This is a genomic window from Asticcacaulis endophyticus (assembly GCF_014652575.1).
In the GTDB taxonomy this organism is placed as follows: Bacteria; Pseudomonadota; Alphaproteobacteria; order Caulobacterales; family Caulobacteraceae; genus Asticcacaulis; species Asticcacaulis endophyticus.
Genome location: NZ_BMZB01000001.1, coordinates 1,502,764 through 1,618,106, shown reverse-complemented (window position 1 = coordinate 1,618,106; position 115,343 = coordinate 1,502,764). Strand labels below are relative to the sequence as shown.

At 57.7% G+C, this 115,343-nt stretch carries 107 protein-coding genes (2 of these 107 only partly in view); 50 read left to right on the top strand and 57 right to left on the bottom strand.

The features are described from left to right. From ligA to IE102_RS07135, 24 genes are all read right to left on the bottom strand, one after another. Nucleotides 1-321: the 5' portion of an NAD-dependent DNA ligase LigA gene (ligA, locus tag IE102_RS07250; RefSeq protein WP_189485726.1), read on the bottom strand. 1,767 nt of this gene lie to the left of the window's left edge; 321 of the gene's 2,088 nt are visible here — the first part of the coding sequence; it begins with the start codon at nt 319-321; its stop codon lies off the left edge, out of view. Nucleotides 322-457: 136 nt separating this feature from the next. After that, nucleotides 458-2,167: a DNA repair protein RecN gene (gene recN, locus IE102_RS07245; RefSeq protein WP_189485725.1), complete on the bottom strand. Its 1,710-nt coding sequence runs from the start codon at nt 2,165-2,167 to the stop codon at nt 458-460. A 77-nt stretch (nt 2,168-2,244) separates the two neighbouring features. Further along, the gene (locus IE102_RS07240; protein WP_189485724.1) at nt 2,245-3,153 is read right to left on the bottom strand and encodes an outer membrane protein assembly factor BamD; all 909 of its coding nucleotides are present in this window, start codon (nt 3,151-3,153) and stop codon (nt 2,245-2,247) included. A 111-nt stretch (nt 3,154-3,264) separates the two neighbouring features. Then, the gene (lpxC, locus tag IE102_RS07235; RefSeq protein WP_189485723.1) at nt 3,265-4,158 is read right to left on the bottom strand and encodes a UDP-3-O-acyl-N-acetylglucosamine deacetylase; all 894 of its coding nucleotides are present in this window, start codon (nt 4,156-4,158) and stop codon (nt 3,265-3,267) included. 278 nt (nt 4,159-4,436) lie between these two features. Further along, on the bottom strand, nt 4,437-6,227 hold the full coding sequence (gene ftsZ / locus IE102_RS07230; protein WP_189485722.1) for a cell division protein FtsZ: 1,791 nt from the start codon (nt 6,225-6,227) through the stop codon (nt 4,437-4,439). Nucleotides 6,228-6,506: 279 nt separating this feature from the next. Beyond that, nucleotides 6,507-7,838, bottom strand: coding sequence for a cell division protein FtsA (ftsA, locus tag IE102_RS07225; protein ID WP_189485721.1), 1,332 nt, complete (start codon nt 7,836-7,838; stop codon nt 6,507-6,509). A 38-nt stretch (nt 7,839-7,876) separates the two neighbouring features. Further along, nucleotides 7,877-8,659 (bottom strand): cell division protein FtsQ/DivIB, encoded by a 783-nt coding sequence (locus IE102_RS07220; protein WP_229807605.1) that lies wholly within the window; start codon nt 8,657-8,659, stop codon nt 7,877-7,879. Between the two features lie 82 nt (nt 8,660-8,741). Continuing rightward, the gene (locus IE102_RS07215; RefSeq protein ID WP_189485719.1) at nt 8,742-9,707 is read right to left on the bottom strand and encodes a D-alanine--D-alanine ligase; all 966 of its coding nucleotides are present in this window, start codon (nt 9,705-9,707) and stop codon (nt 8,742-8,744) included. Nucleotides 9,708-9,777: 70 nt separating this feature from the next. Next, nucleotides 9,778-10,098, bottom strand: coding sequence for a HepT-like ribonuclease domain-containing protein (locus IE102_RS07210; RefSeq protein WP_229807604.1), 321 nt, complete (start codon nt 10,096-10,098; stop codon nt 9,778-9,780). A gap of 34 nt (nt 10,099-10,132) precedes the next feature. Beyond that, nucleotides 10,133-10,429, bottom strand: a complete 297-nt coding sequence (locus tag IE102_RS07205) for a nucleotidyltransferase family protein (protein ID WP_189485717.1) — start codon at nt 10,427-10,429, stop codon at nt 10,133-10,135. 74 nt (nt 10,430-10,503) lie between these two features. After that, nucleotides 10,504-12,375: an ATP-dependent zinc metalloprotease FtsH gene (gene ftsH, locus IE102_RS07200; RefSeq protein ID WP_189485716.1), complete on the bottom strand. Its 1,872-nt coding sequence runs from the start codon at nt 12,373-12,375 to the stop codon at nt 10,504-10,506. A 131-nt stretch (nt 12,376-12,506) separates the two neighbouring features. Beyond that, nucleotides 12,507-13,823 (bottom strand): tRNA lysidine(34) synthetase TilS, encoded by a 1,317-nt coding sequence (tilS, locus tag IE102_RS07195; protein ID WP_189485715.1) that lies wholly within the window; start codon nt 13,821-13,823, stop codon nt 12,507-12,509. 6 nt (nt 13,824-13,829) lie between these two features. After that, nucleotides 13,830-14,762, bottom strand: coding sequence for a tol-pal system YbgF family protein (locus IE102_RS07190; RefSeq protein ID WP_229807603.1), 933 nt, complete (start codon nt 14,760-14,762; stop codon nt 13,830-13,832). Between the two features lie 218 nt (nt 14,763-14,980). After that, a complete protein-coding gene (locus IE102_RS07185) occupies nt 14,981-15,934 on the bottom strand; it encodes a CsgG/HfaB family protein (protein ID WP_189485714.1) in 954 nt (317 codons plus the stop codon). Between the two features lie 160 nt (nt 15,935-16,094). Beyond that, entirely contained in the window at nt 16,095-16,649 is a 555-nt protein-coding gene (gene pal / locus IE102_RS07180) for a peptidoglycan-associated lipoprotein Pal (RefSeq protein WP_189485713.1), read from the bottom strand. A 272-nt stretch (nt 16,650-16,921) separates the two neighbouring features. Next, nucleotides 16,922-18,238: a Tol-Pal system beta propeller repeat protein TolB gene (gene tolB, locus IE102_RS07175; protein ID WP_189485712.1), complete on the bottom strand. Its 1,317-nt coding sequence runs from the start codon at nt 18,236-18,238 to the stop codon at nt 16,922-16,924. Between the two features lie 129 nt (nt 18,239-18,367). Then, nucleotides 18,368-19,192 carry a cell envelope integrity protein TolA gene (gene tolA, locus IE102_RS07170; RefSeq protein ID WP_189485711.1) on the bottom strand — a complete coding sequence of 275 codons (825 nt, stop codon included), beginning with the start codon at nt 19,190-19,192 and terminating at the stop codon, nt 18,368-18,370. Continuing rightward, nucleotides 19,192-19,680 (bottom strand): protein TolR, encoded by a 489-nt coding sequence (gene tolR, locus IE102_RS07165; protein WP_189485710.1) that lies wholly within the window; start codon nt 19,678-19,680, stop codon nt 19,192-19,194. Before tolR ends, tolA begins: the two co-directional genes overlap by 1 nt. 10 nt (nt 19,681-19,690) lie before the next feature. Then, the gene (gene tolQ / locus IE102_RS07160; RefSeq protein WP_189485709.1) at nt 19,691-20,410 is read right to left on the bottom strand and encodes a protein TolQ; all 720 of its coding nucleotides are present in this window, start codon (nt 20,408-20,410) and stop codon (nt 19,691-19,693) included. A 228-nt stretch (nt 20,411-20,638) separates the two neighbouring features. Continuing rightward, the gene (locus tag IE102_RS07155; protein ID WP_189485708.1) at nt 20,639-21,178 is read right to left on the bottom strand and encodes a YbgC/FadM family acyl-CoA thioesterase; all 540 of its coding nucleotides are present in this window, start codon (nt 21,176-21,178) and stop codon (nt 20,639-20,641) included. Between the two features lie 225 nt (nt 21,179-21,403). Beyond that, complete coding sequence (gene ruvB, locus IE102_RS07150) at nt 21,404-22,453, bottom strand: Holliday junction branch migration DNA helicase RuvB (protein WP_189485707.1); 1,050 nt, start codon at nt 22,451-22,453, stop codon at nt 21,404-21,406. A gap of 12 nt (nt 22,454-22,465) precedes the next feature. Further along, complete coding sequence (gene ruvA, locus IE102_RS07145; protein WP_189485706.1) at nt 22,466-23,083, bottom strand: Holliday junction branch migration protein RuvA; 618 nt, start codon at nt 23,081-23,083, stop codon at nt 22,466-22,468. Further along, the gene (ruvC, locus tag IE102_RS07140; RefSeq protein WP_189485705.1) at nt 23,080-23,643 is read right to left on the bottom strand and encodes a crossover junction endodeoxyribonuclease RuvC; all 564 of its coding nucleotides are present in this window, start codon (nt 23,641-23,643) and stop codon (nt 23,080-23,082) included. The genes ruvA and ruvC overlap by 4 nt, the downstream gene beginning before the upstream one ends. A gap of 61 nt (nt 23,644-23,704) precedes the next feature. Further along, complete coding sequence (locus IE102_RS07135; protein ID WP_189485704.1) at nt 23,705-23,968, bottom strand: hypothetical protein; 264 nt, start codon at nt 23,966-23,968, stop codon at nt 23,705-23,707. Between the two features lie 290 nt (nt 23,969-24,258). Between IE102_RS07135 and IE102_RS07130 the strand changes: the two genes are divergently transcribed. Continuing rightward, nucleotides 24,259-26,232: a tetratricopeptide repeat protein gene (locus IE102_RS07130; protein WP_189485703.1), complete on the top strand. Its 1,974-nt coding sequence runs from the start codon at nt 24,259-24,261 to the stop codon at nt 26,230-26,232. Nucleotides 26,233-26,234: 2 nt separating this feature from the next. Here IE102_RS07130 and IE102_RS07125 read toward each other — a convergent pair whose 3' ends face one another. Further along, the gene (locus IE102_RS07125) at nt 26,235-27,878 is read right to left on the bottom strand and encodes an EAL domain-containing protein (RefSeq protein WP_189485702.1); all 1,644 of its coding nucleotides are present in this window, start codon (nt 27,876-27,878) and stop codon (nt 26,235-26,237) included. 89 nt (nt 27,879-27,967) lie between these two features. After that, nucleotides 27,968-29,203: an MFS transporter gene (locus tag IE102_RS07120; protein WP_189485701.1), complete on the bottom strand. Its 1,236-nt coding sequence runs from the start codon at nt 29,201-29,203 to the stop codon at nt 27,968-27,970. Nucleotides 29,204-29,299: 96 nt separating this feature from the next. On the opposite strand from IE102_RS07120, the gene IE102_RS07115 reads away from it, so the two are divergent. The 3 genes from IE102_RS07115 to IE102_RS07105 all read left to right on the top strand — a co-directional run bounded on the left by IE102_RS07115 (nt 29,300) and on the right by IE102_RS07105 (nt 31,535). Then, nucleotides 29,300-29,650, top strand: coding sequence for a DMT family protein (locus IE102_RS07115; protein WP_189485700.1), 351 nt, complete (start codon nt 29,300-29,302; stop codon nt 29,648-29,650). Between the two features lie 99 nt (nt 29,651-29,749). Continuing rightward, nucleotides 29,750-30,817, top strand: coding sequence for an alpha/beta hydrolase-fold protein (locus IE102_RS07110; RefSeq protein WP_189485699.1), 1,068 nt, complete (start codon nt 29,750-29,752; stop codon nt 30,815-30,817). Between the two features lie 43 nt (nt 30,818-30,860). After that, the gene (locus IE102_RS07105) at nt 30,861-31,535 is read left to right on the top strand and encodes a GNAT family N-acetyltransferase (protein ID WP_189485698.1); all 675 of its coding nucleotides are present in this window, start codon (nt 30,861-30,863) and stop codon (nt 31,533-31,535) included. A gap of 329 nt (nt 31,536-31,864) precedes the next feature. Here IE102_RS07105 and ettA read toward each other — a convergent pair whose 3' ends face one another. Further along, a complete protein-coding gene (gene ettA / locus IE102_RS07100) occupies nt 31,865-33,532 on the bottom strand; it encodes an energy-dependent translational throttle protein EttA (RefSeq protein ID WP_189485697.1) in 1,668 nt (555 codons plus the stop codon). 235 nt (nt 33,533-33,767) lie between these two features. Between ettA and IE102_RS07095 the strand changes: the two genes are divergently transcribed. After that, the gene (locus tag IE102_RS07095; RefSeq protein ID WP_189485696.1) at nt 33,768-34,490 is read left to right on the top strand and encodes a hypothetical protein; all 723 of its coding nucleotides are present in this window, start codon (nt 33,768-33,770) and stop codon (nt 34,488-34,490) included. Here the strand turns inward: IE102_RS07095 and msrC are convergent. Continuing rightward, nucleotides 34,479-35,003 carry a free L-methionine (R)-S-oxide reductase MsrC gene (gene msrC, locus IE102_RS07090; protein ID WP_189485695.1) on the bottom strand — a complete coding sequence of 175 codons (525 nt, stop codon included), beginning with the start codon at nt 35,001-35,003 and terminating at the stop codon, nt 34,479-34,481. The genes IE102_RS07095 and msrC overlap by 12 nt on opposite strands. A 371-nt stretch (nt 35,004-35,374) precedes the next feature. Between msrC and IE102_RS07085 the strand changes: the two genes are divergently transcribed. Next, complete coding sequence (locus IE102_RS07085; RefSeq protein WP_189485694.1) at nt 35,375-36,865, top strand: tetratricopeptide repeat protein; 1,491 nt, start codon at nt 35,375-35,377, stop codon at nt 36,863-36,865. Nucleotides 36,866-36,903: 38 nt separating this feature from the next. Next, nucleotides 36,904-38,376 (top strand): hypothetical protein, encoded by a 1,473-nt coding sequence (locus tag IE102_RS07080; protein ID WP_189485693.1) that lies wholly within the window; start codon nt 36,904-36,906, stop codon nt 38,374-38,376. A 70-nt stretch (nt 38,377-38,446) separates the two neighbouring features. On the opposite strand, the gene IE102_RS07075 is transcribed toward IE102_RS07080, so the two are convergent. The 5 genes from IE102_RS07075 to IE102_RS07055 form a co-directional block, all read right to left on the bottom strand. Further along, on the bottom strand, nt 38,447-38,761 hold the full coding sequence (locus IE102_RS07075) for a hypothetical protein (protein WP_189485692.1): 315 nt from the start codon (nt 38,759-38,761) through the stop codon (nt 38,447-38,449). Between the two features lie 95 nt (nt 38,762-38,856). Continuing rightward, nucleotides 38,857-39,060 carry a hypothetical protein gene (locus tag IE102_RS07070; protein WP_189485691.1) on the bottom strand — a complete coding sequence of 68 codons (204 nt, stop codon included), beginning with the start codon at nt 39,058-39,060 and terminating at the stop codon, nt 38,857-38,859. A 123-nt stretch (nt 39,061-39,183) separates the two neighbouring features. Then, entirely contained in the window at nt 39,184-39,942 is a 759-nt protein-coding gene (locus IE102_RS07065) for a YebC/PmpR family DNA-binding transcriptional regulator (protein WP_189485690.1), read from the bottom strand. A gap of 99 nt (nt 39,943-40,041) precedes the next feature. Then, a complete protein-coding gene (locus tag IE102_RS07060; RefSeq protein WP_189485689.1) occupies nt 40,042-40,863 on the bottom strand; it encodes a TIGR00282 family metallophosphoesterase in 822 nt (273 codons plus the stop codon). Nucleotides 40,864-40,872: 9 nt separating this feature from the next. Beyond that, on the bottom strand, nt 40,873-41,433 hold the full coding sequence (locus IE102_RS07055) for a 5-formyltetrahydrofolate cyclo-ligase (RefSeq protein WP_268247458.1): 561 nt from the start codon (nt 41,431-41,433) through the stop codon (nt 40,873-40,875). Nucleotides 41,434-42,018: 585 nt separating this feature from the next. Between IE102_RS07055 and IE102_RS07050 the strand changes: the two genes are divergently transcribed. Continuing rightward, nucleotides 42,019-44,307, top strand: a complete 2,289-nt coding sequence (locus tag IE102_RS07050; protein ID WP_189485687.1) for a beta-glucosidase family protein — start codon at nt 42,019-42,021, stop codon at nt 44,305-44,307. A 42-nt stretch (nt 44,308-44,349) separates the two neighbouring features. On the opposite strand, the gene IE102_RS07045 is transcribed toward IE102_RS07050, so the two are convergent. Next, complete coding sequence (locus tag IE102_RS07045; protein WP_189485686.1) at nt 44,350-44,682, bottom strand: cell division protein ZapA; 333 nt, start codon at nt 44,680-44,682, stop codon at nt 44,350-44,352. After that, nucleotides 44,682-44,978 (bottom strand): hypothetical protein, encoded by a 297-nt coding sequence (locus IE102_RS07040; protein WP_189485685.1) that lies wholly within the window; start codon nt 44,976-44,978, stop codon nt 44,682-44,684. Before IE102_RS07040 ends, IE102_RS07045 begins: the two co-directional genes overlap by 1 nt. A 216-nt stretch (nt 44,979-45,194) precedes the next feature. Here IE102_RS07040 and tkt point away from each other — a divergent pair, with 216 nt between their 5' ends. The 11 genes from tkt to IE102_RS06985 all read left to right on the top strand — a co-directional run bounded on the left by tkt (nt 45,195) and on the right by IE102_RS06985 (nt 57,864). Beyond that, nucleotides 45,195-47,189, top strand: coding sequence for a transketolase (tkt, locus tag IE102_RS07035; protein WP_189485684.1), 1,995 nt, complete (start codon nt 45,195-45,197; stop codon nt 47,187-47,189). Nucleotides 47,190-47,469: 280 nt separating this feature from the next. Next, on the top strand, nt 47,470-47,679 hold the full coding sequence (locus IE102_RS07030; protein ID WP_189485683.1) for a cold-shock protein: 210 nt from the start codon (nt 47,470-47,472) through the stop codon (nt 47,677-47,679). Between the two features lie 149 nt (nt 47,680-47,828). Further along, nucleotides 47,829-48,503 carry a YitT family protein gene (locus tag IE102_RS07025; protein ID WP_189485682.1) on the top strand — a complete coding sequence of 225 codons (675 nt, stop codon included), beginning with the start codon at nt 47,829-47,831 and terminating at the stop codon, nt 48,501-48,503. Nucleotides 48,504-48,545: 42 nt separating this feature from the next. Further along, complete coding sequence (locus tag IE102_RS07020; protein ID WP_229807601.1) at nt 48,546-49,682, top strand: class I SAM-dependent methyltransferase; 1,137 nt, start codon at nt 48,546-48,548, stop codon at nt 49,680-49,682. Next, nucleotides 49,682-50,392: a pseudouridine synthase gene (locus IE102_RS07015; protein WP_189485681.1), complete on the top strand. Its 711-nt coding sequence runs from the start codon at nt 49,682-49,684 to the stop codon at nt 50,390-50,392. The genes IE102_RS07020 and IE102_RS07015 overlap by 1 nt, the downstream gene beginning before the upstream one ends. Nucleotides 50,393-50,491: 99 nt before the next feature. Continuing rightward, on the top strand, nt 50,492-51,235 hold the full coding sequence (locus tag IE102_RS07010) for a response regulator (RefSeq protein ID WP_189485680.1): 744 nt from the start codon (nt 50,492-50,494) through the stop codon (nt 51,233-51,235). A 9-nt stretch (nt 51,236-51,244) separates the two neighbouring features. Beyond that, a complete protein-coding gene (locus tag IE102_RS07005; protein WP_189485679.1) occupies nt 51,245-52,783 on the top strand; it encodes a HAMP domain-containing sensor histidine kinase in 1,539 nt (512 codons plus the stop codon). Nucleotides 52,784-52,947: 164 nt separating this feature from the next. Next, entirely contained in the window at nt 52,948-53,970 is a 1,023-nt protein-coding gene (gene gap, locus IE102_RS07000; RefSeq protein ID WP_189485678.1) for a type I glyceraldehyde-3-phosphate dehydrogenase, read from the top strand. 169 nt (nt 53,971-54,139) lie between these two features. Next, nucleotides 54,140-55,336, top strand: a complete 1,197-nt coding sequence (locus IE102_RS06995) for a phosphoglycerate kinase (RefSeq protein ID WP_189485677.1) — start codon at nt 54,140-54,142, stop codon at nt 55,334-55,336. Between the two features lie 198 nt (nt 55,337-55,534). Beyond that, on the top strand, nt 55,535-56,572 hold the full coding sequence (gene fba / locus IE102_RS06990; protein WP_189485676.1) for a class II fructose-bisphosphate aldolase: 1,038 nt from the start codon (nt 55,535-55,537) through the stop codon (nt 56,570-56,572). A gap of 275 nt (nt 56,573-56,847) precedes the next feature. After that, nucleotides 56,848-57,864 carry a TerC family protein gene (locus IE102_RS06985; RefSeq protein WP_189485675.1) on the top strand — a complete coding sequence of 339 codons (1,017 nt, stop codon included), beginning with the start codon at nt 56,848-56,850 and terminating at the stop codon, nt 57,862-57,864. Here the strand turns inward: IE102_RS06985 and IE102_RS06980 are convergent. The 3 genes from IE102_RS06980 to IE102_RS06970 are packed head-to-tail and all read right to left on the bottom strand — an operon-like array spanning nt 57,861 to nt 59,795. Further along, a complete protein-coding gene (locus IE102_RS06980) occupies nt 57,861-58,367 on the bottom strand; it encodes a CAP domain-containing protein (RefSeq protein WP_189485674.1) in 507 nt (168 codons plus the stop codon). The genes IE102_RS06985 and IE102_RS06980 overlap by 4 nt on opposite strands. Before the next feature lie 56 nt (nt 58,368-58,423). Further along, on the bottom strand, nt 58,424-58,804 hold the full coding sequence (locus tag IE102_RS06975) for a DUF7668 domain-containing protein (protein ID WP_189485673.1): 381 nt from the start codon (nt 58,802-58,804) through the stop codon (nt 58,424-58,426). 16 nt (nt 58,805-58,820) lie between these two features. Beyond that, nucleotides 58,821-59,795 carry a class 1 fructose-bisphosphatase gene (locus IE102_RS06970; RefSeq protein WP_189485672.1) on the bottom strand — a complete coding sequence of 325 codons (975 nt, stop codon included), beginning with the start codon at nt 59,793-59,795 and terminating at the stop codon, nt 58,821-58,823. A 301-nt stretch (nt 59,796-60,096) separates the two neighbouring features. Between IE102_RS06970 and IE102_RS06965 the strand changes: the two genes are divergently transcribed. Beyond that, the gene (locus IE102_RS06965) at nt 60,097-61,338 is read left to right on the top strand and encodes a serine hydrolase domain-containing protein (protein ID WP_189485671.1); all 1,242 of its coding nucleotides are present in this window, start codon (nt 60,097-60,099) and stop codon (nt 61,336-61,338) included. Here the strand turns inward: IE102_RS06965 and IE102_RS06960 are convergent. Next, nucleotides 61,335-61,481: a hypothetical protein gene (locus IE102_RS06960; RefSeq protein ID WP_189485670.1), complete on the bottom strand. Its 147-nt coding sequence runs from the start codon at nt 61,479-61,481 to the stop codon at nt 61,335-61,337. The genes IE102_RS06965 and IE102_RS06960 overlap by 4 nt on opposite strands. A gap of 325 nt (nt 61,482-61,806) precedes the next feature. Here IE102_RS06960 and carA point away from each other — a divergent pair, with 325 nt between their 5' ends. The 7 genes from carA (at nt 61,807) to trxB (ending at nt 74,082) form a co-directional block, all read left to right on the top strand. After that, nucleotides 61,807-62,997 (top strand): glutamine-hydrolyzing carbamoyl-phosphate synthase small subunit, encoded by a 1,191-nt coding sequence (carA, locus tag IE102_RS06955; protein WP_189485669.1) that lies wholly within the window; start codon nt 61,807-61,809, stop codon nt 62,995-62,997. A gap of 291 nt (nt 62,998-63,288) precedes the next feature. Further along, complete coding sequence (carB, locus tag IE102_RS06950; protein ID WP_189485668.1) at nt 63,289-66,585, top strand: carbamoyl-phosphate synthase large subunit; 3,297 nt, start codon at nt 63,289-63,291, stop codon at nt 66,583-66,585. Between the two features lie 163 nt (nt 66,586-66,748). Continuing rightward, nucleotides 66,749-68,914, top strand: coding sequence for a DUF6311 domain-containing protein (locus tag IE102_RS06945; protein WP_229807600.1), 2,166 nt, complete (start codon nt 66,749-66,751; stop codon nt 68,912-68,914). 154 nt (nt 68,915-69,068) lie between these two features. Further along, a complete protein-coding gene (locus IE102_RS06940; RefSeq protein ID WP_189485666.1) occupies nt 69,069-71,138 on the top strand; it encodes a DUF6311 domain-containing protein in 2,070 nt (689 codons plus the stop codon). A 230-nt stretch (nt 71,139-71,368) separates the two neighbouring features. Continuing rightward, on the top strand, nt 71,369-71,842 hold the full coding sequence (gene greA, locus IE102_RS06935) for a transcription elongation factor GreA (RefSeq protein WP_189485665.1): 474 nt from the start codon (nt 71,369-71,371) through the stop codon (nt 71,840-71,842). 54 nt (nt 71,843-71,896) lie between these two features. Next, nucleotides 71,897-72,991, top strand: coding sequence for a mitochondrial fission ELM1 family protein (locus IE102_RS06930; protein WP_229807599.1), 1,095 nt, complete (start codon nt 71,897-71,899; stop codon nt 72,989-72,991). Between the two features lie 89 nt (nt 72,992-73,080). After that, a complete protein-coding gene (gene trxB / locus IE102_RS06925) occupies nt 73,081-74,082 on the top strand; it encodes a thioredoxin-disulfide reductase (protein WP_189485664.1) in 1,002 nt (333 codons plus the stop codon). Between the two features lie 41 nt (nt 74,083-74,123). Here trxB and IE102_RS06920 read toward each other — a convergent pair whose 3' ends face one another. The 4 genes from IE102_RS06920 to IE102_RS06905 all read right to left on the bottom strand — a co-directional run bounded on the left by IE102_RS06920 (nt 74,124) and on the right by IE102_RS06905 (nt 76,945). Further along, entirely contained in the window at nt 74,124-75,359 is a 1,236-nt protein-coding gene (locus IE102_RS06920) for an endo-1,4-beta-xylanase (protein ID WP_229807598.1), read from the bottom strand. Between the two features lie 125 nt (nt 75,360-75,484). After that, on the bottom strand, nt 75,485-75,985 hold the full coding sequence (locus tag IE102_RS06915) for a GNAT family N-acetyltransferase (protein ID WP_189485663.1): 501 nt from the start codon (nt 75,983-75,985) through the stop codon (nt 75,485-75,487). A 9-nt stretch (nt 75,986-75,994) separates the two neighbouring features. After that, nucleotides 75,995-76,423, bottom strand: coding sequence for an alternative ribosome rescue aminoacyl-tRNA hydrolase ArfB (gene arfB, locus IE102_RS06910; protein ID WP_189485662.1), 429 nt, complete (start codon nt 76,421-76,423; stop codon nt 75,995-75,997). Between the two features lie 54 nt (nt 76,424-76,477). Then, the gene (locus IE102_RS06905; RefSeq protein WP_189485661.1) at nt 76,478-76,945 is read right to left on the bottom strand and encodes a Dps family protein; all 468 of its coding nucleotides are present in this window, start codon (nt 76,943-76,945) and stop codon (nt 76,478-76,480) included. A 258-nt stretch (nt 76,946-77,203) separates the two neighbouring features. Here IE102_RS06905 and nadA point away from each other — a divergent pair, with 258 nt between their 5' ends. The 5 genes from nadA to IE102_RS06880 all read left to right on the top strand — a co-directional run bounded on the left by nadA (nt 77,204) and on the right by IE102_RS06880 (nt 81,380). Continuing rightward, entirely contained in the window at nt 77,204-78,325 is a 1,122-nt protein-coding gene (gene nadA / locus IE102_RS06900) for a quinolinate synthase NadA (protein WP_189485660.1), read from the top strand. A 63-nt stretch (nt 78,326-78,388) separates the two neighbouring features. Then, nucleotides 78,389-79,939, top strand: a complete 1,551-nt coding sequence (locus IE102_RS06895; protein ID WP_189485659.1) for an L-aspartate oxidase — start codon at nt 78,389-78,391, stop codon at nt 79,937-79,939. Beyond that, nucleotides 79,939-80,820, top strand: a complete 882-nt coding sequence (gene nadC / locus IE102_RS06890) for a carboxylating nicotinate-nucleotide diphosphorylase (RefSeq protein WP_229807597.1) — start codon at nt 79,939-79,941, stop codon at nt 80,818-80,820. Before IE102_RS06895 ends, nadC begins: the two co-directional genes overlap by 1 nt. A 60-nt stretch (nt 80,821-80,880) precedes the next feature. Beyond that, nucleotides 80,881-81,135, top strand: coding sequence for a type II toxin-antitoxin system Phd/YefM family antitoxin (locus IE102_RS06885; protein WP_189485658.1), 255 nt, complete (start codon nt 80,881-80,883; stop codon nt 81,133-81,135). Continuing rightward, nucleotides 81,132-81,380, top strand: a complete 249-nt coding sequence (locus IE102_RS06880; RefSeq protein ID WP_189485657.1) for a Txe/YoeB family addiction module toxin — start codon at nt 81,132-81,134, stop codon at nt 81,378-81,380. Before IE102_RS06885 ends, IE102_RS06880 begins: the two co-directional genes overlap by 4 nt. Here IE102_RS06880 and IE102_RS06875 read toward each other — a convergent pair. The 5 genes from IE102_RS06875 to pgsA all read right to left on the bottom strand — a co-directional run bounded on the left by IE102_RS06875 (nt 81,352) and on the right by pgsA (nt 86,295). After that, complete coding sequence (locus IE102_RS06875) at nt 81,352-82,470, bottom strand: acyltransferase family protein (RefSeq protein ID WP_189485656.1); 1,119 nt, start codon at nt 82,468-82,470, stop codon at nt 81,352-81,354. The genes IE102_RS06880 and IE102_RS06875 overlap by 29 nt on opposite strands. A gap of 123 nt (nt 82,471-82,593) precedes the next feature. Then, on the bottom strand, nt 82,594-83,583 hold the full coding sequence (locus IE102_RS06870) for an HlyD family secretion protein (protein WP_189485655.1): 990 nt from the start codon (nt 83,581-83,583) through the stop codon (nt 82,594-82,596). Between the two features lie 29 nt (nt 83,584-83,612). Then, nucleotides 83,613-84,314, bottom strand: a complete 702-nt coding sequence (locus IE102_RS06865; protein ID WP_189485654.1) for an ABC transporter ATP-binding protein — start codon at nt 84,312-84,314, stop codon at nt 83,613-83,615. After that, the gene (locus tag IE102_RS06860) at nt 84,311-85,450 is read right to left on the bottom strand and encodes an ABC transporter permease (RefSeq protein WP_189485653.1); all 1,140 of its coding nucleotides are present in this window, start codon (nt 85,448-85,450) and stop codon (nt 84,311-84,313) included. The genes IE102_RS06865 and IE102_RS06860 overlap by 4 nt, the downstream gene beginning before the upstream one ends. A 221-nt stretch (nt 85,451-85,671) precedes the next feature. Beyond that, nucleotides 85,672-86,295, bottom strand: a complete 624-nt coding sequence (gene pgsA / locus IE102_RS06855) for a CDP-diacylglycerol--glycerol-3-phosphate 3-phosphatidyltransferase (protein ID WP_189485652.1) — start codon at nt 86,293-86,295, stop codon at nt 85,672-85,674. Nucleotides 86,296-86,698: 403 nt separating this feature from the next. Between pgsA and IE102_RS06850 the strand changes: the two genes are divergently transcribed. Continuing rightward, nucleotides 86,699-86,926: a hypothetical protein gene (locus tag IE102_RS06850; protein ID WP_189485651.1), complete on the top strand. Its 228-nt coding sequence runs from the start codon at nt 86,699-86,701 to the stop codon at nt 86,924-86,926. A gap of 20 nt (nt 86,927-86,946) precedes the next feature. Here the strand turns inward: IE102_RS06850 and uvrC are convergent, their stop codons facing one another. Then, a complete protein-coding gene (gene uvrC / locus IE102_RS06845; protein WP_373295582.1) occupies nt 86,947-88,860 on the bottom strand; it encodes an excinuclease ABC subunit UvrC in 1,914 nt (637 codons plus the stop codon). A gap of 376 nt (nt 88,861-89,236) precedes the next feature. On the opposite strand from uvrC, the gene IE102_RS06840 reads away from it, so the two are divergent. Continuing rightward, complete coding sequence (locus IE102_RS06840; protein WP_189485650.1) at nt 89,237-90,301, top strand: acyltransferase family protein; 1,065 nt, start codon at nt 89,237-89,239, stop codon at nt 90,299-90,301. A 2-nt stretch (nt 90,302-90,303) separates the two neighbouring features. On the opposite strand, the gene IE102_RS06835 is transcribed toward IE102_RS06840, so the two are convergent. Then, the gene (locus tag IE102_RS06835) at nt 90,304-90,777 is read right to left on the bottom strand and encodes an NUDIX domain-containing protein (protein WP_189485649.1); all 474 of its coding nucleotides are present in this window, start codon (nt 90,775-90,777) and stop codon (nt 90,304-90,306) included. 249 nt (nt 90,778-91,026) lie between these two features. Between IE102_RS06835 and IE102_RS06830 the strand changes: the two genes are divergently transcribed. The 5 genes from IE102_RS06830 (at nt 91,027) to IE102_RS06810 (ending at nt 93,793) form a co-directional block, all read left to right on the top strand. Beyond that, entirely contained in the window at nt 91,027-91,785 is a 759-nt protein-coding gene (locus IE102_RS06830) for an SDR family oxidoreductase (protein WP_229807596.1), read from the top strand. Nucleotides 91,786-91,855: 70 nt separating this feature from the next. After that, complete coding sequence (locus tag IE102_RS06825) at nt 91,856-92,392, top strand: 6-pyruvoyl trahydropterin synthase family protein (protein ID WP_189485647.1); 537 nt, start codon at nt 91,856-91,858, stop codon at nt 92,390-92,392. Beyond that, entirely contained in the window at nt 92,389-92,742 is a 354-nt protein-coding gene (locus IE102_RS06820) for a dihydroneopterin aldolase (RefSeq protein ID WP_189485646.1), read from the top strand. Before IE102_RS06825 ends, IE102_RS06820 begins: the two co-directional genes overlap by 4 nt. Next, entirely contained in the window at nt 92,739-93,269 is a 531-nt protein-coding gene (locus IE102_RS06815; RefSeq protein ID WP_189485645.1) for a DinB family protein, read from the top strand. The genes IE102_RS06820 and IE102_RS06815 overlap by 4 nt, the downstream gene beginning before the upstream one ends. Before the next feature lie 122 nt (nt 93,270-93,391). Next, nucleotides 93,392-93,793 (top strand): DUF4870 family protein, encoded by a 402-nt coding sequence (locus tag IE102_RS06810; protein WP_189485644.1) that lies wholly within the window; start codon nt 93,392-93,394, stop codon nt 93,791-93,793. A gap of 101 nt (nt 93,794-93,894) precedes the next feature. On the opposite strand, the gene IE102_RS06805 is transcribed toward IE102_RS06810, so the two are convergent. From IE102_RS06805 to uvrB, 3 genes are all read right to left on the bottom strand, one after another. Then, nucleotides 93,895-94,524, bottom strand: a complete 630-nt coding sequence (locus tag IE102_RS06805) for a DUF3617 domain-containing protein (protein ID WP_189485643.1) — start codon at nt 94,522-94,524, stop codon at nt 93,895-93,897. An 88-nt stretch (nt 94,525-94,612) separates the two neighbouring features. Beyond that, nucleotides 94,613-95,086, bottom strand: a complete 474-nt coding sequence (locus IE102_RS17845) for a hypothetical protein (protein ID WP_229807595.1) — start codon at nt 95,084-95,086, stop codon at nt 94,613-94,615. Between the two features lie 340 nt (nt 95,087-95,426). Beyond that, nucleotides 95,427-97,574 carry an excinuclease ABC subunit UvrB gene (gene uvrB, locus IE102_RS06795; protein ID WP_229807648.1) on the bottom strand — a complete coding sequence of 716 codons (2,148 nt, stop codon included), beginning with the start codon at nt 97,572-97,574 and terminating at the stop codon, nt 95,427-95,429. 728 nt (nt 97,575-98,302) lie between these two features. Between uvrB and IE102_RS17840 the strand changes: the two genes are divergently transcribed. The 3 genes from IE102_RS17840 to IE102_RS06780 all read left to right on the top strand — a co-directional run bounded on the left by IE102_RS17840 (nt 98,303) and on the right by IE102_RS06780 (nt 102,197). Next, nucleotides 98,303-99,526 (top strand): cell wall hydrolase, encoded by a 1,224-nt coding sequence (locus tag IE102_RS17840; protein WP_229807594.1) that lies wholly within the window; start codon nt 98,303-98,305, stop codon nt 99,524-99,526. 403 nt (nt 99,527-99,929) lie between these two features. After that, nucleotides 99,930-101,657 (top strand): methyl-accepting chemotaxis protein, encoded by a 1,728-nt coding sequence (locus IE102_RS06785; protein ID WP_189485642.1) that lies wholly within the window; start codon nt 99,930-99,932, stop codon nt 101,655-101,657. A 171-nt stretch (nt 101,658-101,828) separates the two neighbouring features. Next, nucleotides 101,829-102,197, top strand: coding sequence for a hypothetical protein (locus IE102_RS06780; protein WP_189485641.1), 369 nt, complete (start codon nt 101,829-101,831; stop codon nt 102,195-102,197). Nucleotides 102,198-102,311: 114 nt separating this feature from the next. Here the strand turns inward: IE102_RS06780 and IE102_RS06775 are convergent, their stop codons facing one another. After that, complete coding sequence (locus IE102_RS06775; RefSeq protein WP_189485640.1) at nt 102,312-102,449, bottom strand: hypothetical protein; 138 nt, start codon at nt 102,447-102,449, stop codon at nt 102,312-102,314. 341 nt (nt 102,450-102,790) lie between these two features. Here IE102_RS06775 and IE102_RS06770 point away from each other — a divergent pair, with 341 nt between their 5' ends. Beyond that, complete coding sequence (locus tag IE102_RS06770) at nt 102,791-103,324, top strand: TIGR02281 family clan AA aspartic protease (protein ID WP_189485639.1); 534 nt, start codon at nt 102,791-102,793, stop codon at nt 103,322-103,324. Here the strand turns inward: IE102_RS06770 and IE102_RS06765 are convergent. Both IE102_RS06765 and IE102_RS06760 read right to left on the bottom strand, forming a co-directional pair. Next, a complete protein-coding gene (locus IE102_RS06765) occupies nt 103,308-104,384 on the bottom strand; it encodes an AraC family transcriptional regulator (protein WP_189485638.1) in 1,077 nt (358 codons plus the stop codon). The genes IE102_RS06770 and IE102_RS06765 overlap by 17 nt on opposite strands. Before the next feature lie 39 nt (nt 104,385-104,423). Next, complete coding sequence (locus IE102_RS06760; protein ID WP_189485637.1) at nt 104,424-105,260, bottom strand: oxidoreductase; 837 nt, start codon at nt 105,258-105,260, stop codon at nt 104,424-104,426. 25 nt (nt 105,261-105,285) lie between these two features. Between IE102_RS06760 and IE102_RS06755 the strand changes: the two genes are divergently transcribed. Beyond that, nucleotides 105,286-105,978, top strand: a complete 693-nt coding sequence (locus IE102_RS06755) for a pyridoxamine 5'-phosphate oxidase family protein (RefSeq protein WP_229807593.1) — start codon at nt 105,286-105,288, stop codon at nt 105,976-105,978. A gap of 363 nt (nt 105,979-106,341) precedes the next feature. After that, the gene (locus IE102_RS06750; protein ID WP_189485636.1) at nt 106,342-107,094 is read left to right on the top strand and encodes a hypothetical protein; all 753 of its coding nucleotides are present in this window, start codon (nt 106,342-106,344) and stop codon (nt 107,092-107,094) included. 37 nt (nt 107,095-107,131) lie between these two features. Here the strand turns inward: IE102_RS06750 and dusA are convergent, their stop codons facing one another. After that, the gene (dusA, locus tag IE102_RS06745; protein WP_189485635.1) at nt 107,132-108,163 is read right to left on the bottom strand and encodes a tRNA dihydrouridine(20/20a) synthase DusA; all 1,032 of its coding nucleotides are present in this window, start codon (nt 108,161-108,163) and stop codon (nt 107,132-107,134) included. Nucleotides 108,164-108,238: 75 nt separating this feature from the next. Between dusA and IE102_RS06740 the strand changes: the two genes are divergently transcribed. The 5 genes from IE102_RS06740 to galA form a co-directional block, all read left to right on the top strand. Beyond that, nucleotides 108,239-109,591: a glycosyl hydrolase 53 family protein gene (locus IE102_RS06740; protein ID WP_189485634.1), complete on the top strand. Its 1,353-nt coding sequence runs from the start codon at nt 108,239-108,241 to the stop codon at nt 109,589-109,591. Between the two features lie 494 nt (nt 109,592-110,085). After that, nucleotides 110,086-110,670 (top strand): RNA polymerase sigma factor, encoded by a 585-nt coding sequence (locus tag IE102_RS06735; protein ID WP_189485633.1) that lies wholly within the window; start codon nt 110,086-110,088, stop codon nt 110,668-110,670. Next, the gene (locus tag IE102_RS06730) at nt 110,657-111,658 is read left to right on the top strand and encodes a FecR family protein (RefSeq protein WP_189485632.1); all 1,002 of its coding nucleotides are present in this window, start codon (nt 110,657-110,659) and stop codon (nt 111,656-111,658) included. Before IE102_RS06735 ends, IE102_RS06730 begins: the two co-directional genes overlap by 14 nt. Nucleotides 111,659-111,802: 144 nt before the next feature. After that, nucleotides 111,803-114,724 (top strand): TonB-dependent receptor, encoded by a 2,922-nt coding sequence (locus IE102_RS06725; protein ID WP_189485631.1) that lies wholly within the window; start codon nt 111,803-111,805, stop codon nt 114,722-114,724. A gap of 92 nt (nt 114,725-114,816) precedes the next feature. Continuing rightward, on the top strand, nt 114,817-115,343 hold the 5' portion of the coding sequence (galA, locus tag IE102_RS06720) for a beta-galactosidase GalA (protein ID WP_189485630.1). It continues 1,978 nt past the right edge of the window; only the first 527 of its 2,505 coding nucleotides appear in the window; its start codon is at nt 114,817-114,819; the stop codon falls past the right edge of the window.

Genomic DNA, 115,343 nt, shown 5'->3' with positions numbered 1-115,343 from the left:
CTTAAGGAAGCGACGTATCCGGCCCACAAAATCAACCACATCTTCAGGCGCAAAGGCATTATCGAGCGACAGCATGGGGATGCCATGCTGAACGGGGGCGAACTTGGCCGACACCGGCGCGCCGACGGTTTCGGTCGGGCTTTCTGTCGTCACCAGTTGCGGATAGTGCGCCTCAAGCTGACGCAATTGTTGCTCCAGCACATCGTAATCGGCGTCCGACAGTTCCGGGGCCTCTTCGTTATAATAGAGCGCCCGGTGATGATTGATCTCAGCGGTTAAACGTTCATGTTCAGTTTTGGCGGTGTCGAAATCTGTGGTCATCTATATCTTCCTCCTCCCCTGTTTACGGGGGAGGTGGCATTGAGCAAAGCGAAAATGACGGAGGGGGCATAGCGGCCTTGCCCCCCTCCACCCCTTCGGGGTCCCCCTCCCCCGTAAACAGGGGAGGAGAATAAGACTAACCCCGCACCAGCGCATGGGCCGCCGCACGAGCAGCTTCGGTGATCTCCGCCCCCGAGAGCATCCGCGCCAGTTCCTCAAGGGTTTCATCTTTTGATAGTTCGACGACTGAGGAGCGCACGCCCTCACCCGCATCGGCTTTTGAGACCTTAAGATGCTGATCGCCACGTGCCGCCACCTGCGGACTGTGGGTCACCACAATCACCTGCGACGCTTGCGCCAATTTTTTGAGCCGCAAACCAACCGCATCAGCGACCGCGCCACCGACCCCCTGATCGACCTCGTCAAAGATCATCACCGGCCCCTTGGCATCCACACCGCCCTTGGTGGCAAGTGCCGCCTTAAGCGCCAGGGCAAAGCGCGCCAGTTCGCCGCCAGACGCAATCGCCGCCATGCCGCCCCACTCCGCACCCGGATTGGTCTTGACCTCAAACGCGATCTGATCGCCACCATTAGGGCCATAGCGCTCAACCTCCAGCGGCGTCATCGCCACCCGGAACCGGGCCTTATCGAGCTTAAGCGGTGTCAGTTCGGCCATAACCGCGGCGCTCAAAGTTTCCGCCGCCTGCGACCGCTGCGCCCGCAACGCTTCGACCGCCTGATGGAATACGCCCTCGGCCTCCCTAATGCGCGCGGCCAGCTTTTTCAGGTGCGATTCCGCATCCTCAATCTGGTTGAGGTGTTGCGCCATGCGCACGCGCTCTTTGGGCAGATCCTCGACCAGCACATTGAGCTTGCGCGCCATACCACGCAGGGCAAACAGACGTTCTTCAACCCGGTCGAGCTTACCCGGCTCGACATCAAGCGCATCGGCCGCAGCATCCATCAAGGCCAGAGCTTCATCGGCGGCAATCAGGGTGCGATCGAGCGCCTCAGCGGCTGCCGACAGGCGCTTTAACACCTCATGCTCTCCGCTCGCCCCGGCCTGCGCCGCGCGCGTGCGGGCATGGTCAAGCGCCCGAAAGGCCTTGGCCAGTTGTTGCGACAGGCGATCGCCGCCCACGGCGGTGCGCGCTTCGGTAATATCTTCCAGCGCCCGCTCAGACGCCCCCAGCAGGGCGCGCTCAGACGCCATCTGCGCTTCCTCGTCAGCTTGCGGGTTCAGGCGCTCCAGTTCCTGCAAGCGAAGGGTCAAAGCTTCGATCTCAGACGCATCGGCCTGGGCTTTCTTGTGCAGGTCACGGTATTCGTCTTTCAGCGCCTTAAGCGCTTTAAACGCCGTTTGCACCTCGGCCAGATAGGTGGCACAGCCGCCGTAATTATCGAGCATGGCACCGTGGGTCTTCGGGTCAAGCAGCCCGACCGTCTCGTGCTGACCGTGGACCTCAAGCAGGCTGTCACCAAGCGCTTTGAGCACGCTGACGCTGACCGACTGATCATTGACAAAGGCTTTGGAGCGGCCATCGCGGCTGATGACCCGGCGCAGCAACAAGGGCTCACCGGCTTCTAGTGCCAGTCCTTTGTCTTCCAGAAATTCATAGAGGGATGACGTGCCGGCGATCTCAAACTCTGCCGTCACGGCGGCTTGCGGTGCCCCGGCGCGGATCAGGCCAACATCAGCGCGCGCGCCCGTCGCCAGCCCTAATGAGTCCAGAATGATTGATTTACCGGCCCCGGTTTCACCGGTCAGCACACTCAGGCCCGACCGGATATCGAGATCCAGCCGATCAACCAGAACCACATCCTGTATAGTCAACCGCGTCAGCATGAACACACCAAAAAAGCGGGCCTCGTGTAAAGAGACCCGCTTTCATTGATTCGCTAACGGGCCATCAGCCCATCTATTTAAAGCGGAGTGATGCGGCTTAGCCAGCTTTTTTTCCTCTTTTGTTCTTTTTCTGGTGCCGCGGCCTCAACCTTCTTGGCGTCGGGATCGGGGGCCACCGCCAGGGTCTGTCCGCGCGACTGCATCAGCTTATAGGCTTCGTTGTACCAGAATTCACCGGGGAAGTTATGACCCAGCACCGCTGCGTTGCGGTTGGCTTCGTCAGTCAGACCCAGCACCAGATTGGTTTCAACCAGACGATAAAGCGCTTCCGGCGTATGGCTGGTGGTCTGGTATCTGTCGATCACGGTGCGGAAGCGACCGGCGGCGGCCAGCGGCTGGTTCTGGTTCAGGTAATAACGCCCGATTTCCATTTCCTTGCCCGCCAACTGATCCGCGACCATGTCGAGTTTCAGGCGCGCATCCTTGGCATATTCAGAATTGGGGTAACGCAGGATCACATCGCGCAACAGGGTTTGAGCCTGCACCGTATAGGCCTGATCACGACCGACATCGACGATCTGCTCGAAATAGTTATTAGCCTTCATATAGTAGGCATAGGGCGTGAGCGGCGAGCCCGGATAAAGCTGAATGAAGTGATCAGCCGCCGTGTTGGATTCCTCATAACGATTGGCCATGTAGTTGGCATAGATCGTCATGACGATGGCGCGGCGCGACCATTCCGAATAGGGGTGCTGACGCTCCACTTCCTCGAAATAGGAAACGGCCTCGTTCCAGCTTTTTTCGTCCAGGCGCTTCATACCGGTGGCGTAAAGCTGCTCAACCGGGCGTTCTTCGTACACCAGTTGCGTACGCGCAGGCTTCTTACCGGCGCAGGCGCTTAAACCGCCGATAGCAAGGCTGGCCAGCACAACAGCGGCAATAGCTTTTTTGGAAACAAGCTTGGTCTTGGTAGGCGTCACGCGCATATGTCCCTAGTTCTTGGCCTTAGTTGCTCACAGGCCCGGACGTAAACGACCGGAATCCCCCAATGGACACTTACACGAGGCGGTTTAAATAGCCAACAGCCTTATTCAGGCTTAACCCGCTTTCGACAAGGCCGGAGCCAAAGTCACTACCTGGTATGCATCCGGGCGGGACAATAGGGCACGAACAAGGGCATTATTAAGGCCATGACCGGCCTTGATTCCTTCAAAGCGGCCAAGAATCGGCATGCCCAGAACATAGAGATCGCCAATGGCGTCCAGCGCTTTGTGACGCACGAATTCATCGGTATAGCGCAGGCCCTCAGCGTTCAGCACCTTATCGCCGTCGATGACAATGGCGTTGTCCATAGAGCCGCCGCGGGCAAGACCCGCTGCGCGAAGGGCTTCGACCCCTTCGAGGAAGCCGAAGGTACGCGCCGACATCAGCTCATCGCGGAAACTGTCTTCGGTAACCACCAGATCGACGACCTGATGACCGATCACGGCACTGTCAAATTCGATTTCAAAGCGCATTTCAAAGCGATCGCACGGCAGAAGCGACGCCCGCTTATCGCCTTCGATCACATGCACAGGCTTTAGGATTTCAATTACGCTTTGCGGCATGGGCTGACGGCGGAAACCGGCACGGTCGAGCAGTTGCACGAACGGCAGGGCCGAGCCATCCATGATCGGCACTTCCGGCCCGTCCATCTCGATCAGCACGTTATCGACGCCCAGCGCCGACAAGGCGGCCATCAGGTGCTCGATGGTCGAGACCGACACCCCGGCCTTATTGGTGATGACCGTGCCCAGACGGGTCTGGGTGACGGACTCAGCGGTGGCCGCAATGATATTATCGCGGTCAGTGATGTCGGAACGCATGAAGACAACGCCGGAACCCGCAGGGGCCGGACGTACCGACAAACGCACGCGCTCACCGGTATGCAGACCTACGCCCGCGCAAATCGCCGGGGTGGCCAAGGTGTGTTCATGATGCTCTGGCAACATAGACAGATAATCCAAAAAGTCGTGATGCCATCGCCCCGCAAATAGGGTTTTGGCCTAGTGTGGGTATAGTTTCCGCCCACGTTAATCACAACTGAACTTGAATTTCTGTTTGTAACGTAAAGGATTACGGCAAAAAGTCGTTAAGATCGTGCCCTGCCAAAAGGCCTTATGCAGTAAGCCGTCACACCCTGAAAAGCAAATGGCGCGCCAGGGTTTGAACCTTAGCGCGCCACAATTACGATATTAGATAGTGTTATTAACGCAACACTTATAGTGTCTTAGTTGGCCAGCCTGCGCAGGAAGGACGGGATCTCAAGATCATCCTCAGCTTCCGGTGCCGCCGACATTTCAGGCTTGGTGACACTGACCGTCGCGGAACGATGATCTGTGACCTCCGGTTGCGCCGGATAGCTGGGCTGCACAGGCGGTTGTTGCGTCACCGGCGCGTAGTGCGAGGTCGTGTCGCGATTACGTTGCGGAAACAAGGACCTCCAGATCGAGCCCTTCTCCTCCTCCGGCTGGCGGGCCGGGGCATGGGTGGGGGTTTGAACCGTAGGACGGGCGGGCTCAGGACGTGGCGCATTGCCGGCAAAGGCCGGACGCGGCGGCTGCGGATAGGTCGGACGCACGATTTCCGGCTGACGGGCGTCTACGCGAGGCGCCGCAGGGGCAACCGGTTGATCAGGCACACTGGAGAACAAACCGTCCTCTTCACCTTCGACTTCAGGGTCGACGATCTTACCGATGACACGGCTTTCCGGAACCTCAACCCTTGGCATTTCAGCTCTGGGCGCCTCAGCAGGTGCCGCAAAGGTCGGGCGCGACATAGGCTGAATCTGGGGCTGCAGCGGCTCACGCGGGGCGACCGGCTCAATGCGCGCACCGAATTCACGCGAAGCCGGGGCTGTTGCCGCCGGAGCCGACGCAAACGCAGGCGCGCTTACAGGGGCAGGCTGTTGAGCCGCGGGCTGTACGGTTGCAGGCTGAGCCTGTTGGGGCTCACGCGACGAGCCCCCCGTGAATAAAGGGCTTTTGGGGGCCGCCTGTGCTACAGGTTGCGACTGAGCCGGTTGAGCCTGAACCGGGGCTTGCGCCACGGCGACCTGGCTGTCCATACCGGTAGCCACGACCGAAACGCGCAGCTTGCCTTCCAGCGACGGATCAAACGCCGCACCAAAGATGATGTTGGCGTCCGGATCGACCTCGGATGAGATCGCATTGGCCGCTTCGTCAACCTCAAGCAGGGTCATATCCAGACCACCGGTGACATTGACCAGCACGGCCTTGGCACCCTTAAGCGAGGTTTCATCGAGCAGCGGATTCTGAATGGCGTTTTGCGCAGCCTGCATGGCGCGGTCATCGCCGGATGCCTCACCGGTGCCCATCATGGCCTTGCCCATTTCCGACATGACCGAGCGCACATCGGCGAAATCGAGGTTTATCAGGCCCGGCAGCACCATCAGATCGGTGATCGAACGCACGCCCGAATGCAGCACCTGATCGGCCATGCCAAAGGCTTCGGCAAAGGTGGTGCGCTCATTGGCGATACGGAACAGGTTCTGGTTCGGGATAACAATCAGCGTATCGACATAGCGTTGCAGCTCAGAGATACCGGCATCGGCCAGACGCATACGGTGACGGCCCTCGAACATAAACGGCTTAGTGACCACACCGACCGTCAGGATACCGCGTTCGCGCGCACATTTGGCAATGATCGGCGCGGCTCCGGTGCCCGTACCCCCGCCCATACCGGCGGTGATAAACACCATGTGCGCACCATCAAGATGCTCAGTGATTTCGTGGTGAGATTCCTCAGCCGCGGTCATGCCGACCTCCGGATGAGCGCCCGCGCCCAACCCTTGAGTGATCGACACACCCAACTGGATCTTGCGGTCGGTCTTGGCAAACTGGAGCTGCTGGGCGTCCGTATTGGCCACCACAAACTCCACGCCTTCCAGACCGGACTCGATCATGTTATTGACGGCATTGCCACCAGCGCCACCGACACCGAAGACGACAATGCGCGGCTTCAACTCGGTTGTGCGCGGCGCAGACAAATGTATAGCCATGGTTTGGACCAACCTCCCGTAACCTCTGCCCTCACAGCCTACCGGCCGGGGGATTGCCGGGGACGAGCCTTGAGAACAGCTCGCATCACCTCAGCAGAACTCAGAGGACTATCTGACATCAAATACGCTTAACGAATAGTTACCGAGTAATCTGAGTCGGGCGATTTTGAAGCATTTTTGGTAATAAATTTTAACGGAGATTACCAAAGTGTGACTTTTTCGGTGGATAGACTTTCCACAGCTTTTCACATGCGGCAAAATTAAGTCGAAGTCATAAATTTACAGGTTATTTCTAAGCCAGTCGATCATTTTGGCAACCGGACTGCCGCCGCCTGACGCTTGCGGCGCTGCCCCCGGCCCCAGACGTGCACTCATGATCTTTTTGACCGGCACCACATCGCGCGGCCCGTAGAGCGTGCGCAGGATCACCCCCGCCGCCGCTGAAAAGGCCGGCCCCGCCGCCGCATCGGCCAGATGCGGCACACGCTTAGGCTTACCCAAACGCACCGGACGGTCAAACACCCGCACCGCCAGTTCACGCACCCCCGCCAGTTGCGAGGCCCCGCCGGTCAGGACAATACCTGCCCCAGGTTCAAGCTGAACGCCGGAGGCTTTGAGTTTTTCCCGCAGCAATTCAAAGGTTTCTTCGACGCGCGGCGCAATGATGCCTTTGAGGATCGAGCGCGGCACCGAGATCGGCCCCGCTCCTGGATCATCCCCACGCGGCGGCGCTTCGACCATTTCGCGGTCTTCGTTGGAGGAGGCAATGGCCGAGCCATGCAGGGTTTTCAGACGCTCCGCCCCGGCCAGCGTCGTCGATAAGCCGCGCGCGATATCAGCGGTGACGTGCGCCCCGCCGACATTCAGGCAATCGACATGAACGAGCGAGCCATTGGCAAACACCGCCGCCGTGGTGCACGACGCACCCATGTCGATGCAGATGCTGCCCAGTTCTTTTTCATCGTCTTCAAGGGCAGCCACCGCTGCCGCCAGAGGCGCACACACAATGGCCTGCACCTCAAGGTGGGCCATGCTGACGCACTGCTGAATGTTATTAAAGACGTTCTCATCGATGGTAATCACTAACAACTCAAGGCCCAGCGACCGCCCGGTCAGATTACGCGGGTCACGCACGCCCGATTGCCCGTCCACCGACCACGACACCGGTAACAGATGGATGCAGCGGCGATTGGGGAAGCGCACCTGAGACAGGCCCGACTGAATAGCGCGAGTAAGGTCAGCGTCGGAAATCGGCTTGGTGCCTAATGACACTTGCGCCGACACGCGGTGCGAGGCCATCTGCGCCCCCGGCACCGACACACGCACGCCCTGCAAGGAGGCATTGGCCATGGCTTCGGCCCGTTCAACCGCCTGACCTATGGCCTGAGAGGCAGCGTCCATGTCTATGATATTACCGGCGCGAAGCCCTCGCGACTGCACATAGCCAACCCCGGCAATGCGGATGGACTGATCAGCCTGACGCGCCCCTTCGGGCTTTAAGATAAAGCAGCCGATCTTGGACGCGCCTAAGTCAAGCGAGGCTACAAGCCCCGGTGTGACTTCAGCCTTGGGGGTAAATTCTTTACCGGAACGATCTTCGTAACGCGACATATGACGATTTTCAGGTTAAGCGGTTTCGGGCCAAAAAATTAAGCGGCAGGTTGAGCGGTAGTAGCAAAAGGCGCGACAATCAGGGCATTCGGATCACGCAGGTCGATTTCGGCCAGTCCCTGATCCAGCACCCGACGCGACGCAATCAGGGTATCCAGACGCGCCAGGGCATCTTCCTGATTGAGCGCCGGCAGTTTGATTAAGGTGGCGTTTTTGAGCCGCAAATCCCAGCGCCGCGTATCGACCCGCACCAGAACCTCCAGCTTTTGCATTAGTTCCGGGCGTGAGCGCACCAGTTCCAGAATTTCATCGGCGTTTTCATTGGCGCCCTCACCCACCACCAGCGGCAGGTCGACAAAGTTATAGGCGCGCGCTTCGGGGATGATCTGCCCCTTATCATCGATGACATAGGACTTATTCTGATATTGCCACACCGCCAGACGGGGGCGCTCGACCACATCAATGATCAGCACATCCGGAAACTGGCGACGCACGGTCACCGACTCCACCCAGCCGATTTTTTCAATGTTTTCCTTGACCTTGGCCAGATCCATCAGGGCGATCGGCTGACCGCGCTGAAAGTCGAGGGCTGCGCGGATATCGGCGCGGGAATAGTCCGACACGCCCTTGAGGTGGATATTTTGCAGATTAATGCCCGCAGCGGCGATCCGGCGGTCAGCGAAATCGCGCATCCCGTCAGTAAGCATCTGCGCCCGGTTGCCGGTCGCCAACACCGCCAGCAACAAAACGCTTAAGCCCGCAAAGGCCAGCCATGCGGTCAGTTCCGACGGCATGGGCACACCGCCCACAGCGCGCATCATGCCGGATTGCCCTATGACCCGCTTGCCACGAGACGAATTCGACGCAGAGGTTTTCGAAGCGCCCTTTGGCGCTGACTGAACCTTAGCTTGTCGTCTTCCTCCCCGTACCACTGCGGGCATAAGCGTCCTCCACTATCCACTTGACCAGATCATCAAAGCCCATACCGGCATAAGCCGCTTGCTCAGGGGCGAGCGAGGTCGGTGTCATGCCGGGTTGGGTGTTGACCTCCAAGAGAACCAGAACGTCCTTAATTTTGTCATAACGAAAATCACTTCGTGTAAGACTTTGGCAACCAAGTGCGCTGTGAGCCAACTCGGCTTGACGTTTTGCGATTTCAAAAACTGTGGACGGAATGTCGGCCGGCAGGACGTGACGGGAGCCATTCTCGCCGTACTTGGCCTCATAGTCGTACCAGCCAGTGTTGGAGACGATATCAGTCACGGTGAGCGCCCGCGGGCCGCTTGATTCGCCTAGCACCGCCACCGCCAGTTCCTGCCCGGCGATATAGGGCTCAACCATGACCTCTTCGCCGAAGGTCCAGCTATCTGAGCCGACCTCGGCAGGAGGACGGTTGGCGCCTTCGCGGATGATAAATACCCCCACACTTGAGCCTTCGGCATTGGGTTTCACCACATAGGGCGGGGCCATGACGTGATCGCGCGCGACCTCATGGCGGTTATAAAGCCCGCCGCCCGGCACGGTGACGCCCGCGGCCTTAAGCACAGCCTTCGCCTTGGCCTTATCCATCGCCAGCGCTGACGGCAGAACACCCGAATGGGTATAGGGAAGTTGCAGGGTCTCTAAGATTCCCTGCACGCAGCCGTCTTCGCCCCAGGCCCCGTGCAGGGCATTGAACACCAGATCGGGCTTAAGGGCGGTCAATACCTGCGCCAGATCGCGCCCGGCATCGACGCGGGCAACCTTGGCTCCCAGCCGCTCAAGGGCATCGGCGCAGGATTTTCCCGACACCAACGACACGTCGCGCTCCGACGACAGCCCCCCTAACAGAACCGCGACATGAAGATGAGACAGGGGCAGACTGGACATGAAACCCGACCATATTTAGAAATTCAAGGGCCGTGTTGTGGAACTTTGCCCGCGTCAGGTCAAGACTATCTTAAGCGTGCCCGTTACTCACTTCACGGCTCATAACTAAAATCGCGTCTTCCAGGACAGTCAGATGATTTTCAACAATATTCCATATTATGAGGGGTTCGACACGCTGATACTCATGCCGCAGAATATTGCCAATAGCCGCAATCGCTGGCCAAGAAACATCAGGTGCTAAATTTTTAAGTTCATCAGGAATTGAACGGCTTGCCTCGGAAATGATTTCAAGACCACGCTCAATTGAGCGTTGCAAGACCCATGACGAACGGTACGTCTCAAAATTCACATCATGCAAGGCTTCGCGAATACCCAATATGGCATCGCCCATGTCGTCCAACCGCGCAGACGGTGTGCGCGCCAACTTAAAAAACCTTTATGGCGGATTGCTCAATAGATGCTTTGAGACGGGGATGAAGGCTGGCGCGCGTCATAATATCCGCAGTCTTGCCCATGCGCGCCTCAATATAAGCCTTGATATTCAGCAGTTCGATTAAACTGAACTTAGGGTCGTTATAATCGAAGAATAAATCAATATCACTGTCAGTACGGCCATCTCCGCGCGATTGCGATCCGAACAGGTAAAGATGCAGCACCCCTAGACGCATAAGGTCAGGCGCCAGAGCTTTCAAATCCTGCAACACGGAAATCGAGGGCTTCATAGCTTCATTGTAGTCTAAAAACTCACATAAAAAAAGCGGGTGAGGTTGCCCTCACCCGCTTTGATTTTTAAGCCTTACGCATCGGCCTTTTCGTCATCCGTCACCGGCACAGCCAGATTCGATGAATGTTCGATCAGCACGCCGGTTTCTTCGTCACGGACAATCTCTTCGCCGTTCAGAATCCGGATGATTTCCTCACCCGTCAGGGTTTCGATCTCAAGCAAGGTCTTGGCCAGACGGTGCAGACCGTCATTGTGCTCGGTCAGGATGCGCTTGGCGTCGTCATAGCCGGCCTTGACCAGACGACGGATTTCACCGTCGATCTTTTGGGCCGTGACTTCCGATACATCGCGACCAAAGGCCCCGTGTTCGTCCTCACTGTCCTTATAATTGACCAGTCCAAGTTCGTCCGAATAGCCCCAGCGCGTCACCATAGCCTTGGCCAGCTTGGTCGCCTGCTGGATATCGGACGACGCCCCCGACGTGATCTTGTCCTTACCAAAAATCAGTTCTTCGGCGACACGACCGGCCATCAGAATGGCCAGACGCGAGGTCATCTGAGTGAAGTTCTGAGAGTAACGATCGCCTTCCGGCAACTGCATGACCATACCGAGCGCACGGCCGCGCGGAATAATGGTCGCCTTATGGACCGGATCGGCTTCCGGCACCTTGAGCGCCACGATCGCATGGCCACCTTCGTGATAGGCCGTCAGCTTTTTTTCGTCCTCGGACATAGCCATCGACTTGCGCTCAGCGCCCATCATGACCTTATCCTTGGCGTCCTCAAAATCCTTCATGGTGACCAGCTTGCGGTCCTTACGGGCCGCCATCAACGCAGCCTCGTTGACCAGATTGGACAGGTCAGCCCCGGAGAACCCAGGCGTGCCGCGCGCAATCACCTTAACATCGACATCCACAGCCAGAGGTACGGGCTTCATGTGGACGCGTAAAATGGCTTCGCGGCCGGTCAAATCAGGGTTTGGTACCACAACCTGACGGTCAAAACGACCCGGACGCAGCAGGGCCGAATCCAGCACGTCCGGACGGTTGGTGGCTGCGATGATGATAATGCCTTCAGAGGCTTCAAAGCCGTCCATTTCCACCAGCAACTGGTTCAGGGTCTGCTCGCGCTCATCGTTACCGCCGCCGTGACCGGCCCCGCGGTGACGACCGACCGCGTCGATTTCATCGATAAAGATAATGCACGGCGCGTTTTTCTTGGCCTGCTCAAACATGTCCCGAACGCGCGAGGCCCCGACACCGACAAACATTTCCACGAAATCAGAGCCGGAAATCGAGAAGAACGGCACACCGGCTTCACCAGCCACAGCACGGGCCAGCAGGGTCTTACCCGTCCCCGGAGGGCCGACCAGCAAAGCCCCTTTGGGGATCTTACCGCCCAGACGCTGGAATTTTGTGGGATCTTTCAGGAAATCAACCACTTCGCGCAGTTCTTCCTTGGCTTCATCAACGCCAGCGACATCGGTAAAGGTGACGCGGTTCTTGTGTTCGGTCAAAAGGCGCGCCTTGGACTTGCCAAAGCCCATAGCGCCACGGCCACCGCCCTGCATCTGGCGCATGAAGAATATCCAGATACCGATGATCAGCAGGATCGGCAAAAGGCCCGACAGAATCTGCACAAACAGCGAGGTCTGCGCGGTCTGAACCTTCACATTGACGCCCTTGGCGTTCATGGTCGAGGCCAGTTCCTCATTCGGATACGGCGTGACGATCTTATAGACCTTTTTGTCCTTGGTGGTCGCGGTCACTTCATCGCGGTGAAAGGTCGCTGAGGCGACGTCGCCCTTATCGACGGCGGCAATCAATTGCGAATAGGTCATTTCCGACGGCTGCGCCGGATAACCACCCTTTTGATTCATATAGGTATAGGCGCCGATCAATACCGCCAGCAGAGCCCCGACAATCGCCAATGAACGCAGGTTCATAAACCTCAATCTCCCAACGCCAGCATGGCGTAATCAATAATCATATCCGCGCAGGTTCATCCCGCACAGGTCAAATCCAGCTTCGACAACCTATATAGTGTGGATATTTGCGCTTTGCTATGTCTGCCCCGTCAGAGTCTGCGCAACAGATCATATTCATTCGCCACCTGCCCCAGCGCATATAAGAAACGCAAAGCCACCCACGACCGTAAGGTCACGCCATCACTGTTGTCCGGTTCGGATAACAACACAAGTCTGTTGCCCGTTTCACTGCGCATTTTCACGACCGGCAGCGCCCCGCGCAAGCCTGCCGGAACCTGCAAATATCGCGCCAGATCAGCCTCGGATAATGCCCCCTTATGGCCCTGAACCGCCATGATGGTCACGGGACAGGCTCCGGCACGCACCTCAAACCGCCCATCCCACATGGCAGCGGCGGCGGGCGCGAGCATAAGCGGCGATACGGCCCGCCGTGTCATATCGCCCGGTTCACGCCCGATCAGGATCGTGTTTCCGCGCCGTATCAACCGCGCCCCGGACAGCACAAACGGCCCCACCTCACCGCGTTTAAGCCCCGTAATGATCGCCGCCACACTGTCTGAACGCGGCAGACGCGCCCCACCGCCGGCACTGACCATTGCCGCCGCCACGACCTTATGTGCCGCCGCTTGCGGCAAGCTCTCGAAATAGCCGGTATCAATCGTTATAACCCCTGCCCAGCCAAGCGTTTGCGGTACGCTCAAAAGTTCTGAAATGTTAATCGGCATGTCGGGCACTTTAGATGCCGCAGGCTCACACCCGGTCAGTTCGGCACGGGCTCGCGACCTAAGATATTTAGGATTTTCATTGGCCGGATCATCGACCCAGCCCACACCGATCGCAGTCAGCCAGTCACGCAGGCTCTGCCGCGGCACATTCAATAATGGGCGATAGATGAACACGCCCCGCCCCTGCGGCCAGACCGGCGACGGCGCCCACATCTCCGGCGCACCTACGCTTGAGCCCATATCGCGCATGAGGCTGGCCTCAAGGATATCATCGCGATTGTGGCCCAGACAAAGCACTTCAATGTCCTTGCCCCGCGCGGCATCCGCCATCAAACCATGACGCGCCTGACGGGCCGCCGCCTGAATGCCGGTGGCCGGTTTGTCACCAATCCAGTCCAGCCGGGTAACGCTGTGGCCAAGACGTTCGGCCAGAGCCTCCACCTGCGCGCACCAGCCTACGCTCTGCGGATTAAGGCCATGATCGACGCAAAAGACCTCAAGTGGACGCTTACCCCATAGACGCAGCAGGCACAGCAGGGCGACACTGTCGCCACCTCCGGACACCGCCACCCCCAAAGGCTGAGCGCTACCGGGGATCAGATAGCGCTCAAAGCTTTTGAAAATATCGCGTAATTCAGCGAATGGCTGAAGCGCCTTCCGCCACGGGTCAAGGTCATCCAATCGCGGTTACGCCGCACATTGCGCCTTGCCCTTAAGCGCCTTGGCCTGAGACTTCATCGGTGCTGAGGCTTGCGCCGCATAGCGTTTATCAAACTCGGTCAGGGCCGCGCAGGTCTCAACCTTACGGTTCAGATCCGCCAGAGCGGTCGCCAGTTTCACAGTCGATTCCGGCGCCCACGACGCCTTGGGCCAACCTTTGAGCGAGGTCGCATAGGCCGCGACCGATCCCGAAATATCGCCGCGCATAGTGCGAATCTGGCCCAGACGGAACCAGGCTTCGGCTACCTGGGCTGATTTCGGCCACTGGGTCGTAAAGGCCTCAAAAGCGGTTGTGGCCTCATCAAGCTGATTGCTGCTCATCAGGCTATAGGCCTGATCGAAATCGGTTTCAGCGCTGCCCGTTGTGGGCGGTGGCGGCGGGGGGCCAGCGAGAGCCGCCTCCATGTCTTTGGATTTGGCATCCAGCAGATCAACGCGCTTGGTCAGGGTATCGGTGCGCGCCGTCAGAGCCTGGACCTGAGACTGAGCCTGGGTGGCCGCAAAATTGGCTTCTTCCAGTTGGCCGGTCAGGCGCGTCAGTACAGCGGCCTGCTCATCCAGTTTGCGCGACAGAAAGTCAACGGTGGCCTGCAAGGCCACAACCTCTGGATCGGGTTCCACCAGAATGGGAGGAGCAGCTTTATTTTCGGTTTTCTGAACCGCACGCTCCAGCTTACGGACGTTACGATCCAGACGATCCAGGCGCTTCTTGTCCCAAACGATCGCGGCCGGCGCATTCGGATCGGCGGGTGTGGCATCATCCTCATCGGAAATGGCATAGTTCTGGGCGACGGCGGTGGACATTACCGACATACCGCCCGTCAGTGCCAAGGCCATAACCAGACCGCTGACGTAATGACGCAAAGTCCATTTTCTAGCTGCCGTTTGTTGCCAACGCACCTGAACACTCCCGCATGTAAATAGAAACTGCACTATAAGGCCCATAACATAAAGAGTCAGGCGTTACAGTTTTATGAAACTGGAGACTAACCATAAAGACGGGCCGAAATATGACAAGCTCAAATCCCCGCCAGCTTAAGGAAACTCAAATCCCAGGCCCTTGCCAATAAAAAACCCCTGCTGCGAGAACAGGGGTTTTTCAGGTTTGGCTCTGAGGCTTATTTCGACGCCGACAGCTTGTCGTTCATGACCCAGCCGATATTGTCGTTGTCATCGGCCACTTGCCACCACATGCCGTTCTTTTCGCCGGTCGGATAGACCGTCAGGCCCACAGGTAAAGCGCGAAGCACCTTACCCTTAGCATCCGGAGTGCTGCGTAAAGTCGTGGCCGTCAGCACATCAAAGCTACGGGTTGGGGCTGCCGCCGCACCGCCGATGTCGATCCCGCCCAGATTTTGAACCATGTCCGTATAGGCCATGATGAAGGCTTGCGTGACCATGCGGCCGATTTCCGTGCTTTCATAGCCGCCGCCGACGGCCCCGGCAAAGCCGGCACCAGCGCCGACACCCCAGCTCAGTTCGTTCTTGGCCGCACTGCCCGAAAATGAGTTGGACTCAGATGTGCGCACGTCGGTCAGCGACAGAATGGTTTCAGCTTCCATCTTCTTGGTGCGGAAACCGCCGACCACAGCACCTGCGCGACCGCCGACCAGGCCACCGATCAGGCCCGCAGCACCGCCGCCACCCGTGTTGGAATCAGCGGCAGACACTTCGGCCACCAACACAAAGTCAGCGGCCTTGATCTGGCCCTTACCCATGTTAGAGCCGCGTTGCAGGCCCATGGAATTACCGAGTTCACGCTCACGCTGGGCCACATCCATGCCCGCGCCGCGGTCAACCAGGCTGAAACAACCCGATTTTTGTACGACGACCTTAAGCAACTTGGCCGGAGGGGCCAGATTGTTTTGCGTCCAGCCATAAGAATTGTCACCATCGACAATGGTGATGGACCCAAGCTTTTTGGAGCATTTCGGGATTTCAGCGACCATCTTATTCTGATGCTGCTGAACCTTCGACGATTTCGCCATCGTCGATTGCGCAAACACTTGAGGCGCTGCGCCCAGAGCGCAGACCGTGGCGGCCGTCATGGCCAAAAGACGAAATTTGAGCATTTTCAGCCCCCTGAAAATATAAGTGAATGGTTCAATATACTGACCGCTGGTTTACTACGGCTTTATGGAAACCACCATATGCAATCATCGGGAACGATCACAAAAAAATCGGGCCCGCGTTTAACCGCAGGCCCGATGATTATAACTTAAATCCTAAAGCTTACTGAGCGCCTTCGGTCAGGGTCGTCTTGGCGTTACGGTTCTTGGCCCAGCCGTCTTCCGAAGCGGTCGTGTCGAGCGGGTTTTCTTTACCGTAAGAGATGGTCGAGATACGGGCCGGAACGACACCCTTTTGCGTCAGGTACTGCGACACAGATTCGGCGCGGCGGGCACCCAGAGCGAAGTTGTATTCACGGGTGCCGCGTTCATCGGCATTGCCTTCGATACGGATCTTGACGGCCGGATAACGCACCAGCCACGCGGCCTGAGCATCCAGAAGCGCCTTGGCGTCTTCACGCAAGCCGGACTGATCCAGATCAAAATAAACGCGGTCGCCAACATTGACCACAAAGTCCTGCTGCGAGCCGGGGATGACGCCGACCGGAGCGGTCGGGGCCGGGGTCGGGGCCGCTTCAGGCATAGGGGCAGGCGTCGGCACAGGCTCAGGCATAGGCGCCACAGGCTCTTCCTTCGGCTTGGACGCACAGGCAACCACAGACGCCGAAACAAACGTCACGAGCGCGAGTTTAAGAATGGATTTAGGTGTGATGATCATGTGACGTAAATTCCTTTAATTCGCCGGTTTAAGTTTAGGTTCAATCCCGTTAAGGACCGATACCCGAAAATTGTGACGCCTTTATCAGGCGAATAAACATTGATCGCTACGATGGTCTGGCTTTTGGGCTTTGTCAAACCCAAGGATTGACAAACATACCGCCAAATCAAAAGACATTCATCAAATACGATCCTAATACAGTCCTAAACATCAAGTTTATCGCCGCTGACTGTAAAAAAGCGATAGTTCTCCTCTGTGGGAAATATGCGCCTCTATTTCAAACGGGGTGACCAGGCCGGATCAGATGCCCCGCCGGGGTACGGAACCGCTCGCTCCACCCTCCCCGTGACATCCACCGTCCACAGGGACGGCATCCCGCCCGGAGGCTCACGGAAGAACATGATGTAACGGCCATTGGGCGCCCAGGTCGGGCCTTCCTCAAGGTAGGATGAGGTCAGCAGACGCTCACCCGACCCATCCGCGCCCATCACCCCGATCGAGAACCGACCGCTCGATTGCTTGGTAAAGGCGATAAGATCGCCCTTGGGGGAATAGACCGGTGTCGAATAGGAACCGCCGCCAAAGGTAATCCGCCGGATGCCCGATCCATCCGCATTCATGGCGTAGATTTGGGGTGAGCCGCCACGGTCAGAGGTAAAGACAATCGTTGATCCATCTGCCGAAAATGACGGTGAGGTTTCAATCGATGATTCCGTCGTCAACCGGCGCGTGGAGCGAGAGCGTAAATCCATGACATAGATGTCGGTATTGCCGCCCTGAGCCACGCTATAGGCCAGCTTGGACCCATCGGGTGAGAAGCGCGGCGCAAACACCATGCCCTTGATCTGGCCGACCGTCTCCTGACGGCCCGTCTCAATATTGAAAATGTAGATGCGCGCCGAGTCATCACGCAGCGCCATATAGGTGATTTCCTGGCTGTCGGCATTAAAGCGCGGCGTCATGACCTTATAGGACCCATCGGTCAGATAAGACGGGTTAGCGCCGTCCTGATCCATAATCGCCAGACGCTTGATGCGCTTGGCCCGCCCGCCGCTTTCGGCCACAAACACAATGCGCGTATCGAAATAGCCTTCTTCGCCGGTCAGTTTTTCATAGATGGCGTCGGCAATCTTATGGGCAATACGGCGATAATTTTCCGGCGTGGCGGTAAACGACATGCCCAAAAGCTGCTTTTCGGAGAAGACATCCCACAGGCGAAAATCAACCTGCAACCGCCCCTGCCCGTCAATAAAGGCCATGCCGTTCGACAAAGCCTGAGCATTGATCGTGCGCCAGTTTTCAAAGTTCGGCGTCACATTGACATCAAGCTGAGATTGAATAAACGCGTTCGGATCGATCGGCCGGAAAAAGCCGGAACGCTCCAGATCGGCCATGACCACCTTGGAAATCTGTGTCCCCAGATTGCCCGACGCATTGGTCGCCGCCGAATCAATCTTGATGGCGATCGGCAAAGGCTCGATCACACCCTGATTGACGGTGGCCCGCAACGGCTCCTGCGCCTGCGCGGGCATTACCGCACACGATAGGGACGCGATCACGCTCGCTAAGGCCATAAGGCTGCGGATCATAAAGGGTCTGTGGGGCGTAGAATTCCGGATCATCTGGGCCTCTCTGGGGTCTGGCGTCTCACCCGTGGGGCAAGCCAACCTTTAAGAACGCTATAGTCGTAACGAAAATAAAAGAACAATGGGGCAGGATTATCGCGACGCACAGAAAGTTTTGGCATCAAACGTAATAATCAGGGCCCGGTTATATAGTCCATCTGGCAAATCGCCGTAGGGCTGGCCACGACTGACGGCGGCAATAGCCCGTGACGCACCGGCCTGCCACACAGGGTCGCTGCGCCGATCCAGCCATTCCGGCCCTTTGACGACGCGACCGCCGGGGGACAGCGTAAACCCAATATCGACTTCGACCTGGTTAGACCCCGGCACGTCGCAATTCGGCGACCATAGCTTTTGCAGCCGCGCGGTAAGCGCATTCATAGCGGGCCCCGTATCTGCCGGTGATGATCCGGCATTTGACGCCCCATCGGTCGCGCGCGTATTGGCCCGTGCGGGGGCGCGCGTCGGCGCTTTTGACGGCGAGCTTTGCATTTTTGTCAGGGCATCGAGGTCCAGCGCCTTTGGAGCCGGTTTGGCCGGAACCTTTTGCGCAGGCTTCTTCGTGTCCTGCGGTTTTTTCAGGCCGTCCTTGGAGACTTCTGGTGTCTTGGGGGCCGGTTTAGGCTGAGGCGTCGGGGCCTTGGCCACTTCCGGCTTAGGCACCGGCTGCTTCGGGGCCGGTGTTGGCGGGGCCGGTTCAGGCACGACTTCGGGGGCGGGCTCCGGTTCCGGCGGCTTGACCGCCAGTTCATCAACGGGAGCAGCCGCCTGCTCGAACGTCGGCATATCCGAGATGATCGTCACCGGCACAGACGAAGTCAGTGTCCTGGGCGTCTGATGCGTCCAGGTGATGAAGGCAAGCGCAAACACGCCGACATGCAGCAGAACCGATAATAAAAGTGAACCGGATCGTTTCATTACGGCTGCGTCACCTCTGGCGATGTCGGGGCAGACGCGGCTTTTTCACCGACGCTTTCGGTCAGCAGATTAATCTTGGTAAAGCCCGATGTCGACAGCTTGGCCATCACACGCGCCACGCTCTCATAAGGGGCCGTGCCATCGGCGCGGACATAGACGGGCTTAGAGGTATCGCCATTGGTCATGGCCAGCAGACGTGCCGCCATCTGATCGTAGCTGGCCGGATCATCCATGACGTAAATCGCCCCGTCGCGCTGCACCGATACCGTCAGCGGATCGCCCTCATCCTTAAGCGCCGCCGCTTCGGTCTTGGGCAGGTCAATCTTGACGCCCGAGGTCAATAGCGGGGCCGACACCATAAAGATGATCAGCAGCACCAGCATGACGTCAACCATCGGCGTGACGTTGATTTCCGACAATGCGGCCTTACGCCGCGATCTGCGCCCACCTCTGCGGCCTCCGCCGGCGGCGCCTGTTCCCAATGCCATGCCGGTCTCCCTACTTCAGGCTGCCGAGCTTGTCGGCCAGACGACGGGTCACCGACACCATCAGTTCATCCGCAAACCCTTCCATGCGCCCGACGAAACGACCGGTCTTGGCGCTGAACAGGTTATAGCCGATATAGGCCGGAATAGCCGCCGCCAGCCCCATGGCCGTGGCAAACAAGGCTTCGGAAATCGCCGGGGCTACGGTCGCCAGATTGGTATCACCCTGAGCCGCGATCGCCCCAAAGGCATTCATGATCCCCCAAACCGTCCCGAACAGGCCTATGAAGGGCGACGCGGTGGCGATAACGGCCAGAATACTCAGGCCATCTTCGATCTGATCGGCTTCGGCGGAAATGACGTGATTAAGCTCACGGTCAATCTGGTTGACCAGCAAATCGCTCTGGGACGGCGTGATCACCTTGCCCTTATAGTCGCGCCAGGCGGCGGTCACGGCCACCAGCAGCTTTTGAAACGGCTGGGTCGGGTTGGTGCCGAGTGAGGCCCCAATATCTTCGAGCGGGCGCCCTGACGCCAGGGTACCCTCGAAACCATCGGCCTCTTTGTTGAGGCGGTTTAGCTTCATCGTCTTGTCAATAATGATCGCCCACGACCACAGTGAAGCCAGCACCAGTCCGATCATCACCGATTTGACGACCCAATCGGCCTGCATAAACAGTTCAACAAAATTCAAACCTGAACTGAGGGCTTCGGGGGCAGCCGCCGCTTCCATATAAGACTCCTAAAAAGTAACCTGACGCACGAACGGCCATTCGCACGTTATTAAAATGTTTCGGCACCTTGCCTCAAGAGTGATGACAATTCTATGGCAAGGTTAATTAAGTTTATAATTTTCGGGGAAAGTGCAGTGATGCCGCAACTATCCGCAACGGATCACGGCTATTGGCGTTCGCCATCAGGTGTCAATACGTGCCCCGATAAAGCCTGTTTTAGCCGCAAACTATACCAGCAGATTATTGCCGGGATGGGCCGCCTCAACCGTCACCGCTTTTTCAGGCGTTAGGGTCTGCGGCTTATTTTCCGGCAGAAACTTCTCACGCACGATCTCAAGCAGCGACTTGGGCAGACGGCGCGGACGCGACGCCATGTCGATGCACACCAGTTGCAGCTTGCCGACGCACAGAACCTTACCCTTACACTCAATGCGCTGGGTCAGGTTAAAGCGCGCCCCTTGTGAGCCGTCGATCTCACTGCGCACCCACAGGACATCGTCGATCTTGGCCGGGGCATGGTATTTGACGTTGATTTCCGCCACCGCAAAGGCCAGCGGGTCTTCGCGCGCGGCCAGATCAGAGTGCGGAATATTCAACAGGCGCATAAAGTCGGAACGGCCGCGCTCAAAATATTTCAGGTAATTGGCATAGTAAACGACGCCGGAAAAATCAGTGTCTTCGTAATAGACACGAATCGGCAAGCTATGGGTACGGCCATCGATAAAGCCCGATAACGCGCCCTCGACCAGAAAATCGATATCTTTCATAGCCCACCTACGCAAAAAGCGCTCAGGTCACACACACAATTATGCCCGACACGCTGGTCACACCGCCCATACCAATAATAAGCTACCTCTGCCGCAACGCAATATGAAAACCTTGCGCGTCCGGTCACGATTCGTAAAGACTTATTTAACTATAGGGAAGCGCTGTCGCCCAAAATTCAACGTAGTCATTAGCAACGCACAGTTGCGGCGCCCGTAAAGCACATATTACCCGTCAAACAGATCGCCCGTAGGGGGTATTGCCGCTGGCGGATTAAGGCCCAGATGCAGATAGGCGCGCGCACAGGCCATACGTCCGCGCGGCGTGCGCTGAATAAAGCCCTGCTGCAACAGGTAAGGCTCGATCATATCCTCAACCGCATCGCGGGCTTCGGCAATGGCCGCGGCGATGGTCTCCAGTCCCACCGGCCCGCCGGAGTAGTTCTCAATCAGCGCCCGCAGATAACGGCGGTCGGAATGGTCAAGACCGACCTGATCGACCTCAAGCCGCGCCAGAGCTTTTGACGCCGCTTTTTTGTCGATTGTGGTCGCACCGTCTGCTGTCGCAAAGTCACGTACCCGCCGCAGCAACCGCCCCGCCACCCGCGGCGTCCCCCGCGCGCGTGAGGCGATTTCCGTGGCGCCGTCTTCGCTGACGGGCGTACCCAGTTTACGCGCCGCCCCGATCACCACCCGCGTCAGTTCTTCGGGGGTATAGAACTCAAGACGCAGGGGAATGCCAAACCGGTCGCGCAGAGGCTGCGACAGCAATCCCGCCCGTGTGGTGGCCCCGACCAATGTGAAGGGCGCCAGGTCAATGCGCACGGTTCGCGCGGCGGGCCCATCCCCGATGATCAGATCGAGCACATAGTCTTCCATCGCGGGATAGAGGATTTCCTCGACAGCCGGATTGAGCCGGTGGATTTCGTCGATAAACAGCACATCATTGGGTTCAAGATTGGACAGGATCGCCGCCAGATCGCCCGCTTTCGCCAGCATTGGCCCGGAGGTGGCGCGAAACCCAACCCCCAGTTCCTTGGCGACGATTTGCGCTAGCGTCGTCTTGCCCAGCCCCGGCGGGCCATAAAACAGCACATGGTCAAGGGATTCGCGGCGGGCGGCGGCGGCGGCCACAAACACCTTGAGATTGGCCTTAAGCGGGGCCTGACCCACAAAATCATCAAAGGTTTGCGGACGTAAGGCGCGATCAATGCCCAGTTCGCTGGTCAGCGATCCGTGCTCATCATCCTGCCGCTCGCCTGAGATCAATCTACTCATGTCGCATACTCTCTATCGCCCCAGCGCCTTAAGCGAGGCACGGATCACCGCCGCCAGTTCCGCTTCCGGCCCCAGATCTTTTAGCGCCACATCGACCGCCTGTCGTGACTGCTGTTCAGACATACCGAGTCCCATCAGGGCCGCAACACTTTCGCCATTCACGGACGGCTTAACCGTCGTCACCACCGCCGCCGGACTATAGCCAATCGGCTCAAACACGCCGGCGGCGGTCAACGGCTTACCTTTAAGTTCAATAACAATGCGTTGCGCCAATTTTGGACCCACACCCGACGCCCGACCGACCTTGGTTTTATCATCGGACGCCACCGCCTGCGCCAGTTCCATCGGCGTCATGATATCAAGCACCGCTAAAGCGGCTTTCGGCCCCACGCCCTGCACCCCTTGTAAGCTAACAAAGGCCTGCCGTTCATCCTTGGTGAGAAACCCGAACAGGCGCGTACCGTCTTCGCGGGTAACGCTTTCGATGTGGACGATGACCTCAGCCCCCAGTTCTGGCATATTGGCCAGCGTGCGCACCCCGCAGCGGACGATATAGCCGACGCCGCCAACCTCAATCAGCGCATCTTCGTCGCTCAACTCCAAAACAAGGCCCCGCAAACGCCCGATCATGCTACGCTCCGCTTCGCTTTTATTTGCCCTAACGCTTCGCTCCTCGAGGGCGAGTTCCTTTTCAGCATAGCCATCTTGCGCTTATGGGCATGGGTGATCGCCACCGCCAGCGCATCGGCCATGTCGGCCGTAAGCGTTGCCTCAGCACCGGCGCGCGGCAGCAGACGTTTGACCATGAACAGAACCTGATCCTTATCGGCGCGCCCTGCCCCCACCACCGATTTTTTGACATCAAGGGCTGCGTATTCCGCCACGCTCAAACCCAGCTTTGCCGGGGCCAGCATCGCCGCCGCCCGCGCATGGCCCAGCTTAAGGGTCGAGGCCGGGTTCATATTCACAAAGGTTTCTTCGATCGCCGCTTCATCAGGGTGATAGGTTTCAATCACCTGCGTCAGCCCCTCAAACAAATCCAGCAGGCGGTCTGACAAGGCCTGCTTTTCATCCGGCGTAATAACCCCGTGCCCGACCCACGACAGGCGCGCGCCCTCAACGTCGATAACGCCCCACCCCAGCCTGCGCAGACCGGGATCAAGTCCGATGATCCGAATCGTGTTCTTCATATGTTCGATATAAAACAGGTCTTCTGCGCCCGCGCAACCGAACAATGGTTAACGCCAGCGCCTAAACCGAAGGCGGTAGCCCGTAGGCCTGCTCAATTTCCCTCAGATTGACCTCAACCTGCGCCAGTGCGGCCCTGGCTTTGAGCCAGGCTTCGTCCTCAGCCGCCATATCGCCGCGGGCCCGTTCGCGCTGGGTCAAGGTGCGCTGAAAAAAGGCATGATCGCGCACCAGATCGAAATAGGTGCGGCAGGCCCGTGTTGCGGTCTGTGCATCCGTCTCACGGTCAAGAGCGGCATTAAGAAACTGATCAACGGTTACGGTCACACCCCCTCCTTCCCATTTAAGATGTCGCAAAACCTTTATAAGCTATAGTTAACAAACACACATAGCAAGTCGGGGCAAGTCGGGGGCAAGCAGGTGGAGGCAAGCCGGGGAAAGCCACGGCAGGGGATCAGCCTGCGGGTGGCCAAAAAGTTGCACATTTAGCCCCGACGGGCGTCATGGCGCTTCTTTTTGAGACATATTGATTTCAATACGATTGCCAGATGCCCAAGCTTAGGCTTAACTCAAGGCTGTGGGTAATCAGGTTCTAGCGGCCGGTTATGGGGGCAAACGTGAGCAATATGGACATGGGTGAAACCTTAGACGGCGAACATCTGCCTGAGACGGATTCAGCAAAGGTCGCAGACAAAGTCATGACGGCCTCAAAGTCTCGCCACCGCCAGCCTTTGACCGGCTTTATAGTTTTGATACTGACCGGGCTTTTGATGTGCGCCGGGGCCATGTTCATTGCCGACGCGCCTCTGGGTGGCCCGGCTGAGGACTGGATAAGCTGGGCCCGCATCGAAACCGTTCCGTCGGGCGTATTGCTTATCGGTGCCGTCATCATTCTGATCGGCATCATCGGCTGCCTGTTTCGTCTGACCGCGCCGGTATCCCGCCGCCCAAAAATCACGTCATCACAGTCCGCAATTGCCAGTGATGACTTTGATCTGGCCATCCCCGAAGACCAGCTTCAAATTCACGCCGAAGGGCTCAAGACCGCCAGCGTCCATTATCTGAGTGCAGATACGCCTGAACAGACGAACCGCAACCGCGCCTCATTGCGGTTTGAAGCCCCGCCCGCCACAACACAGGCGGGCCTGTCGCAATCCCAGGCTCCTCAGACCGCGCCTTCCAGCCATGAGTTGATCCCGCATTATGGTGACAATGCCGCCGATGCCTTTGGCCTGCCCAAGCCCCATCTGGACGCTACCTCCCTGCGCCGTCCGGCCGATGTGCCGCGCCCTGCGGCCACGCCCGCAACTACCGATGTCCTGTCGCCGGAGCATGGGTTGAGAATTTCCACACCGTCGTCATCCGACCGTAGCGCAGAGACTGTGGCGGTGGCCGCCCCGCCGATGGCCGAGGTCATTCCCCTGCGTCCGGCAGAGCCTCAGCCTGCCGCCGCCGTTTACAGTGAGCCCCTGACCGAACCAGAGCCAGCCGCCGCGCCTATGGCCATGGCTGAAACAATTGCTGACCCGATCGAAGCCGCCCTTCTGGCTGATACGCCGGAAACCTCAGTGCGGGAACTGCCCGAAAGCGATATCAACGCGGTCATTTCCTCGGCCATGCGCTTTATAGAAACGCCTGCGGCCCCAGAGATATTGACAGAGGCACCTGCACAGGCCCCCATTGCGCCCGCCGCCCATGATGCTTATGCACCCGCCGTCGCCGCGCCGATCATGGTGGAACCGCACCCCTTGCTTGCGCCGGTCGAAGCCGAAATCGCGCCGGAACCGGCACCCGTCATCCCGGCGCTGACGCCTGAGCAGGAAATCGGTCAGGCGGTCTCAACCGCCCTGTCCGTGTGGCCCGACGCGACCCGCCCGATCGCCGCCGAAGAATTGTCGGTGCGCCTCAGCTATCTCTATTATGACAAATCCCCAAAGACCCGCGACGTCTTTGACCTGATTGCGTGCGGAGATTTGTCCGCCGCCGCCAGCCGCTTACAGACCATCGCCAATGAACTGATGAACGCCGGCGCCTTTGCCCATTCGGCGGAGCTGTGGCGGATTTACGGCGCCCTGCATATGGGCCGCGACGACCCCAAGGCCATGCTGGCCTATGAGCAGGTGTCCGAGCTTGATCCGTCCGATGCCAATGTGCATCTCTATCTGGCCCGCCGCTATCAGATGGATGGCCGGACCGACGCCTTGGCCCCCGTCATTGGCCGAGCACTGGCCGTGGTCAGCGACCCGCAAACCCGCTCAGGCCTGTTGACCCAATATGCCGATATCAAGTTCAAGGTCGGTGACCTTACGACGGCGGCGACGGCGTTTGAGGAACTGAGCCTGATCAACGAAAGCCTGGCCTATCTTGATCCGGGCAATATTCAGGTGCGTTCCGGTCAGGCGATGGCTCTGGCCCGTCTGGCGCAGATCCGTGAAATTCAGGGCGAGCACCATAAGGCCGCACCGATGTATCGCAAAGCCTATGAGGTCTTTTCGGAGTTATCCGCCCAAATGCCGGGTCATGCCGGACTCAAGGCCATGGCCGACAACGCCCTGCGCGATGTTCAGCGCCTTAGCGTCAACCCGTCCTAGGGCTAACTCCAGCTTTCGGTGACGCCCTTGCGGCGGGCCGTGACAGCGGAAACCGCCGCACTCGATAAATCCGGACTGGGGCGGCCAAACAGGTAGCCTTGCCCAAACTCGATGCTAAGCTGGCGGGCCATTTCGTCCATTTCAGCGTTTTCGATCATTTCGCCGATAACCTGACAGCCCAGTTCATGGCTGAGCGACACAATCGAGCGGATCAGGGCGCGCTGACGGCTATCATTCACCGCTTCGCGCAGAAATGGCCCGTCGATCTTGACGAAATCAACCTCAAAATGGCGCAGATAATTATAAGACGCCGCGCCTGATCCGAAGTCATCCAGACACACCCGGAACGACATCTGATGCAGCCAGGCAATGAACCGGCGCGCCGTCTCGAAATCCTTGACCTCACCGGTTTCGGTAATTTCAAACATCACGCGCTTGTTAAGGTTGCGGTACGGCTGGATCAGTTTGCGGAAATCGTGGCCGAACTGCGGGCTGGCAATCGACTGACCGGAAATATTGACCGCCACAACCGCGTCAGCCTGCGCGCCCACCGCCGACAACACCTTTTGACACACCGCCAGATCAAGATCGTGGATCAGGCCAATCTGTTCGGAAAAATTGATGGTGTCATAGAGATTACGGCCATCCTTGAGGCGCAGCAGGGCCTCATGGTGGTGGACCGTGCGGTCATAAAGCCGCACAATCGGCTGATAGAAAATCTGAAAATCACCATTGTCGATCACCGATTTAATCGATGAAAACTCCGCCACCGTGTCTTCCATGGCGGCTTCCAGACTGGCTTCGATGGTCGGCGGCACCTGATCAGGTGATTTGGCAAAGGTTTGGGTGATATAGGCCAGCGCCTTTTTGATCGCCGCGTGATCCAGATTGCCGGTCTTAAGATGGATCGACATCATCTTGGGCCCAAGGGCTCCGCTGGCCAGCCCAGCCGCCTGCCCCACGGCATCAATTTCGGCCATCAGGCGCGCCTCAGCGTGCTGATCACTGGCCGGTCGCAACACGCCAAAGCTGTCGTCAGGCAAGGCCCCGCCCTGGCCCGCTACAGAGTTTGCCCGCAACACCCCGGCGATTTCCTGCATCAGCAGGGCCTGCTGATCGGCACTCAGGGTCGTGCGCACCTTGGTCAGCCCTTTGAGCTTGATCAGGGTCATGTCGAGATCAGCGGCTTTTGACGCCCCGGCGCGAATGATATCGAGCGCCAGTTCGTTAAAACGCTCAGCCGTCACCAGTCCGGTCTCATCCTGATCCGGCGCATCAGGGCGAACATTGTTGAGGATGCTTAAGGTCAGATGGATTTCGTCGGCTCGTGACGGGATAAAGCACGCCCCGACATTGACCAGCATAGCCGCCTTACCGTCGGCCCTCAGATAAACCGCGACCGGATCGATACGACCCTTTTTCGTGGTATCTTTCAGTTTTCGTTGCAGAAAAGCCTGATCCTGCGGCTGAAACAGTTCGATGACCGAGCGGCCTTTGAGGGCAGCGCCCTCAGCCCCCAAAAGCGTGCGGGCCGCACCGACGACCGATTTGATGGTCAGATCCAGACCGACCTCAATCAAAAGATCTGCCGCCGCCAGAGAATAGGCAATATAGCTGTCTCTCTGCGCCTTATAATTTTCACTCATGTGCAGGCCTTTTGCCACGCATGTCGCGCCCGCGACCTGCCCCGATACTCAGAGCTTAAATCGTATACGCGTTAATCTTTATAAATTTACTAATGTCGATATAGCGGGCTCAGGCGAAGACTTAAGGCCGCCATGACTTTGATGACGCAGGGTATGAGCGCGTAAAATAGCGGCAGATAGCCACCACTGTCGGCCACGCCCGGCTGATAGCCGAACGCGGCTAATGCAGGGAGGCTTAAACCCGTGGCCAGCGACAGGGCCAGCTTTGATAAAAACGCCAGCAGCGCATAATACCGGCTGGCGGCCGTTTCATGGCCGCTGGCCTCCAGCCGGTCGGCAATGATGGCGGACGGCAGGGCCAGATCAGCCCCGAACGCAGTCCCCGACAATATGCACACCACAGCAAACATAATAACCGCATCGGGCGGCAGAAAAAACGCCCACACAAAGGTCAGGCTGGCCAGAACCATGCTCAGACCCCAGGCTCGTCCCTTACCGAACCGCGTCGAAATGCGCTGCCACAGCGGCATGGTGGCGGCACCGCTGATGAAATAAAGGATCAGAAACAGGCCGGTAAAGTCTTGCGCATTCAAATGGTCGCGGACGTAAAATATGATCAGCACCGCCGGTATGGCTGAGGCCAGACTGCTCAGGCCATAGGTCAGGGTGAACCGCCGCACCCAAGGTTCGCGCATGAGTGCCAGATAGTTGAGCGACACCACCTTGGCTGGACGCGCCATCGCCGCCCTACCCGACCACTGCCAGAACGCCGCAACCCCGATGATCAAACTGATCAGACACAGCACTGACAGCCAATGAAACGCCGCGCCTGCGTCCATCGACCGCACCAGCACGGTCGGCGTCACCGACCCCAGCAACAATCCAATCAGGCCCAAACCTTCGCGCACACCGGCAACCCTGACGCGCTCAGAGCCGTCAACCTGCCAAAGTCCGCCCATCGCCTGAAGATTGATGCCCACCATCGAAAAGCCGGTGGTGCAGATCAGGATGCTAATGGCCATCCACAAAAGCGGCTCACCGACGGGATGAAACAGCATCCAGAACCCCGCCCCCAAAAGTACCGCACCGACCAAGACGATCAACCGGCGCATCTCATGAAACCGGTCGCTTAAACTCCCGATCAGCGGGTCCTGCACGGCATCGATCAGCCGTAACCCCACCAACACTGCCCCCATCGCGGCCAGCGGCACCCCAAGGTCGGTCGCGTAGTAGTCCGGCGCATGGATAAACAGCGGCAAACCCGCAAACGCCACCGGCAGAGCCAGCAGACCGTAAGTCATTAAATTGAACGCGTTTGGTCGCATATACTTCCTACGCTTTCACGCCTACGCGGGATCACCGATCATTGACAGGCCCCGCCGGATATTGGCAAACATCGCCATATACCCAAAGGATTGCCCATGCCGAACCTGCCCGTCAGCGTCACTACGATCGGCCTTCTGATCGCCTCAAACATCTTTATGACATTCGCGTGGTACGGACACCTGAAGTTCAAGACTGAAAAGCTGTGGGTGGTTATTCTGGTCAGTTGGGGGATCGCGTTTTTTGAATACTGCCTGATGGTGCCCGCCAACCGCATCGGCTACGGCACGTTCAGTGCCGTGCAGCTCAAGACCATTCAGGAAGTCGTTACCCTGACAGTGTTTGTGGCGTTTTCGGTCTGGTATCTGGGGGAGCCGCTAAAATGGACGACGGTTATTGGCTTTACCCTGATCGCGGCGGGCGCGGCGTTTATCTTCTATAAGCCTTAAAGCCGCCCCAATCCGATCATACCGTCCACAGGTAGTCAGTTCCCTGTAAATTTGCGTTCGCCGGTCTGTTTGAGCCTTGCTTGAAAAGAAAGCCCGCTTATGCGCTCATATTTCTGCCGCCCCTATTCCCGCCGGGCCGCTCTGGCTATGGTCATGGCGACCGCCGCCTTACCCGCCCGCGCCGCGCCATCAGGCCGGGTGGTGGATGCGGTTCTGCCGTCCGCACACTTTGCCCACAACCGGATCGGTATAAGCCCGGATCGCCGCATAAGCGTCTATCTCCCGCCGTCCTATGGCACTGGTCGTAAGCGCTATCCGGTTATCTATTATCTGCATACCTTTTTTGAAGACCACCGCACCATCTTTGATCAGCACGGCGTTCAGACCCTTTTGGAAACCGCTTTTGAGCGCGGTGACATGGGCGAGGTCATTCTGGTCAGCGCTGATTTTTCCACGCCCGTCGTCCATTCGATCTATACCAACTCATCAGTCACTGGCAATTGGGAAGACTTTCTGGTTCAGGAACTTGTGCCCTATATCGACGCCAATTACAGGACATTAGCGGAGCCTTCCGCACGCGGACTGACCGGCGCACATATGGGCGGTTACGGTGCCATTCGTATCGCAGGCCGTTATGGCGGCGTGTTTGGGTCCGTCTACGCCATGCATCCGGTCGGCACAGGTCACGGCGTTTATATCATGCAGGGCCGTCCGAACTGGGACCTGCTGGCTCAGGCCAAATCCTTAAATGACGTCAAGGCCGATCCGTTTTCGCAGATATTCACCGCCATCTATCAGGCCCACCTGCCCAACCCGACCAAAGGCCCGCTCTATATCGACATGCCCGCGCGTCGGGTTAACGGCGAACTGATCATCGACCCGGCCCTGACCGAACGGCTGACGAACAGCTTTTTCCTGGAACGACAAATCGCATCAGGGGCACAAAACCTTAAAGGTCTGCGCGGTTTTAAGCTGGACTGGGGCCGCTCCGACAGCAATATCGACCATGTCTACTCCAATCATTCCTACGCCTTAAAACTCAACGAATACGGCATCCCCAATGAGGCCGAGGAATATAACGGCGGCTGGGGAGATAAGCACTGGGGCCCGCGCGGCCGGTTCGTGAGTGATGTTATTCCGTTCTTCAAGTCCTGCCTTGAGGTGTGACCGCATCGATTGACAGCTTTATCCGTCCGCGCCATGACGTAGCATGACGATTTCCCATCCCCTCGACCGGCCGGTATGGAGCGCCCTCACCTCTGGTTGGGCGCACCTGGCGCACGGCGATGACCGCGCGCGGCAGCTTGATCCGGCGTTTGGGCCGTTTGCGGACAGCTTTGACGGATCGCCTGAGCCTTTGGCAGATTTGACACCGGGGCCGGACGGGTTCTGGGTGTTGGAAAGGGCGGCGATTTCGGCGCCTGCCGGGTTCGAGGTCGTTAAGGTCGCCTTGTGTCACCAAATGATAGCCACGCACATCACGCCGGGCGGGGAAGATTTTGAGGCGGGTCAGCTAACGCACGCCGATGCCACTGAGATGCTGGCTCTGGCGCGCCTCACCCAACCGGGCCCGTTTGCTGAGCGCACTCACGAACTGTCGGCTTTCATCGGCATCAAGCATGACGGGCGGCTGGTCGCTATGGCCGGTGAGCGTATGAAAATTGACGGCTTTTCCGAGGTCAGCGGTGTGTGCACCCACCCCGATTTTCGCGGACGCGGCTATGCGGCGGGCCTGATGCGCCTTGTCGCGCGCCGTATCCTTGCGCGCGGAGAGACCGCGTTTCTGCACACCTACGCCGACAATCAGGTGGCGATTGATCTTTATCAGTCGCTGGGCTTCACATACCGGGCAGCATTGACGGCGACGGTGTTAAGGCCGGTGTGATACCCTTCTCCTCCCTATCGAAGATGGGGAGGTGCCGAGCCGCGCATTGCGCGTGTCGAGGCGGAGGGGGATAGACACATTAGTTGACCTTACCCCTCCGTCACGTCGCCAAGCTCCGTGCCACCTCCCCATCTTCGATAGGGAGGAGAAACAAAAACAGGCGAAGATGTCGCCATCCCCGCCTGTTTTGACTATTATTCACTGTCCGCGGTAACCCGCTGCGGGGTGGCGAAAAGGACTGGCTTTTGAGCACCTGACGCTACGTGTACATTAGGTACACGAGCAAAGGCGCGCAAAAAGACGATTCTTTGCAGCCAGCCGCAGTAGGGTTAACGAGCGAACTTCTGGAACTTGATCCGATGCGGGATCAGACTGTCCGTACCCAGACGACGCTTTTTGTCTTCTTCGTACATTTCAAAGTTGCCTTCGAACCATTCGACGTGTGAATCGCCCTCGAACGCGAGGATGTGGGTCGCCAGACGGTCGAGGAACCAGCGATCGTGGGAGATGACCACGGCGCAGCCGGCGAACTCTTCCAGCGCCTCTTCGAGGGCCTGCAAGGTTTCGATATCCAGATCGTTGGTCGGCTCATCGAGCAGGATGACATTGCCGCCGGACGCCAGGGTCTTGGCCAGGTGGACGCGGTTGCGCTCACCACCGGACAGCAGGCCGACCTTCTTTTGCTGGTCGCCGCCCTTGAAGTTAAAGCCGCCGACATAGGACCGGCTGTTGATTTCGCGCTTGCCGACAATCATCACATCGGTGCCGCCGGAAATGGCCTGCCAGACGGTGTGGTCGGGATTGAGGTCGTCGCGGCTCTGATCGACATAGGCCAGTTTGACGGTTTCACCGAGTTTCAGCGTACCCGCATCGGGTTGCTCAACACCGGTGATCAGCTTGAACAGGGTCGATTTACCGGCACCGTTCGGGCCGATAACACCAACAATCCCGTTGGGCGGCAAACGGAAGGTCAGATCCTTGAACAGCAGTTTATCGCCGTATTCTTTCTGAAGGCCGGTGACTTCGAGCACGAGGTTGCCGAGGCGCGGGCCGGGCGGGATTTGGATGGTGGCAAACGACTGCGCCTGACGCGAATTTTCCTGTTCGCGGACCATGTCGTCATAGGCGGCCAGACGGGCCTTGGACTTGGCCTGACGGGCCTTGGCGCCGGAGCGCACCCAGTCCAGTTCCTTGGTGAGGGCGCGTTGACGGGCTTCGGATTCCGATTGCTCCTGAACCACGCGCTTTTGCTTGGCCTCAAGCCAGCTTGAATAGTTGCCTTCGTGGGGCACGCCCTTGCCGCGGTCGAGTTCCAGCGTCCACTTGGTGACCTGATTGAGGAAGTAACGGTCGTGGGTGACAAGGATCACGCAGCCTGGAAACTGCTCAAGGTGGTGCTGAAGCCAGGCGACCGATTCCGCATCCAGGTGGTTGGTAGGCTCGTCCAGCAGAAGCATATCAGGCTTTGACAGCAGCAGACGGGCAAGTGCTACCCGGCGCTTTTCACCGCCGGACAGCTTGGTCACACCCGAATCGTTGGGCGGGCAACGCAGGGCGTCCATCGCCATTTCAATGCGCGAATCGATGTCCCACAGATCGCCGGCGTCGATCTTTTCCTGAAGGGCGTTCATTTCCTCCATAAGTTCGTCGGTATATTCTTCGCCCATCTGCTCGGCGACTTTGTTGAAGCGATCAAAGATCTTCTTTTCTTCGCACCAGTCGATGACGTTTTCCCAGACGGTCTTGGAATCGTCGAGATGCGGTTCCTGTTGCAGGTAGCCCATCTTGGTGCCGTCGGCGGCCTTGGCCTCACCGGAAAATTCTTTGTCGAGACCGGCCATGATCTTGAGCAGGGTCGACTTACCCGACCCGTTGACCCCGACCACGCCGATCTTGGCGTCGGAATAGAAGCTCAGCCAGATGTTCTCGAAGATTTTCTTGCCGCCGGGGAAGTGCTTGGTCAGCCCCTGCATCTGGAAAATGAACTGTTGCGCCATGTCTATGGGCACCTTTTAAAACTGTTAGGAATGATTGCGGCGGGTTTAGCCGAGGGGCCGTTAAATCTCAAGGCTTAATGCCCAAGACCGTGAAATGTTAACCAACAAAAACATACCAAGAGCATACTAAACGCATTCAATCACTTCACGTAAAAATTGCATTCGACAATTGCATAGGATGAAATTGTTGATAAAGATCAAATAAAGAATCTGCAATTTAGGAAATATAGGACTGATGAAACATCTGCTTTTAAGGGCATTACCTTTTATCTTCCTGACGGCTTGCTCGCCTTCATCAACCCCAAGCAGCCAAGATAACGCAACACACAGCAATGAATCTGCGGCAACCGCCTCACCTACAAAAAGCCCTGAGCATAATTTTGCAGCACTAGAGAATGGATTATATCTTTACCCGCAAGCTCTAACAGAAGAAGATAAAAAAGCGGGGATAGCTTCAACAGGTTTTGTCGGGTTTAAATATTTGGGCTTCAGGGACGGTTTACATATTCTTCAGCCTGAAAATGCCGGGTATATAATGGCCTGCGAAACAGAGTGCATTGTAATAAAGCAAATGATCAACGGTAAGGTAATAGACCGTCTTCAGTATTCTCCCAACACAATTATCGGAGCCGCTTTTGACGATGCCAAAGCGGGTTATTTGGCATCACCAGACGCTCTTATTCCAAAAGAAGCATCCGAGATAAATTCAGCACACCGCATTCTTACTCCCGCTGACCGAACGAGAGAAACTGCGCGTTTAAAGCAATCAGAAGCTGACGCCAAGAAAGCAGATGAGCTCATTAAGGCGTATTTTCCAGAGTACGAAAACTGTAGAGGTGGAGCTGATGGTGCTGAAATCACCATTAGCGCCTGTGCCGAAAAAGAAGTCATCGCCTCAAAATTAAAGGCTATGGGCTACTGTATCAGCGGCGTGTCCCCCGGTTGGTCAAAGTGCTAAAAACTTTAAACCAGCAAACACCGACGCCATAATGGCCTCAAGTCCCGCCTTATCGGTGTCATCAAACGACGCATACGCTTCCGAATCGACATCAAAGACCGCGATCAGTTCGCCCGACGCATCAAACACCGGCACCACGATTTCAGAATTGGAGCGCGAATCGCAGGCAATGTGCCCCGGAAAGGCGTGAACATCGTCGACAATGATGGTTTGACGCTGCATCGCCGCCGCCCCGCACACGCCCCGCGTGTAAGCGATACGCAGGCAGCCCAACGTGCCCTGATACGGCCCGATGACCAGTTCGTTCAGCCCTTGCGCCTTTTTGACCTCATCGACCACATAAAATCCGGTCCAGAAATAATAGTCAAACGCCTGAGCCAACAAACAACTGACGGTCGCCATCCGCGCGGTGAGGTTAGGTTCACCGTCAAGCACAGCCTCAATATCGCGCTTAACCTCGGCATAGATGGCAGCCTTTTTGGCCGCATTTAATCCTGACACAACCGTCGTCATGGTCACTAAACTCCCGCTCGACTCACACATATCCCCTCATATAAGAATTCGGATGTCACGCGCCAGTCACACTCAACGGTGAGGGGAATTTCAGGGCCGATTAACCACAAACCCTACGGATTGTTTAAAGCTTTTCTACTTTACCCCTAGCCTTTTCTCGTGCATTAGAGCATGATTGTTACCGGGTTGATACGCGCGCCGGGGTGGCGTTTTTAAGTGCGCGCAACCATCTTTTGGCTTAGCCGCGACAATCCGGCAACGCCTGTTGTAAATGCTTACGTTCGGGGGGAACTTAGCTTGACAGTTTTAGCAATCCTCACGACAAGTTTCGTTAACCATGTTTTAAGCCGACGCTGTCGGGGCGATTTTTAATGTCAAAATTTGACGGGACACAACCGGAGACGGGCGAAAAACACGCTCCAAACTCCGGGCACAGGGAGACGAAGACCCCGACGTGGCGCAAAGTGTCACGCGTCGGCGCGCTGTCTCTTATGGCCGTGTGCGTCAGCCTGACCTTAAGTGGCTGCGACCGCCCGTGGTGGAAGTGGGGGCGCGGCGGGCCCGGTGACGAAGGCGGCTATAGCTGCCCGCGTCCGGCCCTGATGCAAAACGCAGGCTTCAACGATCAGGAATTTGAGATCCGTTACTTTCGCCGGGCGGCGTTCAAGAACGATTTCTTCGCCCAGCTTGAACTGGCTGATCGCTATGCGGCTGAAAAATCGACCGATAAAAACCTCGAAGATCCGATCGAAGGTTCTGTGTGGCTGGTGATGGCTCTGGCCAATCAGGAAGGCTACGCGCCGATGAACCGCATCCTGACCAATGACGGGAAGCTGGCCTCCCGCTACGACAAATGCCGGGCGTTTGAGCGGGCGCGCGCCTATCGCCGTCTGGATCGCAATCTGGCCATGATGGACATGAGCGAGCGCGATAAGGTTCGCGACCGTGTCGTCTATATATTATCGACCCTGGGGGCCGATGGTTTCCGTACGCTGGGCCGCCTTTATGATGTGCAGTACGGCCCGATGGGTGAGCCTGCCGACAACCGCGAAGCCGTGCGCGCCATGATGCGCAATTCTGACGATGGCCGCCGCAATGTCCGCAGCCTGTTCCAGCGTTCAGATGTCGATGCATATCTCTATAACTACAAAGCCACCGAAACCGGCGATGTCGGTGCCTATGTCCTGCTGAAGGATTTTGAGCGCTCGGCCGGTGACCGTAAGGACTATGCCTCGTTCGTGGTCGGTAAGGCCAAACGCTGGGTGGCGCCCTATGAATTCTATCCACCCGAAGCCCCCGGCGGCGGCGTGCCCCATTCGGATGAAAGCATTCGTTCCGACGCGCAGGATTATGCCCTGATCCGTATGGAAGAGCTGCCGTTCGTGCATGTCGGTCGCGCCCTCGTCTATCTTGACTTGACCCAGACGCTCTATTCCAGCCCGTCCGAAGTGCCCGCCGATACCCTGACCGGCCTTCGCGCCATTCTGGGCAAGGCCACGACCGGACGCGCCGAAATGGTACGCATGACCAATGCTGAAAAACTGCGCGCCATTCAGTTGGCGGCGATTAATGGCTCATCGCAGGCGCAACTGGCACTGGCGGTTATGTATTCCGAAGGGGTGGGCGTGCCCGCTGACTATGCGCGCGCCTTCTACTGGTATCAGCAGGCGGAAAAGCAGGGCTCGCCTGAGGCAAGGTTTGCCATGTCGACCTATTTCGCGCTCGGTCTGGCGGGTGTGGCCGATCAGTCGAAAGCCTCAGCCGTAGTGTTGCGGCTGGACTCGGCCATGGGTGGCTACCGCCCCTCGGCCCAGCGTCTGCGGGCCATACTTGAGCAGGTATCGCGAAATCCGAACGGATAGACTTTGAGGGAGCGCCGCGGCATTTAAGGATGATGACCATGTGGATGCGTAAAGCGATGAACAAACTGGCGAAACCTGCGCTCGGTGCTGTCTCCGGGGCGTTAGCGCTGGGTTGCGTCTGGCTGGCGTCCGGCGCGGTCACACGCGATGTCGCTTCGGCGCAAATGCCGATGGGTTACAATGCCGCCAAGGTCGAGGCCCTGACCCGTCCGTGCTTTGGCGTGCTGCTTGATCCGAGACTGCGCTCCTGCGGGGGGTATGGGCATGGCTATTATCCGTATCGCTCCAAGTATGGCTATTACGGCAGCCCACGCACCATCACGGTCAATTGCGATACCTACCGCGCCGATCCGAACCGCCCGGATGCGTGGATCGAGCGCCAGATCGAAAAGCTGCCATCCTATTCCAAGGTGCGCTTCATCTCGAAAACCCGTTCGTGCGTGATGTCGCTGCGTCTGGAAAAATCAATCATCCTCGAAGGGGTTTCGACCAACGACCGTATTCCGGCGATTGTCGCCCGCCACGGCTCACCCTGTATCCGCATTGAGCCGAGCGCCGATCTGGTGGTGTTACGCAACATCAGCCTGTCGTCACAACGCGGCGACAACACCTCCTGCATCTCTTCGTCGGGTAAGGAACTGACGCTTGAGCAGTCGCAAGTGCGCTATGATGGCGATGCGCCTGCGGTCGATATCGACGCCGGACGCTTTAACCTGGTCGATTCGACATTGGTGGCCCGCACGCTGACGGCAGCTCTGAGCATTCGTAATGCCGAACTGTTCAGCCAAAACAGCTATATCGCCACCACCTATCACGGCCTGAAAGCCAATCTGGTCGGCGACAGCCGCCTGGAAGGTATCACCTTTATCCAACTGGCCGACTGGCATGGCTTTGAACGCGGCCAGAATGCGCGGGCGATCGACATTACCTTATCGACCTACAAAAGCATCATCAGCCTTAACCGCCTTCAGATACTTAACTTTGCGCAAGGGCTGCACATCGAAGGGGTGGGCGAAGGTCTGATTTCAAACTCGCTGTTTGAAAATACCGAACACGCCATTGTCTCAGATCTGGATCGTGTGCGGATTTTGAACAACTTCATTATGGCGCGTGAAATCGGCATCGATGTCACTCGCGGCGAAGCCTTTATCGGCGGCAACAAGATCGCTCTGGTGCGTACCGCCGGTATGCTGGCCAAGGACGGGGCGAAAATCCGCGCCGTTGACAATATGATCGATGCCGATCCCGAAGGTTGCCGCCACCTAAAATGGGGCGATCTTGATCCGTCGGTGCGCACCTGCACGCCGTGGTATAAGGGCTCTGAGTTCGAAGTACCCGGCGGCCCGGTCTACGTCTCCGGCCCCGAAGGTCCGGAAGAAGTCGCCGAAAGCCGCCGCTCTGCCATACTGCAACTGTTTGATGATTTCTGGCCCAAGGTTCCAGCATCGCTGGCCGAAAACGGCTACACGCCCTCCAACTATGTGGCTGACCCGATCCGCGCCACGAACTAGGTCGCAAATCCATAACAAAAAGGCCCGAACCTTGGTTCGGGCCTTTTTAAATTATCAAAGCCGGTAAGGCTTAATAGCCGTCTTCGCGGCATACGTCGAAATCAGCGCCCTTATCGGTGCCGCCTTTGACGCCCACAGCGGTGCGCTGTGGCTTGTTCTGAACCGAGTACTTGTACTCATCGCCCTCATTGGAGGCATGGGTTTCTGTGCGGCTATCGGAATCATAGGTCATGATCTGCGGCGCCTTTTTGCCGTCCGTTTTACGCACGCAGCGACCAGCTTGCTCGCCCGTCGACAAAACAGCGACCGGCGACGTGTAGGTGCTAACGCAGCCCGACAGCATAGCGCCCGCTCCCAAAACCGCGATTATCAACTTCACACGCATAACATCCCCCGAAATATGGTTAACGCCGCATAATTGCACATTTCACAAGCCATTCAAAGCCTTGAATCCTGACAATACTATAATGACATCAGGCGTTACCTACCCGCCACGGCGGGGCTATGGTGAACAGTCGGCATAGGTGCGGTCTCATCGGGATGATCGAACATCGTGACGCTAAACGCCTGCGGTTCACCGACAGCGGCGGCCCCCATGCCCATAACCGGATCTGTAGAATAGGTCGATACACAGCCAGTCAGGCCAACCGCCGCCACAACCACCATTCCGATACATATGCGCATTACGTCGACTCCTTAAGCAGACGGCATTGTGAACGAACGTCCATAAATTTCTGATAGGATTCAATAATAAAAGGGCGCGAAAGTTCCCCCTCGCGCCCTTTGCCATTTTATACGCTTAAGCCCTTAAAGGCCCAGCGCCTCCATCTCTTCGTCAGAAATATCAAAGTTGGCGTAGACGTTTTGCACGTCATCATCATCATTAAGCGCATCGAGCAGCTTCATCAGGGTACGCGCCTGATCGCCCGAAATCGGCGACAGGGTTTGCGGCTTCCAGATAAACTTGGTCGACTTCGGATCGCCCAGAACCTTTGACATGGCCTCAGTTACTGCGTTGAGGTCTTCGTAAGCGGTATAGATCAGGTGACCGCCCTCTTCGGGGTCTTCGTCGGTTTCGACATCAGCGGCCCCGGCTTCGATGGCGGCTTCCATAATGGCGTCAGCCGTTCCGGCCTTGAGCGGATATTCGATCTGGCCCAGGCGATCCCACATGAAGCTGACCGAATTGGATTCGCCTAAGTTTCCGCCGTATTTGCTGAAGAACGAGCGGACATTGCCGCCGGTGCGGTTGCGGTTATCGGTCAGAGCCTCAACGATAATGCCGATACCGGCCGGGCCAAAGCCTTCGTAGCGCACGTCTTCTAAGGTATCCGCATCACCGGCCGCACCCTTTTTGATGGCGCGGTCGATATTGTCCTTGGGCATGGACTCGGCCTTGGCGTTATTGACCGCCAGTCTAAGGCGCGGGTTCATGGCCGGGTCCGGCATACCTGATTTCGCGGCCACGGTAATGTCGCGCGACAGCTTGGAAAACAGCTTTGAGCGCACAGAATCGGCGCGCCCTTTTTTGTGCATGATGTTTTTGTATTTACTATGGCCGGCCATTAGTCCTCACTCACAAAAAAGTTTCGGCGGCACAGCCGCCAAATACATTTTTTGTGTTTTCAGTATCAAAGTTGGTTTGTGTCGCTTCTAAACCAAAACCTAAACCTCTGGCAAGGTCGGCTTGAGGCGTCCGCCGAAACGGATAGGTTCTACACGCACAGCAAGGCCGGTCTTGTCGTCGGTTTCGACAAACACGCCGCATACGGTCGCAGGGCCTGAGGCCGGACGGTAGCGATCGCGCGAAATCCGGGTGGTGAACCGGCGCAGGGGTTCCTCCTTATCGTTGCCGATCACGCTGTCGTAGTCGGCGCAGGCCCCGGCATCGGTCTGATAGGCCGTGCCGCCGGGCAGGATTTGCGCGTCCGCTGTCGGGACATGGGTATGGGTGCCGACCACCAGCGACGCGCGGCCATCGCAGAAATGGCCCATCGCCATTTTCTCAGACGTGGCTTCGCAGTGCATGTCGATAACGATGGCATCGGCGGCCACGCCGAGCGGACAGGCCTCAAGCTCTTTGTCAGCGCTGGCGAACGGGTCATCCATCGACGCCATGTGAACAAGGCCAAGCAGATTGACCACCAGAATCGATTTGCCGCTTTCGGTCTGAAACAGGTTGGCCCCTCGCCCCGGTGCATCGGCCAGACGCGGATAGTTATTGGGCCGGATCAGGCGCGGCTCACGCACAATATAGGTCAGGGCTTCTTTCTGATCCCAGGAATGGTTGCCCAGTGTCAGACAATCGGCCCCGGCTTCGAACAGTTCGCGGGCGGTATTTTCGGTAATCCCAAAGCCAGAGGCGGCGTTTTCGGCATTGACGATGACAAACTCCAGCCCCAGCTTTTTGCGGATCATCGGCAGGTGTTGCGTCAGGCCATCCCGGCCGGATTTACCAACGACATCACCGAAAAACGCAAAGCGCATAAGACTACCTTATATATGGATAGCACCCGCTTCCGTCAGGATAAGGTCAAGGCGCTGATCGTGGGGTTCTAACGGCACTTCGTCGAGTTCCTGCCCCGCAAAGCCAATGCCCCACGCTTTAATCTCTTTTTGCGATTTAAGAAAGTCCAAAGCGCGATCGTAAAACCCGCCGCCATAGCCCAGCCGGCCGCCCTTACGATCAAAAGCCAACAGCGGCACCAGCACGACATCCGGCAGAATCATGGACTTATCGGCGTCGGGCTGGCTGATGCCATAGGGGCCGAGTTCCAGATGATCCCCCAGCTCAAAGCGGCGAAAGGCCATGACATAGCCGCCACCCTCCGCCGGGATCAGGCACGGCAGGGCCAGCGCGCAGCCCTGCTCCGATAGCTTTTGCATCAATGGCAGGGGCGATAATTCGGACTGAATGGGCCAGTAACCGGCAACAACGCCCACGGCATCAATATCAGCCATGTGGGTCAGCCGGTCGCCTGCGGTCGGATCGGCCTGAGCCAGCACCGCCCGGTGGGATTTCATCTCCGCGCGTAATAGGGATTTATCGGCTGTCACTGCCCCCCCACCGTCAGCCTTACGGCTGCCACCTCCCCCAGCGTGCTGGGGGAGTATAAAAAGTGAAAATTTTCGAAGGGCCGCCCTTAGAAAATTTTCTCCATGTTGAAACAGGAAAAACGTATTTGGCGGCTTTGCCGCCGAAACTTTTTCCTGAGTAAGTATTCTGTGGCGGCGCCGCGAGATCCGTTGCGAAGCGTTTAAATCCACTCAGGACCTGACTAGTCAGGTGGGAGCCATGTGATAGAGACCACGGTCTCAGTCAGGGACAGCCCCCGTTCTAAGAGATTAAGGTCAGAAGGATTAGGTGATCACTGACGTGAACCGCAGCAAGACCCGCCACCGATTAATGTAAGGCCTTGGGCCCACATCGGCAAGAGTGTGGATTTTATTATTTCATGTCCCGAAATGGTAGCGATAACGTCCCGTCAGAGACAAACCGTGGAGCCGCAAGTCAATAAAAAAGACATCGATGTCATAAATTATGACTTCACAGACACGAAATCCCGTTTTATGACTTTCACCAACCAAAATAATAATGCCGACACTGATCAACCTAACGATCTACCAAGGGACGCGAAACACATGCGAATTTCCATCAAACTGGCCCTGCTGGCCTCAGCGGCGACCTTAAGCTTTACCCTGCCCGCGCAGGCACAGACGCCCGCCCCCGCCGCACTGGCCGAACCGGCGCAAAAGCCGTGGCTGAATGCCAACCAAAGCGCCGACGCCCGCGTCGAGCAATTGCTCAAAGAAATGACGCAAAGTGAAAAGTTTACCCTGGTGTTCGGACATTTCGCATCGGACGGCGCCTGGCTTAATACCCGCGGCGATATCAATGGCCTGAACTGGAGCCCGCCGAAGGAAAGCCTGCATCAATCCGCCGGGTTTGTGTATGGCGTGCCGCGTCTGGGGATACCCCATCAGTGGCTGACCGACGCCGGTGTAGGCGTCGCCTCTCAGCGCGGGCCAAATCCGCGCCTGCGCACCGTTTTACCGTCAGGGATGCTGACCGCCGCGACGTGGGACCGCGATCTGGCCTTCAAAGGCGGGGCGATGATCGGTAAGGAAGCGCGCCTGTCGGGCTTTAACGTCCAACTGGCGGGCGGCGTTAATCTGGTGCGTGAACCGCGTAACGGCCGCAATTTCGAATATGGCGGCGAAGACCCGCTGCTGGCCGGGATCATGGTCGGGGAACAGATCCGCGGCATCCAATCCAACAACATCATCTCGACCGTCAAGCACTATTCCGCCAACGCTCAGGAAACCAACCGCTTCACCCTGTCGGCCAATATGTCTGATAAGGCCGCGCGCGAGTCCGACCTGCTGGCGTTCCAGTTTGCGATTGAGGTTGGCAACCCGGCCTCGGTCATGTGCGCCTATAACCGCTACAACGGCGTCTATGCCTGCGAACACCCGTACCTCCTGACCGAAGTTCTGAAAACCGACTGGAACTATAAAGGCTATGTCATGTCGGACTGGGGCGCCACCCACTCCACTATCCCCGCCGCCAATGCCGGCATGGATCAGCAGTCTGGCTATCCGTTCGACAAATCCAACTATTTCGCGGGTCCGCTCAAAGAAGCTGTCGATAATGGCTTTGTAAAGCCTGAACGCCTCGATGATATGGCGCGCCGCATCCTGTGGGCTATGTTTAACACGGGTCTGTTTGATAAGCCGATTGATCAGACCACCGTTAGCGACGCCAATATCGACTTTGCCGCGAATGCCAAGGTCACTCAGGCCGATGCCGAAGGTGGGATCGTGCTGCTGAAGAATGAACGCAACCTGCTGCCGATCGCCGCCACGGCCAAGAAAGTCGTGGTCATCGGTGGCCATGCCGATAAGGGCGTGCTGTCGGGCGGTGGCTCGTCGCAGGTTTACGGTCTCGGCGGAAACGCTGTGCCCGATACCTCAAAATACGCCAATGAGTTCCCCGGCCCGATCACCTATTACCCCGATGCCCCTCTGGCCGGGATCAGGGCCCGCACCAAGGCCGAGGTTGTTTTCCACGACGGCAAGGACGTAAAGGCTGCCGCCAAAGCTGCGCGCGGGGCTGATGTGGTCATCGTGTTCGGCTCCCAGTGGACGGGCGAGTCCTTTGATGCCGAGCTAAAGCTCGATCACGGTGGCGATGCCCTGATCGATGCCGTTGCCCGCGCCAACAGCAAAACCGTGGTCGTGCTGCAAACCGGCGGGCCAGTGTTCATGCCGTGGCTGCCTAAGGTCGGCGCGGTGGTTGAGGCCTGGTATCCCGGCTCCAGCGGCGGCACCGCCCTTGCGCGCGTCCTGACCGGCGAAATCTCACCGTCGGGCCGCCTGCCGGTCACCTTCCCGGCGTCGCTTAGCCAGTTGCCCCGCCCCAAGCTTGATGGCGACAACTCAAAGCCTGACCTGCGTGTCGATGTGAACTATGACATCGAAGGGGCGGCCATTGGCTATAAGTGGTTCGACCTCAAAGGCCATAAGCCGCTGTTCGCCTTTGGGCACGGTCTGAGCTATTCGACCTTTGCCTATTCGGATTTGAAGGCTTCGAACGCGAACGGCAAACTGAGCGTGTCGTTCACGGTAACCAATACCGGTAAGGTCGAGGCCGCCGATGTGCCGCAGGTCTATGTCTCGCCCACGACCGCTAAGTGGGAAGCACCGAAACGCCTCGGCGGCTGGGATAAGGTCAATCTGACGCCGGGGTCGTCAAAAACCCTGACCGTGACGGTCGATCCGCGTCTATTGGGGTCATACGATACGCCGTCTAAGACCTGGAAGATCGCGGCGGGGGATTACAAGGTCTCGCTGGCAAAATCCGCCACCGATGCCGGACAATCGGTCACCGTCACCTTGCCGGAACGGACGCTAAACGTGCAGGGCAAGTAAGACAAAGGAACTCCCCCTACATTAGGGGGAGTTCCTTTGTTTTTAAGCTTTATCTGCGACCAGTTTTTCCAACCGTTCGGCCGCGTCGGTAATCGCAAAGGCGGCGCGGCGTTCCATTTCATGGGCTCCCGCCGACATGCGCGCTGTGGCCGATTGCTGTTCCTCAAGCTGAACCTTAAGGTCCTGCATCTCATCGATCATCAGCAACGCCGCCATCAAAAACAGGCGCACCTCCCCGATCGAGCCGACATCGCCCACAACCATTTCGACATGCTCATCAAACAGGCGGGCCAGTTCCTGCACGCGGCCTTCCTGACCATCAGCGCAGCCAACCGTATAGGGCTTATTGTTGACGCGAACCGTGACCTCAGCCATCAGGCAGCCTCCCCGTCTTTGAGAATTTTACGGATAGAGGCCGCCGCTTCGCCCAGCGCCTCGAATGCGCCATTGGCGGCATCGGTCACAGCCTTTTCGCGCGCCTTGGTCTCTTCCAGTTCTTTTGACAGCATGGCATCGGGCAAAACTCCATCCGCCGGAAACGACACATCACCGTGTTGCAGCATACTCAAACGGTGTTCCACCGCCAGCAGGGCCTTATCCAGCCGCTCAACCGCACCGGTTAGCATCGAACCGGGCTGTCCAGCCTGTGGGGGGGTAAGAGGATTATCCATCACCTGAACTCTCGTCTGAAGTCTTGACTGAACTTTGGGGCCATATGCCTCTGAAAACACTTTACATAACCGATAATGACCTAAAGAGTCTAAACGAAAAGACGTATTTTTTCAAAAGAAGCTATACCCTTACCCGCGCGCATGCGTTAAAGGCAGCGACAAATTCATTAATCCGCTTGCGGATTCCCGCTTTTACACGTTTTTCGAGACCCGCCCATGTCTTCAGATATACTCAGCACCCTGACCGCCAAGCCTTCACCGACCGTCATGGCCGATGCCGTGCGGGTCCTGTCGATGGAAGCGGTGCACCGCGCCAAGTCGGGCCATCAGGGTATGCCGATGGGCATGGCCGATGTGGCGACCGTTTTGTGGACCAAGTTTCTTAAATATGACCCCAAGGCCCCGGATTGGGCTGACCGCGACCGCTTTGTTCTGTCAGCAGGTCACGGCTCGATGCTGATCTATTCGCTGCTGCACCTGACCGGCTTTAAGTCGGTGTCGATGGACGACATCAAAAACTTCCGCCAGTGGGGCTCAGCCACGCCCGGCCACCCGGAATATGGCCACACGGCGGGCATCGAATGCACAACCGGCCCACTGGGTCAAGGTCTGGCGACCGCGGTCGGCATGGCGATGGCTGAGCGTCATCTGAACGCCCGTTTTGGCGACGATCTGGTTGACCATAAGACCTGGGTGATTGCCGGTGACGGCTGCCTGATGGAAGGCGTGTCGCACGAAGCCATCTCGCTGGCCGGACGGTTAAAGCTCAATAAGCTGATCGTGCTGTGGGACGACAACAATGTCACCATCGACGGCGTGGCCACCATCGCTGAGACCGGCGACCAACTGGCGCGCTTTAAGGCCGCTGGCTGGGCCGTCAAGGCCGTTGATGGTCATGATCACGGTAAGATCGCCGCCGCCCTGCGCTGGGCGACGCAGCAATCAAAGCCGGTCATGATCGCCTGCAAAACCAAGATTTCCAAGGGTGCTGGCCCCAAGGAAGGCGATCCGCATTCCCACGGCTATACTCTGTTTGATTCCGACATCGAACTGGCGCGCAAGGCGATGGGCTGGGAAGCCGAATCCTTCACCGTGCCGTCGCCAATCAAAAAGGCCTGGGAAGCTGCGGCCCGCAGACAAGCCCGCCCGCACAAGGACTGGGACGCCAAACTGAAAAGCCACGCCCACGCCGCTGACTTCAAACGCGCCATGAACGGCGAACTGCCGGCCAATGCCTTTGACGCGCTTGATGCCCACATTGCGCAAGCGTTAGAGATCAAGCCCGCTGATGCCACCCGCTCGGCTTCGGGCGCGGCGTTAGCGCAACTGGTGCCCCATATCGATGACATGGTGGGCGGCTCGGCCGATCTTACCGGCTCCAACAACACCTTCGTCAAGGGTATGACGGCTTACGACACCGAAAACTACGGTGGTCGTTACGTCCACTACGGTGTGCGTGAATTCGGCATGTCGGCCGCCATGAACGGCATGGCGCTGCACGGCGGGGTCATCCCCTATTCCGGCACCTTCTTTGTGTTTTCGGATTATAGCCGCCCTGCCATTCGTCTGGGCGCGCTGATGGGCATCCGCACCATCAACGTCCTGACCCATGATTCCATCGGCGTCGGCGAAGACGGCCCGACCCACCAACCCGTCGAGCATCTGGCGTCGTTCCGCGCCATGCCGAACCTTCTGGTGTTCCGCCCCGCCGATGTCGTCGAAGCCGCCGAATGCTGGAAGGCCGCGCTGAAATCGACAACCACACCGTCGCTGATGGTGCTGTCGCGTCAAAAAGTGCCTGCCGCCCGCGAAAGTGGCGACAACCTGTCGGCCAAGGGCGCTTATGAGATCCGTTCTGCCTCTTCTGAGGCTAAGGTCTCGATCTTCGCGTCCGGCACCGAAGTCTCGGTCGCCATTGCCGCCCAGAAAGAGCTTGAGGCCCAAGGTGTTGCGACCCGCGTCGTATCGACCCCGTGCTGGGAACTGTTTGATGCGCAAGATGCTGCCTACAAAGCCTCGGTCATCGGCACCACACCGGTCAATGTCGCGGTCGAAGCGGCGGTGTCCTTGGGCTGGGAAAAATTTATCGGTAAGGACGGTATTTTTGTCGGCATGACCTCGTTTGGGGCCTCCGCACCGCAGGATGTGCTCTATAAACAATTTGGCATCACCAAAGAGGCCGTAGTCGAAAAAGCCTTGGCCGCTTTATAAGCCTACTGAATCTGTTGAATAAAAAAGCGCAGACGGTCTTTACCGTTCGCGCTTTTTTTTGGCCGATGACAAATAGATAAAAAACCACATGGCTTATTAATTTGACCTTATGGATTTAAAGCTATACAAGGGGCCTTCGATCTATAACTTGTCTGCTAATTTGTTTTTGCGGTTTCACTAAAAACCGTATCGGCGAACTTCCATTCAATTATCGAAACGAGCGAGGCACGACGCGATTTTGCGGATGTGCGTATAAACACTGTCATTGAAAGGGTTCGTCATGAGCACAGGCACAGTAAAATGGTTCAACGCCACCAAGGGTTACGGTTTTATCGCCCCTGAAGACGGTTCGAACGACATCTTCGTTCACATCTCGGCCGTTGAGCGCGCGGGTTTCCGCAGCCTTAACGAAGGTCAAAAGCTGTCTTACGAGCTGGCTCGCGATCCTAAGTCCGGCAAGATGTCGGCTGAGAAGCTGGAAAACGCATAAGCTTTTAAAAGCTTAGATGTTTCGAAAAAGGCCGCCCCTTCGGGAGCGGCCTTTTTTATTGCCATGCTGACGGTTATGGCGCTTGAAAAAATATCGTTTGAAACTATCATTCCGCGCAACAACTCACCCGAATATAAGCGCGCCACGATATGACCTTCAGCCTTCGCTCCCTTTTGCCGAAAGATTTATCCCGATCATCGGCCATCCTGGACGATCAGGGGCTTAAAGCGCAGGCCAAACACACCCTGTTTGAAGACATCTATGCCTTCGCCATTGGTTGCTCGTTCATAGCGCTGGGGCTGGTGCTGCTTAAGACGGCGGGGCTTGTGACCGGCGGCGTGGCCGGCATTGCGCTTTTGGTGTCCTATCTGATCCCGGCACCGGTGGGACTTTTGTTTACGCTGATCAATGTGCCGTTCTTTATATTTGCCCTGCTGAGCATGGGCTGGCGGTTTACGGTCAAGACGATCGTGGTCAATATCGCTATCATGGCGATGGCCGCCCTGTTTCCGCACCTGTTTACGCCCGCGCACCTTAATCCGGTTTTTGCCTCCATTTTTGGTGGGACAATTATCGGCATGGGGATTTTAGCGCTGGCCCGGCATGGTGCCGGGGCGGGCGGCACCGGCGTATTGTCGCTCTATCTGCAAAAGACGCGCGGGATTAACGCCGGTAAGACTCAAGCGGTGTGCGACGCCCTGATCATGACGGCTTCGGTCTTTGTGGTCAGCCCCATGAACCTGCTCTATTCGGTCATCAGTGCCGCGGCCATGAGCACCGTCATGATGACTTACCATAAGCCCCAGCGCTATCTTGGTCACTAATCCGGGCTATTAATTTCCAGCCCCCTATGCCATAGGGCGCGCATGATGAATGATCCTGTTTTAGATACCCTCGTCCTGCCGCTTAATGATGGCCTTGTTGATCTGCCTGCGGATGGCAAAGCTTTGTTCCTGCGGGCGCGGGCTGGTTTGGCCCTGCGCGATTACCGCGAGAAATTAGTGTGCGAGCAGAGCTTCAAACCGGCGCTGGAAGCCCTGACGCAACAGGGCTTTAGCGCCCGTCCCGAAGAGGATGATGCACTCTACCCCCTCACCCTCGTCCTGCCGCCGCGTCAGCGTGACGAATATCGAGCCCTGCTGGCCCGCGCGGTTTTATCCACGGCTGACGGTGGCATTGTCATGGCATCAGTGTCGAACCTTGAAGGCGCCAAGACGGTTGAGGGCGACCTCAAGGCCTTAACCGGTGATATCTCCAACCTGTCGAAACACAAATGCCGCGTATTCTGGGCGCGCATAAACGCCGGTAAACTCAATCGCGATCTGATTGACGCCTGGTCAAAACTGGACGCCGTGCGCCCGATTGAGGGCGGTCGGTTCCTAAGCCGCCCCGGCCTGTTTGCCTGGGATCGGATCGATGCGGGCTCAAAACTGTTGGTGCAAAACCTGCCGCCATTGAGCGGCCACGGCGCGGATTTGGGTGCCGGATTTGGCTATCTGACGGCTGAGATCATGGCCCGCAATGCGGCGGTCACCAAAATGGAGGTGTTTGAAGCCGAACAGCGCGCGCTAGACTTGGCCCGTCAGAACCTCACAGGCTTGGCCGTCGATTACCACTGGCAGGATGTCACCTCTGGGATCGGCGGCGATTTCGATTTTATCGTCTCCAACCCGCCGTTCCATATCGACCGCGCCGATAAGCACGATCTGGGCAAGGCCTTCATTCGTTCTGCGGCGGCGGCCCTTAAGCCCAAGGGCGCGTTCTACATGGTCGCCAACCGGCATTTACCTTACGAAGACACGCTCAAAACCGTGTTCAAGGTCGTCAAAATACTGGCCGATGATGGGGCCTACAAGGTGTTTGAAGCATCCTCAATGAGTGAGGCTCCGGTAAAGAAAAAACCCCGGAAACATGAGGCGTCCGAGGATAAAAAATTCTCAAAGCGCGATGTGCCAGACAATAAAAAGGTCTCACAAGGCGAAACCTTAAGGCGCAGATCCTGATGCGCCTCGTGAAACACCTCGCCAATCTCGGCTATGGCTCGCGCAAGGATGTGCAGAAACTGATCCGCATGGGCGTGTTCGCCGATACCGACGGTGAGCGGCTGAGCGACGACGCCAAAATCGCCCATGACGATGTCCGCTACAAGGGCCGCCCGCTCGATCCCGATCATGGCGTGGTGCTTTTGATGCACAAACCCGTGGGCTATGTCTGCTCGACCAAGGACACCGGCCAGTTGGTTTATGAGCTTTTGCCCGCCCGTTTCAGGGATCGTAAGCCGGTTTTGTCGACCATCGGACGGCTGGACGCCAATACGTCGGGGCTGCTGCTGTTTACCGATGACGGCGATTTCCTGCACCGGATCATCTCTCCCAAAAACCATGTCCCCAAGGTCTATGAGGTGACGCTGGCCCGTCCGCTGAACGGTCATGAAGGGGCGATATTTGAATCCGGCACCCTGTTGCTGGAAGCCGAAAAAGAGCCGCTTAAACCGGCATTTCTTGAGGTCACCGGTGAGACCACAGCTCGTCTTACGCTCTATGAAGGCCGCTATCATCAGGTGCGCCGGATGTTTGCCGCCGTAGGCAACCATGTTGAGACCCTGCACCGCGCCCGCATGGGTGAGTTGACCCTAGGTGACCTCAAACCCGGTCAGTGGCGGATACTGACGCCGGAGGATATCCAGAAACTGCTGGCGCGAAGTGTATCCTGACCCGTGGCATCGGTTATGTTACAATCGTGAAATCTTATTGCCCCACATGACGGTCATAAGCGGATATACTCCCAACGACCGCGAACCCACGGCAAGCACATGACCCAGACCGCTTCGGCATCCGCCTCTACCGCCACCCCGTCGATCAAGACGTCACGCCTGCTGGTGGTCGATGATGACCGGGAACTGCGCGACCTGATATCCGACTTTCTGGGTCAGCATGGTTTTGAAATACATACCGCGTCCGGCGCGCGCGAAATGGATCGTGTATTGATGCGCGGCGATATTGATTTGGTGGTGCTTGATTTTATGATGCCGGGCGAAGACGGCCTGTCGATCTGCAGACGCCTGAATGCCGCCAAGGGCCCGCCAGTGATCATGCTCAGCGCCCGCGCCGAAGAGGTCGACCGGATCGTGGGGCTGGAACTGGGGGCCGATGATTATCTGGCCAAACCGTTCCATCCGCGTGAACTGCTGGCGCGCATCCGTGCCATCCTGCGCCGTGGTGAGCAGGGTCCGCGCCAGGACGGCACCTCACCCATCACACATTTTTTTGGCTGGCAGCTTGATAATATCAAGCGCATTCTGATCCGCCCCGATGGCGTGCAGGTGGCGCTTAGCAATGCCGAGTTTGAATTGTTGCGGGTGTTCCTCGACCGTCCGGGCCGCGCCTTGAGCCGCGACCAGATCCTTGACTACCTGCACGGCCCCAACTCCGAAAGCTTTGACCGCGCCATCGATGTCCAGATCAGCCGTTTGCGTCGCAAGCTCAACGACGACACGCAGGATGAGATCATCCGCACCATTCGCGGCATTGGCTATATGTTCAGGCCCTTGAAGTAACCCTTAAATATGTCCGACCTTAAGGCTGCACCGCCTAAAACCTCACGCTTTTTTCCGGATCTGCCGATTTTCTGGCAGGTGCTGGGCATGGCATTGGCGGTGCTTGTCCTGTCGCTGGCGATCAACACCCTGATTGTGCTCAAAGCCCCGTCCCCACCGCCGCAGGGCTATACCCTGACCGAAGCGGCGCAAGCCCTGAAAACCGGGCAGGTCAAGCTGAAAACCGGACGCAACTTGCGCATGGAAACGGTGGCTGAAACGCCTGACTTTGTTGCCCGCCAGTTGGCAGACCCCGGTCGGTCTCATCCGTTTGAAACTTTCTTGCGCGAACGTCTGGCCACAATTCTGGGCGTGCCGGTAACGAATGTCTTTATCGATGGCCGTCAGCGTGGTCGTAACGGCTTCGGTGGTCCTGGCCCCCAGCGCTGGATGGCGCCCGGCCCGGAAGGGCCGCAAAACAGAGGCCCGGAAGGCGGGCCAAAATTTGCGAGGCCGGATGGGCCGCCGCGTAATATGGGTTCCGATGGCCCGCGTGATAATCTCAGAATGATCGGCCCTGATTTCCGCGCATCGGAACTGCCGGAAAGTCTGAACACTCAGGTGACCTTCCCGGCCTTTCGGGCCGCATGGAAGCAAACCGATGGTACTTGGCGCGTCCTGATCCCGCCGCGCCCGTTGATTGAGCCGTGGCAGAAAAACCTGCTGGTCGGGTTTTTGCTGACCGCGCTGGCGGTCACGCCGCTGGCCTTTTTCATGTCGCGCCGCCTGACGCGCCCGATCCGCGCTCTGGCCGAAGGGGCGCGCACACTGGGCTTTGACGCAGATGCCGCCCCCCTGAAAGCCCGCGGCCCCAAGGAAGTGCGCGCCGCGACCCATGTACTGAACGACATGCAGATCCGGCTGAAAAAACAGGTCGAATCGCGTACCGCCCTGATCGCCGCCATTGCCCACGACCTGAAGACACCGCTGGCCCGTCTGCGTCTGCGGATTGAAACCCTGCCGGAATCCGCCCGCGATAAGATCAATCAGGACATCGCCCACATGGACAGCCTGATCAATTCAGCACTTGGGTTCGCCAGCGCTGAGAAAATGGCGCAAACCCTGACCCGGCTTGACCTGTCGTCCCTGATCGAGATCGTGTGCGAAGACAATGCCGACATTCACGACGTCACCTGCGGTGACATTGCTGAAAACATCACCGTGCTGGGTAATGACATGGCCATTCGTCGCATTGTGACCAATCTGATCGAAAACGCCTGCCGCTACGGTGACGGTTGTGAGGTGATCCTGCGGGCGCGTGAAAACATGGCCGAGGTCGTTATCCGCGACCACGGCCCCGGCATGCCGACTGAGGCGCTTGAGGCCGTTTTTGAGCCGTTCTACCGGCTGGAGACCTCCCGCAACCGCGATACCGGCGGCGCAGGTCTGGGGCTATCGGTCGCGCAATCCTTAAGCCTGTCGATGCACGGTAGTCTGCGCCTTGAGAACCGCTACGAAGGCGGGATTTTAAGCGGTCTGGATGCCATCTTCACCCTGCCGCGCCTTTAGGTCGCAAGCGCGCCTGTTGAAACCCATTGATAGCGTTATCATATAGCCGTTAGGGCCGATTAGGTCTTGACTTGTCAGGGGTTTGGGCCAAAACGAAACCCGCATTTGATCTACGCTTCCGCCCGTCAGGACGGTTTCAAAATCTACTATAAGGGAAGCTAAATATGGCGTTACGTGTTGCGATTAACGGGTTTGGCCGCATCGGCCGTCTGGTTCTGCGCTCGATCATCGAGAATAACCGCACGGATATCGAAGTGGTGGCGATCAACGATCTGGGGCCGGTGGAAACCAATGCCCACCTGCTGCGCTACGATTCGGTGCACGGTAAGTTCCCGGCCGAGGTCAAGGTCGAAGGCGACTCTATCCTGATCAACGCCAATGGCCGCACCTATGCGCCCATTAAGGTCACCGCCATCAAGAACCCGGCTGAATTGCCGCACAAAGCGCTGAACGTCGATATCGCTTTTGAGTGCACCGGCATCTTTACGTCCAAGGACAAGGCTCTGGCCCACATCGAAGCCGGCGCCAAGAAGGTCATTATCTCCGCCCCCGGCGACAATGCCGACAAGACCATCGTCTACGGGGTCAACCATGACACCTTAAGCGCTGATGATGTGGTGATCTCCAACGCATCCTGCACCACCAACTGCCTGTCACCGGTCGCCAAAGTCTTATCCGACCTGTGCGGCATTGAGCGCGGCTACATGACGACCATCCACTCCTATACCGGTGATCAGCCAACGCTCGATACCATGCACAAGGACCTGTACCGCGCCCGCGCCGCAGCCCTTTCCATGATCCCGACCTCGACCGGTGCCGCCAAGGCTGTTGGCCTGGTGCTGCCGCACCTTAAGGGCAAGCTCGACGGGTCTTCGATCCGCGTGCCGACCCCGAACGTGTCGGTCGTTGACCTCAAGATCGTGCCGTCGCGCCCGGTCACCAAGGAAGAAGTCAACGCCGCCATCATCGCTGCCGCTGATGGCCCGATGAAGGGCGTTCTGGCCTATACGGATGAGCCGCTGGTATCTTCGGATTTCAACCACAATCCGGCGTCCTCGACCTTTGCGCTTAACCAGACGCAGGTGATCGACGGTCAGTTCGTGCGCATCCTGACCTGGTACGACAACGAATGGGGCTTTTCGACCCGCATGGCCGACACGGCTGTGGCGTTTGGGAAATACTTGTAAGATCATGGGGGAAAACCGGTTTTCCCCCATGTACCCCCTTGCCGATACGGAGAAAAAGTTCCTTGGGGCGGCCCTTCGGAACTTTTTAGCTTTATTGAGATATACATCAAATCTTTCTGAATTTAGCTTGCCACTCAGGTCAGCCCAATCCATTTGAATGAGATATTCCATGCCTTTCAAAACCCTAGACAGCCTCAAAGACGTAGCCGGTAAGACCGCGCTGGTGCGGGTTGATTTCAACGTACCCGTCGATGGCGGCACAATCACCGACGACACCCGCCTTCGCGTGGCCTTACCGACCATCCAGAAACTGACCGCCAAAGGCATGAAGGTCGCCCTATTGGCTCACTTTGACCGGCCCAAGGGCAAGGTCGTGCCGGAAATGAGCCTGGCGTTTGTGGCCCCGGCCCTGTCGAACCTGATCGGTGCGCCCGTATCGCTCAGCGATGACTGCGTGGGCGATGCCACCAAGGCCCTGATCACCAATATGGCCAATGGCGGCGTGATCCTGCTGGAAAATGTCCGCTTCCATGCCGGCGAAGAGACAAACGATCCTGAGTTTGCCGCACAGTTGGCCGCTATGGGCGACATCTATGTCAATGACGCCTTTTCCGCCGCCCACCGCGCCCACGCCTCGACCGAAGGCGTGGCCCACCTGATCCCGGCCTATGCGGGTGAGTCCATGCGCCGTGAGTTGGAAGCACTTGATGCCGCCCTTGGCACGCCGGTGCGTCCGGTTATCGGCATTGTCGGCGGCTCAAAGGTTTCGACCAAGCTTGATCTGCTGAAAAACCTCGTCACCCGTCTTGATACCCTGTCGATCGGCGGCGGCATGGCCAACACCTTCCTCTATGCCCTCGGCTACGACATCGGCGGGTCCTTGTGTGAAAAAGACATGGCCGACACCGCGCGCGAAATCATGAAGCTGGCCGATGAAAACCACTGCGAGATCCTGCTGCCGGTAGATGTCGTCGTGGCCCAGGAATTCAAGGCCCACGCCCCGTCGCGCGAAATCTCGATTGATGAGGCGCTCACCCCTGACGATAAAATATTTGACGCAGGTGCGAAGACCGTGGATATTCTGAAAGACGCGATTTCTAAATCTAAAACCCTTATTTGGAATGGCCCTTTGGGCGTATTTGAATTGCCACCATTTGATAAAGCTACCGTTGAGGCCGCGCATTTTGCGGCAGCGCAAACCAAGGCCAAGCTTCTGACCGCCGTTGCCGGTGGCGGTGATACGGTCGCAGCCCTCAACCACGCCGGTGTTTCCGACGACATGACGTTTGTCTCGACCGCCGGTGGCGCGTTTCTTGAATGGATGGAAGGCAAAGAATTACCCGGTGTGGCAGCTTTGAACGGCTAAAACGCAGGTCATACAGTTAACCACCTCAAAGGATTGAGTTTTTAATCCTTTGAGGCCTATAATGATCAATACCATAACAAAAAAAGGGCTGTTAACAGGCAGCCGAAACTTGAAACAAAGACCATAACCTTCGCCGCGCTGGCATATTTTGACGCGGCGGCCATTTGTAAACACGAAGCATGAAAGAGGGAAAATTCCATGGCTCGTATCAGTTTACGCCAGCTTCTCGACCACGCGGCCGAGAATAATTACGGCGTACCGGCCTTTAATATCAATAATATGGAACAGGGGCTGGCCGTCCTTGACGCTGCCCGCGCCACGGAATCACCCGTGATCATTCAGGCCTCCCGCGGGGCCCGCAACTACGCCCACGACATCATGCTATCCAAGATGATCGAGGCGCTGATTGAAATCTATCCTGAAATTCCGCTGGTGATGCACCAGGACCACGGTAACTCACCGGCGACCTGCGCCACCGCCATTCAGAACGGGTTTTCGTCGGTCATGATGGACGGCTCACTCAAGGCCGATGCCAAGACCCCGGCGGATTTTGAATATAACGTCAATGTCACCAAGACCGTCGTCGATTTCGCCCATGCCTGCGGCGTGTCGGTCGAAGGCGAACTGGGCGTGCTGGGATCACTTGAAACCGGCATGGGCGAAGCTGAAGACGGTCACGGCGCCGAAGGCGTGCTCGACCACTCGCAGCTTTTGACCGACCCGGATCAGGCCGTCGATTTCGTCGCTCAAACCGGCGTTGATGCTTTGGCGATCGCGATGGGCACCTCGCACGGCGCATACAAATTCTCGCGTAAGCCCGACGGTGAAGTGCTGGCCATGAACGTGATCGAAGAAATCCATAAGCGCCTGCCCAACACCCACCTTGTCATGCACGGGTCGTCGTCGGTGCCGCAGGAGCTTCAGGACGTCATCAACGCCTATGGCGGCAAGATGCCGCAAACCTATGGTGTGCCGGTCGAAGAACTGCAAAAGGCCATCAAGATCGGCGTGCGTAAGATCAATATCGACACCGACTGCCGCATGGCTATCACCGGCGTGATCCGCAAATACCTGATGGAAAACCCTGAAGGTTTTGATCCTCGCGGCTACCTGAAACCCGCCAAGGAAGCGATGCAAAAGGTCTGTCACGACCGCTTCGTAGAATTTGGCACCGCCGGCAATGCCTCCAAAATCAAGGCCCGCTCTCTGGCCTCGATGGCGAAGTATTATTCGTAAGGCAACTGCCTTATAGATTTAAAAAGCCCTGCCCTCACCGGCAGGGCTTTTTTGTGCATGAGCGCAAAGCCCCGTTGACACACCGGAGGGCTTTCTGATTAATAATCGCATCCCTCGGGGAGTAGCCGGAGCCGCGTATCAGGTTCCCGCCGTGTCGTCAGCACGTAGTCCTGCACAGGACTTCCGGCACGGTAACCGCGCTTAAGTTTCAATGCGCGGACGGCAAGACCGGGACTGGTTCACACCACCCGTCTGTCCTTTTGAGAGCACCTATCATGATGTCTGTCGGTACGCCGTTATTATGGTCACTGTTTGCGGCCTTTGTCGTTGTCGCTCTGTTGATCGACTTCTTCGCCATGAACAAACAGGGGGCCCATAAGGTGTCCATGAAAGAAGCCACCATATGGTCGTTGATCTGGGTGGGCGTCAGCTTTGTGTTCGTGGGCTTCCTGTGGTGGTATATGGGTGGCACCGGCACCGATGCCTCCGCCAAACAGTTAGCCGACACCAAGGCGCTGGAGTTCGTGACCGGCTATGTGGTCGAAAAGGCGCTGGCGGTCGATAATATCTTCGTCTTTTTGATGCTGTTCACCTATTTCGCAGTCCCTGCGGAATATCAAAAACGCGCCCTGATGATCGGAATCCTGGTGGCGCTGGTGTTACGCGGGGCGCTAATTCTGGTTGGTGCCTGGCTGATCGCGCAGTTCCACTGGATACTCTATCTGTTCGGCGCGTTTCTGGTGTTCACCGGCATCAAGATGTGGCTGGCGGCGGGCGACGAGCCGGACCTTGAGGCCAATCCGGCCCTGAAATGGGTGCGTAAACATTTCACCATTGCCCCTAATTTTGATGGCGAAAAGTTCTTCACTAAGGTCAATGGCCTTAAAATGGCGACGCCGATGCTGGTCGTGGTCATCCTGATCGGCATTATCGATGTGGTATTTGCGGTCGATTCCATACCGGCGATTTTTGCCATCACCACTGACCCGTTTATCATCCTGACCTCGAATGTGTTCGCGATTTTGGGTCTGCGCGCCATGTACTTCCTGCTGGCGGGCCTGCATGAGAAATTCCACCTCCTGCCCTACGGTCTGGCGCTGGTTCTGGTGTTTATCGGTTCCAAGATGCTGCTGATCGATATCTATAAGATCCCGATCGAGTGGTCACTGGGCGGTACGGCGGCGATCCTGACCGTGACCATGCTGCTGTCGGTGATGATCAAGCCCAAAAGCGATGCCGTGCATGGCGCATTCCCGTTCGATTCCAAAAAGGAAAAAGACCCGGAGGATTAGCGTGCAGGCCTTGCGAACACCTGCACCCAGTACCAGCGATAGGCCTGCCTTTGCCCCGGTAAGGGCCGGTCATCGGGCTGGTAACTGAGGGCAATGCCGGTATCGGTCAGGGTGCAGCTTAAAATATTAGCGCGGTGGCCGGGACTGTTCATCCAGCCCTCCACCACATCATCCGGCCGCATATGACCGGCGGCGATATTTTCCGCCACCATGATCCAGCGATAGCCGGAGGATATCGCCCGCTGGCCCGCCGACGTGCCATCCGGGCCTTTGTGCGCAAAGAAGTTTTGTCTGGCCATCGCATCGGCATGGCGCTGGGCGGCGCGAGCTAAACGCGGATCGAAGTTCAGGGGATCACAGCCGCGATCCTCGCGCTCGGCATTAATCAGATCAAAGACATAGGCGACATTGCCATTGTCATCATGACCTTGCGCCACTACCGGCCCAACCTGAGCCAGACCTCCCCATAACGCCGCCACCATCAGCAAACTTACAGCACGCAAAGCTCACCTCCATACATTAGGTCAGATTTCGCCTATGAGTATGGCTTTGATAGGGCTCAGGGAACGTAAACAGACTCAACTTTAAAGATGAATTTCTCGTCTTCGCCTTCGTATATTTTTGCGAGCAAAGCCAGATCACTTACCCCTTGGTCTTTCATGCAAAGATCGATGATAACTTCCCAATATCCATCCATCCATACATATACGGATCTGCTCCAAGTCTCGTCTGACAGTTCAATTAAGTCATCGCCGTATGAGGCTATTTGGGCGGCTATAAACTCTGCCCGATCTGGTGTGATTTCACACACTCCAACGGGCCTAGAGCTCAAAGCATAGTCGCCGGATATAAACCTGCTTACGATCTCGACAAATATGCCTTTCCACACCAAGGGCACAGGTCGTTCAAGACTATCTTTGGGCAGACTGGGCTTTAGCATGAATGGTGACTTGACCTCAGCCGTGATACTGCGTGACCCGCGCGACCTCTTCTTTTGAACCCAGCACAACACCCGTGCGCTGATGCAAGGCGGTCGGTGCGATATCCAGAATACGCTGATGGCCATCGGTCGCCGTCCCGCCCGCCTGCTCGATCACCATCGCAATCGGGTTGCACTCATACAGCAGCCGCAGCTTGCCATTTTTACCACTGGCGCGCTGATCGACCGGATAGATAAACACCCCGCCGCGCGTCAGAATGCGGTGAATATCCCCGACCATGGACGCCAGCCAGCGCATGTTGAAATCAACCCCGCGCGGGCCATCCTTGCCGGCCACACACTCATCAATATAACGGCGCACCGGCGCTTCCCAATGACGGTGATTGGACATGTTGATGGCAAACTCACGCGTCGATTCCGGGATAGCGACCTGATCGCGGATCAGCACCCATTCGCCGCGGTCATGGTCGATGGAAAAAGCAAAAGTCCCCGCCCCCAGCGTCAGCATCATCGTCGTCTGCGGGCCGTAAGCCGTGTAACCGGCGGCGACCTGTTCCTTACCGGGTTTAAGGAAATCGGCTTCGGTCACCGCCCGCCCCTTGGGCGCGTCAAGGATCGAAAAGATCGTGCCGACCACACCGTTGACATCCAGATTGGACGACCCGTCGATCGGGTCAAACACCAGCAGATACTCACCGCCATCAGCAATCGGATGCAGGGTATCCATTTCCTCAGACGCCACTGCCGCCACCCGGCCATGCCAGCGCTCAGGCTCCAGCATCATGTCATTGGCGATGACATCCAGTTCCTTTTGCACCTCGCCCTGCACATTTTCCTGAGCCAGTGCGCCCTGTTTGCCGGTAATGGCGCTGTTGTTGACCGTCTGGCCGATATCGCGGCAAGCGGCCGCCATATCAAGCACCAGCGCTTTCAGATTAGACGGCACAGTTGCCGGCAAGGCATCGAGAAATTGGCTTAAGGTCGGGCGCATGAAAATCACTTATGAAATGTGCGGTTAAAATAGGACGTTGAAATTTATTGATACGATTTTGACGCACCATGCAAGCCGGTAAACGCTGTCACATTATGGGTTTTTTGACGGTTTTGCGCCGCAATCATGTTTTGAGCACAATTCAGTGGTAAATCGCGCATCGGTATATCCGCGTTTCAACTGTGAAACCATTTGGAAACCATTTCCTTATTAGGGTAAACTTAACCTTATCCCGGATTCGCTATCTGATATGTGCCGCAACACCGGCGCATGGCATATCGTTTGGTAGAGTGCAGTGCCTATGTTTGATCCCCGTACACCGCCTAAAAGCTTTACCCGCCGCGGCACTGTGCTGATGGCGCTAGCGGCACTTGGCGGTAGTGCGGCCGTGCCCTATCTTACCGCCAAGCCTCAGCCGAAACCCGCCACCCCTAAAGCGCCGACACTGAAACGCGCCGCCCTAAAAGACTGGCCGTCGCTGACGAACATCGCCCAAAAGATGATCGACGATAAGCTGACGCCCGGCCTGTCGCTGACGGTCGCCCATCAAGGCGTTGTGCTGTTTTCCAAAGGGTTCGGCCTGGCTGATGTCGAGGCGGGGCGCGAAGTCACGCCGCAAACCACGTTTCGGATTGCGTCAATCACCAAGCAATTTACCGCTGCCGCCATCATGGCCCTGGCCGAAGACGGTAAGCTGAGCGTCCATGATCCGCTGGCAAGGTTCCTGCCAGACTTCCCCAAGGCCGATAAGATCACTCTGGCCCAGTTGATGAGCCACACCTCCGGCATGGGCGATTATGTCAACGGCCAGAGCCATGTGGTGCTCGATAACGCCCGCGACCGCGATTTTAATGGCACGGAACTGCTGTCGATCATCCGCGCCCGTCAGCCGCTGTACCGCGCCCAACCCGGAGCGGCATGGCTCTATTCCAACTCGGCCTTTACGCTGTTGAGCATCATTGTTGAGCAGCTATCGGGCATGTCGTTCGCGCAGTTCTGCGCTGAGCGGCTGTTCCATCCTGCGGGCATGACGCAGTCGTCGATTGATACGGTGGATACGGTCATCACCGGTGGGTCTAACGGCTATCGCCCTGAGTTCCGTGCGCCGCACGGCTTTGTGGAAAATAAGCCCCTGTCGGCGACGTTCATCGCCGGCGCGGGCGCGATCCGGTCAACCACCGAAGACCTGATCCTGTGGCATCATGGCCTTATGAACGGCAAGGTGCTAAAGCCCGACAGCGTGGCCGCCATGATGACCCCGGCCCTGCTGAAAAATGGCCAGCCGGCTTTTGAGCGGCGAGGCGCCGAGCCACTGGAATACGGCTTTGGTCTGGGGCTGGGATTTGAAGATGAGCGCCGCTTTGCCACCCACGGCGGGCGGATAAATGGCTTTACCGGCCACCTGCGCAGCTATCACGATGACCAGTTGACGCTGGCCATCCTTTATAATTGCGATGGATCGGGGGCCGCGCAGTTCATGCCGATGCAGAAGAAACTGCGCAAGGAAGCGTCAAGGCTAGGCCTTGAAAACCTGACCGCTTAACCGAGCATATCAGCAACCATAGCCCGCAGTTCCTGACGGCTGAAACCGCAGGCCTTGAGCATCCGTGTCGAGGTCGATTTGTGGGTGGGGCGCGTCATATAGTGACTGCGCGGGGCGTGTGAGAAGGTATAGGTCGTTTGCATAATAGTCCTTAAAGCCTCGCAAAGTCCTGCGCGGCCAAATAATAAATAACGCCAAGCAAAAGCGCTTTGGCGTCTAAACGGTAAGAGAAGGGAAAACGGGCTCGGCACTCGATCACGAGCTTAGAGAGTTGCCGAACATCATCGTTAACACCGAAACTACCCTTCAATTGCGGCCAAGTCAAGGCGCGGCTCACACTTGGCAAACCAACGTGATCTGTTAATTCATCCTTAATGCCGAAAATTCATTGACCCCGCCGCCCGTGGCCCCTATGTGTGCCGCCGTTTACCCGCAGCCCTGACCATTAGATACGGAGTCCCAAAGCCCATGACCCCAAGAAACCAAGACGTGTTACTTAATGGTGTTACGGGGGTTCTGGTTCTGGCGGACGGCACCGTCTATCAGGGCTATGGCCACGGTGCTGCCGGCTCGGCCCTCGGCGAAGTGTGCTTCAACACCGCCATGACCGGCTATCAGGAAATTCTGACCGATCCATCCTACATGGATCAGATCGTCGCCTTCACCTTCCCGCACGTTGGCAATGTCGGCGTCAACCCTGACGATGTTGAGCAACTGGGCAACGATCCGACCCGCGCCGCCAAGGGTGCGATATTCCGCGACGCCCCGACCCCGCCGGCCAATTGGCGCTCGACCATGAGCTTTAACGACTGGCTGACCTCGCGCGGCGTGGTCGCTCTGTCGGGGATTGATACTCGCGCCCTGACCAAGCGCATCCGTGAACACGGTATGCCGCACGGCGTCATCGCCCATGATCCCGAAGGCAAGTTCGATATCGCGGCGTTGCAAAAACAGGCCGCCGAGTGGGCCGGTCTGGTCGGCCTCGACCTCGCTATCAAAGCCACCTCGGCGCAATCATCGGATTATAATACCAACCTGTGGGTCTGGCCGGAAGGCTATAGCGACGGCACGAAACATGAGCATAATGTCGTGGTCATCGACTATGGTGTTAAGCAAAACATCCTGCGCGCCCTGGTTGACATCGGCGCGAAGGTGAAGATCGTGCCGGCCGAAACCAAGGCCGAAGACATTCTGGCGCTGAAGCCCGATGGCGTGCTGTTGTCGAACGGCCCCGGCGATCCGGCCGCGACCGGCGCCTACGCCGTGCCTGAAATCCAAAAGCTGGTGGCGTCGGGTACGCCCGTTTTCGGTATTTGTCTGGGCCATCAGATGCTGGCTCTGGCGCTGGGTGCCAAGACCGTCAAGATGGATCAGGGGCACCACGGCGCCAACCATCCGGTCAAGGATATCACCACCAATAAGGTTGAGATCGTGTCGATGAACCACGGCTTTGCGGTGGATCGGGATAGCTTGCCCGCTGGAGTGGTTGAAACCCATGTGTCGTTGTTTGACAACACCAACTGCGGCATCGCGCTGGCGAACAAGCCCGTATTTTCGGTTCAGCACCACCCCGAAGCCTCCCCCGGCCCGGTCGATTCGCTCTATCTGTTTGAACGCTTTGCCGGATATATGAAAGACGCGAAGGCGGTGGTGGCGTAACCCCTTAAGATTCCCCTGTTGCAGGGGGAACTTTCTTTTAGGCCTCGCTTAAAAGAAAGAGGGGGTATTTACCCCACCACCCCGCCGATAAATCGGCGCGGTCCCCCTCCCCTCCAAGAGGGGAGGTTCTAAGTGAGATTAACCAAACATAAAGGGTTGCGCTTGGGGTCTTAAGCCTCTAAAGCACCCGCTTAGCCTACATATTAAACCGCCCGTTAAAGGGCCCCTACAGATCAACGGACTGCGCCCATAGCGCCGCCCGCTGTTTTCGTACGAGAGACTTGAATACCTATGCCCAAACGTACCGATATTAAATCCATCCTCATTATCGGCGCGGGTCCGATCGTCATTGGTCAGGCCTGCGAGTTTGACTATTCCGGCGTTCAGGCCTGTAAGGCACTACGCGAAGAAGGCTACCGGATCATTCTGGTCAACTCCAATCCGGCGACGATCATGACCGATCCGAACATCGCCGATGCGACCTATATCGAACCGATCACCCCTGATTTCGTTGAAAAAATCATCGCCAAAGAGCGCCCGGACGCGCTCCTGCCCACCATGGGCGGTCAAACGGCGCTGAACTGCGCGCTGGCACTGGATGCTTCGGGCGTCCTTACCAAGTACAATGTCGAAATGATCGGCGCCAAGGCCGAGGTGATCGACAAAGCCGAAGACCGTCAAAAGTTCCGCGATGCGATGGATAAGCTCGGCCTCGAATCGGCCAAGTCCGCCGTCGCCCACACCTGGGAAGAAGCTGTGGCCGGTTTGGAGGCCATTGGTGGTCTGCCCGCCGTGATCCGCCCATCCTTTACGCTGGCGGGCACCGGCGGTGGCATTGCCTACAATCAGGAAGAGTTCAAAGAGATCGTCCTGAACGGCCTTGATCTTTCGCCCACCACCGAAGTCCTGATCGAGGAATCCATCGTCGGCTGGAAAGAATATGAGATGGAAGTCGTGCGTGACCGCGCCGACAACTGCATCATCGTCTGTTCGATCGAAAACGTCGATCCGATGGGCGTGCATACCGGCGATTCCATCACCGTCGCCCCAGCCCTGACCCTGACCGACAAAGAATATCAGATCATGCGTTCGGCCTCGATCGCCGTCCTGCGCGAAATCGGGGTGGAGACCGGCGGATCGAACGTGCAGTTCGCGCTCAATCCCGCCGATGGCCGCATGATCGTGATCGAGATGAACCCGCGCGTGTCGCGCTCCTCCGCGCTGGCTTCAAAAGCGACCGGCTTCCCGATTGCCAAGATCGCGGCCAAGCTGGCGGTCGGCTATACGCTGGATGAACTATCGAACGACATCACTAAGGTCACACCGGCCTCATTTGAGCCGTCGATTGACTATGTCGTCACAAAGATTCCGCGCTTTGCGTTTGAGAAATATCCGGGCTCTGAGCCCCTGCTCGGCACCTCGATGAAGTCGGTCGGTGAAGTCATGGCCATTGGCCGGACCTTTGCCGAATCGGTGCAAAAGGCCCTGCGCGGGCTGGAAACCGGCCTGTCGGGCTTTGATGAGGTCGATATCCCCGGCATCAAAACCGCCGAAAGCCCGCACGCCATCCGCGAAGCCGTGGTGCGCGAGCTGGGCCGCCCCACCCCTGACCGCCTGCGTGTCATTGCTCAGGCTTTCCGCCATGGTTTGAGCGTCGAAGACATCAACGCCGCCTGTTTCTATGAGCCGTGGTTCCTGCGCCAGATCGAAACCATAGTCGCTGAAGAAGCCAAAATCGCAGAACAGGGCCTACCCGCCGATGCCCATGCCATGCGCCTCTTGAAAGGTCTCGGTTTCTCGGACGCTCGTCTGGCGGCCCTGACCCAGCAGACCGAAGCCGAAGTGCGTAACGCCCGCCGCGGCTTAGGTGTGCGTCCGGTCTATAAGCGCATCGACACCTGTGCCGCCGAATTTGCGTCCTCGACCGCCTATATGTATTCGACCTATGAGACCGGCGCGCTCGGTCAGGTGCCCGAATGTGAAGCCGCACCGACCGATCGCAAGAAGGCCATCATCCTCGGCGGTGGGCCCAACAGAATTGGGCAAGGCATTGAGTTCGATTACTGCTGCTGCCATGCCGCCTTCGCGTTCAAGGACATCGACCTTGAAGCCATCATGGTCAACTGCAACCCCGAAACCGTATCGACCGACTATGACACGTCCGACCGCCTTTATTTCGAGCCGCTGACCGCCGAAGACGTGCTGGAACTGATCAGCGTTGAAATGTCAAAAGGCGAACTGGCCGGTGTGGTCGTGCAGTTCGGCGGCCAGACCCCGCTCAAGCTCGCGCAAGCCCTCGAAGATGAAGGCATCCCCATCCTTGGCACCACGCCGGATGCGATTGACCTGGCCGAAGACCGTGAGCGCTTTCAGCAATTGCTGACCGAAATCGGCCTGCGTCAGCCGATCAACGCCATCGCCCGCAGCCCCGAAGAAGCCTTCAAGGCCTGTCATCAGGTCGGCTATCCCATCGTCATCCGCCCGTCCTATGTATTGGGTGGCCGCGCCATGGAAATCATCCGCGACGACGAGCAACTGACCCGCTATGTTACTGAGGCCGTTAAGGTGTCCGGCTCATCGCCTGTCCTGATCGACCAGTACCTGTCGGCTGCGATCGAAGTCGATGCCGACGCTCTGGCCGATGGCGACACGGTGTTTGTGGCCGGCATCATGGAACATATCGAAGAAGCCGGCGTCCATTCCGGCGACTCCGCCTGTTCGCTGCCGCCATTTTCGCTCAAACCCGAAACCGTCAAAGAGCTTGAGCGCCAAACCGTCGAACTGGCCAAGGCGCTCAAGGTGCGCGGCCTGATGAACGTGCAGTTTGCGATCGAAAACCCCTATACCGATCCGAAGATTTACGTCCTTGAAGTCAACCCCCGCGCCTCACGGACCGTGCCATTCGTCGCCAAGACTCTGGGTCAGCCACTGGCCGGAATCGCCGCCAAGGTCATGGCCGGTAAGCCGCTGTCGGGCTTTGGTCTTAAGCCCAGAGATTATCGGCACGTTGCGGTGAAAGAGGCCGTGTTCCCGTTCGCGCGCTTCGCCAATGTCGATACGGTGCTTGGCCCTGAGATGCGCTCGACCGGCGAAGTCATGGGCTTAGATTGGGTGCGCGACGGCGAAGAGATGATTGACGCGTTCTCGCGCGCCTTTGCCAAGTCGCAACTGGGTGGCGGCACGGTTCTGCCGACCGGTGGCACCGTGTTTGTCTCCGTCAAGGATCAGGATAAGCCAACCATTATTGAACCCGTAAAAACCCTGCTGGCTCAGGGCTTTAAGGTCGTCTCGACCGGTGGCACCTGCGACTATCTGGCCGAACAGGGTGTGGCGGTTGAGCGCATCAAAAAGGTGCTGGAAGGCCGTCCAAACATTCTGGATGCCATGAAAAACGGTGAGATCCAGCTTCTGTTCAACACCACCGAAGGCAAGCAGTCTCTGGCCGATTCGTTCTCAATCCGCCGCACGGCTTTGATGATGAAGATTCCTTACTACACCACGGCGTCTGGTGCTGTGGCGGCCGCCCGCGCCATCGCGTCCGGCCGTAAAGAGGACCTCGACGTGCGATCCATTCAGGAATACGCCTAGTCCTTATTGGCGTTTAAAATTTAAAACCTCCTGTGATCCCGGTCGCAGGAGGTTTTTTTACACCGCTTCCCTGTCTTCACGATTTCGTGTATGGTTGCGTGATCGGCAGGGCGTTTATTTCGCACTTACAAAACGTAATTTCACGGCAGCGATCGGCTTTGCTATGTCGGACCGCTATTATTATTCAAAAGGCATATTCGGTTTCATGACCCTGTCTGAACGCGTGGACACTCTGTTGGGCGACAAAAAAGAGCTGGCGAAACAAATCGCGCTGGTCGCCGCGCCTATTTTGATTTTCCTGTGGTTTTTTCATCCGGCCGTGCTTGATCCGACCAATGTAAGCTGGCTGTTCCAGAAAGACTGGGGCCAGCATGTACTCGGCTGGCACGCCTTTCGATATGGCGCCGACGGCTTTAACCATCAGAATTTGCTGGCCCACCCGACCGGCTTAAGCGTCATCTATACCGACTCGAACCCCTTATTTGCCCTGCCGCTCAAGCCGATATCCCCGCTTTTACCCGCCAATTTTCAGTATATCGGCCCGTGGTTCCTGTTCTGCATCTGCGCCCATTTTTATCTGGCCTATAAGCTGTTGCAACGTCATGCCCCGTCGTTTTGGGCCGCCCTTGTGGGGGCCGTTCTGCTGACGCTGGTGCCGACTTTGTTCAACCGCATCATGCACGATACGCTGGTGGCGCAGTTCCTGATCCTGTGGGCGTTTTACATCTATTTCGAGATCACTTCGCCGCGCGGCAAGGCCATTCACTGGGCCATCATGCTGGGCATTACCGGCTTTATCCACCCCTATATCCTGATCATGGTGCTGGCCCTGTGGGGGGCGGAACAACTGCGCCGCGTCTGGCCGCAGCTTATGGCGCGTGAGTTCATTCAGGTCGCCCGCACGGTCGGCGTGGCGATCCTGACCCTGCTGGCACCGATCATCACCCTTGGCCTGTCAGGGGCCTATGCCCCCGGTCAGAGCGCGGGCAGCTTCGGCTACGGCTTTTACTCGATGGGCCTTGACGCCCTGTTCAATCCGTCACGTAAGGATTTCACTTTCGGCGGCCTTGTCTCAGTCCCGCAAGACGGCGGGCAGTCGATGGAAGGCTTCATGTATATGGGCGCAGGGCTTTTGTTCCTGATCGTTGCCGCCATCGTACTATTTTACCGCTCCGAAGGCGCGCGCACCATCCGCGACACCCTGTCGAAATCCGTCTGGCTGATCGGGCCATTCGTGGTTTTGTTCGTTATCGCCCTGTCGAGCAAGGTGCAATTCTACAATATCGAAATCTTTAAGTATGAGACACCCAAGGCCCTAGACGGCGTGCTAGGCATCATGCGCGCGTCCGGGCGGATGTTCTGGCCGATGGCCTATTTCATGGTGCTGCTGGCGATCCTGACCGTCTATCGCACACGCCTCAAGACCGTGGCGATTATCCTGCCGCTGGCTCTGGTCATACAGGTTATCGACATCGCCCCGTTTGCCAAATCGGTCCATTCCGAAACGGCGATGGCCGCCAACCGCACCGTCTATCAGAAAGTGCCGTCAAAGCTGTGGGACGACCTGATCACCAATGCTGATCTGGTGTCGTTTCAGCCCGCCAATGCCCATATCAATAAGCGCCTGTTTTATGAGCTAACCTGGCGCTCGGTGTCCCATGCCGTGCCGGTCAACACCATGTATGCCGCCCGTCCGCACCCGCGTCAGACCCAGCTTGAGCGCATCGCCCACGCCAATTTCAATGAGGGCAAGCTCGACCCCGATACCCTCTATGTCTTTTTCAATAAGTGTCAGGCCCCGGCCGGGGCTCAACACCGCCTGCGCGAACTGGACGGCCTATTCATCCTGCCGCCGGTAAAGATGCTGGATAAGCTGCCGCAAGTACCGCAAGTGCCGGGTATCGAATACGACGAAGACTATAACTTCACCTGGAATGCGCTCGGCTCCTGCTTCCTTGAAGACAACTGGTTGTCGCCGGATTCAAAAGGCGTGTGGAGCCGCGCAGGACAACCGGCGGAACTGAACCTGCCACTGGCCGACCGACCCCGCCATGACATCAGCCTGTCCTTAAGCCTGCTCAGCTTCCTAAGCGGCAATAAGACCAAGGTCTATGTCAATGACCGCCTGCTGACGCACCTAGATCTGACGACTCAGATCACCGACCATGAAATCGTCATTCCGCGCCGCTGGATCAAGGGCAAATCCCTGAACATCCGACTGGAACCCGATCTTGAGGCCTCGCTTAAGCCGTCGCCCAAAGCGTCTGCCAGCGCCCGTAAGCTCGGCATCCGGCTTTATGACCTTCGTCTGAGTGAGACCAAGGGCTGAAAATAGGTCGCAATCGCTTGAATTTTCAGGCGACCCGGCTATATTCACCGCGCATTGGGGGCGGGTTTAAATTACCGTAGCATTTCCGGATTAGAACCAGCGAACCTGTGTTTGCGCCCCTGCAACTGTTCGCTGTTTTTTTAAGTCTGATGTCATGCCCGATAATAGCTCTGCGCCCTACCATACAGTTCTGAAATTCGCTGCACCTATCCTGTTGTTTCTACTGTTCTTCACCCCTGACATGCTTGATCCGACCAATGTCGGCTGGTTGATGCGCGGGGACTGGGCACAGCATTTTCTGGGCTGGCATGCCTATCGTAACGGCGCCGATGGCTTTAACCATCAGAACCTGCTCGGTTACCCGACGGGTCAAAGCGTTATCTACACCGACTCAAATCCGTTTCTGGCTTTCCCGTTCAAGCTGATCTCACCGCTTTTGCCGGACTATTTTCAGTATATCGGCCCGTGGTTTTTATTGTGCATTTGCCTGCATTATTTTATTGCCTGTAGGCTGGTGTCGCGCCACGCGCCGGGGCCGTGGTCAGCACTGGCCGGTGCCGTGCTGCTGACCCTGCTGCCGACGCTTTACGGGCGTATCGGCCACGATACGCTGGTCGCGCATTGGCTAATATTGGCCGCGATCTATATTTTCTTTGAGATTGGCGATGAAAAGCGCAAATGGATCGCTTACAGCGTTCTGCTGGCTCTGTGCGGGTTCATCCATCCCTATATTCTGGTCATGGTTCTGGCCATCTGGGGTGCGGACTGGTTGCGCGTACTTGGCCCGCAATGGCAGGCCAAAGACATTAAGGGCCTTGGGGTCTCCGGCCTCAAAATGACCTTGACCCTGCTGGCCCCAATTATAGCCCTTGCCATTTCAGGCGCCTTTTCCGGCTCCAGCGCCAAAAGCGGCGGCTTTGGCCTCTATTCCATGGGACTGGATGCGCCGTTCAATCCGTCCAATAAATCCTTTATGCTGCCGTTCCTGTCGGTGCAGCAGGACGAAGGTCAGGCCTTTGAGGGGTTTCAGTATCTGGGTCTTGGACTGCTGTTCCTGATCGGGGCGGCCATCTGGCTCTACCGCAAATCGGAAGACTCCCGCACCGTCAAAGAGGTATTGATTAAGGCCCGCCCGTTGAAATGGCCAATGATCGCGCTGCTGGTTCTGGCCATATCGAACAAGATCCAGATCTATGACATTCTGATCCTCAAACTGCCTCTGCCGGATTTTCTCGAAGACCTCTTCAACATCGTGCGCGCATCCGGCCGCCTATTCTGGCCGATCGCCTATCTTATGGTGTTTCTGGCGCTGCTGACGCTGTACCGGTCGCGGCCAAAGACCATGACCATCGTCCTGTCCGTAGCGGTCGTCTTGCAGTTCATGGACCTTGCCGGTTTTGCCACCCAGATCAAAGGCCTGACCGCGCGCGCCTCTGACCGGACCGTCTTTACCATCGCCAAAAGCCCGGAGTGGGACAAACTTATCAAAGACAGCGATCTGGTGTCGTTTCAGGCCCCTTCGGTACATAGTAATCAGCCGCTGTTCTACGAAGTGACCATGCACGCCGTATCCAACAAAGTGCCGGTCAACACCATGTACGCCGCCCGTGATAACCTCAAACAATCTGCCCTGGAATATGAGGAATATAAGCGCTACCAGAGCGGTCAACTTAATCCGCGCCACCTATATGTCATGCTGAATAAATGCCCGGCACCCAAAGGGGCCGAGCATCGCCTGCGCGCATTGGACGGCATCTGGATCATCCCACCGCTCGGACTTGAAACCGGGCTCAAGACCATTCCGCAGGTGCCGACATTTGAGATCAATAAACCCCACCCCATAACCTGGGACAGTCCGGCGGCGTGCCTGTTTGGTCAGGGCTGGCGGTTGCCTGAGCGTGTCGGCGTGTGGACCGAAGGCGCGCGCGCTGAGGTGAATCTGGCACTGCCGACCCCCGCCCTCACCGCCATGACCCTGGATATCAACGCCCGCGCCATGAAAGCCGCTCAGGTCGACGTCTTTGCCAATGGTGTGCCGGTCGGCCGATTCGAAATGCTGAAAAAGGACGCCGACTATTCGGTCACGATCCCGCAAGCCGTAGCGGCCCAGTCTCAAACCCTGAATATCCGTTTTGTGGTAACCCCGCCAAAAGCCCCTCAGAAAGACCTGAAACCCGAACATTTGCGGCTTAACATTTCAAGTCTCACCCTCAAAACCACCTGAAATCATAGCCTTAAGGCCCCCGCAATTTAAGGGGTTTAACCTTCCGGCAAAACACGATATAACGCCGCCCCGGATCAAAACACCCTTTGTGCTTTATCGAGTTTTCGGCACGAAGATCGCTTGCAACCGGCATAAACCGTATCTATCTTTTCACTTCGGTCGTAGGCACCCTCGACCGGACGTGAAATTTTTTGTTATTCCTCTGGGTGCATTTAAGAAATCAATCGCACATGGAAAAAGTGCCGATGACGGGCGAAGGCTATCGCGCCCTCGACGAAGAATTGAAGCGTTTGAAGTCTATTGAGCGTCCGACGGTAATTGCGGCGATCTCTGAGGCGCGCGAGCACGGCGACCTGTCTGAAAACGCCGAATACCACGCCGCCAAGGAGCGTCAGGGCTGGATCGAAGGCCGAATCGCTGAGATCGAAGATAAGATCAGCCGCGCTCAGGTCATCGACGTGACCAAGCTGTCGGGTGAGAATATCAAATTCGGCGCGACCGTGACCGTCGTTGACGAAGACACCGAAGAAGAAGGCCGCTATCAGGTGGTGGGCGAGCACGAGGCCGATGTCAAATCGGGCAAGATTTCGCTGACCTCACCGCTGTCGCGCGCCATGATGGGTAAGGAAGTCGGCGATGTCGTCGAAGTCCCGACCCCCAGTGGCGTCAAGGCCTATGAGATCCTCAAGGTCGAATGGATCTAGGGGCCTCACGACAAAAGTTTTTGCTGACGCAAAATACTTTTTCGTGGTGACGATATGGACAAAAGCTGGCTAGGGGCGGCCCTTCGCCAGCTTTTGACGTTTTTATTTGAGCGATTTACGGCAATGCCTGACGATACCCTGCATATTCCCGAAGGGCGGCCACTGACCATCTGGGCGGTGTCGGACGGGCGTGCGGGCATCGAAAATCAGGTACTGGGGCTGGCGCAGGCGATTGAGCGCAAAACCCACGCGCAGATCGTCACCCGTCATATCCGTTATCGCCGCCTGTTTGATCGCTGGCCGACGTTTTTGAAGCTGTGGCCCGACCGTATGCTGAAACGCGATTCCGATCCCGTCGGCCCGCCGTGGCCGGATATCTGGATCGCTGCCGGTCGCGCCACCCTGCCCCACAGTCTGCGTATGAAAGCGGCCTCGCAGGGCAAGACTTTGGTGGTGCAGCTTCAGGACCCGCGCGAAAACCTGAGCGCCTTTGATCTGGTCATCGCCCCTCAGCACGATGAGGTCTTAGGCGATAATGTCCTGTCTATCCTGGGCGCACCCCACCGCATCACCCAAGATCGACTGGCCACCGAATTTAAACCGTGGGCGGAACGGTTCAAAGCCTTCAAAGGCCCGTTCATTGCTGTCCTGATCGGCGGCAAATCCAAGTCCCATGACCTGAGTGCCGCCCGCGCCGAGAGCATGGCGGCCGATATCCGCCGCGCGGTTATGGCCGCAGGCGCCACGCTGCTGCTGACGATTTCCCGCCGCACCCCCGCTGTCGCCCGCGATATATTGGTGAACGCCCTAAAAGACTTGCCCGGAATTATCTACACCGGCGAAGGCGACAATCCCTATTTCGCGTTCCTGCATAAAGCCGACCACATCTTAGTCACCGAAGATTCTATCAATATGGCGGTCGAAGCGGCGGCTACGGGCAAACCCGTTCATATCCTCAGCATGGATCGTCGCTCTGCCCTGAAATCAACGCGCAAGTTCGATGCGTTCCACCGCACTTTGCAGGACTATGGCGCGGCGCGGCCGTTTAACGGCGAATTGCGCTCATGGTCGTACACGCCCTTGAATGAGACCGCCCGCGCCGCCGAGGCGGTAATTGCGCGACTAAAATCACGAGCTACATCATCTTAACGGATGACAATCGCAGCCCTGATACCTATCTAAAGAACCATCGCCCACGGTTGGCGAATCCATTTCACATCTGATCAGAAGTTAGCCTCATGTCCTTACCCCGCCCGCTTCGTTGCGCCATCATCGGTTCCGGCCCCGCCGGCTGGACTGCCGCCATCTATGCCGCGCGCGGCCTTCTGCATCCGGTCGTCTTCACGGGCCCGCAAGCCGGTGGCCAGCTAACCATCACCACCGATGTTGAAAACTATCCTGGTTTTTCGGAGGTGATCCAGGGGCCGTGGCTGATGGATCAGATGCAGGCTCAAGCCGTCCACATGGGCACCGAAGTCATCAATGATATCGTCGTCAAGGCTGACCTGTCTAAGCGTCCATTCCTGCTGGAAACCGAAACCGGCGCGACTTACCTTGCCGAAACCGTCATCATTTCGACCGGCGCGCAGGCCAAGTGGTTGGGGCTGGAGTCGGAAAAAACCTATCAGGGGTTTGGTGTGTCGGCGTGCGCTACCTGCGACGGTTTTTTCTATCGCAATAAGGTCGTGGCTGTGGTCGGCGGCGGCAATACCGCCGTCGAAGAAGCGCTGTTCCTGACCAAGTTTGCCTCAAAAGTTTATCTGATCCACCGCCGCGAAGAACTGCGTTCAGAAAAAATCCTCAGTGAACGTTTGCTGGCCGACCCCAAGATTGAGCCGATCTGGAATGTCGGCATTGACGAAATCCTGGGCGATACCAATGAATTCGGCGCAATGGGGGTTACCGGCGTGCGCCTGAAACACGTTCAGACCGGCGAAAAGTACGAAATCCCGCTCGATGGTGTGTTCATCGCCATCGGCCATGCGCCGTCCTCACAACTGTTTGCCGGTCAGCTTGAGACCAATTCCGGCGGCTACCTGCGCGTGACACCGGGCACGCCCAAAACAGCTATTGAGGGCGTATTTGCCGCTGGCGATGTGACCGACGATGTCTACCGTCAGGCGGTGACCGCCGCCGGTATGGGCTGCATGGCGGCGCTGGAGGCCGTGCGCCTGCTGGCCGAAGAAGACCATCACAAAGGCCACAACACCGAAAACACAGCCAAGATAGGGGCGTACTAAAAGTAAAGGGCCTATGAAAACAGGCCCTTTACTTTATCTTCTTACGGCACAAACGCCGGATCGACCACCGCCCAGAAGGCTGATTTCGGATTACCTGCCGTATCAAATAGCAGCGGCAGGTTCAGGCGCGTCACCGGAAAGGTCGAAAGCCACGTATGATTATCGGCCACGCCCCAGGTGGTGACCGACTCGACACTGGCCCGGCTGGCAAAGATATTATACATCGCTCGGTATTGCAGGGCCTGCGTGCGTAAGGTTGTGGTCACTGCCGCAGAGCCTGCGACAAGGCCCGTCACGCACCCCGTCTGATTGGCAAAGCATGAGCCCGGATCGGTATAGAAGGAAATATCAAGCTCCGTCACATGGTTGATCAGCCCCTTGGCCTCAACCTCAATCAGGGCCTGCTCGACCTGTGCGGCGCTGGGGTAGGTCGTGGAGATATGGAACTGGTGCCCCACCCCGTCAATCGGTACACCGCGGTCGAGAAGGGTCTGAATAACCGTCATATAGCGGGCGCGCTTGCCGGGGTCTTCGGTGCTGTAATCATTGATGAACAGCTCGACATCGGGATCAGCGGCCCGTGCCGCGCGGAACGCGATATCAAGATAGCTGTCGCAAAAAATCTGATACCATTCAGAATTGCGGTAGGTTGATCCGGCGTCATCGCTGGTCGGTTCATTGACCACATCCCAGGCGTAGATCTTGCCCTTAAAATGGGTGACGACATCGGTGATATAGGTCTCAAGCCGTTGCCGCACGATGGCCCGAAACGCCGTCATATCGCTGCGGTCACCGGCAAAAAACCATGCTGGTGTCGACGAATGCCAGACCAGAGCATGACCGCGCACGGCGATGTTGTTGGCCTGCGCAAAGTTCACCACCTGATCGGCGGGACCGTAGTTATAGACACCGGCACTGGTGCCAATCGTCTGGGCCTTCATGACGTTCTCAGCGGTGATTGAACCGGCGTGCTTGATCAGTATGGCCTGACTGGGGGCATCATTGATCCACGCAGGATCAGCGGTAAAGCCGACCTTGAACTTACCGTTGAAAAAGGTTTTCAGCGCCGGGGCTGTCGCCGGATCGGGCAAACTCCCCGCGCTGGATGACGACGATGAACTGGAGGAGGACGAACTGGATGACGATTCCCCGCCGCTGCCAGAGGACCCGCCCCCTCCACCTCCTCCACCACCGCAGGCAGCCGTAGCCAGGATCGCACCGCTGCCGACCGCACCCATGAGGAAGCGACGGCGATTTTGTGCCGTTGTCTTTGTCATTGTATTTCTCCCGTTGTTAGCACCTCTGTTTGGATCGGGCGCTGTTAGCGGTAACAATGACAGATGTGGATAAGGTGTCAATACACCCAAGGTATTGTAATATTAATGAAAATCTGGTGATACACTTAGAGGCAAAGGCCTAAGATCAGGTCATCTTCAAAGCTGCCATCGGGTCTGCGCACCCGGTTTTTGAGGCGGCCTTCTGTGACGAATCCCAGACGATCATAGAGTTTCAGCGCGCGGATATTGCTTTCGCGGCACATCAACTCAATGCGGTTAATGTGCGAAAGTTGGCCGCGCACCCGCGCAATATAGGCCTCGAATAATTGCTGCCCCAGCCCCATGCCTTGCGCATCCGGGCTTAAGGCAATCGTCAGATCAGATAGACAATGACCAAACTGGGCGGGCTGCGGCGCATAGGCGTGCAGCGATCCGATAAGGCCAGCCTCCCCCTCAACCACCATGATCAGGCCACGCTCAAGCGCCTGCGCGACAAAGCCCACGATATAGGCGCGCGAAATCTCGGCCTCGGTCCGCGCAAGGCCCTCACCTTGACGAGCCACCTGCCGGTAGAGATCATAAAGGCTGTCGATGTCGGCTGAGGTGGCGGGGCGGATATCAGTCATCTTCGTGTATCACTCATCTTCATCTTGCGGTCGCTGGCGGTTGGATTTGACGGTGGCGCGAATGGATTTTCCGACCAGACGGCGCTGTTTGGCGCCATAAGTCGGTTTGGTGGCGATGCGGGGCGGTGGCGGGGGTGCGGCGGCCTTTTGCAGCAGTTCGACAAACCGCTCGCGGGCGGCTTTGCGGTTCATGTCCTGCGTACGGTGGGTCTGCACAAACAGCACCAGCACGCCTTCCTGTGTGACGCGCCGACCGCCCAGCTTGATCAGTCGCATCTTGACGTCATAGGGGATGGTCAGGTTCTCAAAAATCGAAAACCGCAGTTCCACGGCGGTCGAGACCTTATTGACGTTTTGCCCGCCCGCGCCCGATGACCGGACGAAATTTTCCGTCAGTTCAGCTTCGTCAACAGAGATGCGGGGGGTAATAAACAGCATAGCCCGGTTTGTATCCAAACCGGGCTATGATTCAACTGGTTTCGCTTAGGTTCGTTAAGACAGCGTCGCCTTGATCATCCACAGATGCTTTTCGTGGGCGGTCAGGCGCTGGGTGGCCAGATCGGCTGACGACACATCGCCGACCTCTTCCGACAGTTCAACCACACTTTTGAGGGTGGCGATGACGGTTTCGTGGCCGGATTTCAGGTCTTTCAACATATCTTCGGCGGACAAGGTCGGGTCGCCGTCCTTGATCGACGTCAGGTTGCCGAGCGCCGAACCCGACTGCGGGGCCAGTTCGCCCAGGGCACGGATGCGTTCGGCAATATCGTCGATCGCGTTCCACATTTCGGTGTACTGCTCCATGAACAGAGCGTGCAGCGAAGAGAAGGTCGGCCCCGTCACGTTCCAGTGGTAGCCGTGGGTTTTCTGATACAGGGTATAGCTGTCGGCCAGCAGTTTCGACAGTTCGTGGGCGACTTTTTTGTCGTGATCAACAGCAGACGCTTTGGAAGCGGCCATGGGTTTATCTCCTTAATGAATCCGGTATGGGATATATGATAATGCCCACATAAATATGCAATTAAATCCTTCGGTATCACCCGAAATGAACCATAAAGAACCGATGCTTAAAGCGTGCGCCATGTCACCGCATCGTCATATTTATTTGGCCCCTGTGCAAAATGGGCTTGAATAGTTCCGAGATAGGACTATTTTAATGACACCTTATGCTAAAAATGAGCATAAGGTGTTGCCCTTGCGGTTGTACAGGAGAGGCCCATGCCTTCGACTACCCTTGAGTTCACACCCGCCGCTAAGGCCCCGCCTGTGGCGCTGGACTTTACCCCGCAGGTCGAGGCCGACACCGCCGATATCTATGCGCGCCTCAAAGGCAAGGTCTCCCCCATCGAATGGCAACTTCAGGCCCCGCTGATTGCCGAAATCAACCGCCTCAAGCGCGACATGAACGCGGTTATTCTGGCCCACAACTATATGACGCCGGAAATCTTTCATGGCGTCGGCGATTATGTCGGTGACTCACTTGGGCTGGCGCGCGAAGCGGCCAAATCCAAGGCCGACATTATCGTGCAGGGCGGCGTGCACTTCATGGCCGAGACCTCAAAGATTCTTGCCCCTGAAAAGACCGTGCTGATCCCCGATCTACGCGCCGGCTGTTCGCTGGCCTCAAGCCTGACGGGTGACCAACTGCGGCTGATCAAGCAGCGCTATCCCGGCCTGCCGGTCGTCACCTACGTCAACACCACCGCCGATGTGAAGGCCGAAACCGACATCTGCTGCACCTCAGCCAATGCGGTGCAGGTCGTCGAACACATTGCCAAAGAATGGGGGGTGGACCGCGTCATCATGGTGCCGGATGAGTTCCTGGCCCGCAATGTGGCGCGTCAGACGAACATCGGCATCATTGCCTACAAAGGCGCGTGTGAGGTCCATGAACGCTTTGATGCCTCGGACATTGCTGATGTGCGCGCCGCCCATCCGGGCGCGATTGTGCTGGGCCATCCTGAATGCCCGCCGGACGTGATTGCCGCCTGCGATTTCACGGGTTCGACCACCGCCATGATCGACTATGTGACGGATCACAAACCTAAGCAGGTCGTGCTGGTGACAGAGTGCTCGATGGCCGACAATGTCGCTGCCGATGTTGAAGGCGTAGAGTTCCTGCGACCGTGCAATCTGTGCCCGCACATGAAGCGCATTACGCTTGACGGCATCTATCAGTCGCTGCTGCACCGTCAGTATGAAGTGACCGTCGATCCCGCGATCATCGACAAGGCCCGTCTGGCTGTGCAGCGCATGATCGATATGCCGCCTCTGAAAGTCCCCGCCCGTTACGACATGATCAAGGCCCGCCATCATGTCGATGTAGAACTGATCAGTTAAGTGGGGTCACGGACCCCACACCCCTTAAATATATCAGGGCCACTAAGGCCGCTGGAGGCACTAATGCCTGAGACCTATATTCATAACGGCCCGCTGGTGATTGGCGCAGGATTAGCCGGTTTATCCGTCGCTCTATACACCGCGCCGCTGAAGACGCTGGTGCTGGCGCCGGTGGCCTTGGGCGTGGCCTGCTCCTCGGCCTGGGCGCAGGGCGGGATCGCCGCCGCCCTGTCGGATCAGGACACCCCCGAAGCCCATGCCAGGGATACCCTCGATGCTGGCGCCGGTATCGTTGATCCGCTGGCCGCCAAGACCCTGACCGACATGGGCCGCCATGTGGTTGAGCACTTGTCTGACCTCGGCGCCCCGTTTGACCGTAACACCGATGGGTCCTTTGTGCTCAACCGCGAAGCCGCCCACGGTCTGGCCCGCGTCGCCCGTGTCGGGGGCGATCTGGCCGGTAAGGCCATCCTGGCCGCCGTCGCCGAAGCCGCCCGTAACGCGCCTCATATCGAAATCTGGGAACAGGCCTTCGCCACCGGCCTGATCATGTCCATCGACGGCGCGGTCATCGGCGCGGTCGTCAGCTTTGAGGGCAAAACCCTGCACGTCTATGCGCCGGTCACGGTCATGGCGTCCGGCGGCTTAGGTGGGCTTTATGCCGTCACCACCAACCCGCCCAACCTGCGCGGCGACGGCATGGCGATGGCCGCTCTGGCGGGTGCGGTGATCGCTGACCCTGAGTTCGTGCAGTTCCACCCAACCGCGCTCAATGTCGGCCTCCACCCCGCACCGTTGGCGACCGAAGCCCTGCGCGGCGAAGGGGCGACCCTGATTGACAAAGACGGCATCCGATTTGTGTTGGAAGACCATGAAGACGGCGAACTGGCCCCGCGCGATATCGTCGCCCGCGCGGTGCATAAGGCCAATGTCACCGGCCGCGGCGCGTTCCTGGATGCCACGGTCGCCATTGGCGCGCACTTTCCCGCAGAGTTTCCGACTGTGTTTGCCTCATGCCAGAGCGTCGGCATCGACCCGCGGACCGAGCCCATGCCCGTCGCCCCCGCCGCCCACTATCACATGGGCGGGATTTCGACCGATATCCACGGGCGCTCATCGCTCAAAGGGCTTTATGCGGTCGGTGAATGTGCCTCGACTGGCGTTCACGGCGCCAATCGTCTGGCCTCCAACAGCCTGCTGGAAGCTGCCGCTTTCGGGGAACGGGTCGGCCTTGAGTGCGCGCAGACCTTAAGCGATGCGCCATTCACACCGGATACGGCCACCGCAGTCATCCCGGCCTTGCCGCCCACACTCCCGCCGGAAAATCTGCAAGCCTTACGTGACGCCATCAGCCACTACGCCGGGGTTGTCCGCGATGAAACCGGCCTGAAAACCCTGTTAAATCAGATCGAAGACCTCGAAAACCAATATACCGGATCGCTGGCGTTGATAAATGCGCGCCTGATTGCACTTTCGGCCTTGCGCCGAAAGGAAAGTCGGGGTTCTCATTACCGGAGCGACTTCCCCCAGCTTAGTGATACGCCGCTTCGGACGTTCACGACCTGGGCACAGTGTCGCCCAAAACTACCGGAGCCCCAACTGGAGATCATCTGATGGACAAAGCCGTAGCCCCCGCCAAAGCCTTAAGCATGATGACGGGTCTGCCCGACATATTGGTCGAGCCTGTTATCCGCGATGCTTTGCGCGAAGATCTGGGGCTGGCGGGTGATGTCACCGGCATGGCCTGTATCCCGCCCAAGGCGCGCTTTAAGGCCGAGTTCCGGGCGCGCGGCAATGGCGTCACCGCCGGTATCGACTGCGCCCGACTAGCTATGGCTTTGATGGATCATCAGGTGCGGTTTGAAATCGTGGCCCCCGATGCAACCCACGTTAAGGCCGGTGATGTCATCGCCCGCGTCGAAGGCAATGCCCGCGCCATTCTGGCGGCTGAACGCGTCGCGCTGAATATGCTATGCCACCTGTCAGGGGTGGCGACCCTGACCCACAAATTTGTCGCCTCCATTTCCGATCTGCCCGCCCGCATCGCCTGTACCCGTAAGACCACGCCCCTGCTGCGCGGTCTTGAAAAACATGCGGTGAAATGCGGCGGTGGCCATAACCACCGCTACGGCCTCGATGACGCGATCCTGATCAAGGACAACCATATCGCCGTCTGCGGCGGCGTCGCTCAGGCGATGGAGCGCGCCAAGGCCGCCGCCGGTCACCTGATGAAGATCGAACTCGAAGTCGATTCTATCGCTCAGTTGAAACAGGCCCTGCCGTTTTCGCCCGACGTACTTCTGCTCGATAATTTCACCCTCGATATGTTCAAGGAAGCCGTCAAACTCGCCAAGGGCAAGACGATCCTTGAGGCATCGGGCGGGGTTAACCTTGATACCGTGCGCGCCATCGCCGAAGCGGGCGTTGATATCATTTCCATCGGTGCCCTGACCCACTCAGCGCCTGTGTTCGATATCGGACTGGACGCGGTGTAATTCAACGACCTTGTGTTTTGCGGCAAATTATTGTACAAAAATAAGTACAAGGATTTTGCCATGAAACACGTAACCTATTCCACCTTTCGCGCTGATCTGGCCAATATGCTGGATAAGGTTAATGATGATCATGTGCCGCTGCTGATTACCCGTCAGAACGGTCGTCCGGCGGTCGTCATGTCGCTGGAGGATTTCGCGTCCTGGCAGGAAACGGCCTATCTGATGGCCAGCCCGAAAAACGCGGAAAGACTGCGCCGGTCGATTGCTGAACTCGAAGCGGGGGACGGCACTGTTCGCAACCTGATCGAAGAATGAAGATCATATTCGCCGAGGATGCCTGGGACGATTATCTTTTCCAATCTGATAAAGCTCAACTCAAACGCATAAATGCGCTCATCAAAGATATACGCCGCCACCCGTTTGAAGGCATCGGCCAACCGGAGGCCCTCAAGCATGATTGGGCTGGCTTCTGGTCGCGCCGCATAGATCAGGAGCACAGGTTTATTTACCGCGTGATGGATGACGCAATTCTTATAGCCCAGTGCCGCTACCACTACTGAGCCGCTTCTGCACCCACTGGCTTAAGGGCCGGTCAACCAGCGCCTCGAATACAAACGCAACCACAATGGCCGTAACAATCCCACTGCCCCAGACGGCCCATTGCGCGGTCACGGACAGGTCGAAACGGTCGGTGACTTTCGGGATAAGGGCAAACCAAACGGCTCCGACCAGTGAATGGGTCAGGAACAGTGAAAACGACGCCCGTCCCATCTGATGCGTCAGGTGATTGCCGCGCAAACTCACCGCCCCGCCAAGGCCAATGATCGCCGCCAGCAGAGATAGCCCGATCACATCGCTGATCAGGCCGCGCCCTTGGGTTTCCAAAGCCACAATCGCCAGTACCGCCGCCACAAGACCTGCAAAAAAGGCGGATTTTTCAATGCTGACCGGAGCCAGTAACCGCTCGATCAGGGTGCCGGCCACAAACAATGGAACCGCCCGCATCAGGGCAAACCGGAATGGCAGGTCGGCAAAAGCATGGTCGACAGCGTGCGCCCCCGCAAACGCTGCCACCATGACTACCGTCAAAAGTGCAGCCAATCCCGCGCGTGACATGGTCTGCACATGGCGGGCATAGAGCGTAAACAGAGCGTAACATACAATCAGGGCCGACAGCGTCCAGGTCGGTACGTTCCAGCCCGGCTCCTCAAATCCGCCCCAGCCGTGGACCATGAACACCTGAGACACAAAGTCGATCAGGCTATATTTTTCCGGATGGTTCGGTGGATAACCCAGCGCCGTTCCCCCGACGATCAGCACCGCCAGTAACAGCAAAACCACCATATGAGACGGCCACAACCGCCCGATCCGGCGCAACATAAACGTCCCCGTCGCTATGCGTCCGGCGGCCAACCGCGCCCCGTAAGCCCGCGACAGCACAAACCCTGACAGGATCAAAAAGAAATCGGTCGCCAGCCAGCCCTGATCAAACAGCGGTGACAGCTCAGGCAGAATGACCGGCGCGTTCTGGCCAAAATGGTACACAAGGATGAACCCTGCCGCCAGAAACCGCAGGACATCAAGGCTGGCGGCCCCTTTGCGCGGAACCGCTTCAACTCTGGCATCTCGGGGGCGGGAATCGCTGTTCATACAACCTCTTAGATATTCAACAGTGAGGCGGTGCAATAAGCGGGCCGAAAAAAAGCCCCCGGCCGGTAAAGGCACGGGGGCAGTTGGCTCGAAAGAAACGATACGCTTTAGGCTTACTCGAACTTATTTCTTAGCCGCTTTCGGATCGACCGGCTTGGGCGCCTCACGCTTGATGCCCGCCTTTTCACCGGGCTTCATGAACTTGACCAGCACGCGCTGCCCGATCAGGAACGGAGCGTCGTTGGCGGTGACCACCACTTCGACAACGCGCTCATCGGACGCTTCGGTATTGCTGTCGGATTTCAGCTTGCGGGCCCCAAAGGTGGCGGCGATGCGCTTAACCGAGCCGACATAGGTTTTGGTTTGCTCGACTTCGGGGATGATTTCGACTTCCTGACCGACCGTAACGTCAGGAATCGAGCTTTCGACGATTTCAGCGCGGATGATGCGCTCGGTCTTAGGCTCCAGATCGAACATGGTCGAGACGTTAAGGGTCGACGCCCCCGCCCCCGGATTGGCATAGCGGCGCACGATGCGGCCATCAGCCGGGGCGATAATGCGGGTTTGTTCCAGATCGTACTGCGCCTGCGCCAGCGACGCGCGGGCGGTTGCCACCCCGGCCTGCTGCGACGCCAAAGTCGCTTCGGCCTCACGGATAGCGTCGCGGGTCGAGTCGATCTTGGTGCCGGACACGAAATTGTCCTTAGCCAGGGCATTATAGCGCTCAAATTCACGTTTGGCCGTATCGATCCTAACCTGCGTCAGGCGCATGGCGGCGGTCGATTCCTGCACGGCAGCGGCGGCACGCGCCACGGTCAGGCGGGCGGCGTCATCTTCCTGCTTGGCCAGAATCTGGCCCTTGGTGACCGCATCACCTTCCTGCACATAGACTTCATCGACGACACCGGCACGGCGGGCGGCGACTTCGATCACCCCGCCTTCGACGTCGACCTTGCCATTGGCGATAGCGGCATAGGGGGTCGGCGGGGCCTTGACCTCGGTCTTGCCCTTATCGGCTTGCGGCCCGCAGCCCGACAGACCCGCAGCGGACAGCACCGCGATGGGCAGGGCCAGCATCACCGATTTCATAAGTTTTGAGCGTCTGACTGACATGATATTTCTCGTGTACATCTTAATTGTTTTCAGGTGAGCGGCGTAATCTGGCGGTCATCCAGAATTTTGCCATCTTCCATGTGAATAATGCGGTCGGCATAGGCTTCAAGGCGCGGATCGTGGGTCACGCAGATCACCGCCGCCCCATGTTCCTTGGCCGCCCGGTGCAGCAGCTTAATGACCACCTGACCGCTGACGGAATCGAGCGCCGAGGTCGGTTCATCAGCAAACAGCAGTTGCGGGTTCTTCGACAGGGCGCGCGCAATGGCGACCCGCTGCTTTTCCCCACCCGACAATGCCGCCGGAGTCTGGCGCAAACGGTGCTCCAGTCCCACTTCGGTCAGGGCCGCAATCGCACGCTGGCGGGCCTCCGGGCCCTTGACCTTGCAGAATTTCAGCACCTGCTCGACCTGCTGGGTGGCGTTGAGCGCCGGAAACAGATTGAAGCCCTGAAAGATAAACCCGCAGTGATCGAGGCGGAATTTATCGATCTTAGCCTTCTTCTTTTTCCACAGGTCTTCACCCAGGGCAATGACCTCACCCTCGTCAGGCTTCATCAACCCGGACAAAGCGGCAATCAGGGTCGACTTGCCCGACCCGGACGGCCCCATGACCATGGTCACCTGACCATGATAGGCGTTGAAATCGACATGGTTAAGCACCTGCTGCTTGGTCTTGCCGATCTTGTAACTCTTGGACAACCCCTTGGCGTCAATGGCAATATTACTCATCTTAACAAGTCCGCAGGCTGGCTTTTCTTAAGGATGCCAAGCGAAAATAGGCCCGACAGAATGGCAATGATGAGAAGCATGAACACGACCGGAATGACGATGCTCATCGGAAAATCCATCGGCACAGCATACGCATTCGCCAGAGCCGCCACACCGGCAACCAGCACCGCCGTCAGGCCAAGGCCCGCAATGCCGACCCACAGGGACAACTCCATAATGATCAGCCGCAACCTGCCCATCGATACCCCCAGCGCCCGCAGGGAAGCGAACTCCTTGATATTGGCAAGGATCGCCCCCTGAAGGGTCTGCCAGGTGATGACGATACCGATAAAGATACCGACGACCACCGCAAAGCCGATCATGATCGAGATGCCGCCTTCTTTCATCATCGTGCCCTGATTGGCAACCGACAGATCTTCGCGAGTCCAGGCCTTGAACTGGCCGCCGCCGATGGCGTTAAGCTCAGCCACGACCTGCTTGGCACGGGTCGGGTCCTTGACCTTGACCAGCAGCGGGCCAACACGCGGGCCTTCGTAGACAATGCCCAGCAGGCGGGCCGTCTGGCGCGAGGTAAAGACCATCGAATTGAACATGGACGGATAACCATCGACCGTGGCGCGGATATTGACCGTCTGACCGTTCATCTTGGCCTTATCGCCCAGCCCCACGCCCAGCTTACCCAGCACCGAACGGTCAAGCACGACCGCATAGGGCTCTTGCAAAGCTTGCATAACCGGCTCTGAGAAATCGCTAGGCAGGGTCACCGAACCCTCGAACGGATCGATCACGATGACCTGAACCCCGTCGGACTTGGCGGTCTGGCCGTCCTTGGGGAAGTTGGAAAAGTTGGCCCAGCTTCCGTTCATCGGCATGACTTCGGCCACTTCCGGATGCTGATACAGCATCGGGATAATCCGGCGCGGCTGGCCGCCGGAATTGGCAAACAGGCTTTCCGACTGCGGCGGCAGCACCATGATATGGGCGGGAGACCTGTCAATCGTATTGGTAAACGACTTGGCCATGCCCATGAACATACCGCTCATGGCCAGAACCAGCAGCCCGGCCACGGCCAAGGCGATAACAGCGGCCAGATACCGGCGCCATTCAAAAATCAGGGTAGATAAAGCTAAAGACATAGAACCCCTTCCTCACTGGCTTCAACATCTTAGCTTTTGCAACAAAGGTCTAATTAAATCGGTGTAATGCACATTACCGTTTGTTCAGGAGTAGACTTTCTACCTTTTACACCGCCGCTGAAATCGTGAGATTTGTGGCGAGTAATAGCTGGCAAACGACGCGGGTACACTTAAGTACCCGCTAGTGCAGACCGCGTATTAATCGACCAAAGACCGCGATTTCAAATGTCGTGCTTGGCGGCGATAAAGTAAGCCGCGCCCGTCCAGACGGTGATGGCGGCGGCGATCCAGATCAGGCCATATGAAATCAGCGACATCATCGGCACATGGATCGGGTCGAAATCAAAGGCGGCCCAGCTTTCGGTCAGGAGCAACAGGCCCAGCGCCACAAGCTGAATGGTCGTCTTCCACTTGGCCAGCAGGGTCACAGGCACGGCCACGCCGCGTCCGGCGGCAGCTTCGCGCAGGGCGCTGACGGCAAATTCACGGAACAGGATCAGAGCGGTCGGCAGGGCGATTACCGGCTGGGCCCCCAGGGCGAACAGACCAAGGATCGTGCCGCAGACCAGAATCTTATCGGCGATCGGATCAAGAATGGCGCCCCAGCGCGTTTCCGCGTGCATCTTGCGCGCCAGATAACCGTCGGCGAAATCGGTAACCGAAGCCACCACAAAGGCCACACAGGCCCATCTTTGCATGGCGAACTGGTCGTCGATGGTAAGGTACGCGCTCAGGAACGGTACGCCCCCCGCCGCCCCGGCCAGCAGCACGAACATGACCAGCCCGACCACCAGACGCACGGCCGTGATGGCATTGGGAATGGGGCTGACGTTCTCTTTGGTCATGGGGAATCTCTGCGATTTAAACTGGTTGTTCTTTTGGCATTTAATCACTCAGCGCTCAAGCCGCGAAGCAGTAGCGCGCCGAAAAACCCCACATTCAAGGGGCAAATGGCAATGCCTCACTTAGGCGAGCCTGTTTCACAATCGCACAACCTTTAGGGGGCATATGTCCCGCAATCGATTAATTTGCGACCCATAGCGCCCGCACACACCCATCTGTGAGCGAATCCTCCCGCCTAATTTTTATAAGTATATCATAAAGATAGCGGGATTGGTCTTTATCAGGACGGTTTATCCCATAAGCGGACGGCGGCGGCCCGCTTTATGCACTGAGGTAACTAAATGGCCTGTTCGGCGCGCAAACGCCCACAGGCTCAGGTTTCAAGTCAAAAAGGCCGGTAATATCATGTCGATAATGTCCCCGTTCCAAAACGAAGCGTCAACTGAGCGCCGCGACCATAGCTGGTTGGGCTGGGTATTTCTCGTATCGTGGGTGGTTGTGATCGCCCTGACGGTCATGGTGCACAAAACCGCTACGGATTTCACCCATGCCTACGCCCTGCCGCTGATCGCAGGCAGCCTGTGGATGTCGATCTATCTGCTGTTCCTGACGCCGGATCTCAAGGCGGACTAATTTTCCGTCACGGCTAAAAATCAGCCGTGAAAATAATCATATATTTTCTGAGCCATAGCGGCATTGATGCCTTCGATCTTGATCAGATCTTCGACGCGGGCTTCCCCCACTTCGCGGGCTGAGCCAAAAGCCTGCAACAACGCGCGTTTACGGCGCGCGCCGATGCCGTCAATCTCATCAAGCGGGTTTTTAGTCAGGGCGGCGGCCCGTTTTTGACGGTTCGCCCCAATGGCATAACGGTGGGCTTCATCGCGCAGGCGTTGCAGGTAATATAAAACCGGCGATTTCGGCTCCATCATGAACGGCAACCGCCCCGGCATGAAAAAGCGCTCCATGCCCGCGTCGCGGTTCGGCCCCTTGGCCACCCCGACGATCTTTATATCGCTCATGCCCAGCTCATCCATGACGCCCAACACGGCATCAAGCTGCCCCTGACCACCGTCCACCAGCACCAGATCGGGCTTGCCAAAGCCTTCGTCTTCTGAGGCATCCGATGCTCGGTTTTTCAGGCGCAGGAACCGCCGGCGGAACACTTCGCGCATCATGGCATAGTCGTCGCCGGCCACCGTATCGAGGTCGCGAATGGTGAATTTGCGGTACTGGCCCTTCATGAACCCTTCGGGGCCGGCGACGACCATGCCGCCGACCGCATGGGTGCCACTCAGGTGGGAGTTATCGTAGATTTCGATCCGCGTCGGCGGCGCGCCCAGCCCAAAGGTCTCCGCCACCCCTTGCAGCAGTTTAGACTGCGCCGATTGTTCGGCCATGCGCCGCCCCAAAGCTGCCTTGGCATTGTTGCGCGCGTGCTGCACGACATCAAGCTTTTCGCCGCGCTGCGGGCAGGTGATCTGCACCTTGCGGTCGGCTTTCAGGCTTAACGCCTCCATCATCAGGTCGGGCTCGCTCAAACCGTGGGAGATCAGCACCAGTTTCGGCACCGGCTTATCCTGGTAGAACTGCCCTAGAAACGCGTCCAGAATATCGCCTTCAGAGTCGGAAATATCAACGCGCGGGAAATAGGCCCGGTCGCCCCAGTTCTGCCCTGCCCGGTAAAACACGCTCTGGACGCAGGCATAACCGCCTTCGGCATGGACGGCGAAGACATCGGCCTCGGCCTCGTTCAAGCCCACCGACGACGACATGACCACATGATTAAGCGCCCGCATCCGGTCGCGCAGATGGGCGGCGCGCTCAAATTCCATATCCTCAGACGCCCGCATCATGCGCGCCGACAGGTCTTCGATCACCGCGCGGCTCTTGCCATTCAAAAAGGTCTGGGCCTGTTTGACTAGCTCACCGTAAGCTTCGAGGCCGATCTCACCCGTGCACGGCGCCGAACAGCGCTTGATCTGATGCAACATGCACGGCCGGGTGCGGCTGGCGTAAACATTGTCGGTGCAGGTGCGCAGCAAAAACGCCCGTTGCAGGGTATCAAGCGTGCGGTTAACCGCCAAAGTCGAGGCAAACGGCCCGTAATATTCGCCCTTGATACTGTGTGAGCCGCGGTGCTTGGTGATCTGGGGCGCTTCGTGGTCCTTACGCACCAGAATTTCAGCAAAGGATTTATCGTCGCGCAGCAGGACGTTGTAGCGCGGCTTGAGCGACTTGATCAGGCGCGCTTCCAGCAGCAGGGCTTCACCCTCGGTTTCGGTGCGCACCAGCACCATTTCGCGCGTCAACGACACCATGCGGGCGATGCGGTTGGAGTGGAACCTACCTTGCGCATACTGAAGGATGCGTTTTTTTAAGCTCTTGGCCTTACCGACATACAGAACCTCAGAGTCCGTGCCGATCATGCGGTAGACGCCGGGCTTATCGGGCGCGAGCGCCGCCTCCTTGCGGATCAGCTCACCGCCGATCAGCAATTCGTTCATCGCCTCAAGATCAACCGGCGGCATGATCGGCGCATCGTCTTGAATCGGTTCGTCAGTCAATCGGGGTTCCTGTTAAAACTCCCTCTCCCCGTTCACGGGGAGAGGGCTGGGGTGAGGGGCACTTATAGAGTGTGAGGGCATTCACGATAGCTGAAAATATCGGCGCCGTTTTGCCCCTCATCCGACCTGACGAAACGATAATACCGTTTCGTCAGGTCACCTTCTCCCCGTGAACGGGGAGAAGGGAAAGACTCGAAGCTCATCAGATGGATAAATAAGCTGCACTTTGATCAATACAATCTCTTTTTGTTCTCATCACGGCATTTTGCCCCTTGCCATTTCAAACAGACCGGATAGGGAAGCGGTTATTCTTTGACGCGCATCTTATCCGAAAACCGCTTCACACTTTTCGGGATGCGCTCCGCCCCTGTCCTAAATGTCTACTGAGCACCCTGAGATTAAATCCGAGATCAAGGCCCTGACCGGCCTGCGCGGGATCGCGGCCATCTATGTGGTGCTGTACCACATGACGGGCCATTACCATTTCCCCGACGCTATCCGGCCGTTCATCAAGCACGGTTATATCTCCGTCGATCTGTTCTTTATCCTCAGCGGTTTCGTCATGGCCCTGACCTATGGCAAGCTGTTTATTCACGGCTTCAAGTGGCCGGATTATAAGCGCTTTTTGTGGGTGCGGCTGGCGCGGGTCTATCCGCTATACTTGCTGATGACGGTGATCACCGCGATCCTGATTGTCACCGTGCTGGGCAAGACCTATTTCCGCGAAGATATTGTGCGCGCAATCATTCCCAACCTGACCATGACGCAGGCGTGGGGGCTGGCCAATTCAATTGTACGCCCAACCTGGTCGATTTCAACCGAGTGGATGGCGTACCTGTTGTTTCCGACGTTTGTGTGGGCGGCGTTGCGCGCGCCTAAACGGGTGGCTATGGCAGGCGCGGCGATAAGCTTAAGCGTGCTGGCCCTGATCGCCTTTGGGCCGACCGTCTTAGCCAAGACTGAACTTTTGCGCCGTACCGGCCCGCTTGATATCGCGTCATCCTATGCGCCGGGAACCATGCTGAGATGTTTGGCGTCGTTCTTTATCGGTCTGGTCGCTTACCGGTTACGCGATTTCGTCAGCGCCAAATGGGTCACCCCGACCGTCATTGCCATCCTCGCCCTTTTGTTGTGGCGGTTCAGCGATATAGCCCTGATTGCCGCATTTATGGTGCTGATCATGGCCCTAAGCCACGATCAGGGGTCTATTGCCCGCGCCATCAATGTCAACTGGGTACACGGGCTGGGGCTGTTGTCATACGCCATCTACCTTATCCACGACGCGGTGCTTTACCTGATGTTCAAGGCCGCCCCGCCCCTGCCCGGCCCCAAGGAACTATGGCTGATCATAAGCATGGCCGTTACTATCGGCCTGTCAGCGCTGGCCCACTATGGCTTTGAAGTGCCTTCACGGCGCTTCATTCGCCGGTTTGTGAAGTAGAACTACCAGAGGGGATCAGCCGGAAATCCCCGCATCGCCTCATTGATCCGGTTAAGCGACCCGCGATTGGTATCTTCGGGCAGGTCGTCGATCGCAAAAAAATCGACATTCTTGATTTCCCCATGCGAGGTCATGTCGCCCGCCTCAAACTGATCGACCCGAAACAGCAGGACATGATCGCCGGGAAAGAACTGTTCGTTGGAATGGACAGACAGCAGTTTCGGCGCTTCCCGCGCGATCACCCCGGCCTCTTCCTTAAGCTCACGCACCACCGCATCACCGGCGGTTTCGCCAGCATCGACGCCCCCGCCCGGCAGCCACCAGCCCTTGAGGTAGGTATGCTCGACCAGCAATACTCGCTCGCGCTCATCAACCACCAGCCCGCGCACGCCCAAGGTCTTGCCCCGCGTCATGCGCGAATGGGCAAAGAACAAAGGCCTCGTATAGGGCTCAACAACGCGTTTCCAGTCTTCCATGCAGGTTACTTCAATTCTGAATTGTTATTTTAGTTGACGCGCATCTGATCCCTAAACCGCTTTATACTTTTTGGGATGCGCTTAGGTCATATAAAAAGACAACCCGCTCCGATGCAAGGCTTGTCACAGCTAAACGGTCAGGTTACACCAATCACAAATATGTATGGGAGATGACGATGGTAGCCATCGGTGTGCTGGCCTGTTTTCTGGGCTTTATAGTGGCTTTGAACCTGATTGATTTTGGCCGTATTGACTAACCCCTCTAAAGCCGCGCTGGTCACGGGTGCCGCCAAACGCATTGGCCGCGCCATCGCCTTTGAACTGGCCCGTCACGGCTATGATATCGGCGTCCATTATGGCCGCTCAGAGGCTGACGCGCGCGCGTTAGTGGCCGAACTGTCGGCGCTCGGCGTCACGGCGGTCGCCGTTCAGGCCGACCTGAGCGACACCCTAAGCGTCAAGGCCCTGCTGCCCAAAGCGGTAGGCGCACTTGGGCCGATCAGCCTTCTGGTCAATAATGCCTCGGTCTTTTCCGATGACCGGCTGGGGTCGATGACCGAGGCAAGCTGGCAATCCCACATCGACACCAACCTTAAGGCACCCGTGCTGTTGTCTCAGGCTTTTGCGGCCCAAGCATACATCCCTGACGGTGCCTCGATCATCAACATCATCGACCAGCGCGTGCTGAAGCCCTCCCCGCCGTTTTTCAGCTATGGCCTGTCCAAGGCCGGCCTGTGGCACGCGACCCGCACCCTGGCGCAGGAACTGGCACCTAAAATCCGCGTCAATGCCGTCGGCCCCGGCCCGACCCTGCCGTCGATCCACCAAAGCGCCGAGGATTTCGCCGAAGAAGCGCGCGCGATCCTGCTGCAAAAGGCGACCACACCGCAGGAAATTGCTTCCGCCGTTGCCTATCTTGCGACCGCACCTTCGGTCACCGGACAGATGATTTGCGTCGATGGCGGCCAGCATCTCAACTGGCGCACCCCCGATATGGCGGGGCTGTAACCCTCACATTATTTGACATCGGGCTCCATATAGGCTTTTAGCAATCGACCTGCTTACCCATATTGGTTTCATGCCCCAGATTCAGTTCACCCGCCGCTTTTCTATGGCCCACCGCCTGCGCGCCGACGCCTCGTCGAAGTGCCTGACGCCCCATGGCCATAATGAGTTCGTCAAGGTGACCCTGAAAGCCAAGCCCTCGGCCCCGGCCGTTGCGTGGGGTGATCGTAACTATGCCTTGAGTTTTGAGGCGCTGAAACGCGACTGGCACGCCTTCGTCGATAATGCCCTCGACCACGCCTTTCAGCTTGGCCATGACGACCCGATGATCGGCTATTTCCGCAGCCATGAGCCGCAACTGCTGCCGCGCCTGCTGGTGATCAAAGGCGACCCCACCACCGAAGCCGTGGCTATGGCGCTCTATCACAAACTGGGGGCCATCCTGTCCGCCCATGTGCCGGATTTCGAGTGCGTGCGCTTTGAAATCGAAGAAACCCCGACCAACAGCGTCATCCTCACCCTCGAAGATCTGGCCGAATGTAACTTTGACTTCGGGGCCTGGACGCACCGCCCTGACCACAGCATAAACGATCTGGAGCCTGCCGCATGAGCCTGAAATCCCGTAAGATTTTCGTCCGGGGTTTAAAGGTTGAGGCCGCGATCGGAATCTATGACCATGAACATGGCCGCACCCAGCCCCTGATCATCGATGCCGTCATCACCGTCGGCACCCACCCCATCCACGGCCTGAAAGACACGCTCAACTATGAGCTTGTGGGGCAGTTTGCGCGCGATATCATCGCCCGCGGCCATATCAAGCTGGTTGAGTCTCTGGCTGAGGACATCGCCACCCATCTGCTGGAACTGCCGATCGCGCAGTCGGTCGAAGTCACCATCAACAAGCCCGAAGCCTTAAGCGATGCCGATCAGGCTGGCTGCACCGTAGTTATGGAGCGATGACCCAGAAAGCCGCCCTTCACCTGCTGGCCCAATATAATCAGTGGATGAACGCCAAACTGATCGCAGCCATCCGCCCGATTAGTCATGACGATTTGTGGGCCGATCGCGGCGCCTTTTTCGGCTCGGTCATGGGCACGCTTAATCATCTGATCGTCGCTGACATCATCTGGGGCAAGCGTTTGGCAGGCCATGCGGCCAGCAGCGCGCTCACCCCTATCCATGATTACCCCATACCATCCGGGCTCAATGCCGTGCTTTTTGAGCGGCTTGACGATTACATCCCGGCCCGTCAGGCGCTGGATCACTTAATGATCACCTATATCGATAGCTTAGGTGACGCCGCCCTTGAGTCCCCGCTCAGCTATGTGCGTGGCAACAATGAACCCCACACCAAGCCCCTCGGTCTCGTCCTGACCCATATCTTTAATCACCAAACCCATCACCGTGGCCAGACCACGACCTTGCTGTCGCAGATGGGTGTCGACATTGGCGTGACGGACATACTTGTGCTCATCCCAGAGGTTTAACCACTTGCGTCTCCGCCGCTTTGGTTTTTATACCTTTGACGCGCATTTTGTCCAAAAAACCGTTTCACACTTTTTGGAATGCGCTCTAATCTGATCACGTCCTTATTTATCAGTTAGTGATCATGTCCTCCGAAACGCCTGCCCCCTTGTCCGACAAACCCGCGTCCCAGCTCAAAGCCTTTTTCGGCAATCCGCGTCTGGTGCCGATGATCAACTACGTGCTGTTCTTTATTTTCCTGATGAGCCTTGGCTTTACCGGGATTCTGGCGATCACCCTGATCTACCTGTTTCAGGACAATGCCCCCGACTGGCTGAAATCCCATTATGAGTTTCAGAAGCGCACCTTCTGGATCGGGATTGCTATGGTGATATTGCTGATCGTGATTACCGGCCTGAAAATCCCGTTTCTGGCCTGGGTTGCGTTCGGCAGCGTCTTTATCTGGACCGTCGGCCGCAGCGTGGTCGGCTTCAACCACCTGGTCCACAACCGCCCATACCCAACCCCCAAAGGCTGGTTGATCTAGAGCAAATTTCGCTCATATTGATCGTAAATTTGCTCTGATTTTTTAGTGGTCGCTCTTTCTCATCCATCAAGTGATTCCACTTGATGGGAAAACGCTCTAGCCTACTGGCCTTCGGGCGGAACCACCGACATATCAAACAGGTTCATCTTGACATCACCGGGCATGATGACATCGCCGCCCTTCATGCTGGACGGGCAGGCTCCGATCCGGCGCGATTTGACGGTGATATTGACGACGCGGTTCATGTGCTCCAGCGCCGCCCCGGTGGTCTGAGACCGTGCCGTGAAGGTGTAGTTTGACGTGTAGTCGCCGATGAACTTGCCGTTGATTTCGGTCTTGCCGCCTGAGCCCATGTCACATTCGGCAATCATGGCCCAATAGGGCTTGCCGTCTTCGTCTTCCATGCGCGACACCGCCGTCTTGGTGCATTTATCGCCCGACAGGTCGTTGCCGGTGATCCCCAGATGCTTATCGGTCTCGGCATCGATGCAGATTTTCATGACCGGCGCCACCCCGTCAGAGCCTTCTTCGGAATAGGCGGTCTCCCACAGGCCGGGCTTGCGGGCGGGCATAGGCTCCATCGGCGGGGGTTTGGGCGCTTCGACCACAGGGGCTGGCGCAGGTGGCGGCGCCTCTTCCTTTTTGCCGCAGGCTGACAAGGCCAGCAAGACGGCGACACCTATGGCGGTACTTATTACGGTACTGGCGAAATCCTTGGATGAGACGCGCATAGTACCTCCGCTGACACGATGATGACCCGCTTTCATAGGAAATTATCCCAAGGATAGCGAGTCATTTTCAGTGGACGCCACCAAAGCCTTAGTTGCGCTTAGTGATGGCTTGCAGGGTTTGCAGGGTGCGCGGCAATTCATCGGCCAGACGGCGGCACAGTTCGCGCGACCCGACCGAGTAGATGTCCCCGCCATCAGCGATATCGAGCGCCATCTTGGCGGTCGCTTCCAGCAGCACTTCAAATTCCAGAATTTGCTCACGCGCCAGACGCTTGGCCTCTTCCTGAAGCTTGCGCACGCGTTCATTGCGGCTTTCACCCTTGGCCAGATAAGCCTCAGCCATGGATGCGGTCACGCTGACTTCAGGCAGATTGATCGACGTCATATCGAGCGCAATCGTGGCCAGAGTCCCGTTGTGGGGCCCGCCATCGCCATTAAACCCAGCTTCGATCACATTGCTGTGGCCATTCATATGCCCATTGGTCGCGTGACCATTTGAGCCATTTTCCTTGCCGTGCGGCTTAGAGACAGGCGGCACGACATTTAAACGAGTTCTACGCATCCTCTTTAACCCCACAATCCGTGTTTTTAACGCTATTACAATTGGACACTGCCGCAGCAGACAGGCCAGGTTATGCACAGGCCGGGCCACCGCGAAATGGTGCCCTATTGCCCGTCGTAAAGGCGTTTTTCCCTTTTCGTGCCACATTAGCACATTTAAGTCTCAGCGGTGTGACATTTTGCGACAGCTAAGCTGTGATCACGCCCTTGTTATTTATTTATATTTACACAAACACCGAACACACATCAGTGCGCAAATAAAGCTCCAATCGGTCATTAAAAAGCGATAGGCATATGACTTATGCACAGAAACCGTGGCCACATAGTCACAGTATAATAGCTTACCCCTCCCCGCCACTTATCATGTCGCGGGCAAACTCCAGATCGAGCAGTTTCAACCGCTTGACCTCATCGCGCAGACGGGCGGCCTCCTCGAACTCCAGATTGCTGGCCGCCTCACGCATGCGCGCCTCCAAATCCTTAAGCGTCGCCTGAAAGTTGGACCCCAGGAACGGCTTGCTGTCCTTTTCGGCCACACCCATAGGTATACTCACACGATCAGCTTTTTCGTATGGGCTGTCAAGAATATCAGCAATACCCCTCTTTACGCTCTCAGGCGTAATGCCGTGCTCGGTATTAAAGGCCAGTTGTTTTTCACGGCGGCGGGTGGTCTCAGACAGGGCCCGCTCCATCGAGCCGGTCATCTTGTCGGCATAGAGAATGACCCGGCCGTCAACATTCCGCGCCGCCCGCCCGATCGTCTGGATCAGAGAAGTCTCAGAGCGCAGGAACCCTTCCTTATCGGCATCCAGTATCGCCACAAACCCGCATTCGGGGATATCCAGCCCCTCCCGCAGCAGATTGATGCCGATCAGCACATCAAACGCCCCTAGCCGCAGGTCGCGGATAATCTCAATCCGCTCCAGCGTGTCGATGTCGGAGTGCATGTAGCGCACGCGGATGCCCTGCTCGTGCATATATTCGGTCAGGTTCTCCGCCATCTTCTTGGTCAGAACCGTGACAAGTGACCGATAGCCCTGCTTGGCGACGTTACGCACTTCGGCAATCACATCGTCAACTTGATTGGCGCCGTCCTTGGAGACCGGACGGATCTCAACCGGTGGATCAATCAGGCCGGTCGGGCGAATAACCTGCTCGGCAAAGACCCCTTGGGTGCGCTCCATCTCCCACTTGCCGGGCGTGGCTGACACATAGACCGACTGCGGGCGCATAGCGTCCCATTCCTCGAACTTGAGAGGGCGGTTATCCAGACACGACGGCAAGCGAAAGCCATATTCCGACAGGGTCGATTTGCGCGCAAAGTCGCCCTTATACATGCCGCCGATCTGCGAGACCGAGACATGGCTTTCGTCGACAAACAACAGCGCGTTTTCCGGCAGATATTCAAAAAAGGTCGGCGGCGGATCGCCCGGATTACGGCCGGTCAGGTAGCGTGAATAGTTCTCGATGCCCGCGCAGGCCCCGGTCGCCTCCATCATCTCAAGGTCAAAGGTCGTGCGCTGCTCAAGGCGCTGAGCCTCCAGAAGCTTGCCCTCGGCCCGCAACTGATCCAGCCGAAGTTTAAGTTCGGCCTTGATGCGGTCGATAGCCTGTTTCAGGGTCGGGCGCGGGGTGACATAGTGGCTGGCGGCATAGACCTTAAGGTCGTTCAGGTCGGCAGTTTTCTTGCCCGTCAGCGGATCAAACTCGGTCAGGGCCTCGATCTCATCGCCAAACAGCGAAATCCGCCAGGCCCGGTCTTCATAGTGGGCCGGAAAAATCTCGATAACATCGCCCCGCCGCCTAAAACTGCCGCGCTCAAAGGCCATGTCATTGCGTTTGTATTGCAGCGCCACCAGATCGGCGCGCAGTTGCGCCTCATCAATCACCTGCCCGACTTTCAGCTCAAAGGTCATGGCGGTGTAGGTTTCGACCGAACCGATGCCGTAGATGCACGATACGGACGCCACAATGATCACGTCATCGCGTTCCAGAATCGCCCGCGTCGCCGAATGGCGCATCCGGTCGATCTGCTCGTTAATCGACGAATCCTTTTCGATATAGGTGTCGGTGCGCGGGACGTAGGCTTCGGGCTGGTAATAGTCGTAATAGGAGACGAAATATTCGACGGCGTTATCCGGAAAGAACGCCTTGAACTCACTGTAAAGCTGCGCCGCCAGCGTCTTGTTGTGCGCCATGATCAGGGCCGGACGCTGGGTCTGCTCGATGATCTTGGCCATGGTGAAGGTTTTGCCGGAGCCAGTCACCCCCAGCAGCACCTGATCGCGCTCATGGCCCTCAATCCCCGCCAGCAGATCGGCGATCGCCGTTGGCTGGTCGCCGGCCGGCTCGTACGGCGCGTTGAGGCGAAAGCGCTTACCGCCCTCAGACTTATCGGGCCGCTCAGGCTTATGCGGCACCCAGGTGGCAGGATGGGAAAAATCAGCCGCAAACGCCCCCGAATGATCCGAAAAGCCGGACGGGGCCATGTCTGAAACGGAAAACGGCGCGATGAGATGAGCCGAGGACTTAAAATGAGAACGTGTCATGAACACAATGTAGCTTTTTAAAATAAAAAGGAAAGATGCCAACACAAAATGTTTCAACCGTGTCCCTTTTGCGCCCACCCCTCCGCACACGGCCTATTGACATGTATTCGCTCACACCCGGCCCCGCCGAATTTCCTCATAGAGATCAAGGCCATTTACCGCCCCTGTGGATAGCCGCATCCCTCAATACGGTAAAAATCAGCCACGGCACCCGCTTAAAACTTTATTAACAGGCCATTAAATTGACCAACGCGCGACGAATACAGAACAGCTCAACAATAAAAATAAGGCAAACCGAAAAGACAAAGTAATTTATACTCACAAAGTCCTGTCAATATAAATCGCATTAACTACGACACGCCACCCCTATGAACTCTAGCTATAGTCTATTGTTATAAGGCAGAACTGTGCTAAGTTCAGATCATATTCAGGGCGAACACATTTCCGCCACATTTGTGATGTTAACCGCACCTCCGAACGCGGTGGCCCTGTTATCCTTGCCAGTGCTTCAGGGCAGGCCCGCGCGGCAAAAAGCCGTAGGTTCAGACTTTAAGTTAGTACGCTTAATTGAGTTGAATTTTACGCACCTTTTCCGGGGAGCCACAAAGGCTCTCGTCACATAGGACTCGAAACCTTTGGTTTTGAAACTTAACCTGCGTGTTCCGAAGATGAACCTCGCCACAAAGCTTAAGGTATCGCGCACCAAAGCGCGGGCCATGATGGCGGCGTCATCTATCGGCCTCCTGCTGGGCGCTGCCGTAGGCGCAGCCTGGCTGGGCGGGCACATGTCACGCAACTCCAACGTCCACTCTCAGGCTGAACGCCTGCTTGACGTCGCTGATAACGGCTTTGCGGACGAACACTTTCTGAATATGTCTGCCGTGGCACCAGTGCGTGCCCACGCCCCTCATAACACGATTGCCCTCTCTACGGATCAAGCCTCCGTTGACCGCAGCGCCATGGCGATCGCCATGCGTTACGATCCGGCCGTCAGCCCGTCACAGGCCCTGCGTGACCGCCAATCGATCCTGCTGGCCCAGAACCTGTCGTCTTTGCGCGCCGATCCGCACCGCCCTCAGCGCCAGATCAGGGTTCGTAAACAACCCAGCCATGACGGCGCTCAGATCGTTCAGGCCAGCCTTGGGATGGGCCTCAGCAAAGAGGGCCTTCTGGGCCGTCCGCGCTCTCAGGCCGCAGCGCCCTTCGCACTTGATAACCGCTCCCGCAGCGATATGGACTGCCTGACCCAGGCCGTCTATTACGAAGCCCGCGGCGAAACCGAAGCCGGACAACGCGCGGTGGCTCAAGTTATTCTGAACCGCGTCCGCCATCCGGCCTACCCCAAGACCATCTGCAATGTGGTCTATCAGGGCGCCTATCACCGCACCGGCTGCCAGTTCAGCTTTACCTGCAATGGCGCTCTGGGCCGCCGCGTTGAAAACTGGGCCTGGAAGCGTGCCGAGAAGATCGCCGCAGACGCCCTGTCCGGCCATGTGATGGCCAGCGTCGGCACCTCGACCCACTTTCACACCACACAGGTTAATCCGTCTTGGTCGGGCCGCATGGACCGGATCGCCACCGTCGGCAGCCATGTCTTTTATCAGTTCAAAGGCGCCCGCTCCCAGATGGCGCGCAATAACCGCGGTATAAGCCCGTCTGCCGCCCCGCAACTGGTCAAGGCGCCGGAAACCGAGACCGTGATCGAAGCGCCCGCCGATGACGTCACGACCGTTCTGAACCGTCAGCAGGCCCCGGAAATCCGGGCCATGCAGGTAACCGATACCCTCAAAGGACAGGCCGCAAATGAGCTGGTCAGCACCCTGACCAAGCCCGCCAAAGCGGCTCAGGCAGACAAAACAGCCTCTGGCACAGCCTCTGGCGACGCGTCTTAAGGCTAAAAACCGGCCTGAAATCGTTAATGGCTCAAAATTTAAGGCCCTGCCCTCCGGCGGGGCCTTTTCCATACCAAAGCCATACCGATGAAGACCTTAGCCTGCGCCCAGCCAGCCTGACCGCGGCCATAAAGGGCGTTGCGGCCCCTCTAATATGGTTAACAGGACGGCCGGTAACCATCTTCCTTTACCCTGTTAGGAATTCGACAACTATAATCTGACATGTTTGCGCCCAAGGCTTGAGGTCTGCGACTCATGCCGTGAGGCCGATTGATTCGGTATTCACGCACCGACCCGTGGATCACAGGCGATGGAGGATGCTCTTGATATCAGGGGGGCAGCTTCTTTCTTTATGAATCTGGACTGAACCGGGGGAACCCCGGCAGGCATTAAGGGGCCACTCATGACGAAGCCAACCAAGATCCGCACCAAGGGCGGCGGCATTAATATCTCCAACTGGTCGTTCACGCTCAAGTTCATGGCGCCGGCCGCCGTGGCGACCGCGCTGATCGCCGCTCTGGCCGGTGGTGCGATCTACACCATGAACCAGCAGAGCAAGGCCATTGACGCCATCAACAACAAAAGCCTGCCGCAAGCTGTTGAGATGGGCGAGATCAAAGCTGAGATCCGCGAAGCCAACGGTGAGTTCTTCCGCATCCTGACCGCCCAAGCCGCCGGCGTAGGCACCAACTCTGCCGCCAAGTCCGCCGAAGTCGTTGCCGACATTGGCAAGATCGAAGCGCACATCAAGCAGGTCGACGCCTCCGTCACCGACCTGAACCAGAAAAAACTGCTCGGCGAACTATCCAAAGAAGTGAAGACCTATAAAGAGGCCGTGGATTTCGCCGGTCAGGTCATGGAAGTGGACTTCGCCTCGGTCGTCGGCTTCCTTGAGCAGTTCGATGCCGGTTACGCCAAGATGTCGGACCTCAGCGACCAACTGATCAAGGCAAGCGTTGCCTCGGCCAAGGCTGACGGCACCAAGGCCCAACAGACCCAGAATTCGGCCATCGGCCTTCTGACCATCTTCGCCGTGATCATGGCCGCCGCGTCCTGCACCATCGCCTATCTGTTCTCCCGCACCACAGTCGCTGGCATCAACCGCATCGCCAAGACGACCGAAGAACTGGCCAACGGCCATCTAAACGTCGACATCAGCGCCCTGGCTCGCCGCGACGAACTGAAGTCGGTGGTCGAAAGCCTGAACGTGTTCAAATCGAACGCCGAAGAAAAAGAACGCCTGATGGCCATCGAAGCCGCCACCGCCAAGACCCGCGAAGAGCGCGCCCGTCAGATGTCGGAACTGGCTGAGCGCTTCCGCCATGAAGCTCAGGACATGCTCGATGCGCTGGGTTCCGCCGCTTCTGACCTCGACGCCAACGGCCGCACTTTGCTGACCATCGCTCAGGAAAATGAGCGCCGCTCGCAATCGGCCGTCTATTCGATCCGCAACTCGGCGGATAACGTCCAGAACGTCGCCTCGGCTACGACTGAGCTGTCCGCCTCGATCGGCGTTATCGGTGACCAGGCCGTCCGCTCGGTGGAAATCGCCGCTGAGGCCGTGTCGGAAGCTGACCGCACCAACGCCAGCATGGCCGAATTGAGCCGCGCCGCTGACCAGATTGGCGAAGTCGTTGACCTGATCAACGCCATCGCTCAACAGACCAACCTGCTGGCGCTTAACGCCACCATCGAATCGGCCCGCGCCGGTGAAGCCGGTAAGGGCTTTGCGGTTGTGGCCTCCGAAGTGAAGTCCCTCGCCCAGCAAACCGCCAAGGCCACCGATGAAATCCGCGATCGCATCAAGGACATTCAAGGTGCTGCCCAGAACGGCGTCAACGCCATCCGCGGCATCGGCGAGACCATCAAGCACATGAACGAGATCGCCGCCTCGATCGCTGACTCGGTCCATCAGCAAGGCGACGCCACCAATGAGATCGCCCGCAACGTCAACGAAGCCTCCGACGGCACCACGACCGCCTCGTCTTCGGTCGAGCAATTGTCGGCCTCAGCCGCGGATACGGAAAAGGCCTCGACTGAGATGCTCGGCGCTGCCCGTCAGTTGACCGACCGCACCCAAGCGATGAGCGAGAACATTCGCCGCTTCTTGAGTGAATTAACCGCGGCTTAACTATAAATACTTAACTATCACGACTATAGTTACACCATGTAACGCAAAGAGAACGGAGAAGTACTCACTTCTCCGTTTTTTTGTTATTTTGATCGCATTCTTTTACGTCGCTTTAACTGTGCTCTTATATATTGGCATTCTCCGTACCCATTCAGAATGAGTGATCTTTACATGCGCAAGTCCCTTTTCATCGCCACCGCCTTTGCTGTCAGCGCCCTGTCGGCCCAAGCCTTCGCCGAGTGCGATGAAGCTCAGGAAGGCGTCGCCGGTAAGGCCGTAGCCGCCGCCGCGAAAACCGAAGTCTCCAAGGCCGTTCCTGTCACCGGCAAGCAGATGGTGACCCTCAACACCTGCGAAGTCCGCGCCGGCACCACCATCGTTGACTATAAGTATAACTTCCTCGGCGCCGATGGCCTGTACTGGGTCGAAGGCTCGGCCAAGGTTGCCGGTGGCGCCGTTTCGGAAATCAAGCTGCGCAAGCTGTCGCCTAACCTGGCTGACGCTTCGGGCAAGGCTGGCGTGAAGCTCGCCTCTAACTAAGCCTAATCCATAATAAAAGAGAAAGCCTCTGCGTGAACAACGCAGAGGCTTTTTTTAGTTTGCGCTAACACTTCGTTCCTTGAGCGCAGCGCTTTATTTAAGTCAACTCAGAGACTACTTCTTACCTGTCGGTTTATAGTCCTGGGGACGACTGCCTGCGCCGGATGATTTTGGCCGGTTATTGACCAGGATGCCGCCCAGAAATGCGAATGAATTCAGGGCGTGTTGCATGTTTTTGTCGTTGTCCTTCAATTTGCGTCTCCTTTTCCAACAAACAATACAAATGGACAAAGAGACGCGTCGCGGCTCGCAGGGGTTTTCACCCTCTCAGTCGTCGTCGCGTCACTGACATATGGTGACACAGAATTTACCAAACGCAATAATTAATCCGAACCCTGATCATATATTTTCTGTAAAAAATAATATCATATTGATTTAATTATATAATTTCATGAATCAAAAACAAAAAAATCGCAAATCACACACCCAAAAAATCCCACCCACCGATTCACTCTATAAAAACCATCTTGGGTTAGACTGGTCCTTAAGGCGTAAAAAGCGCCGCCATAGATGGTTGGTTGGGATTAAATCCTATGTTGAAGTCGGCTGTTATACTTACGTGCGCCGTCGCCTGCGCCTTGTTTACTGGCCACACGGTTATGGCGCTGGACGACACCCTGTCCGCCCAGACGGTTAAGAGCGAAGCCCAAAGCCTGACCACGGTCGCCATGACCATTCCGGTTTTGCCCGCCAACGCGGGTTCAGTGACCTCGATCCCCAAGTCTCAGGACGGCCATTACTGGGCCGAAGCCCGCGTCAACGACGCCTCCGTGAAGTTTCTGGTCGATACCGGGGCCACCATCGTCGCCCTCACCCCGTCCGATGCCCTGCGTTTAGGGGTCGATGCCGATGAACTGAAATATGACCGGCTGGTGACCACGGCGATGGGCAAGACCGAAGCGGCGGTCGTCAAGCTGCGCTCTGTGCACATCGGCCAGACCGAAGTGCGCGATGTCGAGGCCATAGTCATCCGCGAGGGCCTGAGCACGTCCCTGCTGGGCATGAGCTATCTTGGCCGCCTGTCGGGCTTTGAAGCCACCCGCACGGCGCTTATCTTAAAGCCTTAGACCCGCTGACAACCTCATCCAGATGCGCCGTCTCCGCGTCGGCTAAAGACGGTTGATCGCTATTCACCTTTCGCCATTGGTTTGGCGGCAGGCCTTCCCACTCGCGGAACGCACGACAGAATGAACGGGTATCCTGATAGCCCAGCAGATAGGCGATTTCGTCAATACCTGACGTGCCATCACGCAGAAGCTGACAGCCCCATTCGCGACGGGCATCATTGAGCAAGCTGCGAAAACTCGTCTCTGCCTCGGTGATCCGGCGCTGCAGTGTCCGCTCGCTCAAACCAAGGTCCCTTGCGACCTCCGCTAATTCGGGGCGCCCGCTGGCCAGCTTTCCCTTAAGAACGGCCTTCACCTGATCCCCGATGGCGTCACTCGCGTCCAGTTCCCCAAGGGCGGCAGACAGGGCAGGCGTCAGCATCTCAAGCAGTTCGGGATTGTGGCCGGGGAACGGGCGCTCAAGGTCACCGGGCTTGAGGATCAGCGCATTGCGAGCGGCACCAAAATGCACTGGACAGCCAAAAAAGGCCTGATGCGCGCCGCCTTGTGGCTTTGGCCGCATCAGTTCTACCCGCACAGGCGTCAGGTTTTGTCCGGTGCCGTGACGGCCAATGGATAACAGCAGGGCGAACGCCACATCGGTAGAGACCGCGGGTTCCGGCTCAACGGCAAAAAGCCACTTTGTGGTCAGCGTGACCTCATGTTCCGTTTCCGTTATATAAAGCTCTTCCGGCGTGCACAGACGCTTAAATCGCGCCGTTCTCATCAGGGCATCGCGGTAATCACGCGCAAAATAGGCGGCCAGAAAGGCCGGGGGATAGCCTTCTGGGTCCGACATCTGCACCAGCCTGATCCCGAACGCTGGCTCACTGCTTAAGGTCTCCAGCGCACGCCATACGGCGAAATACTGGCCGGTACTGACGACCTGCGTCCCGCCCAGCACAGTGGCGGGCAGCCGCGCCTGACGCAGAACCGCCACTGGCGGCAGTCCGCACCTGTCCAGAGCCCGCCAGAAGGCGGGGGGCAGCTTGCAACGGTCGGCGGGAATGTGGCTGGTCATAAGGCCTTTGCGTCCCTTTCTATCTCTAAAATGCAGAATTTACTTCATCTGGCTCAGTATAAGGCTGTCAAAGGCGCGATCACCAAACCATTTTCTAACGCTGATCATCATCTTGGCATACCGGCCGGCAGCATATCGGGTTTTAGGTCTGCGGGCCTTTATGGCCTTCGATATAACGCGGGCGATCACCTCCGGTTTCGTGCCCGTGCCCGGCTTATAGCTTTGGCGGGTCACCTTGGCGACGCGCTGCGTCACCTCGGCATAAGCGCCATCCCCCGATCGCTTGAGGATGCCGTCCACGACCACATCCCCGAAACCGGTGTCTATAATCCCAGGCTCAATCACCACCACCCGGATACCCAAAGGCTCCAGTTCCAGCCTCAAACAATCTGACCAGCCCTCAAGGGCGTGTTTGGTCGCATGATACCAGCTCCCCAACAAGGTGTATATCTTGCCACCCATTGAGGTGATGTTGATAATCGTACCCGCGCGTTTCGCGCGCATGGCAGGCAGCAAAAGCTGGGTCAGTCGCGCGGGGCCGAAAACATTGACCTCGAACTGATAACGCGCTTCGTCGATGCCGATATCTTCCATCGCCCCGAACAGGCCGTAGCCTGCATTGTTGACGAGCACATCGACGGTTCCTGCCTGGCTTAAAATCGCCTGCGCGGCCGCGTCGATATCTGCGGGTACGGAGATATCCATCTTGATGGCAATGGCGCCTTTGGCCACCAGATCGGCCATCTTATCGACGCTTCGGGCCGCGACATAGACGCGGTAGCCATCTTTGATCAGTTGCAGGGCGATGGCATGGCCCATGCCGGAAGAAGCTCCGGTCACGACGGCGGTTTTGGTGGGTTTTGATGTCTTGGACATTGTGTTTTCCTTTGTGAGGCCCACAATGTCGCCCAATCTGGCGCAAGACACATCCACCAAAGGCGCCATCTCATTCACAAAAGACGCCAAGTTTAAGGAGGCCTGCGTGGGTTACGATTATCTGGATCGCCTGATCACGCCTGCGGTCAAGGCCGCGCAAGGTGCCAACGGGGCGGCAGCCCTGTGGGAACGCCCCCATGACCGGCCCTCGGACCGCTTTACGCCAGCAGAGGCCGCGTTCATCGCCCAGCGCGACAGCTTCTATATGGCCAGCGTGTCTGAGAACGGATGGCCGTATGTTCAGCATCGCGGCGGGCCAGCGGGCTTTTTAAAGGTGCTGGATGACACCCACCTTGGGTTTGCGGATTTTCGCGGCAATCGCCAATATATCAGCCTGGGCAATGTCAGCGTGGACGACCGCGTGTCGCTGTTTCTTATGGACTATCCGCATCAGGCCCGTCTTAAGGTGCTGGCCCATGCGTCGGTTCATGATCTTAAGGTCGAGCCAGAGCTTGCCGCCAAACTGGCCACGCCGGGCTATCGCGGGGTGGCCGAACGCGGGATTGTGCTGAGGCTGGAGGCCTTTGACTGGAATTGCCCGCAGCATATCACGCCCCGCTTCACCGCCTCAGAGATCGAGGCCGCGACCGCCCCTCTGCGCAACCGCATTGCGGAACTGGAGGTCGAGGTGGCGGCATTGCGCAAGGCAGGGGGATAGCCCCTTCTCCTCCCTGTTGCGCAGCAATGGGGAGGTGGATCGGCGCGTTAGCGACGAGACGGAGGGGGATGGCTGAGGCATTACCAACGCACCGACTTTTGAGGCGTTACGCCCCAAAGGCCGCTCAGGCATTGAGGACGGCGCAATCCCCCTCCCTCATCCCGCCCAAGGCGGTCTGCCACCTCCCCATCTGCGATAGGGAGGAGGAGAGCGCTGTAATGTTTAAATTTTCCACTCTGTGCAGAACTTAAAATATCTCTGAAATTATCGCCTTTAAATAAATATGCTCGATTTGCTTTTCTTAAAAAATCACTTCAACTTAAAGAAAAATTCCGAAACGAAACATGTATAGAAACCAAAACCATGAGCCTCATTGATTTACCTGCACAGAAGCAAATTCTTTGGCATAAAATGAGAAGCGATTTAATTTCTTTAGTTCCATCGTTTGAGGACAAAGATACTATACTATGCCCTACATGTTGCAGACCTGTCTGTTTTGACGATTTATCGGTTGAACATATCATTCCAAAGCAAGCATTAGCCCTTGACCCCGCCGATGCTCGTCAGGCCGTTTCAAAAAATGAACGTAGTGGCCTGACCTTGCTTTGCCAGAAGCCTTTATTGATTAAGGGCCAGCGCATCCCAGGTCACGGATGCAACAGTTGGAAAGGCAAACATTACGATTCGCACCTTAGAGATCTAATCACCTTAAAGTTGGTCAATGCGACAATTAGCACCCAACATCAGGTATCTTTATATTGCGCGGGATACCTCGCTCTTTTTAGGCAATTCGGGTATCAAATTACACTTTCCTTTGCGGGCCAAATTTCCCGAAGTCAGTTTTTTCATCCCAACGATTTTTTCAAAAGTGTTCCGTTGAATTGCCAAATGATACTGGCAGGCGAGCCGAGGCCAACATTTAACGACGAGGGTAAAAGCTATTGGAGCGATCCATTTAGGATAAGCATTGACCAATCAACCGCTATTGTTGCGCTTAGGCATCTAATTTTTCGCGTGCCTTTATCCCGTGACCCCACGCAGCCGATAGCTCGAAGCCTGATTTACACTCCATCTAGATTTAAATTTAGACCCGACCTTAGAAGGATGTTCGATTAGCCAACTTCCGGGTGCAGGGGCCGCGCCCCTGCCCTGCTTATTGAGCGGCTCCGGCGGTATAGGCTTCACGGCGGGCTTCGGCGGCGGACATGGCGTCGTGGACGGCGGCGATGGCCATATCGAGCACCTCAATGCCTGCACCGTCGCGAATAGATTCCACCGTCATAATCCGCCGATACGCGCGCGCGCCGGACAGGCCGTGCATGATCCCCAGCATGTGGCGCGTCATGGCGGGCAGGCTGACGCCCGCCTCCAGTTGCGCCTGCATATAGGGCCGGTAGGCCTCAAGCGCTTCAAACGGCCCGACATCGCCGGCCGCGCCAAACAAACGCCGATCGACTTGCCCCAGAAAGGCCGGTTCCTGATAGGCGGTGCGGCCCAGCATGACGCCATCAACGTGCATCAGGTGCTCATCGATCGCCTCAAAAGACGTGATACCGCCATTGATGATGATGTTTAGCTGCGGGTGGGCGCGTTTCAGGGCATAGACCAGGGAATAGTTGAGCGGCGGAATATCGCGGTTTTCCTTGGGCGACAGACCTTTTAACCACGCTTTGCGCGCATGGACGATGAAGGTATTCACCCCGGCCGCAGCGCAAGATTCGACCAGTGCAAACAGGGCGGCTTCCTCGTCCTGATCATCGACGCCGATGCGGCATTTGACGGTCACGGGCAGGGTCACAGCCTCCGCCATGGCCTGCATACAGTCGGCGACAAGTTGCGGTTCGCGCATCAGGCAGGCGCCGAATGATCCTGACTGCACCCGCTCGGACGGGCAGCCGCAGTTGAGGTTGACCTCATCATAGCCCCAGTCCTGCGCGATCTTCGCACACGCCGCCAGTTCTGCCGGATCAGACCCGCCGATCTGCAGGGCCACCGGATGCTCAACCGGTGAATAACCCAGCAGTTTTTCCCGGTCACCATGGATGATCGCGCGCGAGGTCACCATCTCGGTATAGAGCAGCGCCTCCTTGGTCAGGGCGCGGTGAAAGGCACGGCAATGCCGGTCCGTCCAGTCCATGAGCGGGGCAACGGCAAAGGTATGACGCGGGGGCTTTTGCAAATTCATGCGGGCGCTTTACCAAGCTTTGGCGGAAAAGTCAGCCAGCTTCGTCATATAAGGAAACCGTTCGGAGTTCCTGTGATGCGCTTAAACACGATTGCCGCCACCGCCCTGTCCTTAAGCCTGCTGACCGGGCAGTCAGCCCTTGCCCGCGACTATTATTTCGGCAGCGACCTGTCCTATGTCAATGAGATGGAAGACTGCGGCGCGACCTATAGCCGAACCGGCACGCCCGAAGACGTATATGGCATCTTCAAATCGTCCGGCGCCAATCTGGTGAGATTGCGGCTATGGAACGACCCGAAGTGGACGCCCTATTCCAATCTGGCCGATGTCACCAAAGCCATGAGGCGCGCCAAGGCCGCCGGTTTGCCGGTGCTGCTCGATTTTCACTATTCCGACGATTGGGCCGACGGCGAGAAGCAGTTGGTGCCCGCGGCCTGGGCCACGCTGAGCACGGACGAGCAGGCTGAGGCGCTGTATAGATTCACCTACGACACCCTGATGACCTTGCACGCCGAAGGGCTGATGCCGGATCAGGTGCAGGTCGGCAATGAAACCAATGGCGAGATGATGGGCGACCTGAGCTGGAAAGAAGGTCAGGCCAAGAAGCCGATCAACTGGGACCGCAACGCCCGCCTGTTTAAGGCTGGCATCAAGGCGGTCAGGGATGCCGGTGCAAAAACCGGCACGACCCCGCGCATCATGCTGCATATCGCCCAACCGGAAAACGTCGAAAGCTGGTTCCTGAACGCCACCAGGGCGGGTATCACCGGCTACGACCTGATCGGCATCAGCTACTACAAAAAATGGTCGAAGATGGACATGGCGGGGCTGGGGGCCGTCATCAACCGCGTGCGCCATACCTATCCCGATAAGGATATTGTGGTGGTCGAAACCGCCTACCCGTTCACCGACAAGCATCTGGATGGCAACGTCAATCTGATGGGCGCGGATTCGACCTTTTCGGCTTACGGTTTCTCTCCGGAAGGGCAGGCCCGCTACCTGCACGATCTGATGCAGTTGACGCTCGATAATGGCGGGGTCGGCGTCGTCTATTGGGAACCGGCGTGGGTATCGACCAAGTGCAAGACCCGCTGGGGCAGCGGCTCGAACTGGGAAAACGCCACCTTCTTTGATTTCGACGGCAAGGCCCTGCCCGCGCTCGACTGGCCCAAGGCCGCTTATGTCTATCCGGTGGAAATGACGTTCCGCGTCAGGGATGAGGGCCAGACGCACCTGTACCTGAGCGGGGATTTCACCGGCGGACTGGCGGTACCCATGACGAAGCAGGGCGGTGATTTTGTCTACAAAAGCTGGTTGCGGCCGGGGACCCGCCTGATTGCCGGGGTGGCGACGACGCCGGAAACGTTAAAAGACGCACCCGCCTCGGAAATTACGGTGCCGGATAAGGCGGGCGTCATTAGGCCGTAAACTCATAAATTTCATGGTATTGGCGGCTGAAAGGGCTAAATAATGCTAGGAAATCGACGTAGATCAGGGCCATCCCCTGTTCAAGTCGATTTCCGGCGCAGGATAACGCCCTTTCGCCGTCCGAAGGATGTGGCCCGCCTGCACGGACTACGGCGTCGTAAAATTTTGAAAATGTAGGCATTTCCAGCAATTTTTCTCCTGGTATCCGCACAGGCAGCCTCACACCAATGCCGTGAAATTTATGAGTTTACGGCCTAGGCTATTGGCAAAATAATCACACTGAACTGACCACACTCATTTTATCATACAATTAACTGGCCAAATTTTTCGGCTCATGCATAGTGTCCTCAAAACCTTCGCGCCCAGACGAAGGAAAGAGGGAGCCTTATCGTGACCAGCCAACGCCATAGTTGTAAAAAAAATTCACCCGATGCGGCGGAAACCGCGCGCTCGTGCATTTTATACCGTAGAGACGTGGTTCGCGGAGGCCGGTTATGAGCCCCCACGACGAACGCCTCGCCTTCATCGGGACGCACATCCTGCCGCATGAGGCCGGACTGCGGCAGTGGTTGTCACGCGCGGGCCTTACGGCCTCTGAGCGTGATGATCTGGTGCAGGAGGTATATTACCGCCTGTTGCGCCAAGTAAGCTTTGCCCACATCACAGAGCCGCGCGCCTATCTTTACCGGATGGCCCGCAATCTGATACTGGAACAGGTCAGGAAAAACCGCGTCGTGTCGATCACCACCGTTCAAAATATCGATGAACTGGGCCGGGCCGATCCCTCCCCCTCACCGGAACAGGCCGTCTCGGCGCGGCGGGAGTTGTCGCGCGTCATGGCCTTTATCGACGGCCTGCCCGATCGTTGCCGCGCCGTGTTTGAACTGCGTAAGGTCCACGGCCTGTCTCAGGCACAAACCGCCGCCCGTCTGGGGGTGAGCGAAAACATCGTGGAAAAAGAAACCGCCCGCGGCTTAAGCCTGATCCTAAAGCAGGTCGCTCAAGGGGATGCTGATGCCCCCGCCGCCGCTAACGCCCCAACGACAAAGCCGGAACATGCAGGTTATGCCCGCCATTGATGATCAGGCATCCATGTTCGTCGCCGCCCGCGCCTCCGGTCACTGGGACGCGGACCGGCAGGCTGTGCTTGATCGCTGGCTGGCCGAGGACACCCGCCATCAGGGGGCCTTTTTCCGGGCCGAAGCGGCCTTCGCCATGCTTAATCGCGCCCGCGTCATGGGTGCTGGCGTGCGTGCGGAGGATATCCCGTCCCCCCTTTTTGAACCGGAGCCCCTGCCGCAAATCGCCCCTCGTCCCGCCTCACCGACCCGCCGCCATCTGCTGAAGACCGGCGGATTGCTGGCCGCCACCGCCACCGGGGCCGCCCTGATGCTGCCGTTATGGTCAGGACGCGCACGACTGGAGACCCAGGTCGGCGAACTGCGCAAGGTGCCACTGAAAGACAGGAGCGTCGCCAGCGTCAACACCGACAGCGCGCTCGACATCGCCCTGACGCCAACACGGCGCGACATAAAACTGGTCAAGGGCGAAGTCTGGTTTCAGGTCGCCAAAGACCCTGAGCGGCCGTTTGTCGTCGCCGCCGATACGGTCCGCGCCCGCGCGGTGGGTACGGCTTTTGGTGTGCGCCGCTTCGAGGCCGGTGCCGAAGTTATGGTCAGCGAAGGCGTGGTCGAGGTCTGGAACACGCACGCGCCGGAGACACCCGTGCGCATCAAAGCCGGGGATAAGGTGTTTGTGCCCTATGCGCCTCAGCCCGTACCTGAACCGCTGCGCGCCGAGTTTGCCCCCGATGTCATCGACCGCAAGCTGGCGTGGCGCGACGGGCAGATCGCCCTTGATAATGACAGCCTCAGCCGCGCCGCCGCCGAGTTTAACCGCTACAACAGCCGCAAGATCGTCATCGCTGATCCGGCCCTGAACGATGAAAAACTGGTCGGCTGGTTCCGTGCCGATCAGCCCGACACCTTTGCCAGAGCCGTTAATGTCGCGTTGAACGCGCCGGTTACGATTGATGATGAGCGCATCGTCATCGGCAGTGCCGAATAAGCCAACAAAAAATATTTAATCCGGCGGCGGAAACTTAAACCTGCTTCATCTTCATAAACAGGAGGGGTGAACGCCGGAACGGGCCTCACCCGATAAATACAGCCGCTGCTGCCTCCACGGCACGGCCCAACAGGGAAGTCCACCATGAGCCATTTCACAGGCGCCTCACGCGCGGCCCTGATCGCCGCCTTAAGCATCAGCGCCGTCTATGCCGCCCCCGCGCTTGCCCAATCGGGTAAATCCTTCGCGATCGCCGCCCAGCCCGCGTCCAAAGGGGTTCAGGTCTTTGCCCAGCAATCCGGCCTTCAGGTTCTGGCCAGCGCCTCTGACCTTGACGGCGTGCGCACCAATGCGGTCGAAGGCACCCTGCCCGTCGATCAGGCGCTGGAGCGGCTGATCAGCGGCACGGGCCTTACTATCAAATCCAATGACGGCAAGGCGATTGTCCTGACCCGCGCCACCGCCGCCAGTGCCGAACGCGTGGCCGGAACCGCTCAGGCCACGGCTGAGTCTGCCGACGCCCCCGTCGAAGAAGTCACCGTCGTCGGCATCCGCAAATCCCTGCGTGACGCCATCGGCCAAAAACGCGCCAGTTCAGGGGTCGCTGAATTTATCTCGGCCAAGGAAATCGGCGTCCTGCCTGACGTGACAATCGCTGAATCCCTCGCCCGTCTGCCGGGCGTCAACACCAGCCGTGATCGCGGCAATGACAGTCAGGCTTCGATCCGCGGGATTGGCCCGCGCATGGTCTTAGGCACGGTCAATGGCCGCGAAGTGGCGACATCTGAGCCCGACCGCAATGTCCGCTGGGAAATCTATCCGTCCGAAGTCGTGGCCGGTGCGGCGGTTTATAAATCCTCCGAAGCGCGCCTGTTGTCCGGCGGCATTTCCGGCACGGTCGATCTTCAGACCATCCGCCCGCTCAGCTATTCCGGGCCTGAGTTCGTCGCCCGTGGTGGTGGCGTCTATTATGACGGCGGGGCTGATTTTCCGGGCTATGACGGTCTGGGGTGGCGCGCGTCGGGGTCGTGGGTCAAAAAGGTCAATGACCAGTTCGCTTTTGTCATCGGCCTGACCGGCCAGAACCAGAAGAACGGCTACGAAAGCTTCCGCGGCTGGGGCTTCAATGACGACAGTTTGCGTCCCGGCAATTCGACCGGCCCGATCGTTGCGAACGGCCCGAAAGTGCCGACGCCGTGGGGTGCTGGTGCTGAGGCCAAGTTCCTCGATTCGACGCGCTACAGTGCCTCGTTTGGGGCGCAGTACCGCCCGAATGAAAACTTTGAGCTGACCTATGATCTCCTCTATTCCAAGTACAAGATTCAGGAAGACCAGAATCAGGCCTGGTACGGCGGCAACAACTGGGGCAACTGGGCCGGGGGCAACACCGGCAGCTATACCAACCCGGTGATCATCGACGGCGATCTGGTCGGTGCCACTACCGCCTACAGCGAAATCACCGCCGTCGTCGCCCGCTACGAAGAAGATAAGTCCCTGCTGGTCACCGGCCTGAATGGCAAATGGACCTATGATAACTGGACCGTCTCGGCGGACCTGTCCTACTCCACCGCCGAACGCAGCAATCTGTGGCGCTCGGTGCAGATGAACGCCTATCCCGAAAGCATGACCTGGCTTCTGACCGAAGATCCGTCGATCACGGTCACGCAGCAGCCCGACACCTTAAGCTATACGCCGGAATTTGGCGAAGCCACCCCCGGCCGCGTCAAGGACGAACTGAGCGCCGGTCAGCTTGATTTCAAGCGCGATTTCAGCGGCGACTTCTGGACCAACCTCATGTTCGGCGCGCGCTATGCCGACCGCACCAAGCAGGAAGCCACTGGCTATGGTCAGTATCCGGCACCGGTTGCGGGCGTGACCATCGCCGGGTCATCGCTTGAGGCCTACAAGTTCAAGAACTTCAACATTCCGGTCATGCTGAACGGTGATTTCGACAGCCTGCTGCAAACGGCTTACGGCGCTAACGCCGTCAATCCCGATCCGGACGGTTTGCGCTTTAATTCCGAAGTCAGCGAAAAGGTCTGGGAAGCCTATGTGCAGGCTAATTTCGAGACGACCTTTATCGATGCCCCGGTCAGCGGCAATATTGGCGTGCGGGTGGTTGATGTCGATAGCCAGAGTGCCGGCGAATCCCGCTCCGGCGGCGGCTGGTTCCAGGATATTGTCACCGGTGACTGGATCGAGTTCCCTCTGGAAGTCACCACTGCCACCGGCGGCGTCAGCTACATCAAGGCCCTGCCGTCAGCCTCGGCCAAGATCGAAATCATCAGCGGCGGCTTCCTCAAGCTGGGGGCGGCCCGTGTGATCTCGCGCGCCCCGATGAACGAGCTTAAGGCCAACCGCAGCCTGTCACCGGTAGCACCCTATACCGGCTCGGCAGGCAACCCGTACCTTAAGCCGTTCGAGGCCGATCAGATCGACATCGCCTATGAATATTATTTCCGTCCGGACTCTTTGTTTGCCGTGTCGGGCTACCATAAGAACGTCAAGAACTATGTCGGTTACGATCAGCGCTCTGAGACCATCATGGGCCGCCCCTATGTGCTGACCTCGCCGGTCAATATCGATAAGGGCGGCTATATCACCGGCGTCGAATTCACCTATCAGACGCCGTTCGATACCTTCTTTGATGCGCCGTGGATGGATAAGTTCGGCATCTATTCTAACCTGGCTCTGGTCAATTCCAACATCAAGGAACTGGTCCCGACCGGCAATCCTCTGCCGATGAACGGCGTAGCAGACACCACCGCCATTCTGGACCTGTGGTATTCGGATGCGAAGTTCGAGGCCCGTCTGGGGGCCAAGTACCATTCCGAATATACCGCTATTCTGGGCTGGGATTCGACCAATCTGGTGCGTGTCCTGCCGGAAACCACGCTTGATTTCTCGGCTGGCTATAATGTTAATGACCACATATCCCTGCGGTTCCAGGCAGGCAATCTGCTCGATACACCGATGAAGGTTTACACCGATTACAGGCCTAACCGCGTCGGCGACATGAGCTATTACGGTCGCCGCTTCCTGTTTGATGTGACCTATAAGTTCTGATTTAAGCCGCATAACTTTTGGCCGGGTTTTCGCTTGAAAGCCCGGCTTTTTTATTTGTAAGATAATTTCAACGCATAAAGAGGGAACCCGCCATGTCTGATCTCAACCGCCGTCACCTCCTGCAAAGCGCCGCTGTCACGGGCGCTACCCTGAGTGCGGGCTTTGGCACAACAGCCGCCATGGCAGCCCCTAAACCGGCCATGATGACTGATGTTTTCCCCAAGGACGATCTGACCCCGCGTGAGCGTACGCTCATCGACTTTGACTGGAAATTCCACTTCGGCCACGCCAGCGATATCTATAAAGATTTCCGCTATGGCGCGGCACAGGCTACCCATGCCAAGCAAGGTGCCAATGTCGCGTCATGCCTTGGGGCCGACTATGACGATTCCGGCTGGCGCACGCTGAACCTGCCCCATGACTGGGCAGTGGAACTGCCGTTCGATCCTCATGCCGACTATATTCCTGAAACTGTGCGCGAGCATCATCCCCCGTCGGATCATGGCTATAAACCGATCGGGCGTGACTTCCCTGAAACCTCGGTCGGCTGGTATCGCAAGATCGTGCCGGTATCGACGGCGGATAAGGGCAAGCGCCTGTGGATCGAGTTCGACGGCGT

What these genes read in the sequence shown, in the direction of transcription:
- recN (WP_189485725.1), bottom strand. Translation starts at nt 2,167, where the DNA reads ATGCTGACGCGGTTGACTATACAGGATGTGGTTCTGGTTGATCGGCTG.
- IE102_RS07240 (WP_189485724.1), bottom strand. Translation starts at nt 3,153, where the DNA reads ATGCGCGTGACGCCTACCAAGACCAAGCTTGTTTCCAAAAAAGCTATT.
- lpxC (WP_189485723.1), bottom strand. Translation starts at nt 4,158, where the DNA reads ATGTTGCCAGAGCATCATGAACACACCTTGGCCACCCCGGCGATTTGC.
- ftsZ (WP_189485722.1), bottom strand. Translation starts at nt 6,227, where the DNA reads ATGGCTATACATTTGTCTGCGCCGCGCACAACCGAGTTGAAGCCGCGC.
- ftsA (WP_189485721.1), bottom strand. Translation starts at nt 7,838, where the DNA reads ATGTCGCGTTACGAAGATCGTTCCGGTAAAGAATTTACCCCCAAGGCT.
- IE102_RS07220 (WP_229807605.1), bottom strand. Translation starts at nt 8,659, where the DNA reads ATGATGCGCGCTGTGGGCGGTGTGCCCATGCCGTCGGAACTGACCGCA.
- IE102_RS07215 (WP_189485719.1), bottom strand. Translation starts at nt 9,707, where the DNA reads ATGTCCAGTCTGCCCCTGTCTCATCTTCATGTCGCGGTTCTGTTAGGG.
- IE102_RS07210 (WP_229807604.1), bottom strand. Translation starts at nt 10,098, where the DNA reads ATGGGCGATGCCATATTGGGTATTCGCGAAGCCTTGCATGATGTGAAT.
- IE102_RS07205 (WP_189485717.1), bottom strand. Translation starts at nt 10,429, where the DNA reads ATGAAGCCCTCGATTTCCGTGTTGCAGGATTTGAAAGCTCTGGCGCCT.
- ftsH (WP_189485716.1), bottom strand. Translation starts at nt 12,375, where the DNA reads ATGAACCTGCGTTCATTGGCGATTGTCGGGGCTCTGCTGGCGGTATTG.
- IE102_RS07185 (WP_189485714.1), bottom strand. Translation starts at nt 15,934, where the DNA reads ATGCTCAAATTTCGTCTTTTGGCCATGACGGCCGCCACGGTCTGCGCT.
- pal (WP_189485713.1), bottom strand. Translation starts at nt 16,649, where the DNA reads ATGATCATCACACCTAAATCCATTCTTAAACTCGCGCTCGTGACGTTT.
- tolB (WP_189485712.1), bottom strand. Translation starts at nt 18,238, where the DNA reads ATGATCCGCAGCCTTATGGCCTTAGCGAGCGTGATCGCGTCCCTATCG.
- tolA (WP_189485711.1), bottom strand. Translation starts at nt 19,192, where the DNA reads ATGAAACGATCCGGTTCACTTTTATTATCGGTTCTGCTGCATGTCGGC.
- tolR (WP_189485710.1), bottom strand. Translation starts at nt 19,680, where the DNA reads ATGGCATTGGGAACAGGCGCCGCCGGCGGAGGCCGCAGAGGTGGGCGC.
- tolQ (WP_189485709.1), bottom strand. Translation starts at nt 20,410, where the DNA reads ATGGAAGCGGCGGCTGCCCCCGAAGCCCTCAGTTCAGGTTTGAATTTT.
- IE102_RS07155 (WP_189485708.1), bottom strand. Translation starts at nt 21,178, where the DNA reads ATGAAAGATATCGATTTTCTGGTCGAGGGCGCGTTATCGGGCTTTATC.
- ruvB (WP_189485707.1), bottom strand. Translation starts at nt 22,453, where the DNA reads ATGAGTAGATTGATCTCAGGCGAGCGGCAGGATGATGAGCACGGATCG.
- ruvA (WP_189485706.1), bottom strand. Translation starts at nt 23,083, where the DNA reads ATGATCGGGCGTTTGCGGGGCCTTGTTTTGGAGTTGAGCGACGAAGAT.
- ruvC (WP_189485705.1), bottom strand. Translation starts at nt 23,643, where the DNA reads ATGAAGAACACGATTCGGATCATCGGACTTGATCCCGGTCTGCGCAGG.
- IE102_RS07125 (WP_189485702.1), bottom strand. Translation starts at nt 27,878, where the DNA reads ATGAGTGAAAATTATAAGGCGCAGAGAGACAGCTATATTGCCTATTCT.
- IE102_RS07120 (WP_189485701.1), bottom strand. Translation starts at nt 29,203, where the DNA reads ATGCGACCAAACGCGTTCAATTTAATGACTTACGGTCTGCTGGCTCTG.
- IE102_RS07115 (WP_189485700.1), top strand. Translation starts at nt 29,300, where the DNA reads ATGCCGAACCTGCCCGTCAGCGTCACTACGATCGGCCTTCTGATCGCC.
- IE102_RS07110 (WP_189485699.1), top strand. Translation starts at nt 29,750, where the DNA reads ATGCGCTCATATTTCTGCCGCCCCTATTCCCGCCGGGCCGCTCTGGCT.
- IE102_RS07105 (WP_189485698.1), top strand. Translation starts at nt 30,861, where the DNA reads ATGACGATTTCCCATCCCCTCGACCGGCCGGTATGGAGCGCCCTCACC.
- ettA (WP_189485697.1), bottom strand. Translation starts at nt 33,532, where the DNA reads ATGGCGCAACAGTTCATTTTCCAGATGCAGGGGCTGACCAAGCACTTC.
- IE102_RS07095 (WP_189485696.1), top strand. Translation starts at nt 33,768, where the DNA reads ATGAAACATCTGCTTTTAAGGGCATTACCTTTTATCTTCCTGACGGCT.
- msrC (WP_189485695.1), bottom strand. Translation starts at nt 35,003, where the DNA reads ATGACGACGGTTGTGTCAGGATTAAATGCGGCCAAAAAGGCTGCCATC.
- IE102_RS07085 (WP_189485694.1), top strand. Translation starts at nt 35,375, where the DNA reads ATGTCAAAATTTGACGGGACACAACCGGAGACGGGCGAAAAACACGCT.
- IE102_RS07080 (WP_189485693.1), top strand. Translation starts at nt 36,904, where the DNA reads ATGTGGATGCGTAAAGCGATGAACAAACTGGCGAAACCTGCGCTCGGT.
- IE102_RS07075 (WP_189485692.1), bottom strand. Translation starts at nt 38,761, where the DNA reads ATGCGTGTGAAGTTGATAATCGCGGTTTTGGGAGCGGGCGCTATGCTG.
- IE102_RS07070 (WP_189485691.1), bottom strand. Translation starts at nt 39,060, where the DNA reads ATGCGCATATGTATCGGAATGGTGGTTGTGGCGGCGGTTGGCCTGACT.
- IE102_RS07065 (WP_189485690.1), bottom strand. Translation starts at nt 39,942, where the DNA reads ATGGCCGGCCATAGTAAATACAAAAACATCATGCACAAAAAAGGGCGC.
- IE102_RS07060 (WP_189485689.1), bottom strand. Translation starts at nt 40,863, where the DNA reads ATGCGCTTTGCGTTTTTCGGTGATGTCGTTGGTAAATCCGGCCGGGAT.
- IE102_RS07050 (WP_189485687.1), top strand. Translation starts at nt 42,019, where the DNA reads ATGCGAATTTCCATCAAACTGGCCCTGCTGGCCTCAGCGGCGACCTTA.
- IE102_RS07045 (WP_189485686.1), bottom strand. Translation starts at nt 44,682, where the DNA reads ATGGCTGAGGTCACGGTTCGCGTCAACAATAAGCCCTATACGGTTGGC.
- IE102_RS07040 (WP_189485685.1), bottom strand. Translation starts at nt 44,978, where the DNA reads ATGGATAATCCTCTTACCCCCCCACAGGCTGGACAGCCCGGTTCGATG.
- tkt (WP_189485684.1), top strand. Translation starts at nt 45,195, where the DNA reads ATGTCTTCAGATATACTCAGCACCCTGACCGCCAAGCCTTCACCGACC.
- IE102_RS07030 (WP_189485683.1), top strand. Translation starts at nt 47,470, where the DNA reads ATGAGCACAGGCACAGTAAAATGGTTCAACGCCACCAAGGGTTACGGT.
- IE102_RS07025 (WP_189485682.1), top strand. Translation starts at nt 47,829, where the DNA reads ATGACCTTCAGCCTTCGCTCCCTTTTGCCGAAAGATTTATCCCGATCA.
- IE102_RS07020 (WP_229807601.1), top strand. Translation starts at nt 48,546, where the DNA reads ATGATGAATGATCCTGTTTTAGATACCCTCGTCCTGCCGCTTAATGAT.
- IE102_RS07015 (WP_189485681.1), top strand. Translation starts at nt 49,682, where the DNA reads ATGCGCCTCGTGAAACACCTCGCCAATCTCGGCTATGGCTCGCGCAAG.
- IE102_RS07010 (WP_189485680.1), top strand. Translation starts at nt 50,492, where the DNA reads ATGACCCAGACCGCTTCGGCATCCGCCTCTACCGCCACCCCGTCGATC.
- IE102_RS07005 (WP_189485679.1), top strand. Translation starts at nt 51,245, where the DNA reads ATGTCCGACCTTAAGGCTGCACCGCCTAAAACCTCACGCTTTTTTCCG.
- gap (WP_189485678.1), top strand. Translation starts at nt 52,948, where the DNA reads ATGGCGTTACGTGTTGCGATTAACGGGTTTGGCCGCATCGGCCGTCTG.
- IE102_RS06995 (WP_189485677.1), top strand. Translation starts at nt 54,140, where the DNA reads ATGCCTTTCAAAACCCTAGACAGCCTCAAAGACGTAGCCGGTAAGACC.
- fba (WP_189485676.1), top strand. Translation starts at nt 55,535, where the DNA reads ATGGCTCGTATCAGTTTACGCCAGCTTCTCGACCACGCGGCCGAGAAT.
- IE102_RS06985 (WP_189485675.1), top strand. Translation starts at nt 56,848, where the DNA reads ATGATGTCTGTCGGTACGCCGTTATTATGGTCACTGTTTGCGGCCTTT.
- IE102_RS06975 (WP_189485673.1), bottom strand. Translation starts at nt 58,804, where the DNA reads ATGCTAAAGCCCAGTCTGCCCAAAGATAGTCTTGAACGACCTGTGCCC.
- IE102_RS06970 (WP_189485672.1), bottom strand. Translation starts at nt 59,795, where the DNA reads ATGCGCCCGACCTTAAGCCAATTTCTCGATGCCTTGCCGGCAACTGTG.
- IE102_RS06965 (WP_189485671.1), top strand. Translation starts at nt 60,097, where the DNA reads ATGTTTGATCCCCGTACACCGCCTAAAAGCTTTACCCGCCGCGGCACT.
- IE102_RS06960 (WP_189485670.1), bottom strand. Translation starts at nt 61,481, where the DNA reads ATGCAAACGACCTATACCTTCTCACACGCCCCGCGCAGTCACTATATG.
- carA (WP_189485669.1), top strand. Translation starts at nt 61,807, where the DNA reads ATGACCCCAAGAAACCAAGACGTGTTACTTAATGGTGTTACGGGGGTT.
- carB (WP_189485668.1), top strand. Translation starts at nt 63,289, where the DNA reads ATGCCCAAACGTACCGATATTAAATCCATCCTCATTATCGGCGCGGGT.
- IE102_RS06945 (WP_229807600.1), top strand. Translation starts at nt 66,749, where the DNA reads ATGTCGGACCGCTATTATTATTCAAAAGGCATATTCGGTTTCATGACC.
- IE102_RS06940 (WP_189485666.1), top strand. Translation starts at nt 69,069, where the DNA reads ATGCCCGATAATAGCTCTGCGCCCTACCATACAGTTCTGAAATTCGCT.
- greA (WP_189485665.1), top strand. Translation starts at nt 71,369, where the DNA reads ATGGAAAAAGTGCCGATGACGGGCGAAGGCTATCGCGCCCTCGACGAA.
- IE102_RS06930 (WP_229807599.1), top strand. Translation starts at nt 71,897, where the DNA reads ATGGACAAAAGCTGGCTAGGGGCGGCCCTTCGCCAGCTTTTGACGTTT.
- trxB (WP_189485664.1), top strand. Translation starts at nt 73,081, where the DNA reads ATGTCCTTACCCCGCCCGCTTCGTTGCGCCATCATCGGTTCCGGCCCC.
- IE102_RS06920 (WP_229807598.1), bottom strand. Translation starts at nt 75,359, where the DNA reads ATGACAAAGACAACGGCACAAAATCGCCGTCGCTTCCTCATGGGTGCG.
- IE102_RS06915 (WP_189485663.1), bottom strand. Translation starts at nt 75,985, where the DNA reads ATGACTGATATCCGCCCCGCCACCTCAGCCGACATCGACAGCCTTTAT.
- arfB (WP_189485662.1), bottom strand. Translation starts at nt 76,423, where the DNA reads ATGCTGTTTATTACCCCCCGCATCTCTGTTGACGAAGCTGAACTGACG.
- IE102_RS06905 (WP_189485661.1), bottom strand. Translation starts at nt 76,945, where the DNA reads ATGGCCGCTTCCAAAGCGTCTGCTGTTGATCACGACAAAAAAGTCGCC.
- nadA (WP_189485660.1), top strand. Translation starts at nt 77,204, where the DNA reads ATGCCTTCGACTACCCTTGAGTTCACACCCGCCGCTAAGGCCCCGCCT.
- IE102_RS06895 (WP_189485659.1), top strand. Translation starts at nt 78,389, where the DNA reads ATGCCTGAGACCTATATTCATAACGGCCCGCTGGTGATTGGCGCAGGA.
- nadC (WP_229807597.1), top strand. Translation starts at nt 79,939, where the DNA reads ATGGACAAAGCCGTAGCCCCCGCCAAAGCCTTAAGCATGATGACGGGT.
- IE102_RS06885 (WP_189485658.1), top strand. Translation starts at nt 80,881, where the DNA reads ATGAAACACGTAACCTATTCCACCTTTCGCGCTGATCTGGCCAATATG.
- IE102_RS06880 (WP_189485657.1), top strand. Translation starts at nt 81,132, where the DNA reads ATGAAGATCATATTCGCCGAGGATGCCTGGGACGATTATCTTTTCCAA.
- IE102_RS06875 (WP_189485656.1), bottom strand. Translation starts at nt 82,470, where the DNA reads ATGAACAGCGATTCCCGCCCCCGAGATGCCAGAGTTGAAGCGGTTCCG.
- IE102_RS06870 (WP_189485655.1), bottom strand. Translation starts at nt 83,583, where the DNA reads ATGTCAGTCAGACGCTCAAAACTTATGAAATCGGTGATGCTGGCCCTG.
- IE102_RS06865 (WP_189485654.1), bottom strand. Translation starts at nt 84,314, where the DNA reads ATGAGTAATATTGCCATTGACGCCAAGGGGTTGTCCAAGAGTTACAAG.
- IE102_RS06860 (WP_189485653.1), bottom strand. Translation starts at nt 85,450, where the DNA reads ATGTCTTTAGCTTTATCTACCCTGATTTTTGAATGGCGCCGGTATCTG.
- pgsA (WP_189485652.1), bottom strand. Translation starts at nt 86,295, where the DNA reads ATGACCAAAGAGAACGTCAGCCCCATTCCCAATGCCATCACGGCCGTG.
- IE102_RS06850 (WP_189485651.1), top strand. Translation starts at nt 86,699, where the DNA reads ATGTCGATAATGTCCCCGTTCCAAAACGAAGCGTCAACTGAGCGCCGC.
- IE102_RS06840 (WP_189485650.1), top strand. Translation starts at nt 89,237, where the DNA reads ATGTCTACTGAGCACCCTGAGATTAAATCCGAGATCAAGGCCCTGACC.
- IE102_RS06835 (WP_189485649.1), bottom strand. Translation starts at nt 90,777, where the DNA reads ATGGAAGACTGGAAACGCGTTGTTGAGCCCTATACGAGGCCTTTGTTC.
- IE102_RS06825 (WP_189485647.1), top strand. Translation starts at nt 91,856, where the DNA reads ATGCCCCAGATTCAGTTCACCCGCCGCTTTTCTATGGCCCACCGCCTG.
- IE102_RS06820 (WP_189485646.1), top strand. Translation starts at nt 92,389, where the DNA reads ATGAGCCTGAAATCCCGTAAGATTTTCGTCCGGGGTTTAAAGGTTGAG.
- IE102_RS06815 (WP_189485645.1), top strand. Translation starts at nt 92,739, where the DNA reads ATGACCCAGAAAGCCGCCCTTCACCTGCTGGCCCAATATAATCAGTGG.
- IE102_RS06810 (WP_189485644.1), top strand. Translation starts at nt 93,392, where the DNA reads ATGTCCTCCGAAACGCCTGCCCCCTTGTCCGACAAACCCGCGTCCCAG.
- IE102_RS06805 (WP_189485643.1), bottom strand. Translation starts at nt 94,524, where the DNA reads ATGCGCGTCTCATCCAAGGATTTCGCCAGTACCGTAATAAGTACCGCC.
- IE102_RS17845 (WP_229807595.1), bottom strand. Translation starts at nt 95,086, where the DNA reads ATGCGTAGAACTCGTTTAAATGTCGTGCCGCCTGTCTCTAAGCCGCAC.
- uvrB (WP_229807648.1), bottom strand. Translation starts at nt 97,574, where the DNA reads ATGGCCCCGTCCGGCTTTTCGGATCATTCGGGGGCGTTTGCGGCTGAT.
- IE102_RS17840 (WP_229807594.1), top strand. Translation starts at nt 98,303, where the DNA reads ATGAACCTCGCCACAAAGCTTAAGGTATCGCGCACCAAAGCGCGGGCC.
- IE102_RS06785 (WP_189485642.1), top strand. Translation starts at nt 99,930, where the DNA reads ATGACGAAGCCAACCAAGATCCGCACCAAGGGCGGCGGCATTAATATC.
- IE102_RS06780 (WP_189485641.1), top strand. Translation starts at nt 101,829, where the DNA reads ATGCGCAAGTCCCTTTTCATCGCCACCGCCTTTGCTGTCAGCGCCCTG.
- IE102_RS06770 (WP_189485639.1), top strand. Translation starts at nt 102,791, where the DNA reads ATGTTGAAGTCGGCTGTTATACTTACGTGCGCCGTCGCCTGCGCCTTG.
- IE102_RS06765 (WP_189485638.1), bottom strand. Translation starts at nt 104,384, where the DNA reads ATGACCAGCCACATTCCCGCCGACCGTTGCAAGCTGCCCCCCGCCTTC.
- IE102_RS06760 (WP_189485637.1), bottom strand. Translation starts at nt 105,260, where the DNA reads ATGTCCAAGACATCAAAACCCACCAAAACCGCCGTCGTGACCGGAGCT.
- IE102_RS06755 (WP_229807593.1), top strand. Translation starts at nt 105,286, where the DNA reads ATGTCGCCCAATCTGGCGCAAGACACATCCACCAAAGGCGCCATCTCA.
- IE102_RS06750 (WP_189485636.1), top strand. Translation starts at nt 106,342, where the DNA reads ATGAGCCTCATTGATTTACCTGCACAGAAGCAAATTCTTTGGCATAAA.
- dusA (WP_189485635.1), bottom strand. Translation starts at nt 108,163, where the DNA reads ATGAATTTGCAAAAGCCCCCGCGTCATACCTTTGCCGTTGCCCCGCTC.
- IE102_RS06740 (WP_189485634.1), top strand. Translation starts at nt 108,239, where the DNA reads ATGCGCTTAAACACGATTGCCGCCACCGCCCTGTCCTTAAGCCTGCTG.
- IE102_RS06735 (WP_189485633.1), top strand. Translation starts at nt 110,086, where the DNA reads ATGAGCCCCCACGACGAACGCCTCGCCTTCATCGGGACGCACATCCTG.
- IE102_RS06730 (WP_189485632.1), top strand. Translation starts at nt 110,657, where the DNA reads ATGCCCGCCATTGATGATCAGGCATCCATGTTCGTCGCCGCCCGCGCC.
- IE102_RS06725 (WP_189485631.1), top strand. Translation starts at nt 111,803, where the DNA reads ATGAGCCATTTCACAGGCGCCTCACGCGCGGCCCTGATCGCCGCCTTA.